Annotated in this window: 111 protein-coding genes and 1 pseudogene (2 of these 112 only partly in view); 54 read left to right on the forward strand and 58 right to left on the reverse strand. The window is 68.3% G+C overall.

The annotated features are described in order from the left end of the window. The 9 genes from FSY98_RS16830 to FSY98_RS09110 form a co-directional block, all read left to right on the forward strand. Window positions 1-58 carry the 3' end of an FAD-dependent oxidoreductase gene (locus tag FSY98_RS16830; protein WP_222119134.1) on the forward strand. 1,760 nt of this gene lie to the left of the window's left edge, so 58 of the gene's 1,818 nt are visible here — the last part of the coding sequence; the start codon falls outside the window, past its left edge; it ends in the stop codon at window positions 56-58. Then, the gene (locus FSY98_RS09075; protein ID WP_144875916.1) at window positions 55-801 is read left to right on the forward strand and encodes an arylmalonate decarboxylase; all 747 of its coding nucleotides are present in this window, start codon (window positions 55-57) and stop codon (window positions 799-801) included. The genes FSY98_RS16830 and FSY98_RS09075 overlap by 4 nt, the downstream gene beginning before the upstream one ends. Window positions 802-827: 26 nt before the next feature. Beyond that, entirely contained in the window at window positions 828-1,139 is a 312-nt protein-coding gene (locus FSY98_RS09080) for a Dabb family protein (RefSeq protein WP_144875917.1), read from the forward strand. Next, window positions 1,136-1,759 carry an isochorismatase family protein gene (locus tag FSY98_RS09085; protein WP_144875919.1) on the forward strand — a complete coding sequence of 208 codons (624 nt, stop codon included), beginning with the start codon at window positions 1,136-1,138 and terminating at the stop codon, window positions 1,757-1,759. The genes FSY98_RS09080 and FSY98_RS09085 overlap by 4 nt, the downstream gene beginning before the upstream one ends. Next, window positions 1,756-2,454, forward strand: coding sequence for an SDR family NAD(P)-dependent oxidoreductase (locus FSY98_RS09090; protein ID WP_144875921.1), 699 nt, complete (start codon window positions 1,756-1,758; stop codon window positions 2,452-2,454). The genes FSY98_RS09085 and FSY98_RS09090 overlap by 4 nt, the downstream gene beginning before the upstream one ends. A gap of 29 nt (window positions 2,455-2,483) precedes the next feature. Continuing rightward, on the forward strand, window positions 2,484-3,398 hold the full coding sequence (locus FSY98_RS09095) for a DUF1749 domain-containing protein (protein WP_144875923.1): 915 nt from the start codon (window positions 2,484-2,486) through the stop codon (window positions 3,396-3,398). A gap of 4 nt (window positions 3,399-3,402) precedes the next feature. Next, complete coding sequence (locus tag FSY98_RS09100) at window positions 3,403-4,290, forward strand: oxaloacetate decarboxylase (protein WP_144875925.1); 888 nt, start codon at window positions 3,403-3,405, stop codon at window positions 4,288-4,290. A 120-nt stretch (window positions 4,291-4,410) separates the two neighbouring features. Next, complete coding sequence (gene gnd / locus FSY98_RS09105; protein WP_260857337.1) at window positions 4,411-5,505, forward strand: phosphogluconate dehydrogenase (NAD(+)-dependent, decarboxylating); 1,095 nt, start codon at window positions 4,411-4,413, stop codon at window positions 5,503-5,505. Between the two features lie 156 nt (window positions 5,506-5,661). After that, on the forward strand, window positions 5,662-6,132 hold the full coding sequence (locus FSY98_RS09110; protein ID WP_144875927.1) for a GNAT family N-acetyltransferase: 471 nt from the start codon (window positions 5,662-5,664) through the stop codon (window positions 6,130-6,132). A gap of 25 nt (window positions 6,133-6,157) precedes the next feature. Here the strand turns inward: FSY98_RS09110 and FSY98_RS09115 are convergent, their stop codons facing one another. The 4 genes from FSY98_RS09115 to FSY98_RS09130 form a co-directional block, all read right to left on the reverse strand. Beyond that, window positions 6,158-6,541 carry a VOC family protein gene (locus tag FSY98_RS09115; RefSeq protein ID WP_144875929.1) on the reverse strand — a complete coding sequence of 128 codons (384 nt, stop codon included), beginning with the start codon at window positions 6,539-6,541 and terminating at the stop codon, window positions 6,158-6,160. Between the two features lie 57 nt (window positions 6,542-6,598). Then, window positions 6,599-7,360, reverse strand: a complete 762-nt coding sequence (locus FSY98_RS09120; RefSeq protein ID WP_144875931.1) for a MerR family transcriptional regulator — start codon at window positions 7,358-7,360, stop codon at window positions 6,599-6,601. A gap of 11 nt (window positions 7,361-7,371) precedes the next feature. Next, on the reverse strand, window positions 7,372-8,277 hold the full coding sequence (locus FSY98_RS09125; protein ID WP_144875933.1) for a DUF2268 domain-containing protein: 906 nt from the start codon (window positions 8,275-8,277) through the stop codon (window positions 7,372-7,374). Window positions 8,278-8,507: 230 nt separating this feature from the next. Beyond that, a complete protein-coding gene (locus tag FSY98_RS09130; protein ID WP_144875935.1) occupies window positions 8,508-9,488 on the reverse strand; it encodes a hypothetical protein in 981 nt (326 codons plus the stop codon). 320 nt (window positions 9,489-9,808) lie between these two features. Here FSY98_RS09130 and FSY98_RS09135 point away from each other — a divergent pair, with 320 nt between their 5' ends. After that, window positions 9,809-10,381: a dihydrofolate reductase family protein gene (locus FSY98_RS09135; RefSeq protein ID WP_144875936.1), complete on the forward strand. Its 573-nt coding sequence runs from the start codon at window positions 9,809-9,811 to the stop codon at window positions 10,379-10,381. 120 nt (window positions 10,382-10,501) lie between these two features. Then, a complete protein-coding gene (locus FSY98_RS09140; protein WP_144875938.1) occupies window positions 10,502-10,786 on the forward strand; it encodes a hypothetical protein in 285 nt (94 codons plus the stop codon). A 7-nt stretch (window positions 10,787-10,793) separates the two neighbouring features. On the opposite strand, the gene FSY98_RS09145 is transcribed toward FSY98_RS09140, so the two are convergent. Next, on the reverse strand, window positions 10,794-11,078 hold the full coding sequence (locus FSY98_RS09145) for a hypothetical protein (RefSeq protein ID WP_144875940.1): 285 nt from the start codon (window positions 11,076-11,078) through the stop codon (window positions 10,794-10,796). Between the two features lie 118 nt (window positions 11,079-11,196). Between FSY98_RS09145 and FSY98_RS09150 the strand changes: the two genes are divergently transcribed. Beyond that, entirely contained in the window at window positions 11,197-11,472 is a 276-nt protein-coding gene (locus FSY98_RS09150) for a hypothetical protein (protein ID WP_144875942.1), read from the forward strand. Between the two features lie 33 nt (window positions 11,473-11,505). On the opposite strand, the gene FSY98_RS16690 is transcribed toward FSY98_RS09150, so the two are convergent. After that, window positions 11,506-11,667 carry a hypothetical protein gene (locus tag FSY98_RS16690; protein WP_186307600.1) on the reverse strand — a complete coding sequence of 54 codons (162 nt, stop codon included), beginning with the start codon at window positions 11,665-11,667 and terminating at the stop codon, window positions 11,506-11,508. Window positions 11,668-11,945: 278 nt separating this feature from the next. Between FSY98_RS16690 and FSY98_RS09155 the strand changes: the two genes are divergently transcribed. Next, complete coding sequence (locus FSY98_RS09155) at window positions 11,946-12,515, forward strand: TetR/AcrR family transcriptional regulator (RefSeq protein ID WP_260857338.1); 570 nt, start codon at window positions 11,946-11,948, stop codon at window positions 12,513-12,515. A 9-nt stretch (window positions 12,516-12,524) separates the two neighbouring features. On the opposite strand, the gene FSY98_RS09160 is transcribed toward FSY98_RS09155, so the two are convergent. Continuing rightward, window positions 12,525-13,400 carry an aminoglycoside phosphotransferase family protein gene (locus FSY98_RS09160; RefSeq protein ID WP_144875944.1) on the reverse strand — a complete coding sequence of 292 codons (876 nt, stop codon included), beginning with the start codon at window positions 13,398-13,400 and terminating at the stop codon, window positions 12,525-12,527. Window positions 13,401-13,460: 60 nt separating this feature from the next. Between FSY98_RS09160 and FSY98_RS09165 the strand changes: the two genes are divergently transcribed. Continuing rightward, the gene (locus FSY98_RS09165) at window positions 13,461-13,895 is read left to right on the forward strand and encodes a DUF3021 domain-containing protein (protein WP_260857339.1); all 435 of its coding nucleotides are present in this window, start codon (window positions 13,461-13,463) and stop codon (window positions 13,893-13,895) included. A 177-nt stretch (window positions 13,896-14,072) separates the two neighbouring features. On the opposite strand, the gene FSY98_RS09170 is transcribed toward FSY98_RS09165, so the two are convergent. Then, window positions 14,073-14,456: a hypothetical protein gene (locus FSY98_RS09170; RefSeq protein WP_144875946.1), complete on the reverse strand. Its 384-nt coding sequence runs from the start codon at window positions 14,454-14,456 to the stop codon at window positions 14,073-14,075. A 33-nt stretch (window positions 14,457-14,489) separates the two neighbouring features. Then, a complete protein-coding gene (locus tag FSY98_RS09175) occupies window positions 14,490-14,921 on the reverse strand; it encodes a hypothetical protein (RefSeq protein ID WP_144875948.1) in 432 nt (143 codons plus the stop codon). 191 nt (window positions 14,922-15,112) lie between these two features. On the opposite strand from FSY98_RS09175, the gene FSY98_RS09180 reads away from it, so the two are divergent. Next, window positions 15,113-15,388, forward strand: a complete 276-nt coding sequence (locus FSY98_RS09180) for a hypothetical protein (RefSeq protein ID WP_144875950.1) — start codon at window positions 15,113-15,115, stop codon at window positions 15,386-15,388. Between the two features lie 136 nt (window positions 15,389-15,524). Here the strand turns inward: FSY98_RS09180 and FSY98_RS09185 are convergent, their stop codons facing one another. The 3 genes and pseudogenes from FSY98_RS09185 to FSY98_RS09195 form a co-directional block, all read right to left on the reverse strand. Further along, the gene (locus tag FSY98_RS09185) at window positions 15,525-15,866 is read right to left on the reverse strand and encodes a hypothetical protein (RefSeq protein WP_144875951.1); all 342 of its coding nucleotides are present in this window, start codon (window positions 15,864-15,866) and stop codon (window positions 15,525-15,527) included. Next, window positions 15,863-16,750, reverse strand: coding sequence for a hypothetical protein (locus FSY98_RS09190; RefSeq protein WP_222119135.1), 888 nt, complete (start codon window positions 16,748-16,750; stop codon window positions 15,863-15,865). The genes FSY98_RS09185 and FSY98_RS09190 overlap by 4 nt, the downstream gene beginning before the upstream one ends. 175 nt (window positions 16,751-16,925) lie before the next feature. Beyond that, window positions 16,926-17,209: pseudogene (locus tag FSY98_RS09195) on the reverse strand (SDR family oxidoreductase); the annotation flags it as partial. A 224-nt stretch (window positions 17,210-17,433) separates the two neighbouring features. On the opposite strand from FSY98_RS09195, the gene FSY98_RS09200 reads away from it, so the two are divergent. Then, the gene (locus tag FSY98_RS09200) at window positions 17,434-19,137 is read left to right on the forward strand and encodes a P-loop ATPase, Sll1717 family (RefSeq protein ID WP_144875955.1); all 1,704 of its coding nucleotides are present in this window, start codon (window positions 17,434-17,436) and stop codon (window positions 19,135-19,137) included. Window positions 19,138-19,226: 89 nt separating this feature from the next. Here the strand turns inward: FSY98_RS09200 and FSY98_RS09205 are convergent, their stop codons facing one another. From FSY98_RS09205 to FSY98_RS16995, 7 genes are all read right to left on the reverse strand, one after another. Then, a complete protein-coding gene (locus FSY98_RS09205; RefSeq protein ID WP_144875957.1) occupies window positions 19,227-20,222 on the reverse strand; it encodes an SDR family NAD(P)-dependent oxidoreductase in 996 nt (331 codons plus the stop codon). Window positions 20,223-20,389: 167 nt separating this feature from the next. Beyond that, the gene (locus tag FSY98_RS09210) at window positions 20,390-22,117 is read right to left on the reverse strand and encodes a DUF2075 domain-containing protein (RefSeq protein WP_144875959.1); all 1,728 of its coding nucleotides are present in this window, start codon (window positions 22,115-22,117) and stop codon (window positions 20,390-20,392) included. Continuing rightward, window positions 22,114-22,434: a nucleotide pyrophosphohydrolase gene (locus FSY98_RS09215; protein WP_144875961.1), complete on the reverse strand. Its 321-nt coding sequence runs from the start codon at window positions 22,432-22,434 to the stop codon at window positions 22,114-22,116. The genes FSY98_RS09210 and FSY98_RS09215 overlap by 4 nt, the downstream gene beginning before the upstream one ends. A 117-nt stretch (window positions 22,435-22,551) precedes the next feature. Beyond that, entirely contained in the window at window positions 22,552-23,382 is an 831-nt protein-coding gene (locus FSY98_RS09220) for a hypothetical protein (protein WP_144875963.1), read from the reverse strand. Window positions 23,383-24,351: 969 nt separating this feature from the next. Beyond that, window positions 24,352-25,293, reverse strand: a complete 942-nt coding sequence (locus FSY98_RS09225; protein ID WP_144875964.1) for a hypothetical protein — start codon at window positions 25,291-25,293, stop codon at window positions 24,352-24,354. Window positions 25,294-25,321: 28 nt separating this feature from the next. Then, on the reverse strand, window positions 25,322-26,773 hold the full coding sequence (locus FSY98_RS09230) for a hypothetical protein (protein ID WP_144875966.1): 1,452 nt from the start codon (window positions 26,771-26,773) through the stop codon (window positions 25,322-25,324). A gap of 358 nt (window positions 26,774-27,131) precedes the next feature. Next, complete coding sequence (locus FSY98_RS16995) at window positions 27,132-27,653, reverse strand: MarR family transcriptional regulator (protein ID WP_144875968.1); 522 nt, start codon at window positions 27,651-27,653, stop codon at window positions 27,132-27,134. An 88-nt stretch (window positions 27,654-27,741) separates the two neighbouring features. On the opposite strand from FSY98_RS16995, the gene FSY98_RS09240 reads away from it, so the two are divergent. Next, a complete protein-coding gene (locus FSY98_RS09240; protein WP_144875970.1) occupies window positions 27,742-28,671 on the forward strand; it encodes an NADP-dependent oxidoreductase in 930 nt (309 codons plus the stop codon). Between the two features lie 66 nt (window positions 28,672-28,737). Here FSY98_RS09240 and FSY98_RS09245 read toward each other — a convergent pair whose 3' ends face one another. The 7 genes from FSY98_RS09245 to FSY98_RS09275 form a co-directional block, all read right to left on the reverse strand. Further along, window positions 28,738-29,142 (reverse strand): hypothetical protein, encoded by a 405-nt coding sequence (locus tag FSY98_RS09245; RefSeq protein ID WP_144875972.1) that lies wholly within the window; start codon window positions 29,140-29,142, stop codon window positions 28,738-28,740. 1 nt (window position 29,143) lies between these two features. After that, on the reverse strand, window positions 29,144-29,818 hold the full coding sequence (locus FSY98_RS09250) for a DUF433 domain-containing protein (protein ID WP_144875974.1): 675 nt from the start codon (window positions 29,816-29,818) through the stop codon (window positions 29,144-29,146). A 220-nt stretch (window positions 29,819-30,038) separates the two neighbouring features. After that, the gene (locus tag FSY98_RS09255) at window positions 30,039-30,926 is read right to left on the reverse strand and encodes a metallophosphoesterase (RefSeq protein ID WP_144875976.1); all 888 of its coding nucleotides are present in this window, start codon (window positions 30,924-30,926) and stop codon (window positions 30,039-30,041) included. A 75-nt stretch (window positions 30,927-31,001) separates the two neighbouring features. After that, window positions 31,002-32,030: a LacI family DNA-binding transcriptional regulator gene (locus tag FSY98_RS09260; protein ID WP_144875978.1), complete on the reverse strand. Its 1,029-nt coding sequence runs from the start codon at window positions 32,028-32,030 to the stop codon at window positions 31,002-31,004. Beyond that, entirely contained in the window at window positions 32,027-33,739 is a 1,713-nt protein-coding gene (locus FSY98_RS09265) for an iron ABC transporter permease (protein WP_144875980.1), read from the reverse strand. Before FSY98_RS09265 ends, FSY98_RS09260 begins: the two co-directional genes overlap by 4 nt. Window positions 33,740-33,935: 196 nt before the next feature. Next, entirely contained in the window at window positions 33,936-34,952 is a 1,017-nt protein-coding gene (locus FSY98_RS09270) for an ABC transporter ATP-binding protein (RefSeq protein WP_144875982.1), read from the reverse strand. Between the two features lie 27 nt (window positions 34,953-34,979). Further along, the gene (locus FSY98_RS09275) at window positions 34,980-36,056 is read right to left on the reverse strand and encodes an extracellular solute-binding protein (protein ID WP_144875984.1); all 1,077 of its coding nucleotides are present in this window, start codon (window positions 36,054-36,056) and stop codon (window positions 34,980-34,982) included. 205 nt (window positions 36,057-36,261) lie between these two features. Here FSY98_RS09275 and FSY98_RS09280 point away from each other — a divergent pair, with 205 nt between their 5' ends. Continuing rightward, window positions 36,262-36,585, forward strand: coding sequence for a hypothetical protein (locus tag FSY98_RS09280; protein WP_144875986.1), 324 nt, complete (start codon window positions 36,262-36,264; stop codon window positions 36,583-36,585). Window positions 36,586-36,785: 200 nt separating this feature from the next. Here FSY98_RS09280 and FSY98_RS09285 read toward each other — a convergent pair whose 3' ends face one another. The 4 genes from FSY98_RS09285 to FSY98_RS09300 all read right to left on the reverse strand — a co-directional run bounded on the left by FSY98_RS09285 (window position 36,786) and on the right by FSY98_RS09300 (window position 41,855). After that, window positions 36,786-38,288, reverse strand: coding sequence for a SulP family inorganic anion transporter (locus FSY98_RS09285; protein WP_144875988.1), 1,503 nt, complete (start codon window positions 38,286-38,288; stop codon window positions 36,786-36,788). A 407-nt stretch (window positions 38,289-38,695) separates the two neighbouring features. Beyond that, on the reverse strand, window positions 38,696-40,111 hold the full coding sequence (locus FSY98_RS09290) for an MFS transporter (protein ID WP_144875990.1): 1,416 nt from the start codon (window positions 40,109-40,111) through the stop codon (window positions 38,696-38,698). 80 nt (window positions 40,112-40,191) lie between these two features. Next, entirely contained in the window at window positions 40,192-40,755 is a 564-nt protein-coding gene (locus tag FSY98_RS09295; protein ID WP_144875992.1) for a TetR/AcrR family transcriptional regulator, read from the reverse strand. Window positions 40,756-40,787: 32 nt separating this feature from the next. Continuing rightward, window positions 40,788-41,855, reverse strand: a complete 1,068-nt coding sequence (locus tag FSY98_RS09300) for a hypothetical protein (RefSeq protein ID WP_144875994.1) — start codon at window positions 41,853-41,855, stop codon at window positions 40,788-40,790. A gap of 198 nt (window positions 41,856-42,053) precedes the next feature. Between FSY98_RS09300 and FSY98_RS09305 the strand changes: the two genes are divergently transcribed. Genes FSY98_RS09305 through panB form a run of 3 tightly spaced genes read left to right on the forward strand, consistent with a single transcriptional unit; the run spans window position 42,054 to window position 44,535 of the window. Next, a complete protein-coding gene (locus FSY98_RS09305) occupies window positions 42,054-42,830 on the forward strand; it encodes a Rossmann-like and DUF2520 domain-containing protein (protein WP_144875996.1) in 777 nt (258 codons plus the stop codon). Further along, the gene (panC, locus tag FSY98_RS09310) at window positions 42,827-43,669 is read left to right on the forward strand and encodes a pantoate--beta-alanine ligase (protein WP_144875998.1); all 843 of its coding nucleotides are present in this window, start codon (window positions 42,827-42,829) and stop codon (window positions 43,667-43,669) included. The genes FSY98_RS09305 and panC overlap by 4 nt, the downstream gene beginning before the upstream one ends. Next, complete coding sequence (gene panB, locus FSY98_RS09315) at window positions 43,666-44,535, forward strand: 3-methyl-2-oxobutanoate hydroxymethyltransferase (protein ID WP_144876000.1); 870 nt, start codon at window positions 43,666-43,668, stop codon at window positions 44,533-44,535. Before panC ends, panB begins: the two co-directional genes overlap by 4 nt. Window positions 44,536-44,674: 139 nt before the next feature. On the opposite strand, the gene FSY98_RS09320 is transcribed toward panB, so the two are convergent. From FSY98_RS09320 to FSY98_RS09330, 3 genes are all read right to left on the reverse strand, one after another. Further along, on the reverse strand, window positions 44,675-44,878 hold the full coding sequence (locus FSY98_RS09320) for a helix-turn-helix transcriptional regulator (protein WP_096713933.1): 204 nt from the start codon (window positions 44,876-44,878) through the stop codon (window positions 44,675-44,677). Beyond that, window positions 44,878-45,366, reverse strand: a complete 489-nt coding sequence (locus tag FSY98_RS09325; RefSeq protein WP_144876002.1) for a DUF2975 domain-containing protein — start codon at window positions 45,364-45,366, stop codon at window positions 44,878-44,880. Before FSY98_RS09325 ends, FSY98_RS09320 begins: the two co-directional genes overlap by 1 nt. A 394-nt stretch (window positions 45,367-45,760) precedes the next feature. Continuing rightward, window positions 45,761-47,014 (reverse strand): MFS transporter, encoded by a 1,254-nt coding sequence (locus tag FSY98_RS09330; RefSeq protein WP_144876004.1) that lies wholly within the window; start codon window positions 47,012-47,014, stop codon window positions 45,761-45,763. Between the two features lie 81 nt (window positions 47,015-47,095). Here FSY98_RS09330 and FSY98_RS09335 point away from each other — a divergent pair, with 81 nt between their 5' ends. Continuing rightward, window positions 47,096-47,401, forward strand: a complete 306-nt coding sequence (locus FSY98_RS09335) for a helix-turn-helix transcriptional regulator (protein ID WP_144876006.1) — start codon at window positions 47,096-47,098, stop codon at window positions 47,399-47,401. Between the two features lie 440 nt (window positions 47,402-47,841). Here the strand turns inward: FSY98_RS09335 and FSY98_RS09340 are convergent, their stop codons facing one another. Further along, on the reverse strand, window positions 47,842-48,600 hold the full coding sequence (locus FSY98_RS09340; protein WP_144876008.1) for an SDR family NAD(P)-dependent oxidoreductase: 759 nt from the start codon (window positions 48,598-48,600) through the stop codon (window positions 47,842-47,844). Between the two features lies 1 nt (window position 48,601). Continuing rightward, on the reverse strand, window positions 48,602-48,883 hold the full coding sequence (locus FSY98_RS09345; protein ID WP_144876010.1) for a helix-turn-helix domain-containing protein: 282 nt from the start codon (window positions 48,881-48,883) through the stop codon (window positions 48,602-48,604). A 68-nt stretch (window positions 48,884-48,951) separates the two neighbouring features. Here FSY98_RS09345 and map point away from each other — a divergent pair, with 68 nt between their 5' ends. Continuing rightward, window positions 48,952-49,722 (forward strand): type I methionyl aminopeptidase, encoded by a 771-nt coding sequence (gene map, locus FSY98_RS09350; protein ID WP_144876012.1) that lies wholly within the window; start codon window positions 48,952-48,954, stop codon window positions 49,720-49,722. A 152-nt stretch (window positions 49,723-49,874) separates the two neighbouring features. Here the strand turns inward: map and FSY98_RS09355 are convergent, their stop codons facing one another. After that, window positions 49,875-51,446, reverse strand: coding sequence for a glycosyltransferase family A protein (locus FSY98_RS09355; protein WP_144876014.1), 1,572 nt, complete (start codon window positions 51,444-51,446; stop codon window positions 49,875-49,877). Between the two features lie 176 nt (window positions 51,447-51,622). On the opposite strand from FSY98_RS09355, the gene FSY98_RS09360 reads away from it, so the two are divergent. Both FSY98_RS09360 and FSY98_RS09365 read left to right on the forward strand, forming a co-directional pair. Further along, window positions 51,623-52,252 (forward strand): PadR family transcriptional regulator, encoded by a 630-nt coding sequence (locus FSY98_RS09360; RefSeq protein WP_144876689.1) that lies wholly within the window; start codon window positions 51,623-51,625, stop codon window positions 52,250-52,252. A 23-nt stretch (window positions 52,253-52,275) separates the two neighbouring features. Next, the gene (locus tag FSY98_RS09365; RefSeq protein ID WP_144876016.1) at window positions 52,276-53,964 is read left to right on the forward strand and encodes an AarF/ABC1/UbiB kinase family protein; all 1,689 of its coding nucleotides are present in this window, start codon (window positions 52,276-52,278) and stop codon (window positions 53,962-53,964) included. Window positions 53,965-53,980: 16 nt separating this feature from the next. On the opposite strand, the gene FSY98_RS09370 is transcribed toward FSY98_RS09365, so the two are convergent. Then, on the reverse strand, window positions 53,981-55,183 hold the full coding sequence (locus tag FSY98_RS09370) for a Fic family protein (protein ID WP_186307602.1): 1,203 nt from the start codon (window positions 55,181-55,183) through the stop codon (window positions 53,981-53,983). 180 nt (window positions 55,184-55,363) lie between these two features. Here FSY98_RS09370 and FSY98_RS09375 point away from each other — a divergent pair, with 180 nt between their 5' ends. Next, entirely contained in the window at window positions 55,364-57,382 is a 2,019-nt protein-coding gene (locus tag FSY98_RS09375; RefSeq protein ID WP_260857341.1) for a BCCT family transporter, read from the forward strand. Window positions 57,383-57,496: 114 nt separating this feature from the next. Here FSY98_RS09375 and FSY98_RS09380 read toward each other — a convergent pair whose 3' ends face one another. Next, window positions 57,497-59,080, reverse strand: coding sequence for an SDR family oxidoreductase (locus tag FSY98_RS09380; protein WP_144876018.1), 1,584 nt, complete (start codon window positions 59,078-59,080; stop codon window positions 57,497-57,499). Window positions 59,081-59,174: 94 nt separating this feature from the next. On the opposite strand from FSY98_RS09380, the gene FSY98_RS09385 reads away from it, so the two are divergent. The 3 genes from FSY98_RS09385 (at window position 59,175) to FSY98_RS09395 (ending at window position 61,284) form a co-directional block, all read left to right on the forward strand. Next, the gene (locus FSY98_RS09385) at window positions 59,175-59,426 is read left to right on the forward strand and encodes a hypothetical protein (RefSeq protein WP_144876020.1); all 252 of its coding nucleotides are present in this window, start codon (window positions 59,175-59,177) and stop codon (window positions 59,424-59,426) included. 51 nt (window positions 59,427-59,477) lie between these two features. Beyond that, the gene (locus tag FSY98_RS09390; RefSeq protein WP_144876022.1) at window positions 59,478-59,651 is read left to right on the forward strand and encodes a CsbD family protein; all 174 of its coding nucleotides are present in this window, start codon (window positions 59,478-59,480) and stop codon (window positions 59,649-59,651) included. A 94-nt stretch (window positions 59,652-59,745) separates the two neighbouring features. Then, window positions 59,746-61,284 (forward strand): MFS transporter, encoded by a 1,539-nt coding sequence (locus tag FSY98_RS09395; RefSeq protein ID WP_144876023.1) that lies wholly within the window; start codon window positions 59,746-59,748, stop codon window positions 61,282-61,284. Window positions 61,285-61,320: 36 nt separating this feature from the next. Here the strand turns inward: FSY98_RS09395 and FSY98_RS09400 are convergent, their stop codons facing one another. Further along, window positions 61,321-61,881 (reverse strand): MarR family winged helix-turn-helix transcriptional regulator, encoded by a 561-nt coding sequence (locus FSY98_RS09400; RefSeq protein WP_144876025.1) that lies wholly within the window; start codon window positions 61,879-61,881, stop codon window positions 61,321-61,323. Beyond that, window positions 61,881-62,120, reverse strand: a complete 240-nt coding sequence (locus FSY98_RS09405) for a hypothetical protein (protein ID WP_144876027.1) — start codon at window positions 62,118-62,120, stop codon at window positions 61,881-61,883. The genes FSY98_RS09400 and FSY98_RS09405 overlap by 1 nt, the downstream gene beginning before the upstream one ends. A gap of 120 nt (window positions 62,121-62,240) precedes the next feature. On the opposite strand from FSY98_RS09405, the gene FSY98_RS09410 reads away from it, so the two are divergent. The 6 genes from FSY98_RS09410 to FSY98_RS09435 all read left to right on the forward strand — a co-directional run bounded on the left by FSY98_RS09410 (window position 62,241) and on the right by FSY98_RS09435 (window position 65,642). Beyond that, window positions 62,241-62,693 (forward strand): MarR family winged helix-turn-helix transcriptional regulator, encoded by a 453-nt coding sequence (locus FSY98_RS09410; protein WP_144876029.1) that lies wholly within the window; start codon window positions 62,241-62,243, stop codon window positions 62,691-62,693. Between the two features lie 80 nt (window positions 62,694-62,773). Next, window positions 62,774-63,097: a hypothetical protein gene (locus FSY98_RS09415; RefSeq protein WP_144876031.1), complete on the forward strand. Its 324-nt coding sequence runs from the start codon at window positions 62,774-62,776 to the stop codon at window positions 63,095-63,097. A 2-nt stretch (window positions 63,098-63,099) separates the two neighbouring features. Continuing rightward, window positions 63,100-63,405, forward strand: coding sequence for a hypothetical protein (locus tag FSY98_RS09420; RefSeq protein ID WP_144876033.1), 306 nt, complete (start codon window positions 63,100-63,102; stop codon window positions 63,403-63,405). 49 nt (window positions 63,406-63,454) lie between these two features. Further along, on the forward strand, window positions 63,455-64,678 hold the full coding sequence (locus FSY98_RS09425) for an MFS transporter (RefSeq protein ID WP_144876034.1): 1,224 nt from the start codon (window positions 63,455-63,457) through the stop codon (window positions 64,676-64,678). Between the two features lie 170 nt (window positions 64,679-64,848). Next, a complete protein-coding gene (locus tag FSY98_RS09430; protein WP_144876036.1) occupies window positions 64,849-65,328 on the forward strand; it encodes an SRPBCC domain-containing protein in 480 nt (159 codons plus the stop codon). Next, window positions 65,325-65,642, forward strand: a complete 318-nt coding sequence (locus FSY98_RS09435) for a helix-turn-helix transcriptional regulator (protein ID WP_144876038.1) — start codon at window positions 65,325-65,327, stop codon at window positions 65,640-65,642. The genes FSY98_RS09430 and FSY98_RS09435 overlap by 4 nt, the downstream gene beginning before the upstream one ends. 70 nt (window positions 65,643-65,712) lie before the next feature. Here the strand turns inward: FSY98_RS09435 and FSY98_RS09440 are convergent, their stop codons facing one another. The 4 genes from FSY98_RS09440 to otnK all read right to left on the reverse strand — a co-directional run bounded on the left by FSY98_RS09440 (window position 65,713) and on the right by otnK (window position 74,327). After that, the gene (locus tag FSY98_RS09440) at window positions 65,713-71,502 is read right to left on the reverse strand and encodes a GH92 family glycosyl hydrolase (protein WP_144876040.1); all 5,790 of its coding nucleotides are present in this window, start codon (window positions 71,500-71,502) and stop codon (window positions 65,713-65,715) included. 124 nt (window positions 71,503-71,626) lie between these two features. Continuing rightward, entirely contained in the window at window positions 71,627-72,427 is an 801-nt protein-coding gene (locus tag FSY98_RS09445; protein WP_144876042.1) for a DeoR/GlpR family DNA-binding transcription regulator, read from the reverse strand. A gap of 12 nt (window positions 72,428-72,439) precedes the next feature. After that, the gene (locus tag FSY98_RS09450; RefSeq protein ID WP_144876044.1) at window positions 72,440-73,096 is read right to left on the reverse strand and encodes a class II aldolase/adducin family protein; all 657 of its coding nucleotides are present in this window, start codon (window positions 73,094-73,096) and stop codon (window positions 72,440-72,442) included. After that, window positions 73,080-74,327 carry a 3-oxo-tetronate kinase gene (otnK, locus tag FSY98_RS09455; protein ID WP_144876046.1) on the reverse strand — a complete coding sequence of 416 codons (1,248 nt, stop codon included), beginning with the start codon at window positions 74,325-74,327 and terminating at the stop codon, window positions 73,080-73,082. The genes FSY98_RS09450 and otnK overlap by 17 nt, the downstream gene beginning before the upstream one ends. A 167-nt stretch (window positions 74,328-74,494) precedes the next feature. Between otnK and FSY98_RS09460 the strand changes: the two genes are divergently transcribed. From FSY98_RS09460 to iolD, 9 genes are all read left to right on the forward strand, one after another. Further along, window positions 74,495-75,793, forward strand: coding sequence for a homoserine dehydrogenase (locus FSY98_RS09460; RefSeq protein ID WP_144876048.1), 1,299 nt, complete (start codon window positions 74,495-74,497; stop codon window positions 75,791-75,793). Further along, on the forward strand, window positions 75,790-76,755 hold the full coding sequence (locus FSY98_RS09465; RefSeq protein ID WP_222119137.1) for an amidohydrolase: 966 nt from the start codon (window positions 75,790-75,792) through the stop codon (window positions 76,753-76,755). The genes FSY98_RS09460 and FSY98_RS09465 overlap by 4 nt, the downstream gene beginning before the upstream one ends. 45 nt (window positions 76,756-76,800) lie before the next feature. After that, the gene (locus FSY98_RS09470) at window positions 76,801-78,096 is read left to right on the forward strand and encodes an MFS transporter (RefSeq protein WP_144876050.1); all 1,296 of its coding nucleotides are present in this window, start codon (window positions 76,801-76,803) and stop codon (window positions 78,094-78,096) included. Next, window positions 78,089-79,015: an amidohydrolase gene (locus tag FSY98_RS09475; RefSeq protein WP_144876052.1), complete on the forward strand. Its 927-nt coding sequence runs from the start codon at window positions 78,089-78,091 to the stop codon at window positions 79,013-79,015. The genes FSY98_RS09470 and FSY98_RS09475 overlap by 8 nt, the downstream gene beginning before the upstream one ends. 16 nt (window positions 79,016-79,031) lie before the next feature. Then, window positions 79,032-80,342, forward strand: coding sequence for an MFS transporter (locus FSY98_RS09480; protein WP_222119138.1), 1,311 nt, complete (start codon window positions 79,032-79,034; stop codon window positions 80,340-80,342). A 168-nt stretch (window positions 80,343-80,510) separates the two neighbouring features. Next, window positions 80,511-81,482 carry a 5-dehydro-2-deoxygluconokinase gene (gene iolC / locus FSY98_RS09485; protein ID WP_144876054.1) on the forward strand — a complete coding sequence of 324 codons (972 nt, stop codon included), beginning with the start codon at window positions 80,511-80,513 and terminating at the stop codon, window positions 81,480-81,482. Next, window positions 81,475-82,380: a deoxyribose-phosphate aldolase gene (locus FSY98_RS09490; RefSeq protein WP_144876056.1), complete on the forward strand. Its 906-nt coding sequence runs from the start codon at window positions 81,475-81,477 to the stop codon at window positions 82,378-82,380. The genes iolC and FSY98_RS09490 overlap by 8 nt, the downstream gene beginning before the upstream one ends. Then, window positions 82,377-83,264, forward strand: a complete 888-nt coding sequence (gene iolB / locus FSY98_RS09495) for a 5-deoxy-glucuronate isomerase (RefSeq protein ID WP_144876057.1) — start codon at window positions 82,377-82,379, stop codon at window positions 83,262-83,264. Before FSY98_RS09490 ends, iolB begins: the two co-directional genes overlap by 4 nt. Before the next feature lie 47 nt (window positions 83,265-83,311). Then, a complete protein-coding gene (gene iolD, locus FSY98_RS09500; protein ID WP_144876693.1) occupies window positions 83,312-85,195 on the forward strand; it encodes a 3D-(3,5/4)-trihydroxycyclohexane-1,2-dione acylhydrolase (decyclizing) in 1,884 nt (627 codons plus the stop codon). Between the two features lie 86 nt (window positions 85,196-85,281). On the opposite strand, the gene FSY98_RS09505 is transcribed toward iolD, so the two are convergent. The 3 genes from FSY98_RS09505 to FSY98_RS09515 are packed head-to-tail and all read right to left on the reverse strand — an operon-like array spanning window position 85,282 to window position 88,911. Next, complete coding sequence (locus FSY98_RS09505; protein ID WP_260857342.1) at window positions 85,282-87,096, reverse strand: glycoside hydrolase family 2 protein; 1,815 nt, start codon at window positions 87,094-87,096, stop codon at window positions 85,282-85,284. Between the two features lie 37 nt (window positions 87,097-87,133). Next, a complete protein-coding gene (locus FSY98_RS09510) occupies window positions 87,134-88,138 on the reverse strand; it encodes a LacI family DNA-binding transcriptional regulator (RefSeq protein ID WP_144876059.1) in 1,005 nt (334 codons plus the stop codon). Beyond that, on the reverse strand, window positions 88,135-88,911 hold the full coding sequence (locus FSY98_RS09515) for a GntR family transcriptional regulator (protein ID WP_144876061.1): 777 nt from the start codon (window positions 88,909-88,911) through the stop codon (window positions 88,135-88,137). Before FSY98_RS09515 ends, FSY98_RS09510 begins: the two co-directional genes overlap by 4 nt. 166 nt (window positions 88,912-89,077) lie before the next feature. Between FSY98_RS09515 and FSY98_RS09520 the strand changes: the two genes are divergently transcribed. From FSY98_RS09520 to FSY98_RS09545, 6 genes are read left to right on the forward strand one after another with little or no spacing between them, the layout of a single operon-like run. Continuing rightward, window positions 89,078-90,424, forward strand: coding sequence for an ABC transporter substrate-binding protein (locus FSY98_RS09520; RefSeq protein ID WP_144876063.1), 1,347 nt, complete (start codon window positions 89,078-89,080; stop codon window positions 90,422-90,424). Beyond that, window positions 90,421-91,359 carry a carbohydrate ABC transporter permease gene (locus FSY98_RS09525; protein WP_222119139.1) on the forward strand — a complete coding sequence of 313 codons (939 nt, stop codon included), beginning with the start codon at window positions 90,421-90,423 and terminating at the stop codon, window positions 91,357-91,359. Before FSY98_RS09520 ends, FSY98_RS09525 begins: the two co-directional genes overlap by 4 nt. A gap of 1 nt (window position 91,360) precedes the next feature. After that, complete coding sequence (locus FSY98_RS09530; protein ID WP_222119140.1) at window positions 91,361-92,254, forward strand: carbohydrate ABC transporter permease; 894 nt, start codon at window positions 91,361-91,363, stop codon at window positions 92,252-92,254. A gap of 5 nt (window positions 92,255-92,259) precedes the next feature. Beyond that, a complete protein-coding gene (locus FSY98_RS09535; protein ID WP_260857343.1) occupies window positions 92,260-93,429 on the forward strand; it encodes a Gfo/Idh/MocA family protein in 1,170 nt (389 codons plus the stop codon). Then, window positions 93,426-94,259, forward strand: coding sequence for a ThuA domain-containing protein (locus tag FSY98_RS09540; RefSeq protein WP_144876067.1), 834 nt, complete (start codon window positions 93,426-93,428; stop codon window positions 94,257-94,259). The genes FSY98_RS09535 and FSY98_RS09540 overlap by 4 nt, the downstream gene beginning before the upstream one ends. Continuing rightward, complete coding sequence (locus FSY98_RS09545; RefSeq protein ID WP_144876068.1) at window positions 94,256-96,442, forward strand: alpha-galactosidase; 2,187 nt, start codon at window positions 94,256-94,258, stop codon at window positions 96,440-96,442. Before FSY98_RS09540 ends, FSY98_RS09545 begins: the two co-directional genes overlap by 4 nt. A 52-nt stretch (window positions 96,443-96,494) precedes the next feature. On the opposite strand, the gene FSY98_RS09550 is transcribed toward FSY98_RS09545, so the two are convergent. Genes FSY98_RS09550 through FSY98_RS09570 form a run of 5 tightly spaced genes read right to left on the reverse strand, consistent with a single transcriptional unit; the run spans window position 96,495 to window position 103,372 of the window. Continuing rightward, window positions 96,495-97,766, reverse strand: coding sequence for an MFS transporter (locus tag FSY98_RS09550; RefSeq protein ID WP_222119141.1), 1,272 nt, complete (start codon window positions 97,764-97,766; stop codon window positions 96,495-96,497). Further along, a complete protein-coding gene (locus tag FSY98_RS09555; protein ID WP_144876070.1) occupies window positions 97,766-98,761 on the reverse strand; it encodes an NAD(P)-dependent oxidoreductase in 996 nt (331 codons plus the stop codon). The genes FSY98_RS09550 and FSY98_RS09555 overlap by 1 nt, the downstream gene beginning before the upstream one ends. Further along, on the reverse strand, window positions 98,758-100,464 hold the full coding sequence (locus tag FSY98_RS09560; RefSeq protein ID WP_144876071.1) for a hydantoinase B/oxoprolinase family protein: 1,707 nt from the start codon (window positions 100,462-100,464) through the stop codon (window positions 98,758-98,760). The genes FSY98_RS09555 and FSY98_RS09560 overlap by 4 nt, the downstream gene beginning before the upstream one ends. Next, window positions 100,461-102,524 carry a hydantoinase/oxoprolinase family protein gene (locus FSY98_RS09565; protein WP_186307603.1) on the reverse strand — a complete coding sequence of 688 codons (2,064 nt, stop codon included), beginning with the start codon at window positions 102,522-102,524 and terminating at the stop codon, window positions 100,461-100,463. Before FSY98_RS09565 ends, FSY98_RS09560 begins: the two co-directional genes overlap by 4 nt. Beyond that, complete coding sequence (locus FSY98_RS09570; RefSeq protein WP_144876073.1) at window positions 102,524-103,372, reverse strand: NAD(P)-dependent oxidoreductase; 849 nt, start codon at window positions 103,370-103,372, stop codon at window positions 102,524-102,526. Before FSY98_RS09570 ends, FSY98_RS09565 begins: the two co-directional genes overlap by 1 nt. 137 nt (window positions 103,373-103,509) lie before the next feature. Between FSY98_RS09570 and FSY98_RS09575 the strand changes: the two genes are divergently transcribed. Next, complete coding sequence (locus FSY98_RS09575) at window positions 103,510-104,196, forward strand: GntR family transcriptional regulator (protein WP_144876074.1); 687 nt, start codon at window positions 103,510-103,512, stop codon at window positions 104,194-104,196. Window positions 104,197-104,329: 133 nt separating this feature from the next. On the opposite strand, the gene FSY98_RS09580 is transcribed toward FSY98_RS09575, so the two are convergent. The 5 genes from FSY98_RS09580 to FSY98_RS09600 form a co-directional block, all read right to left on the reverse strand. After that, complete coding sequence (locus FSY98_RS09580) at window positions 104,330-106,117, reverse strand: LamG domain-containing protein (protein ID WP_144876075.1); 1,788 nt, start codon at window positions 106,115-106,117, stop codon at window positions 104,330-104,332. Continuing rightward, window positions 106,114-106,632 carry a hypothetical protein gene (locus FSY98_RS09585; protein ID WP_144876076.1) on the reverse strand — a complete coding sequence of 173 codons (519 nt, stop codon included), beginning with the start codon at window positions 106,630-106,632 and terminating at the stop codon, window positions 106,114-106,116. Before FSY98_RS09585 ends, FSY98_RS09580 begins: the two co-directional genes overlap by 4 nt. Beyond that, on the reverse strand, window positions 106,629-107,153 hold the full coding sequence (locus FSY98_RS09590) for a hypothetical protein (protein WP_144876077.1): 525 nt from the start codon (window positions 107,151-107,153) through the stop codon (window positions 106,629-106,631). The genes FSY98_RS09585 and FSY98_RS09590 overlap by 4 nt, the downstream gene beginning before the upstream one ends. A 105-nt stretch (window positions 107,154-107,258) precedes the next feature. Then, window positions 107,259-107,753 carry a hypothetical protein gene (locus FSY98_RS09595; RefSeq protein ID WP_144876078.1) on the reverse strand — a complete coding sequence of 165 codons (495 nt, stop codon included), beginning with the start codon at window positions 107,751-107,753 and terminating at the stop codon, window positions 107,259-107,261. A gap of 360 nt (window positions 107,754-108,113) precedes the next feature. Further along, window positions 108,114-108,698 carry a TetR/AcrR family transcriptional regulator gene (locus tag FSY98_RS09600; protein ID WP_144876080.1) on the reverse strand — a complete coding sequence of 195 codons (585 nt, stop codon included), beginning with the start codon at window positions 108,696-108,698 and terminating at the stop codon, window positions 108,114-108,116. A 98-nt stretch (window positions 108,699-108,796) separates the two neighbouring features. Here FSY98_RS09600 and FSY98_RS09605 point away from each other — a divergent pair, with 98 nt between their 5' ends. The 3 genes from FSY98_RS09605 (at window position 108,797) to FSY98_RS09615 (ending at window position 110,618) form a co-directional block, all read left to right on the forward strand. Then, entirely contained in the window at window positions 108,797-109,126 is a 330-nt protein-coding gene (locus tag FSY98_RS09605; RefSeq protein ID WP_222119142.1) for a hypothetical protein, read from the forward strand. A 123-nt stretch (window positions 109,127-109,249) separates the two neighbouring features. Continuing rightward, window positions 109,250-109,639: a helix-turn-helix transcriptional regulator gene (locus FSY98_RS09610; protein ID WP_144876082.1), complete on the forward strand. Its 390-nt coding sequence runs from the start codon at window positions 109,250-109,252 to the stop codon at window positions 109,637-109,639. A gap of 1 nt (window position 109,640) precedes the next feature. Then, entirely contained in the window at window positions 109,641-110,618 is a 978-nt protein-coding gene (locus FSY98_RS09615; RefSeq protein ID WP_144876084.1) for an SRPBCC family protein, read from the forward strand. 125 nt (window positions 110,619-110,743) lie between these two features. Here the strand turns inward: FSY98_RS09615 and FSY98_RS09620 are convergent, their stop codons facing one another. Then, window positions 110,744-110,765, reverse strand: the final stretch of a protein-coding gene (locus tag FSY98_RS09620; RefSeq protein WP_144876086.1) for a DoxX family membrane protein. It continues 368 nt past the right edge of the window; only the last 22 of its 390 coding nucleotides appear in the window; its start codon lies beyond the right edge, outside the window; its stop codon occupies window positions 110,744-110,746.

A 110,765-nucleotide genomic window follows, 5' to 3' on the forward strand; every position in this document is an offset into this window, starting at 1 on the left:
CACGCTCGCGGGCGTCGGGCTCGCGTTCGTCCCGTTCCCCCTGAAGGAGACCCCATGACCAGCATCACCTCGCCGCGCGCCCAGTTCGGCCTCATCCTTCCCTCCACCAACACGGTCGTCGAGGCCGAGTTCAACTGGATGCGCGTGGAGGGCGTCTCGTGGCACACGGGCCGCATCTACATTCCGCAGCCCGTGCTCGACGACGACGCCTCGTTCGTATCGTTCCTCGAGAACCTGCGGGTCGAGATCGGCCGTGCGGTGCGCGACGTCGTCACCGCCGAGGTCGACTCGCTCGTGATGGGCATGAGCGCCGAGACGTTCTGGGGCGGCAAGGAGGGGGCCGAGGAGTTCGCCGAGCTCATGAGCACGCTCTCGGAAGGGCGCGCAGTGACCACCGGGGCGATGGCGTGCAAGATGGCGCTCGACGTGTACGGCGCGAAGAAGATCGGCATCATCACCCCGTATCAGCCGGTCGGCGATGCGCAGGTGCGTCGGTTCTTCGAGGAGATCGGCTACGAGGTGCACGACGTGCACGGCCTGAAGTGCGACACGGCCACCTCGATCGGCGATGTCACGCCCGACGAGTTGAAGGCCGCGTTCCGCGCGGTCGACGCCGCCGACGTCGACGTGCTGCTGCAGGCCGGCACCAACCTGCCGTGCTCGCGGGTGGCCGCCGAGATGGAGATCGAGCTCGGCAAGCCGGTCATCGCGATCAACACGGCGACCGTCTGGGCGGCGTATCGCACGAACGGCATCGACGACAAGCTCGAGGGCTTCGGCTCGCTGTTCTCCGAGCACTGAACGACACTCACCACGAGGAGGATCACATGGTCACGCACATCGGATTGCTCACCCTGCAGGAGACGGCGACGGATGCCGACCGGCAGGCCATCGGCGACGGACTGCTGGGTCTGGTCGGCCAGATCGACGGGCTGGAGGCCGTGCGCGTCGGCACCGACCTGGGGCTCAAGGACGGCAACGGCGACCTGCTGTTCCAGCTCGACTTCGCGTCGGAGGACGCCTGGCGGGCGTATGCCGCTCATCCCGCGCATCAGGCCGTGATCACGCAGCACATCGCGCCGGTGCTGGCATCGAAGGCGTTCGTGCAGGTCGACGGCTTCCGCGAGGCGCGGGCGTGAGCGACGACGCCGACTACGACAGGGCGGGCCTTGCGGGCGCGCTCGTGCCGGGGGCGAGCCCGGCGCTGATCATCGTCGACCCGTGCGAGGCGTACACGAACCCCGCATGCCCGCTCTATGCGGGGGTCGAGGCCGAGGTCGAGAACATGCGCACCGTGCGGGCGGCGGCGGTCGCCGCGGGCATCCCGGTGATCATCACCCGCGTGCACCACGACGACACCGGGCGCGACGGGGGCGTGTTCGTGCGCAAGGTGCCGGCGCTGAAGTGGTTCCGCGACGACAGCCCCTTCCACGGGTACATCGAGGGGCTCGCGCCGGGTGAGGGCGACATCGAGATCGTGAAGCAATACCCGAGCGCGTTCGCCGGCACCTCGCTCGTCGCAACGCTCGCGTCGCTGCGGGTCGACACCCTCGTCATCGTCGGGCTGTCGACGAGCGGCTGCATCCGGGCGACGGCCACCGACTGCATGCAGTCGGGGTTCATCCCCATCGTGGTGCGCGACGCGGTCGGCGATCGGCTGCCCGGACCGCACGAAGCGAACCTGTTCGACATCCAGGCGAAGATCGGCGAGGTGGTCTCGCTCGACGAGTCGATCGCCCTCCTGTCGGGGGCCGCGTGAGCGTCGTCGTGATCAGCGGGGGCGCGGGCGAGATCGGCCGCGCGCTCGCCGAGGCGTATGCCGCCGACGGTGCGCACGTGCACGTCGTCGATCGCTCCGACGCGGCGCACGACGTGGCGGATGCCGTCGGCGGCACGGCCCACATCGCCGATACGGCCGATCCGGCGTCGGCATCCGTCTTCGCCGGGATCGGCGCGATCGATGTGCTCGTGAACGCGGTCGGTGTGTGGCCGACGCTGCCGATCGACGAGCTCACCCCCGAGGCGTGGGGCGGGTTCGCCCGGGTCAATCTCGACTCGGGGTATCACGCGGTGTGGGGCGCGCGCGATGGTCTGCGCGCGGCCCGTGGGGCCGTGGTGAACATCACGTCGGCGATCGCGTTGAAGGGGCACCCGCAGATGGTGCACTACGCGGCGGCGAAGGCCGGGGTGATCGGCATGACCCGGTCGCTCGCGCTCGCGCTCGGACCCGAGGGCGTGCGGGTGAACGCCGTGGCGCCGGGGCTGATCGCGACCGAGCGCAACCTGTCGGTGTGGACCGCCGAGCAGCGCGAGGCGTTCCGCGCCACGCGTGCGCTGCCGATCGATCTGACGGTCGCCGATGTCGTCGACAGCATCCGTTTTCTGGCGTCGCCCGCCGCCCGGGCCATCACCGGGCAGACCATCGTCGTCGACGGTGGCACCGTTCTGCACTGACTTCGTCTTCCGCTTTCCGAGGAGCATTCATGACCGAGATCATCCGCCGCCGCAGCGTCGAGACCGTGGCGTTCACCACGTCGGACGGCTGGACCCTCGACGGTCTGCTCTACCCTGCCGAGTCGGATGCCGGTGAGAAGACCGTGCTGCTGCACGTGCACGGGAAGGGGGCGACGATGTTCGACATCCACGCCCGCTGGCTGCCCGATGCGCTGCGCGGGGTCGCGCATTTCGCGTTCAACATGCGCTGCCACGCGCTCGCGTACAACACCGACCGCGACGATGTGCCCGTGCACGGCGGCATGTACGAGTCCCTCGCCGAGGGCGAGGCCGACCTGCAAGCCGCCGTGGAGTTCCTGCGGGCCGAGGGGTTCGAGCAGATCGTGATGTCGGGGCACTCGTCGGGCGGCTACTACGCCGGGGTGTACACGCCGACCGGAGACGATATCGTCGGGCGCATCCTGCTGTCGCCGCTCACCGACAACAAGACCGCACTGAGCTGGTGGTGGCCCGAGCCCGCCGACCTCGCGCGGGCGATCGAAGTGGCCGAGGCCATGGTCGCCGAGGGGCGCGGGAGCGAGATCATCCCGCTGCCGTCCTGGTACTGGGGCATCACGGCGAAATCGTTGATCGAGCGCGCCGCGACCCCGGGGTCGGAGTTCTGGATCGAGCGGGTGAACCTGCGGGATTCGCCCGTGCTGTTCGGATGGGGCGGCACCGAGTCGCGCGACGACACCTGGGCCGAGATCGGCACCCGGTTGGATCCCGAGGTGCACGACGCGCGGATCGGTGAGTCCGATCACTGGTACCACGGGCACGAAGACGAGATGACCGAGCTCGTCGCCGGGTTCGTCGAGCGGGTGGCCGGGGTGTCGGCGTGGGGTTCTGGTTCTGGTTCCCGTTCTGGTTCTCGTGCCGTGCCGGTTCTCGCGCGGAAGGGATGAGCGGATGCTGGGTTCCCATGTGACGGCCACGCAGAAGCGTCGCGCGCTGCGCGACCGGCTCGCGAGCGGGCGGCTGACGGTGCTGCCCGGTGCGTTCAGCCCGCTCACTGCGCGGGCCATCTCGCAGGCCGGGGGCGCGGGGGTGTACATCTCGGGGCACATGATCGCCGCCGATCTGGGCCTGCCCGACATCGGCCTGACCACGCTGAGCGAGGTCGCGCAGCGGGCGCAGCAGATCGCCCGGATGGTCGACGTGCCCGCACTCGTCGACGCCGACACCGGGTTCGGCGAGCCCGCGAATGCGGCGCGCACCATCCAGATGTTCGAGGATGCCGGCATCGCCGGGTGTCACATCGAGGACCAGATCAACCCGAAGCGCTGCGGGCACTCCGACGGGGTCGAGGTGGTCGACGCCGATCCCGCGCTGCGTCGCATCCGCGGGGCGGTGCTCGGTCGTCGCGACCCGGAGTTCGTGATCATCGCGCGCACCGACGCCCGGGCCGCGGTCGGACTCGACGCCGCGATCGAGCGGGCGCAGTCGTTCGTCGACGCCGGCGCAGACGTGATCTTCCCCGAGGCGCTGCGCTCGCCGGAGGAGTACCGGAGGTTCCGGGCCGAGATCGACGTGCCGCTGATGATCAACCTGAACGAGTTCGGCGGGCGTGTGCCGCTCACTCAGCAGGAAGTGCGCGACCTCGGGTATCAGCTCGCCGTCTACCCCATGACCCTCCTGCGTCTCGCGATGGGGGCCGTGACCGACGGCATCCGCGTGTTGTTGGAGCAGGGGACGCAGGAGGGTTTGATGGCCGGGATGCAGACCCGCGACGAGCTGTATGCGCTGCTCGACTACGACGGACACGCCGCGTTCGACCGGGAGGTCATCGGGCGCTGAACGGCGCTGCGCCTGGCTCGGCCGATGGCGGCTGACCGCGGACCTCCGGCCCGTCCGACGACACCCACCTCTCCGCGAAACGCGCCACCCCCTTTGGTCCGAGCCCGCGTGCGTGTGAGGATGACGACATCCCCTGGCCCCGTCGAAAGGAACCTCATGCAGCTCGCGATGATCGGACTCGGTCGAATGGGCGCGAACATCGTGCGACGCCTCATGCGCGACGGCCACGAGTGCGTGGTCTACGACGTGAACGCGGATGCCGTGCAGGCGCTCGTCGCGGAGGGAGCCGTCGGGGCCGACAGCATGACCGATCTGGCGTCGAAGCTCGAGGCGCCGCGCGCGATCTGGATGATGGTGCCGGCCTCGCTCACCGGGGCGGTGGCCGATGAGGTCGCGGCCGTGCTCGACGAGGGCGACATCCTCATCGACGGCGGCAACTCGAACTACCGTGACGATGTGCGCCGGGCGAAGGCGCTGAAGGAGCGGGGCATCCACTACGTCGATGTGGGTACGAGCGGCGGCGTCTTCGGTCTCGAGCGCGGGTACTGCCTGATGGTCGGCGGGCCCGACGAGGCCGTGCAGCGCATCGAGCCGATCCTGCGGACGGTCGCTCCGGGTGAGGGCGAGATCGAGCGGACCCCCGGTCGCACCGGCGAGCTCGGCCCTGAGGAACTGGGCTACCTGCACTGCGGTCCGTCGGGGGCGGGGCACTTCGTGAAGATGGTGCACAACGGCATCGAGTACGGCATCATGGCGTCGATCGCCGAGGGCCTGAACCTGCTGCACAACGCGGATGCCGGGGTGCGCGAGGCCGAGCACTCGGCCGAGATCGCCCCGCTGGAGGAGCCGGAGTTCTACCAGTTCCCCATCGACACCGCGAAGGTGTCGGAGCTGTGGCGACGCGGATCGGTCATCTCGTCGTGGCTGCTCGACCTCACGGCGGCGGCGCTCGCCGAGAACCCGACGCTCGACGGTCTCGCCGGTCGCGTGTCCGACTCGGGCGAGGGTCGCTGGACCGTCAAGGCCGCGGTCGACGTCGGGGTGCCCGTGCCGGTGCTCGCGGCATCACTGTTCGAACGCTTCGCGTCGCGCGACGAGGACCGCTTCGCGAACCAGGTGCTCTCGGCGATGCGGCTGCAGTTCGGCGGGCACCAGGAGCTCCCTGCAGGCGACGTGCTCGAGGCCGGCACGCGCAAGTCGGAGTCGCAGGGCTGACCCTCGAAGCCCATCCCCTTCCCCCGGTCGTTGAGCCTGCGAAGCCCTTCCCCCTGCCCCCGGGTCGTTGAGAGAGCGAAGCGAGACGAAACGCGCTACATTCCTCGGGTCGCCACCCTGCAGCATCCCGACACACCCTCACCCGAAAGACACCCGATGAGCGAACCTCGCGCCTACCGCATCCGCACTGCCACGCCTGACGATGCGCCGCGCATCGCCGAGCTCCTGCACGCGTTCAACACGGAGTTCGACACCGCGACGCCGGGCGTCGAGGTGCTCACTCGACGGCTGCGGTCTCTGCTCGGCGGAACGGCCACGTTCGCGATCGTCGGCGGAGAGCCGGCGGTCGGCGTCGCGCTGGTGACGGTGCGTCCGAACGTGTGGTCCGACGCTCCGGTCGCGCTGCTCGACGAGATGTACGTCGACCCGGCGGAGCGCGGCGGCGGACTCGGCAGCGAGATCATGCGCGTGATGATCGAGGCGTGCCAGCGGCTGGGCGTCGGCGAAATCGAGATCAACGGCGACGCCTCGGATGCCGACGCGATGCGCTTCTACGAAGCCCACGGCTTCACCGGCTCCGACCCGGCCACGGGCGAGCGGGCGCTGTACTACTCCCGCTCGATCTGACCGCGGGCCAGACAGACCCGGCCTTTCACCGACCCGCGGCATCCCATCCGACCCAGTCCGGCCGGTCGACGATGCAGAAGCGGTTGCCCTCGGGGTCCTGCATGGTCACGTAGTCGGCATCGTCCGGGCGCCCCTCCCACGGCACGACGGTCGCGCCCAGCTCACCGAGGCGCCGCACCTCGGCATCCTGATCCTGGGCGTAGATGTCGAGGTGGATGCGCGGCGGCAGCACCCGCTCCGACCGGTGGGCGTCGAGGGCGATGCAGGGCGCGTCGGCGTCGCGCGGCTTGAGCACGACCCAGTCGTCGGACGCCGGATCGCGTTCGACGTAGTCGAGGGCGGCTTTCCAGAACTCGGCCTGCGCGGGCAGGTCGTTCACGCGGATCACGATCGAGACGATCTTCAGCATGCCGGTCAGGCTAGAGCGCCTCGTGGATGCCGCGACAGGCCCTTGCGACGCAGGCGGTCACCGCCCTCGCACGTGGAGGCGCAGTGCGGCGGCGGCGAGGGCCGCGGCATCCGCCGTCCCGAACGTCACGTGGAAGTCGGGGTTCGTCTCGTATTGGTCGGCCATGCCGAGCACCATCGCCGTCGCATTCTCGGCGTCGCCGGCATGCGTGGGCGTGCCGGGGATCTCGGCGAACCAGTCCAGATGCGCGGCCGCATGCGCCTGCGCCTCAGGTGACGACGGCCCAAGATCCCGGTCGTGCAGCTCCCGCCACCGCCCGACGAGCGCGTCGGTGCGGGCCTTCCACTCGCGCTGCTGCCGCACCGATTTGTCGTGCCACCAGCGGTTCGAGGCGTCGAAGGCCTCCTGCCCCCAGCGTTGCACGACCTCGTCTTCGTAGCTGTCGTTGAAGCCCTGCAGCATGACGTCCATGCGCGGCTCGCGCCCCTGCGCGCGCATCTCGATGGTGTGCTCGACCGAGGCGATTCGCCGGGCGACGGCATCCTTTTCGGTCTGCAGCTGCGCGAGGTGCGCGCGCAGCGAGATGATCTCGGCCTCGGAGTTCTCGGCGTCGAGCAGCGAGGCGATCTCGGCGAGCGGCATGCCGGTGTCACGCAGCAGCAGGATGCGCTGCAGCCGCGCGACCGCGAGCGGACCGTAGTACCGATATCCGTTGGCGGCGACGCGGTCGGGCGAAAGCAGCCCGATGCGGTCGTAGTGGCGCAGGGTGCGTCCGGTGATGCCCGCACGGTCGGCGAGCTCGGAGACGGTCCACTCCATGCGTGCTCCAGTCAGTCGGCGGTCGGGGCGAGCCCGAAGTGCGGAAGAGCGGCGGGCAGGATGCCGGAGGCCGGCGCGTGCACGGACTCCGCCGCCGTGCGTCCGCTCACTTCACGGTACGCGTCGACGAGGCGAGCGCCCGCCGCATAGCCCGCGCCGGTCGGGAGCCCGACGGGTTCGCCGCCGAACAGGCGCGCGGTGGCATCGCCGAGCACCCACGCGGCGAAGTCCTGCATCCCCGTGACGCCGAGGCCGGTGGCGACCTTCGCGAGCACGCCATCGTCGGCGCGGGTCTTCGGCGAGACGAAGTGGGTGAAGCCGGACGGCCCGAACAGCTCGGTGGCGAAGACGTCGGCGAGTCCCTCGGACACCACGTGCTCGCCGACGGTGACCGTCGCCGGATCCCAGACGACACCGCCGGGGGAGTACCGCACGTTGTGGTGCAGCTCGTGCACGGCGATCGCCTCGAGCCGATCGAGCACGCGCGCACTCGGCCACAGCGTGAGGGTGATGTAGCCGCTGATGCCGCCGAAGCCCGACAATCCCTGCACCTCGTCGACGAAGTGCGCGTTGCGCGGATCGCCCAGGACGAGGAGGACGGTCAGATCGGGGATCAGGATGCCGGGGTTCGCCCGCTCCAGCGCATCGATACCGGTGTGCAGGGCGGCCTCGACGCGCCGCCACGCATCGGCCGCGATGAGGGCGTCGAGTCCGGAGCGGACCTCGTCGGACGGATGTTCCACATCGAACCCGAAGCTCTGTCGGTGCACGTCGGCGAGATCGAGCCCGCCCGGGATGAAGTGGTACATGCCCGCCATCGGCGCCCACATCTCGCGCACGAGGTCGGCGCGCTCGGCGGGGTCGGCGTCGAGGATGCGGGCGGTTGCGGAAGCACTGTCGATCAGGGTGACGGTCATGTCATCCGACGGTAACCCTTGACGCTGCGGCAAGGTCAACCGCGGCTCGTCGAGCGAGCGAAGCCTCCCCCGGGTCGTTGAGCGAGCGAAGCGAGCTGTGTGTCTCCGCGGGTCGTTGAGCGAGCGGAGCGAGACAAAACGCGGTGACGCTCCAGCACACTCGCACCCCGGGTCGTTGAGCGAGCGAAGCGAGTCGAAGTGACGAAACGCCCCGCCACGCTGCGCTCAGGTCATCGCGTGAATGTCACCGTGCCGTCGGCATCCTTCGTCACCGTGCCGGTGTACACCGCGGGCTCCGGGTAGGTCGCGCCATCCGCGCGCACGGTGAAGCCCTTCGAGTACTCGACGCGTCCGTCGGTGACCACGGGGGCCATGGACGGAGTGCGGAACCACTCGACCGTCGAGGGGTCGACGAGGGGCGTGGCGTACGTGAGCACCTCGGGAGGGCACGACGGGCCGGTCATCCCCTCGGCCACGCATGCCTCGGTGAGCGCGTCGATCTGCGCCTCGGCGGCGGCGATCACATCGGACGGTACCCACGCGCTGACCGTCAGATTCCAGTGCGTGACTGCCGCGTTCGAGGGGAAGTCGGATGCCGGGTCCGCGTCGTCGAGCGGCCACGGCAATGTGAACTCGTTCGTGCCGTCGTCGCCGAGCTGGGTCGTGCCGGTCGGGTCGTCGTACGCGATGTCGTACAGGGCCGGCAGCAGGAACAGATCGTGCGCGCCCTCGGGCTGCATCGCGTACTCGAGCTCGCCGTTCACGACGATGCGCCCGGGGGAGGCGATGTTGATGATCGAGAACTTCTCATCGCGCCACGAGATCGTGCGCTCGCCGTCGTCGTTCTTCACCTGGAAGGTCGCGCTCGCCGGGTTCTCGGGGTCGTCGAGCACGAACTCCACGGTCGCCGTGACGGTGTAATCGTCGGAGCCCTTCGTCGGCACGACCTTCACGTCGGACGGAAGAGCAGCGGATGCCGCGTAGAAGTCCTCGTCGAGGAACTCGGTCGGGAAGTCGATCGACGTCATCGCCGCGGCATCGGCCGTCTCGCCGGCTTCGAGGTGGCCGAAGAACTCCTCGAGCAGGGCGACGCTCTCGGTGGTGTCGCCGTCGCCGCTCGTGCTGCCCGACGGACTGCACCCGGATAGCGCGACGACCGCGATGGCGGAGAGGGCGAGGGTGCGGGTCGCGCGCGGGCGCAGAGACGTCATGTGGACTCCGGTCGTCGGTCGCGCGATTCCCCCGCGCGGTTCGTGCCTCCACGCTATCGGGATGCCGGGGTGCGCCGGTCGTCGAGCAATCGTTTCCGCGGGTCGTTGAGCGAGCGGAGCGAGACGAAACGCAGTGACGTCCCCGAATCCCCTTCCCCCCGACGCAGGTCGTTGAGCGAGCGGAGCGAGACGAAACGGGGTGAGGTCCCAGTCACGCTGCGTACTGAGCGAGCGAAGCGAGACGAAAACGCGCCACCCTCCCGAGGCGTACTCTGTACGGCATCCGACCCCGCACTTCGCGCATCGAGGGAGAGCAGCGCATGAGACCACTGCGGTATGCGATCAACGTGACCCTCGACGGGTGTGTGCATCACGAGGCCGGGGTCGCGCCCGACGACGAGCTGATGCGCTTCTGGACCGCGCAGATGGAGAACTCGGATGCCGAGCTCTACGGCCGTGTCACGTTCGAGATGATGCGGGAGGCGTGGAAGCGTCCGGATGACGGGGTCTGGCCCGACTGGATGGACGCGGGGGAGCAGGAGTTCGCCGCCACCCTCGACCGGGCGAAGAAGTACGTCGTCTCGAGCACGCTCGACGAGGTCGACTGGAATGCCGAACTCGTGCGGGGCGACCTCGGCGAGGCCGTGCAGAGGCTGAAGGAGCAGCCGGGTAAGGGGCTGTCGGTCGGAGGACTCGTGCTGTCGACGGCGCTCACGGATCTCGGGCTGATCGACGAGTACGTCTTCGTGCAGCATCCGCTCGTGGCGGGCCACGGCCCGTACCTGCTGGCCGGTCTGCGCGAGCGGGTCGACCTGGAGCTGGTGGATCGACGCGAGTTCGGGTCCGGGGTCGTGGCGATGACGTTCCGGCCGAGGCCCCGCAGCTCTCGATAGAACACAACTGCCTCACAAGCGACCCGTTCCGACGCGTTTTCGATCTTTCGTCACGACGCCCGCCGCGGTCCACGCCGCGCGGTCGTGCCGCGACCCGAGCCCGGCCGCTACGCTTCCCCCATGACCGAGCCAGACCCGACGCCGTCGCTGATCCAGCAGCGGTTCGCGCTGCGCAGGGCGAGGACCCACGCCGTGTGGATGATCGTGGGCTCGCTCATCGGGGCCCTCATCATCGGCATATCCGTCGTCGTGGGAGAGGGCGGCTGGCGTCTGTGGTCGGGCATCGCGACTGTCGCCGTCTTCATCGGCGGGGTCATGTTCGGCGTGGCGAAGTTGCTCGCCGCCCGGCGCGCGACGCGTGAGTTCGAAGACCGCTACGGTCGCGACGCCGGCATCCAGGACTGATTCGCCGTCACGCGCGAGTCCGTCGGCGCTGCAGCATCTTGCCGAGCTGCCATGCGAGCGCGCACAGTCCCCACACCGCGGCGGCGATTCCGATCACAGCGGCCCCGAGCGAGAGTGCGGGGAATCCGCCTCCGGTCCCCGAGATCCCCGCTGCATCCGCCGCCACCCCCGCGGCGAACAGTTCCGACGCTCCCCACCAGATCAGGATCACTCCTCCGATGACCGCGAGGATGCCGGCGGCGACGGGTCGCGCCACCGACACCGGAACCTGTGCGGGATGCTGCGCAGTCATGCGTCCAGCTAACCCGTTGACGGCCGAGATGGCGATACCCCTCTCGGCATCGTCGTCGCGCGACGACCGCCGACCGTGGCGGACGAGTCGTGAAACTGCGGCCCGCTACGCTTCCCCCATGACCGAGCCAGACCCGACCCCGTCATTGATCCAGCAGCGGCTCGCTCTGCAACGGGACAGGACTTCGGCCCTCTGGATGCTCGCGTCGCCGGTCGTCGGCGCGGCCGTCTTCGCGCTGATGATCGTCGAGGGCAGGGGCGGCTGGCTGCCCTGGCTCGCGCTCGCCTTGTTCGTCGCCGGCACGGTCTTCGCCGTGGTGAAGATCCGCGCGGTACGTCGCGCGATCCGCGAGTTCGAGGACCGCTACGGCCCGGGCGCCGGCATCCAGCACTGACTGACCGACCCGGTCGGCGCTCACGCGCTTTTCTCAGTCCTTGCCTGCGTCGATCCATCGAGTGTGCGCACGCAGTCCGTGGAACACCGCCTGCTTGATCACGAGGTACAGAAGCAGACGACCGACGACGATGCCGAGGACTGCAAGCGTCAGATTCAGGATGAGCAGCAGGCTGAGGTTCGATCCGAAGTCCATGCGGCGACCCTAGCAACGGCTCGATTCGGGGGTGGCTCCCACCCGCGCGAGCCGTCTCTCAGCGGCGGCGCATCTCGCGCACGAAGATCCAGATGAGCCAGAGTCCTCCGGTGATCAGCGTGAGGACGCAGTCCAGGAGGAAGTGAAAGAACCCGTATCTCTTCTTCGCCATGACAGAAGCCTACGGCGCACGGCCGACACCGGATCCGCGAGCGACGAACCGCCCGGCGCCTCGCGCCCGGCGCCTCGCGCCCGGCATCCGTCAGTAGCCTGTTCTCATGCCCCGTCCTCGCAGTGAAGCCGCGCGCCGCTCGGTGCTCGACGCGATGCGTGCCGCCGTCGTCGCCGGCGCGTATGAGGCCGTGACGATCGAGGGACTCGCCGAGACGGCCGGAGTCGCCAAGCAGACGATCTACCGCTGGTGGCCGTCGAAGGCGGCGATCCTCGGTGAGGCGCTGCTCGAGGGCGACCTGCCGGGCGTCGACGTCGAGGTGCCGATGACCGACGACATCCGCGCCGATCTGCACGCGTGGTTCGCGGCGATGTCTGCGGGAGTCGGCAGCCGCGAGGGTGTCGCGCTCGCCCGGGCGCTCATCGCGGTGACCGCCACCGACCACGAGCTCGGACTCGCGCTCAACGAGCGGCTGGCCGCTCCGATCCGGTCGTGGGTCGCCGAGCGCATCGACCGCGGGCAGTCGGCGGGCGAGATCCAGGCGGACGTGGATGCCGACGCCATCGCCGATCAGCTCATCGCCATGGCGTCGTACGCAGCGCTGATCGGGCAGCCGCTCAGCGAGGATCGTATCGACGAGACGGTCACGCGGCTGCTGCGCGGCATCGCGAGCTGACCGCGCCGCCTACAGCGGCTCAGCCAGCACCTCGTCCAACACACGCCGGCTGTCGTCGCCACCGGGCCCGGGCGTGCCGGCGAGAGTCACGAGCGCCTTCCACAGCGCCCATCCGCGGGCACGACCCCACGTTGCATCATGGAGGCCGGCCGCGTCACGGAACACGTCCCGCTCTCCGACCTCGAAGTACGTCCACGCCATGACGAGGTCGCAGGCAGGATCGCCGATCCCGCAGGTGCCGAAGTCGATCATCGCCGACAGGCGGCCGTCGCTGACGAGCAGGTTGCCGACGGCGACGTCGCCGTGGAACCACACCGGTGCGGAGTCCCAGGCGCTGGACGTCGCGGCGAGCCACACACCCCGGCAGCGCTCGGCATCCACTTCGTCCTGCAGCTGGTCGAGTGCGGCGTGCACCTCATCGCTGTAGACGCTCGGGTGTGCGCCCCTATAGAACGAGTGGCGTCCGGCCGGGGTGCCCGCGTCGACGGGGAGGGATCGCAGATCACGCAGGACGCCGCCGAGGTCGGAAGCGAGCTGCCTACGGTCGAGACCGGTCGCCGCGTCGACGGTGTCGCCCTGTAGCCACCGTCGGATGGACCACGGGAACGGATATCCGCGGCCGGGCTCCCCGAGCGCCACGACGGAGGGAACGGAGACCGGGAGCCTGCCGTCGAGGAAGTCGAGCGCGCGGCTCTCCTTCTCGACGCCCGCGACGTACGCTTCCGCGCTGGGAAGCCGCACCGACAGGTCGTCGCCTAGGCGGAACGTCCGGTTGTCCCACCCCTGACGCGTCACCGCGCGCACCGGCAGGTCCACCCAACCAGGGAACTGCTCGGCGACGAGCTCAGCCACCAGGCGCTCATCGATCTCGACGGGTCGACTCATTCCTCGATGCTCGCAGACGGCGTGCCCGAATGCCCGCATCGTCGTCGCTAGGGTGGCAGGGTGAGCCTCGCGATGAAAGCGGTATTGAGGGCGGGCATCCCGCTGGTGATCATGACCGCGATCGGGGTGGCGCTTCTGATTCAGGACAAGGCTGCCGACGGGCGTTCGACGATCGCAGTCGGGGTCATCGTCGCGGCGGTCGTCGGAGCATCCGTCACTTACGACGTCGCCGGGTGGAGTCTGCGTAAGCAGTCGCTCGTGCACTTCGCGATCATGCTCGTGACCGTGCTGCCCGCGCTGCTGCTCAGCGGATGGTTCCCGCTCGACAGCGCCTGGGACTACGTCGCGGTCATCGCTGCGTTCATCGCGGGTGGGGCGATCCTGTGGGCGCTCGGATACCTCGTCTTCGGCAGGCTCGTCCCGCGCATGACTGCGGCCAGGGACAAGGATGCGGATGCGGATGCTGTGGAGGGGCGCGAGCCGGCCGGTCTCTGAGCGGCGCCGATGGAGTGACCCCTCCTCCCCGGGGCGTTGAGCGAACGGTTCCCGGGTCGTTGAGCGAAGACGACGAAGTCGCCTGAGTCGAAACGCCGCGACCCGCCGAAGTCCCCCCACCCCACCCGGGTCGTTGATCGAAGACGACGAAGTCGCCTGAGTCGAAACGCGGTGACCCTACGGAGCGCAGTACCCGACGATCGCCTCGGTCGTGGTGCGCAGGTCGGAGGTGACGGCATCCATGTTCCCGGGGTTGCCCGCGAGGGCGTTCTCGCCTTCGGCGACGACCGCGTCGATGCTGGTCGTCCACGCCTCGCGCAGGGTGACGAACTCGTCGGGACCGTCGACGAGACGGATGTTCTCGACCACCCCGCGCACCTCGTCGAGCGCCGCGCGCGCTGCCTCGGGAGTCGGCGAGGTGAGGGCGCCGATCGCGCCGGTCACCTGCACCGCCTGAGACGTGATCGAGCCGCACGCTGTGTACTTCGACACCTGCTCGGAGCATCCCGACAGCAGCAGGATGCCGGCGGCCAGCGCGGCGAGAGCAGGGAGCTTCTTCATGGGGTCAGGGTAACCGGGGGAGATGGGAGGGCGTCAGCCTGTGATGGTCACATCGACGGAGTACTGCGCGCAGGAGCCCGACTCGTTGCCGCACTCGTCATAGGGGCTGCCGGTCACGACCACCGTTGCGATTCCGGGCGAGAACGACTCGGGGATGCTGATTTCAGAACTGAAAGTGCCGTCCTCGCCCGGAGCGACCTCGAGAGGCTCGGACTGCTGGGCTGTCGACGAATAGAGGACGACCGTATAGATGGGTTCGCTCTCGAACCCGAGGTCGCACTCCGCTGGCCCGCTCGCGAGCGTCAGGGTGTCGCCCGCTGCGATCCGGGCCGGGGATGCCGTCAGTTCGGCCGGTAGACATCGTGTTGTCGACGCGCATGCGGTCAGGCCTGAGGCGGCGAGGGCGGTCGCCATCGCGATGGACATCACGAATCGCGCGGTTCGAGTCTTCGCGGGGGCCTTCATGCTGGCACGGTACCGTCTTCCGCCGGACGATGTCGTAACCATCGTCATCGCTGTCCTGGGGTCGGTATCTGGTCGGCGTGGCTCGGCGGCGGGGTGTTCCACAAAGGCCGAGGGCGGCGGCCGTAGCGCCCGTCGCGATATGGCCTGTGTATAACGCGAAACGTCCCCACCCGTCTGCTTCTATTGGCCGCATGACGCTCGCGCTCATCGGTTTCACGCTGTTCGCTGTCGGTGTCGTCGTCGAACGTGCCGGGAGGAAGCTCGGCACGGTGCTGGCGCTGCTGCCGGTGGTGCTTTGGTTCGCGTACCTCGCGCATATCCAGCTCGTCGGGGAGTTGGGCGAGAGGGAGTCAGTTGATCTGATGGTCGCGCTGGTGGTCGGCCTTCTGTCCTTCTCGGCCGGGCAGGTAGTGGCAGGCGTCGTGTCGGGATGGGTCCACGGACGGCGCAACGATTCGCGGCAGTGATGGGGATCTAGGGAGTGGTGCCTCGCGTTCGAGTCGAGATTCCGTCAGCACCGTCAGGTCTGATTCCGTAGCTCGGCATGAAGATAGGGGGGCCATCCAAATGATGGCCCCCATATGAGAGAAGAGTTCGACCTCGTCATTCAGGCGTTGAAGTGGCTGTCGGACGGATTCTCAAGAGACGGAGGATGAAGAATGACAGCGCAAGGGCGAGGACTACCGTCACCGCACCTGCCATTGCCCAGGAACCTGTGATGGTCACCGCGTTCACGCCATCCGCGTCGAGGAAGCCCTCGAACGAGGCGATGAGCGGGATGACGATCGTGCTGGCATTCGCAAACGCGCCAGCCGCGAGCAGCATCCCCGTTATCGCCACGACCCCGGCAGCGATGCCGATCGAACATGCGATGACGAACACGCGTCCGGCGCGGTCACCGGATGGCTTCGCGGCGACGACGCTCAGAGTCGGCGAGTGGCTCATCGCACGCACCTAGCGGTGAAGCCGTTCTTCGTGGAGAGTTCCGGGTACTTGCCCTTCGCCTGGCACGTGTTCCACCAGCTGATGACCAACCACGTTCCAATGCCCAGCGCGAGGGCCGCGACGGCGACCAAGGCGAGTCCTGTGACGACGAACACAACCACGGGGAGTGGGTCGGCCACGATCGGGTAAGAAACGTTGTCGAGATCCTTATGTTCCACGACCTGTGTGAGGGTGTTCCCCTCCACCGCGTAGTGCGTAGGCACGGCAACTCCAGACGCGTCCTCCGCCCACGCCGTTTCGAATTCGACCTTGACCGTGCCCTGATCGTCCACGATGCGGGCACCACCGTCCGCCGTGGATTCCAGGCGGTATCCGACCGGGATCGTCAGATCGTAGGGGTAGGTCTCCGCAGCCTCACGGTTCTCAAGGACCGAGAGGAGTTGGACGCCGCCCTCGGTGGGTATGACTGCATTGCTGCTCGCGCCATCGGAAGGGTAGACGGTCGTTCCATCAGCGAGAAGTTGTCCGCTCTCTGCCGCAGCTGCATGCGGAAGGGAGATACTCAGATCGAAGTCGCCCACGGCCACAGAGACATCGTCTGCCGCAGTCGTAGGTACGCGGACCTCGAGTGTGGACTCGGCGCTCGGGCCCGTCGTGTGCACAACTGCGTCTTTCACGAGCCCGGGATCGAGGCCCTCCAGGGCGACGGCGACCTCTTGCGCGGAGACGCCGTCAGCGGGCTCGTCGGCATGCGCTGACGAACCCGCCCAGAGCAGGCTCCCCGCGATGATCGTCGCTGCCGCGGCCGTGCTGGCGATCGTGCGCTGTCCGCGGCGTGTGAACCCGTAGGAACTCGCGATGCGACGGGTGGCGTGAGATGACATGTGATTCCTCTTCCTATTGCGTTTCGACCGTCGTGGCAATTGCGGCTTGTTCGGTCATAAAAGCGTACATATGAGGACATATGCAATATATATGTGGATAGGCTAGCCACGGTCGATGCGACTCTTCTCATCCACCAACGGACGGTCTCGCCGCGCGTCCCGCTGGCCGCGGGCCCTACTGAACCGACCATCCCCCATCCGACGCCAGCACGGCGCCGTTAATGTTCACGGCGTCGTGAGACAGCAGGAACGAGATCGACGCGCAAGGTGCTCGGCGGTCGCGACGGTGGGGATGGCCTGCTGGAACGGGGCGAGGCGTCCGGATCCGTACTCCGAGATGTTCGGCGGCATCGGGATGCCGGCGGCCACTCCGCCGGGAGCGACGCTGTTCACGCGGATGCCCTTCGGCCCGTACATGAACGCCGCGGACTTCGTGACGCCGATGATGCCGTGCTTGCTTTGCCCTAGCTTGCGGTGGGCGCGATGTCATCAGAGTTCTGAGCTCCGAGGACAGAGGCCGCAATTTCGGAGGCGCGAACAGGCAAGACGTTGGGAGACGTCCGCGCTCGGTCCGGCCGGTGACGACCATTCCGCAACGATCGTCGTGACAAGAAGCGCGAACTCGTGGGTCGGGGGCCAGCTGTGCGGCATGATGTGATGAACACGCGTTCAGAGGAGAACACATGGCGACCAAGGCTGCGCGCATCAAGGCTGGCTTTACGCTCGGGGGCGAGCAGGCAGAAGCGGACCCACTCGCGGGGCATGCTTTCGTGGAATCAGGTCTCTATGAAGTGATCGCTGATCGCCGGGACACCCGATGCTTCCTGATCGGGCGCACCGGTTCCGGTAAGTCCGCTGCGCTGCAGCATTTAGAGGACACCGAGCCGGATCATGTTATCCGGATCTCTCCGGAGGACCTGTCGCTCCCGTATATCACGGACCTGCAGGTTATTAAGTACATGGATTCGCTCGATGTCAAACTCGACCTTTTCTGGATCGCATTGTGGAAACACGTCCTGCTGGTCGAAATCATTCGTCACCGATATGGGGTCACGTCGCCGGAGACTAAACAGCGATTCCTGACGAGTCTCAAGGAGCGACTGATTCGACAACCGGGGAAGCAGGCTGCCCTGGAGTACTTGGAAGAGTTCGAAGGCAAGTTTTGGATCGACGCGGACGAACGAGTTCGCGAGATCACGGATCGGTTCACGGAGCGCTTGGGAGCGGATAGTAGCGTAGCGACTTCATTGGCGCCCGTCAGTGTAAAGGGGTCGCTTTCAGCTTTGACTGAACAAACCACAGAGTCCCGTTCCGAAATGGCCGATCGATACCAGAGAATTGTGAATGAGACGCAACTATCGAAACTCAATCAGATGCTGACCGTCCTCAACGAGGAAATTCTAGACGAGGCAAATTTCACCTACATCGTGATCGATGATCTCGACAGGGACTGGGTTGATGAGCGATTGTCCAACGATCTGATTCGTTGTCTCTTCCGTACGGTACTTGACATGCAGCGAGTTGAAAATCTGAAGATCGTTGTGGCCCTTCGCTCTAACATCTTCCAGGAACTGGACTTCGGCGCTAGCGGCGGACAGGAAGAGAAGTTTCGAGCGCTCATGCTGGAAATGCGATGGACGGGTGCGCTGCTGGAAGAGATACTCGACGAGCGGGTCAAGTTGGCTGCTGAGTCCTCCAACCTTCCAGCGAAGACGTTCAAAGATCTCACCCCTCATGCGAATAACACTCGCGGAAACCCGATCCAGTACATCCTGCAGAGAACTTTGCTCCGTCCGCGTGATGCAATCGCATTTGCGAATCAATGCTTCTCCGTTGCGGCCGGGAAGCATCGGCTGTCATGGGATGACATTCACGCTGCCGAGCGTCAGTATTCAGCTAATCGCCTCCTTGCGCTTCGGGATGAATGGAAGCAGACTTATCCGGGTATCGACCAGGTGGTCCTCAAGTTCCGAGGAGCTCCAGCCCGGATGACTCGAGGAGAGTTTCAAGATCGACTCGATGAATGCATGCTACTCATGACTGCGCCGGAATTCACGGGCGTCAGGTGGATGACGGACCTGTCGCGCGCAATGTGGGAATCGAGCGCCGACACCGCGAGCTGGAACGAGCTCTACCAACCGCTCCTTAGTCTTCTATATCGCATCGGGCTAGTGGGATGCGCGATATCCGGTAGCGCGGCACCCCTATTCTTTGCGGACGACGCACTTCTTGTTGAGTCCGAGTCCACGGTGGATCGGTGCGAATGGTTTCACGTACATCGCATGTTTCACCGTGCGCTCGACGTCAGTCGGGCTGGCGAGCGCAAGGAGCAACAGCAAGCCTTCGCGAGCGGCGAGACGGGCTCCAGAATAAGCGTGCACAACTGACGGTGATCCGACTCCACTGGCGGCGCCGTCGAGCTGTATGAATCGCACCTCTATCGACCCGGGTGGACTTGGGTGCAGTCGTCGAGTCGCTACTGTACCGACCATCCCCCGTCCGACGTCAGCACGGCGCCGTTGATGTTCACGGCGTCGTCCGACAGTAGGAACGTGATCGACGCGGCGAGGTGCTCGGCGGTTGCGACGGTGGGGATGGCCTGCTGGAATGGGGCGAGGCGTCCGGAGCCGTACTCCGACATGTTAGGGGGCATCGGGATGCCGGTGGCCACTCCGCCGGGAGCGACGCTGTTCACGCGGATGCCCTTCGGCCCGTACATGAACGCCGCGGACTTCGTGACGCCGATGATGCCGTGCTTGCTCGCCGTGTAGGCGTTGCCCGAGGCGTTGCCGCGCAGCCCCGCCTCGCTCGAGACGTTGAGGATCGCGCCGCGGCTGGCCTTCTCCATGATCGGCAGCACCGCGCGCATGAGCTTGAACGGGGCGGTGAGGTTGATGGCGATGACGCGGTCCCACACGGCATCCGTCGTCTCGCCCGCGGGGGAGAAGTCGTCGTTGATGCCGGCGATGTTCGCGAGGCCGTCGATGGTGTCGCCCGCGGCGGCGATGACGGCGTCGATCGCGTCCTGCTGGGTGAGGTCGCCGGCGACCGTGACGATTCCGGGGAGTTCGGCCTTGAAGGCGTCGAGCTTCTCGGCGGAGATGTCGGCGGCGATGACGCGTCCGCCTTCGCGGGCGATTCGGGATGCCGTGGCCTTGCCGATCCCGGACGCAGCGCCCGTGACGATCACGGTCTTGCCGGCGAATCGTCCGCTGGTGGGGGTCTCGGTCCACCCTTCCGTGTTCGTGTCTTCGGGGATCTCCCCGCCGTTGGCCGCGCGGACGAGGTCGTCGACGACCGACTGCGGGAGCTGGCCCTGACTCATCGCGACGAGCTGCTGCAGCGGGAGGCCGAGGACGGGCGTGAGGAGCTCGGGGTCGGCGCCGGTCTGCTCGAAGAGGCCGCGGATGAGCGGGCCGCCGGTCGGGTCGTTGAGCCAGTCGCCGATCGTGGAATGGGCAGTGAGGGCCATGGTGGAGCTCCTTCGGGTTTCGCAACGGTGCGTTGTGTTACGCACCATCGTAACTCTCGCGTGCACTGAGCGCACAAAGGCTATGTGATCCTGCGCCGAGCAGCACTGGAAACAGAGCATGCTCGCGGGCTGGCGTCATGGTCACGGCGAGGCGAGGACACCGCGCCTCACTCGGTGGCCATGACTTCCTGGAAGCGGTCTCGCAGCTTCGGGTCGCACACGTAAACGTAGGTTCCGAGCATTCCGCGCGTCAGGAGCACGCCGTACACGTTCCGGATGAAGACGAGCAGGTCGTCGTCGGCGAACCCGTTGCGGAAGCTCCCCGTGCGGAGCTTGCCCATCTTGTCTCGGTAGTCCTCGAGACTGGCGACGATGCGGCCGGAGCCGTCCAAACGCAGATCCGGCCCGATGATCACGCCGGCGTAGTTCAGGTCGTACCCCTGCACCGTGTGGATGGAGCCGACCTCTTCGAGTGATCCGGGCGAGTTGATCCAGTCCTTGTCGGTGCTGTTCCAACGCATGCGCTCACCGTCGAGCTCGATGTCGAACTCGGCGGGCTCGCTCCGCTTGGGGTTCGACACCCAGTCCCATGCATATCCGGCAACGAGCCGCGACAGGCCGACCTCGGCATCCTTCTCGCGGATCGCCGCACGCATCTTCCCGAGGTCGTCGAAGAAGCGCAGGTCGTACTCGCCGAGATCGGGCAGCGGTGGGGACTCGCCTCGTAGCGTTGCCCGCACGAACTCGACGTAGTCCGCGCCGGCGTGCACGCGCATCTGGGTCGTCAACCGGAAGTGCCGGTGTTCGTCCTTCGCCTCGCGCACAACCTGAGTGAGGCTCGCGGGCGACAGGTCATGGGGACGCACGCTCTGCGCACCGTCGATGAGCAGAAGCTGATGGTTCGACCGCGCCTTGATCCAGTCGAGCTGCGTGCGGTCGGGAGAGTCCTCGCCGAACAGCCGCACGTTGATGCCGCTGAACTTCTTGTTCAACGGACCAGACGGCTGATTGGAGCGCTGATTCAATCGATGCGTCTCGTCGACCAGGACGAGGTCGAAGTCAGCATCCGCATCTCCCACCTGGAACGCGGTGAGAACCATATTGGGGTCGAGATTGGGTGTCTTGCGGAATACTCTCTGCACCGATTCGCGGAGCGACTGCTGTGGGATGACGAGTGCCATGCGCAGATTTGTGAGGATGGCGCGGTTCTCGGGGACGTAGAACTCCGAGAACATCGAGTCCGGCTCGATGTCGTCGATCTCTGCGTAGTCGCGGATGTCGGCGAGGAGCTTCATGAGGAAGATCGCGATGATCGTCTTGCCGGTGCCGGGGTCTCCTTGCACGACGAGTGTCGACCGCTCGTCCGGGTGTGCGAGATCCTCGAGCAGGCCTTCGACGATGTCGCTCACCGCGATCGCCTGATCGTCGGTAAGCGCCTTGAACGGCGACAGCTTGAACAGGTCGGAGTTCTCGATCTGCGGGATGCTCCGCGAGAACAGTCCCTCGGCTCGCAGAGCTTCGAAGACCTCGCGGAAGGACTCGCGATAGAGCTCCCGATCGTAGTACTGCGCATCGCTGAGGCCGTCGTTGCCGTTCAGGATGCTGAACTGGCCGTCGCCGGAGAACCATCGGATGAGGTGCGACTCCAGGTCGAGGCAGACCGATTTGTTGAACTTCTCGTCGACCACGACGCGGATGCTGTTCAGACCGATTTCGCGCTTAGGCCCATCGAGGTGCTGGCGCATGCGCTTCTGCGCGCTCGTCGTTTCACCGACGTAAAGCTTTCGCGACCCGTCGAGCACATAGACGACAGGCCAGTTCGTGTGTCGCGCATCCGCCTGGGCCCAGGTCGCGACGGCGTCGCGCGTGAAATCGAGACGACGGATGTCGGTCATAGGTCGGTGTACTTCGTCATGCGTCCCTTGGCGAGCTCGACGGGATACTTGGCGGCTGACTTCTCCAGCTTCGACTGCACAATCTCATCGAGGTCGACGCCGAGTTTGTTCGCGAGGTGAATGCAGTACGTGACGACGTCAGCCAGCTCTTCTTCGACTCGACGCTGGTCCGGGTTCGAAGTCCACTGAAAGCACTCCAGAAGCTCGCCGGCCTCGATCGAGATGCTCTTGGCAAGGTTCTCTGGTGAGTGGAATTGGTTCCAGTCTCGTTCTGCGACGAAATCTGCCAGGGCGTGGAGAGTGCGTTCGGTCGGCATGGGTGCGACGCTACCGTGGGCCGTCCGGGCCGCGCTATCTTTCCGCCGCCAAGAGGGCTCCGACTGCTCGCGCCGCACGATACTCGGCACCTGTCGAGCGCGGAACGGTGCATGGAGTCAGCCGGGAACCACGTCGATCGTCGAGGTCGCCGGCGTTTTCGCGTGAGTGTGACGGTGTGCCCGGAAATTCTTGCGCGTCTCGGTTGTGAAGGCACCTGCCACTCGTCCCTCGAGCGCCGCCAACCGTCGAGCGCTCGAGGTCGGGCCGAGCACAACGATCGTCCCGTCATCTTTAACGCGAAGGTGCCCGAGTTCGAACGCAGCATCGCAGCCGAACTTGCAAGCGAGCATCACGACGTTGACATCTGCACGTTCTCGCTCGGAACAGTCGGCTCGGCGCTTGATGTGTGCAGCAACGAGGTAGTCGGTTGCGAACATGTCGCCACACAGTCCGCACGGCGCCTCCGGACGCCCAGCGAGCAGACGTCGTCTGATCAACGGTTGTTCTACTCGAATACGAGCGAGTCCCTCGCGATCGGACAGGCCATTGATGCGGAGCGGTTCCTCATCAAGGTTACTGGCGAGATCGATTCCCGCGATGTCGAGAGCCGCGCGAGCGAGCCCCATGGATACTGGGTAAAAGTAGCCCTGATTGACCCTGCCCTTGCTGGTGAAAGCGGCATGAGGTTTCGGCTCGAGCAGCCGCACCTCGAGAGGTAGTTCGTCCAGGCGGACCGGCAGGTCAAAGGCGACGTAATCGACGTCAAGGATTCGGCCGTCGTTGTTCCACGTCTCGCTGCTGTATGGCCGCGGCGCAGACCGGGATGGAGCAAGTACGATGCTGAACCCCCGGACCGAGCCGTTGGCGTAATGGAGGACCAAGTCTCCGATAGCCGCCTGGTCCATGCGATCCCAGCTCGCGACGGCTTTGCCGGATTCTGAAGCCAAGGGTGCCCAGATGGTTCCATACCCATGACCGAGTCTCGACGATCTACCCTGATTCACCCACCATGCCCTAGCCACGGTCGCAGCATACCGATATACACGTGAGTTGCCGTCTCGCGGACGCCAAGCGGAGTCTGCTGTGGCTCAGGCGAAGTCCCGGGATCGGGTGCGCTCGCTGGATCACGTGTTCTCGGTCGGTGTGCTCCAGGTCTGACCCCCTTCAAACACTCGGCCCCTGGTATAGGGCAGCCGACCGGCGGCCCTAACGTATCTTGGCGCCTCGCAACCACGGAGACTCTCCTGCGACCTTGGAGCGCCGGGTCTCGCACGAACACCGGGGGGCACCCTTCGAGGTCAGAGAATGACGCCATGGAGCGCCGTGCGTTGGCCTCTCAGGCTTTTTTTTGGGGGGGGGAGGGGGCGACCCGGCGCTGATCTGCGCCTGAGCATCGGCAGGAGAGATCTTGCCCTGCCGCCACCGAACAAGGAGGTGCGCCGCACGCTCGTAATCGATGGTTGCCCGGTTCTCTGTGCCGTCGCCCTTCCGGGTGACGAGCCCATAGACCGCGAGGAGTGGCCCCTCGTCATCACCCGCCGCCATACGCGCCGCGAGTGTTGCCGAGAGTAGGTGCTGACGTGCCAGGTGCGGAGGGGGAGCGGGCACGGCGGGGTTTCCGAGCCGAGTAGCGAACATGAATGCCTCGCCCGCGCCGCCGACTTCCCCGAGGAGGCGCACGACGTCTGCCACTGTGAGGTTGACCCGAGTCCGGTCGCTGTCCTCGGTCTCACGCCGTCGAAGGTCAAGCGAGAACAATCAGGAGGCGAATACACCCACGACAGCACCGACCAGCGCACCGACCAGGGTTGCTAGGAGAGTGTCGCCGAAGGTCGTGGCCGCAGGCTACCGGGGGTGCTATTTTCGCAAGCGGGAGGCACATCCGAACGGTGGTTTCAAGGGCGGCTGAACTCGCTTTAGTTGTGCCGGTAGTTGTAGACCGCGAGGCGGAGCCTCTCGAACCAGCGCGCGGTGTGGATGATCCGACCAAAGTCGCCCGCACGGGACGCGAGGAGCTGAGACCGCGACAGCTGGCTCAGGCTCGCCCAATCCCCGTACATCAAGTAGAGCGCATTCCCGACTCGGGGGTTCTCGAACGCCACGAAGTCTTCACCGAACATGTAGCCGATGTAGCGCTGGAGGCCGGAACTCCCGACTAGCCGCTTCTCCGGCGCGAGTGACTGAACCTTCTCCAGACGGTCGATCATGATCTCGATCTCCCGTGGGGGAGCCGACCCGCCGAACTTCTTCATAACTGCCTCGCGCACCTCCTCGACGGTGCCATCGGGCAGAAAGTCCCAACTCACGTTCTGGTCGGGGACCTGCGGGATGCCTGTCTCATCAAGGCTGTACGCGGTGGCTGAACCGAACCACGTCCTGGCGAGTGAAGCGGCGTAGAGGTACGCCTGCTCGGCGTCCTCATCGTAGGGTGCCTGGAGGGTCAGTAGGACGGTGCCGACTAGGGAGTCGCGCGGCTCGTCACGACGCGTAACCGCCGCCTCAATCTGCTGGCCGTAGAGGCGCTGCTTCCGGAAGACTTCCCGAGAGTGGGTGATCGGGTGACTCCCGTTGCCATTGAAGTTCGGAGCCTCTGTGGTCCATGAGCGGAAGACTTTCGGCAGATCACGACGGACAATCTCCCGACCGTTGACGTTCCACTTCGACCAGCGGCCAGTCGATGCAGGGGGGAGACCGACCCACTCGTCGTCGCCCACCTGCTCCAGTTCGAGGCGACCAGTCCAATCAGCCAAGAGTTGGTCGGAGAAGTTTCTCACCACGCCAAACACCAACTGCACCTCACCGAGGCTGTCGATCTCCGCTTTGATCTCCTCGGGCAATGACCTGAATCCGGAACTCATCGTTGAACCTCGATCTTTCGTAAAAGGGCTATTTCAGCTTGGAGGCTGAGTCTTTATTCGTCGTGCGCGCGTCGACGTATATAACCTCAAGGGTCCAGCCGGAGTCTTCCCTGAGTTTGCGAAGGGTGTCTTCGACTGGCTGGAGGCGCTCTGGAGAGAAGTCCTTGTCGGTGTATCCCACGCAAAGGTAGACGCCGACCGACGAGCGCTCCGTGGTCATGTACTGGGGCAACTGCTTCGAAGCCCCCGTGAAGAAGTGGGTGCTCGGGATGAGCTTGACTTCGAGGAGGGCGCGCTTCTGCCACCCCTGCGAGAACTTGAAGTCGACCGGCCCCCGACCTAGATTGCTCTCACGGGTGAGGTCTACGTCAGCCATTCGACAATGCGCGGCGAAGAGCATCCCCGCGATGGCCTGCACGATCTTCTCCGGTCGATGCTTACGCAGGCCGTCATCCCAAAGGGCTTTCCACAGGTCGGTCTCCTCTACTGCATGCTGAAACTCTTTCGCGAGTTCGATCACCCACGCGGCGAACTCGGACTCGCTCCTGAGCTTTGCGATTGGCTCTTGCCTCGCCGCCGCGTCCCGCCCGACCTCCGCCCACTCGACAAGCAACTTGGGATCGGCTTCGACGTCGTATGGCTCGTTGTCAGTGTCGGACGCGACGTTCAGGTAGTCCATCACGAGGTCGGGATGCTTCCATGCCGCTTTGTACGCCGCGTCCTTGCGCTCTTTCTTCGTGAGAGCGACGTTCAGCTCGTAGTTGAGTTCCTGTCGGAGGTCGTCACCCACTCCGGCGTCTGCCCACGTCCAAAACGAGTCCGGAGTGACGACGGGAATGTCCTTGAGGAATCGTGACGGGACGAGGAGCACGCCCTCCTGTGTGAGCGGGCTCTTCGGCAGGCGCGCGCGCATGTGGTCCCAGCGCCCGGTGGTGCGGTTCCAACGTGCGGCGCGAACCGGCACCTCCTCAAGCACGAGTTCGTGACGAGTGGCAACCGTCTGCGTGTACTCGATGAACTTCGCCTTGATGATGTCGCAGAAGATGTCACTGATGCGGTCCACGCCGAGTCCCTCACAGAACAGTGTGAAGGCCTGAACGTGCTGAACCTGGGTGATTCCGCGCTGGGAGAGCAGACTCAGTGCGGAGGCCATCTTCTCGGCGTACATAAAGCCTGCCCCGGAGCCTTTCGGGTGCCCCATCGAGAGCCCGAGGGCGAACTCACTCGGCTCCGGGAACTTCAGCATCCGCACCGCTTTGAGATAGTGCGGCGAAGTCACGTCGCCGGCGGAAGCGTCGACGAAGCTGAGGGCGAGACCGAAGAAGTCGATGACGGTCTGGCGCGTCTCAGCCCAGTACGGGTCGTCGTCCTCGAAGACGAGGAACGGATCGACGTACAGGGGAGTGTCGGTGCTCAGCTCGCAGTCGAACCAGTCGTCGTCATGACCTCGCTCGACGGCGAAGTATTCCGTGAATCGCATCCGTAGCCTCCTCTCGTCGACAACGTATCGTCAGAAACGCTGGGATCAGGGAAGGCTCGCACCTGGCGGGTGTCCAGCGGGGATTGGAGTTTCTCTGCAACACCCCGGTCACGCCACGACGACCGCGCACGATCCAAACGGTCGATCTTTGGCGCGTGCGGCATCGAGCGAAAGGCCCGCGAGGGAATAGCAACCCGCAATCGGAAGTCACGCTCCGCAAGAGGACGCGAGCGCACGTGGCTTACCGTTGGCGCCTCCCGCACGTGCGACCCGGACATGTCGATCAGGACCCGTTCCGCCGAAGTGGCCCCACAGCCTATTCGCGCCCCCTGACCAATAGATCGCAGGCCCTATTTGGTTAGGCGTCGGCGATAGTCCTGACCGCCCTAGTGGCCTTTCCGCGCCCCCCAGCACTCCGCGGCGGATTCGCCCGCAGATGCCCACTCACCCGAGTCATCACCCGCTCCAGCACTTCCACATCCCCGTCGTCCAGCGACTCGAACAGCAACCCCCGCACGACCGCGATATGCCCGGGAAACACCTCCGCCAGCACCCCCCGCCCCGCATCGGTCAGCGTCACCAGGGTGCTCCGCTCATCCTCCGGTGACGGCGCCCGCGTCACCAGCCCCCGCTCCTCCAGTACCTGCGCCTGATACGTCAGCCCACTCCGGCTGTAGACCACTCCGTCCGCGAGGTCCGTCATCCGCAGTGACCCACCAGAAGCATCCCCGAGCCGCGCGAGCAGCTGGAACTGCACGTAGCTGAGCTTGCCGACGTCGCGCAGCTGCTTCTCGACCTCGTGTCGCAGCAGGCTGCTGACCTCGGTGAACGCGAAGTACGCCGAGAGCTCGAGGGGGGACAGCTGCGCGGGGTGACTCATAATCCCAGTATAGGTTGCTTCGAATTCGAAGCAGTGCTATCGTCACCACATGCTTCGAATTCGAAGTACTTACGAAAGGGAAGAAGTCATGAAGGCAGTACGGTTCCACGAGGTCGGCGGTCCCGAGGTGCTCCGCATCGAGCAGATCGACCAGCCCATTCCGACGGCGGGTCAGGTGCGGCTGCGCGTCGCGGCATCCGCTTTCAACGCCGCCGACAACGGCATGCGCGCCGGATTCCTGCCGATTCCGGTGAAGCTCCCGCACGTCCCCGGATACGACGTGTCCGGAACGATCGACGCCATCGGCGACGGCGTCGAGGGCTTCGCGATCGGCGACGCGGTGATCGGGTTCGTGCCGATGACCGACGACGGAGGCGCCGCCGAGTACGTCGTCGCTCCCGCCGGCTCGATCGTCGCGGCGCCCACGAGCGTTCCACTGGCGGATGCCGCCGCACTCCCGTCGGTCGCCCTCACCGCCCGCCAGGCGCTGTTCGACGACGGCGGACTCGAAGCCGGCCAGCGCGTGCTCATCGTCGGCGCCGGCGGCGTCGTCGGCAAGTACGCGATCGCTCTCGCCAAGCGCGCGGGTGCCTTCGTGATCGCGACCGCGAGCCCGCGGAGTGCGGATGCCGTGCGCGCAGCCGGCGCCGACGAGATCATCGACCACACGCAGTTGACGGTGCAGGATGCCGTGACCGACCAGGTCGACCTGCTGCTCAACCTCGCCCCCATCGAGCCCGACGAGTTCACCGCCCTGGTCGGCCTCGTGGGCGACGGGGGAGTCGTCGTCAGCACGACCGCATGGATGCCCGCCCCCGACGACGCCGACCGCGGCGTGCGATCCGTCGTCGTGTCCGTGCAGAGCGACGCGGAGAAGCTGCGCGAACTCGTCGGACTGGTGGATGCCGGGGTGCTGACCGTCGAGGTCACGCGTCGTGTTCCGCTCGACGAGCTGCCCGCCGTGCACGCCGAGGCCGCCGAGGGGCGGATCGCGGGCAAGGTCATCGTCATCCCGTGAGCGGGTGCACCGTGGTCCGATCAGCGCGCGATGATCGGGCCGCCGGGCCGCCGGGCCGCCGTGCCTCTATGGCGCGTTGAGCCTCTTTGGTCTCAGGCCACTCGCGCTCAAGGAGTACACGAACGGTGGTTGGCGGAGAGCCAGCCGATGAATCGCGGCGGCGTGAGTGAAGCAGATGTCACCCATCTCCCTACCGGTGAGGTCGCCGCGGGCGAATGCGATGACGCGGGCGTCGTGGAAGTAAACAGCCTGCGCCTCAAGCGGGCGAGACGCGATCCGATGATCCTTCGTCAGCAGCATGTACCCCGACGAAGTGCCCTCGGCGATCCACTCTTCGTCCCGCATGCGCTGCGCGCGTTCATCGCCGTACTCCTCCGCGAGCGTCCGCGCATCCCACCCCTCGAGGCGCAGGCGCGAGACCAGCACTTTTCCTCCCACCGAGCGGTCGAGGAGGAAACGCGCTTCGGTCATTTCAGGCAGCCTGCACGAGGAGAGACCGCAGCTCCGGCTTCGAGAGGTCGAAGTCCTCGGCGACCTCCTTCATCGGTTCACCCGCCCGCACGCGGCTGACGACGTCTTCGACGCGAACACCGAGCCGAGCGATCGTCGGTTGGCCGGAGTTCCGGAGGGGATCGACGATGACCTCTGCCCGCTCATAGGTCGGTAGACGCACGAACTCGACGAATCCATCTCGGTACTGGATGCTCTGCAGATACTCGGCGACGACGTCGCGGAACACGCCCTGGTGATTGCGGACGACGACGAGTTCGCGGTCACCGTTCTCGATCAGAATCTCAGCGCCATCCGTCTTCAGCTTCTCGCTGAGGAGCGCATTCTCGATGCCGAGCTCGTTGCGAAGGACCTCGATCGCAGGCCGAATCCGAGCCATGGGCAGCCCCGCGCGGCGGAACGATTCGACGATGAATCCCTCCGCAAGCGCGTTGAACGGCACCGTGTAGCCGCGGCCTTCTCCGACCCCCGTGAGGATCGGTCGGCTCCATCCCCACTCGTTCTCGCGACGCTGCTTGAACCGGTGGCCGTGCGCCCAGCGCGCGAAGGAGGTCGCCGGAGCGTGAATGATCTGCGCTGCCTCGGTGAGGGAGTAGATGGGCGTCGTGTGTGCCCGGTCAGCGAGCCGCGTTTGCATGCAAACAGAATACGCCGCGGGTGCGGACGATGCAGCATTCTGCACACAGCCGTGCCGCTGGTGCGGAGGCGGGGTCCGCGGCACCGAAGGGGGAACGCGTTTCGTCTCGCTTCGCTCGCTCAACGACCTAGCGGGTTAGCAGCCCTGAGCGGGGTCGCGTTTCGTCTCGCTTCGCTCGCTCAACGACCTAGGGGAGCGCGTTTCGTCTCGCTTCGCTCGCTCAACGACCGGCGGGGCGCCACGCGATGCCCCGCCCGGCGATCCGCTCCCCGGCATCCACGGCCCCCACTGGCTCCCCCACATCCGCACCGCGCTCGAGCGACACGACGGAGTGCACGACCGAGTCGGCGTAGACGTGCACGAGGTTGTAGCCCTGCGCGGCATCCTGACCCCGCGTCGCTCCGATGGGCTGGGCGAGATCCTGCCCGTACGCGCTCGACGACGCGACCGCGACCGGGATCCCGGCGAACGTCCCGAACGACGGGTGATGCACGTGCCCTGACAGAATCCCGCGCACATCCGACCCGCGCAGCACCTCGGCCAGCGCCGGCTGATCGCGCAGCTCGACGGTCACGGCGAGGTCGAGCACGGTCGGCAGCGGCGGGTGGTGCATGAGCAGCAGCGTCCCGTCGGGCGCGGGCGATGCGAGCTCCGACGCGAGCCAGGACAGCTGCTCGGCCGGCACCTCGCCCCAGTGCGCGCCGGGCACGGTCGAGTCCAGGACGATCGCCCGCAGCCCGCCGAACCAGCGCACCCCGGTGATCGGGTCAGAGCCAGAACCCGGCAGCGACAGCACAGACCGCATCGCCCCGCGCTCGTCGTGATTCCCCGCGACCCACACGACCTCGCAGCCGAGAGCCTCCGCCGCGGGCGACACCAGCTCCGCCAACCGCTCGTACGCCGAGGCGTCCCCGCGGTCGGTGAGGTCCCCGGTCAAGAGCAACGCGTCAGGCCGAAGGCCCGACGACACCAACCGCGACAGCATCAGGTCGAGGTTCGAATCGGCATCCGCCTCGCTGCCGTAGAGAGGCGACCTCTCACCGGGCAGGTGCGTATCGGAGATGTGCACGAACGTGTGCGACGGACGGGGGTGTTCGGTGAGGATCATGTCTCTTCCAAATCGGCAAAAGGTGTCAGCGAACGGGCACTGCGAACAACGGCAAAGGAGAACAGAACGGAGGGGTCAGACGGCTCCCGCGGTCGTCCCGGGCACGAGCTCACCGGCGAACCCGCGCCGCACGGGGGCATCGGACTCAGAGGTCAGCAGCCCCTGCATGGTCTCGACGGCAGCCGCGGCCACCTGCTCCACGGGGATGCGCACGGTCGTGAGCCCCAGCAGATCAGCACCGGGAAGGATGCCGTCGCACCCCGTCACGGTCACATCACCGGGTACCGAGAGCCCCGCCGAGCGCAGCGCACGCATCACCGCGAGCTGCCGGTAGTCCGACGCACACATCACGGCTGTCGCTCCGGCCCGGACACGACTCAGCGCCTCGGCGACGCCCTCGTCCGGCCGCGCGCCGGTCGACACGAGATCCACGTCGACCCCGGCGTCCGACAGCGTCTCCCGCATCGCAAGCGCGCGCAGGTGCTCGGGGAACGACGCCTCTTCATCACCCGCGAGCACGACCACGCGCCGATGTCCCAGAAACGCCACATGCGAGGCCAGCATCCGCCCGTGCTCAGCATCGTCGTAGTGCGCCGAGTGGATGCGCCCCGACGTCTCGGCTCGGCCGGCGCGCAGGATCGGCACCTGATCGGCGAACGGCTCGAGCTGCGCGGTCGTGATGCCACCGGTCGCAACGATGAGCCCCGCGACGCGCATGCCGAGCAGCCGGTGCAACGCGCCGACCTGCTTGGCGCCCTGCTCGTCGGCGCCGATCGTGACGGTGAGCAGGTCGAGTCCTCGTTGGTGCGCTTCGTCCTGCAACCGCGAGAACAGCAGACCGTACGCGGGGTTGCTGGCGTCGCGCAGCATGAGTCCGACCGTGCCGGTTCGCCCGGCGGCGAGCTCGGCCGCCATCGTGTTCGGCACGTATCCGAGGCGCTCGGCCTCCGCGAGGATGCGCTCCTGCGTCTCGGGAGCGAAGCGCCCCGCGCCCTTCAGCGCCCTCGTCGCGGTCGCTCGCGACACCCCGGCGGCCGCGGCCACGTCACTGACCGTGACGCGCAATCCCGGAGCATCCGACGATGACGACGACGACGAGCTCATGCGCGCGCCTTGCGAGCCTTGCGGGGCGCTCCGGCGCGCGATCCTCGTCCGTACACGAGATACATGGTGACACCCATGATGATCATGAGCAGCACTGTATAGACGAACGTGATCGGCATCGCGTCGAGATTGTTCTCGCCGCGGGTGCTCTCCTGGATCGCGACACCCAGCGGCTTGTACAGCGGGTGGTAGAGGAAGATCGCCGCGTCGTAGTCGTCGAGCAGGCTGTTGAAGTTGAGCGCCGTGATCGCCGCGGCGGTCGGCAGCACGAGCGGGATCAGCACCCGGCGGAACGTCGTCAGCGACTTCGCCCCGAGGATGCGCGAGGCGTCTTCGAGCGAATCGGGCACCGACGCGAACCCGGCCTTCAGCAGCCGCAGCGTGAACGGGATCTTCACCGAGATGTACGCGATGAGCAGCAGGATCGGCGTGCCGGTGAGCACGAACCCACCCACGATCGGGAGCGGCTTGTCGAACGCGGTCACCAGCGCGAGGGCGATGAGTACGATCGGCAGGATCCACGGGATGTGCAGCACGTACTCGATCGCCGTCGTCAGCAGGTTGCGGTGCTTCTGCAGCATCCGCGCGACGAACAGCAGTCCGCCGACGACGATCAGCGACGCGAGGGCGCTGTAGACGACGCTGACGATGAACGGGCGGATCGCCGAGGCGCTCGAGAAAACGGTGATGTAGTTGTCGAGCGTGAAGCTGTCGAGCGTGATCGACCCGGCGAGGATGCTGCGGGCGTCCACGAACGAGAAGATGACGATCAGCACGACGGGGATGAGGTAGATCACCCACAGCAGGTACGCGACCACGTGCACGGCGATGTTCGCGAACGGGTTGCGGATCCGCTGTTTCTGGATCGGCGTCGCCACCTTCGCGACCGAGAAGTACACCCCCGACTTCTCGAACCGGTTCATGATCGCGAGCAGGATGATCGTCGCGATGCCGAGCACGATCGCCAGCAGCGCCGCGATGTCGCGCGTGATGGGACTGCGCGAGAGGTCGATGATGAGCGGCGCGACGGTCTGGAAGTCCGGCCCGCCGAGCACGAGCGGGGCCGTCAGCGCGCCGAGCCCGATGAGGAACGTCAGCACCGTGACGGCGAACAGCATCGGCTTCATGACGGGCAGCACGATGCGGCGCAGGATCGTCCACGTCGAGGCGCCCATGAGCTTCGCGGCCTCGATCGACGCGTAGTCGACCTTGCCGAGCGACGACGACAGGAACAGCATGTGGTTCGTCGTCGTCGCGAACGTCATCACGAAGACGACGGCGAAGTAGCCCGAGAACCAGTCGCGGTCCATGTCGGGCCACCAGTTGACCATCATGTTCGTGAAGAAACCGAAGCGGCCGTAGATGAAGTTGTAGCCGGCGGCCAACACGATGCCGCCGTAGATGAGCGTGGTCGCGTAGCCGAGCCACAGCACGCGCGCTCCGCGCACCTGGAAGTACTTCGTCACCAGCACGATGAACACGCCGACCACGTTCACCGTGACCGACAGGGTGATCGCCAGCAGGAAGCTGTTGCCGAGGGTCTTCAGCGCACGCTCGCTGCCGAACAGCTTCTCGACGGCACGGATGCTGAACTGCCCGTCGGGGAAGAACGTGACCCCGAGCAGAGCGGCGTTCGGCAGCACGAGGAACGCCGCAGCGAACCACACCACGACGATGCCGGTCACCCAGGCGAGCGGCGACCGCAGCATGGCACGGATGCTGCCGGGGCGGCCCCTGCGGGGCCGTGGTCCCGCCGTCTGACCCTCGACGACAGCCTGCGTCGTCAGGGAGCCGGCTTCTCCGGTCACGGCCGCGGAGGGCGGGACCACGGGGTTCTGAGAGCTCTGGGCGTTCCGTGAACCCTGGGGATTCTGAGGCTCACGCGGGTCCTGGGCGTTCGACATGTCAGGCCGCCGGGTACTGCAGGATCCAGCGCGGGTCCACGTCGACGCGCACGGCGTCGCCCGGGTTCCACTGGCGTGCGCTCGCCGCTGCGGGAACGCTGACGCGCAGCGCAGCATCCGCCACCGTCACCGTGTAGACGGAGTGGCTGCCGTGATAGGTGCGGTCGACGACGGATCCGTCGAGCGACGCCGGCGCGGCCGACGCGTCGTCAGCGTCGGCCAGGTGCAGCTTTTCAGGTCGCACGTAGCTCTCGGCCTCGGCATCCACCCCTCCGCCGAGCGCCGCGAGCTGCGCCGGGGTGAGGCGGTTGTTCTCGCCGATGAAGCGGCAGACGAACGGGGTGGCGCTGCGGTCGTAGATCTCCTCGGGCGTGCCCACCTGCTGCAGGGTGCCGGCGTCGAGCACGGCGATGCGGTCGCTGAGGGTCAGCGCCTCCTCCTGGTCGTGCGTGACGTACACCGTGGTCACGCCGACCTCGTGCTGCAGGTCTTTCAACTGCTCGCGCAGCTGCACGCGGAGCTTGGCGTCGAGGTTCGACAGCGGCTCGTCGAGCAGCAGGATGCTGGGGGTCAGCGCGAGCGCGCGGGCGATGGCCACGCGCTGCTGCTGGCCGCCCGAGAGCTCAGACACGTTCTTCTCGAGCTGCGAGAGCGCGAGTCCGGTGCGGTCGGCGACCTCGTCGACGCGACGCCGCTGCTCGGCCTTCGACGTCTTCTGGATCGAGAGTCCGAAGGCGATGTTCTCGCGCACGTTCATGCTCGGGAACAGCGCGTAGTTCTGGAACACCATGCCCACACCGCGCTTCTCGCTCGGCACACGGGTCACGTCGCGACCGGCGATGTGGATGCGTCCGCCGGTGGGCTCGACGAACCCGGCCAGCGTGCGGAGGGCCGTGGTCTTGCCGCATCCCGAGGGACCCAGGAGGGTGAAGAACTCACCCTCCCGGATCTCGAGATCGAGGTGCGAGACCGCGCGGTGGTCGCCGAAGGCGACCTCGACGTCTTCGAAACGGATCATGGTGTCTCTCTCGATCGTGCTCGTCGGTCAGCCGATGTACTCGAGTGTGACCTTCTCGACCCAGGCGCCGAGGTTCTCGCTCACGAAGCCGAAGTCGATGTCCTGACGGGGCAGCGAGTCCATGAGCTCGACGACCTCGGGGTTGGCCTGCTCGACCGCGTTCTCGTTGACCGGCATCGCATTGAACTCGGCGGCGAACTCGCCCTGCACCTCGGCGCTGCCGAACCAGTCGATGAACTCCTGGGCCTTCGCCTCGTTGCCGGTGCCGGTGATCTGCGCGATCTGCTCGGTGACGTACGGCACGCCGTAGTCGGGAACGATCATGCCGGTCGACGTGCCGTACTCGGCGTCGCGGGCGGCGATGCCGCTCGACGGCAGCACGCCGTAGTCGACCTCGTCGCGCGAGATGCGGGCGTACAGGTCGGTGCCTTCGACCGCGTTCGAGCCGTTCGCGTAGTACGACTGCACGAGGTCCCAGCCCTCATCGCTGACGCCCAGGTCGCCGTCTTCGTCGAGATGACGGGAGAGGATGCCGGCGAGCACGAGCTGCGGCGTCGCCTGACCCAGTGCGGGGTTGACCTCGTAGCGGCCCGCGTACTCGTCGTCGGTCCAGAGGTCCTCTTCGTCGGAGGGGGCGTCGGAGATGCGGTTCTCGTCGTAGACGGTGACGATCGCCTGCTGCACGAGCGGCCAGAACGCGCCGTCGGCGGGGTCGCCCGCGTCGGCCGGAACCTCGCCGCTCCATTCGGGCTCGTACGCGGTGATCGCATCTTCGGCCTTGAGCTGCTCGAAGAACATGTTGTTCAGGCCGAACACGACGTCGCCGACCGAGTTGTTCTTCTCGGCGATGATGCGGTTGGTGAGGTCGGCGCCGCCGAGGCCTACGATCTCGATGTCGATGCCGGCATCCGCTGCCTTCTCGGTGATCCACTCGCCACGGCCGTCGCTGTTGGAGTTCGTGTACACGATCAGCGTCTCGTCCGAGTCGCCGCCGCCGCCCGAGGTGCCTTCGCCGCCGGCGTCGCCGGTGCATCCGCTCAGGGTCACGGCCGCGATCGCCGCGATTCCCACGAGAGCCCAGCGCTTCTTTCGGATGTCGACCATGGTCGCCCTTTCTCATCATCGAGGTGTGTCGAGTTCGACACTACCTCGCAAATTGTGGTGAGTGTACAACGAAGTGCAAAAATCGTGGCCGCGTTCGCGCGACCGCACTCAAGATAGGCCTCGGAGATGAACGACGCCCTGCGCGGGGGTGAACGATCGCGACTCCGCTAGCGTGGGGGCACACCACGATCTGGAGGGGATCACGATGTCCGCAGAAGCGACCACCACATTCCATTCGAACGCCGACGCGGCGACCACCGCGGCTGCCGTGCAGCGCGTACTCGCCGATAACAAGAGCAAGGTCCTCGGGCAGAGCCCCGACGGCACGCAGATCGACTTCCAGACCAAGAAGACGCTGCTGAACTGGGAGCTGCTCGGCCGCGCGAACGTCGTGCCCGCGGCATCCGGATCCGACGTGCACCTGTCGCTCAACGTGCACCACAACCGTCCGCCGGCACTCATGGACGGCGTGAAGAACAAGAAGGCCATCGAGAAGCTCGCCGGGCAGATCAAGGCCGCGCTCGGCTGAGGCTCGCCGCTGCTCGGTCGTTGAGCGAGGAGCGGCTTTCACCGCGTTTCGTCTCGCTTCGCTCGCTCAACGACCCGGCTGGTTGCGGCTTTTCGGTCGTTGAGCGAGGAGCGCAGCGCCGAGACGAAACGCGGTGAGGGTTTCGTGATGGGTGCCGCGTTTCGTCTCGCTTCGCTCGCTCAACGACCCGCGGAGGGGGCCTACTCGAAGCCGCCGGTCAGTCGTCCCCGCATCCGCTGACTGCTGTCGTTCATCCCGACGATCTCGACGCTCTTCCCCAGCGCCGCGTACTTCGTCTCGATCGCATCCAGCGCGGCGACGGTCGACGCGTCCCAGATGTGCGATCCCGAGAGGTCGACGACCACCCGCGACGGGTCCTCCGTGTACGAGAACAGCGTCGTCAGATCGTTGCTCGAGGCGAAGAACAGTTCGCCGTCCACGGCATACGTCGCAGAGTCACCATCGCCCGACACGGTCCGCGTCACCGACACGAAGTGCGCCACGCGCCGCACGAACAGCACCGATGCGACCAGCACCCCGCCGACGACGCCGATCGCGAGGTTGTGCGTCAGCAGCACGAGCACGACGGTGGCGATCATCACAAACGTCTCGCTCTTCGGCATCCGCTTCAGGGTCGACGGCTTCACGGAGTGCCAGTCGAACGCGCCGATCGCGACCATGATCATGACCGCGACGAGGGCGGCCATGGGGATCGTTCCGACGAAGTCGCCGAACACGACCACCAGCACGAACAGGAACAGCCCAGCGCAGAACGTCGAGATGCGGGTCCGCGCGCCCGACGCCTTGACGCCGATCATGGTCTGGCCGATGACCGCGCAGCCGCCCATGCCGCCGAAGAATCCCGACAGCATGTTCGCGACGCCCTGCGCCCACGACTCGCGCGTCTTGTTCGAGTGGGTGTCGGTGATCTCGTCGACGAGCTTCGCGGTGAGCAGCGATTCCATGAGTCCGACGAGCGCGACCCCCAGCGCGAACGGCGCGATGATGCCGAACGTCTCCCACGTCCACGGGATGTCGGGCAGGAACAGTGACGGCAGGCTCCGCGGCAGCTCGCCCTGATCGCCGACCGTCGGCACCGCGATGCCCATCGTCAGCACGACCGCCGTCACGATGATCACCGATACGAGCGGCGCGGGCACGATCTTCGTGATGCGCGGCATGACGATCATCACCAGGATGCCGAGGGCGACCAGCGGGTACACGAGCCACGGCACGTCGATGAGCTGAGGGAACTGCGAGCTGAAGACGAAGATCGCCAGCGCGTTCACGAACCCGACCATGACGCTGCGGGGGATGAACCGCATGAGCTTCGCGACCCCCAGCACCCCGAGGATCACCTGGAAGATCCCCGCGAGGATGACCGTCGCGATGAAGTAGTCCATCCCGTACGTCGGCGCGACGGGAGCGATGACGAGCGCGACGGCTCCGGTCGCCGCGGTGACCATCGCCGGACGCCCGCCGAGGAACGCGATGGACACCGCCATGATGAACGACGAGAACAGTCCGACCTTCGGGTCGACGCCCGCGATCACCGAGAACGCGATCGCCTCGGGGATGAGGGCGAGCCCCACGACGAGGCCCGCGAGCACCTCGCGCGTCAGCATCCGCGGACTCTTCAACGCATCGAGGACAGACGGCTTCGCCCGATAGCGGGCGCGATCACCGACCGTGAGTGCAGACATGGGGGAGGCTCCAGAACGGGCCGCAGGAAAGCGGCCGACAGTACAGCGTAGAGCGGATGCCGCGGGCTCGCCGCCGCGGGCTCGTACGGCCCGCTCCGCTCGCTCGACGACCTGCGGGGGCGGGGCAACTCCGCAGGCGTTTCGCACTTCGGAAGGACGGATGCGCGGCATCCGCCCTTCCGAAGCGCGAACTGCCTGTGCAGTAGTCGGGCGTCGCGCGAGGCGGGGACGCGACGAGACGAAACGGGGTGGGTTCCGGGTCCCGTCACCGCGTTTCGTCTCGCTTCGCTCGCTCAACGACCGGGGGGTGAGCGTGCTGTCGCAGTTTCACGTCGGGGTCGCACGAATTCGAGGAATCCCTGCGACCCGAGCGCGAATCTGCGACGCGCGGCGTCAGCCCCGCGACATCATCCCCTCCGGGCCAGCCCCGCCACCGCGGCACCGGCGACGGTGACGACCGCGGCCCCGAGGAACAGCCACGAGAATCCGCCGGTCAGTGCTTCTGGTGCCGACGCCCCGGCGGCAGTCAGGGACTCCGTCCGCAGCGAGGCGACGGTGCCGAGCACGGCGAGTCCGAGCGCACCGCCGATCTGCTGGCTGGTGTTCACGAGTCCGCCGGCGAGTCCGGCCTCCCCGCCGTCGACCCCGTCGACAGACAGCTGCGTGGCGGTGACGAACGCCCCGCCGAGGCCGACGCCGATGAGCAGGGTCGGGCCGAGCAGCTGCGCGACGAATCCCGCATCCGCGGGTGCGAACGACAGCCACACGAGACCACCGGCCAGCACGAGCAGTGAGCCGATGAGCGTCGTGGTCAGGCCGAGGCGCTGCACGAGCGCCGGCACGATGCCGGCGACCACGACGAGAGCTCCGGCGAGGGGAAGCTGCGAGAGGCCGGTGGTGAGTGCGTCGTAGCCGAGCACCGCCTGCATGTAGACGGAGAGGGCGAAGAACAGTGCGACCATCCCGGCGCCGACGAGCAGCACGACCGTGTTGCCGACGGAGAGGGTGCGGTTGCGGAACAGCCCGAGCGGCACGAGCGGGGATGCCGTGCGGCGCTCGATCGCGATGAACGCGGCTCCCAGGGCGACCGCGACCGCGAGCAGTCCGAGGGGGAGCGGGTGCAGGATGCCGACCTGCTCCACCGCGCTGAGCGCCCCGACGACAGCGACCAACGCGCCGGTGATGGTGACGGCACCCCACACGTCGAGCTTCTCGGCGGCCGACGCGGTGTCGCGCGTGATCAGCAGCGGCACGGCCACGAGCACGACGACGCCGACCGGCACGTTTACGAAGAACACCGACTGCCACCCGAACGCACCGGTGAGCACTCCGCCCAACAGCACGCCGGCGGCCGAGCCGATGCCCGCGACCCCGCCCCACACGCCGAGGGCCTTCGAGCGCTCCCGTGATCCGGGGAAGAGCTGCGTCAGCAGAGCCAGTGCCGCCGGCGCGAGCAGCGCTGCCGACACCCCCTGCAGCGCACGCGCCGCGAGCAGCATCTCGCTCGAGATCGACAGGCCGGCCAGTGCGGATGCCGCGACGAACCCCGCTGTGCCGAGCAGGAAGATCCGGCGGTGGCCGTAGCGGTCGGCGAGGCGTCCGCCGAGCAGCAGCAGTCCGCCGAAGGCGAGGACGTATGCCGTGATCACCCACGCCAACGCGGCAGTGCTCATGCCGAGCTGCTGGCCGAGTACGGGCAGGGCGATGTTGACTATCGATGCGTCGAGCACGACGAGGAACTGCGCGAGCGCGAGGAAGCTCAGTGCGAGCCAGCGTCGGGTGCTCCGGGTGGTCGCAACGGGCGTGGAGGCGGTGAGGATCATGAGAACTCCTAGATGATGGGCGGTTAGTGAGCGGTCACTCACTCTTGATGACACGAAAAATGAAGGATCGACGGGTTGGTTCATTCGGGGTGACGGATGCCGTGAGCGACGATCTTCGCCCACGGTGCACTGCTCTCGTCGACGCGAGCGGTGACGATCAGGTGGCAGAGCTGCCCGTACGCGATGAAACGCTGCACGGCGTCGTCGCTCCCCGCCGACCGCTGACGCACGAACTCGGTGACCTTCGCGAGCCCGGCGCGCAGCGCGTCACCGATCTCCGGGATCTCGGCCGCGGACTGCGCATGAACCTGCAGCATCAGCAGCGACCGGTCGCGGATGAGATCGGCGTACGCCTCGCCCATCGCATCCAGCACCTCATCGGGGGTGGGGGACTCGGCCGCGTCGGCGCCGGCATCCAGCGCCTCGACGATCCGCTCGAAGCATGCCTCGAGCGCTGCGACGAAGAGCTGTTCCTTGCGCGGGAACAGCTTGAAGACGTAGGCCGGCGAGATCTTGGCCTCGCGAGCCACGTCGGCCACCGTCGTGCGGAAGTACCCGCCCCGCGCGAACTCCACGAGTGCCGCTGCCGCGACCAGGGGTCGGCGGACGTCGGCGGTCGAGAGTATTGGGGTGCGCGGGGCCATGTCGACGACGGTAGTCGGGTGAGAGTGATTGGTCAATCACTCTTTCGTCGGGCGCGTTTCGAGCCGACCTCCTCCGAGCCCGACTCCTGCGCCTTCGCCTCATCCGCCAGGAACACCGGTGCGTAGGCGCGAGTCGCGCGTTCCAGGTGCCGTGAGGTCGTCGTGGCGGCGACGCTCGTCAGCAGGCGCGATCCGAACCAGTCCGCCGGAGTCCAGAGCAGGAGGGCCTGCAGTCCCGTTACGGCGAGGATGAGGACGCCGATCACCCAGCTGCGTCCGCCCGCGAACACGAACGCCGAGGCGAAGGCGGCGCTGGCTCCGACGCTGACGACCGCTCCCGTGATGCCCTTCCAGCGTCGCGCTTGCGACGATTCCGTCCTGTCGGCGGTGAGCAGCCAGGTGAACGTGAGCAGCACCGAGCCATAGGTCGTCAGGAGCATCACGCGGATCCAGTCGGACGAGAACGCGAAGGCCGGGGACCAGAGCAGGGATGCCGCGACCACACCTGCCACGAGCTGCACGACGACCGGGGCGAGGGCGAAGGCGATGATGATCATCACCGACCGTCGAGTCGCCAGGCGATGCCAGTCGGGGCCGAGGGCGGCGTCGGCCCGCATCTCGCGAATCGACAGGTCGTCGTCGGCCTTGAGCAGTCGCTGCCGCACCGACAGCGGAAGGGGCGGCGCGAGCCGCTCGGCGAGCACGAAGGTGACGAATCCCAGCAGCACCGCCAGCAGGACGGTCGCGAGGTTCTCGGGCGCCACCGCGAGGATCACCACCGCGAACATGAGCACGAAGGTCAGCACGACACGCACGGCCCACGCGATCAGGCGCACGGCTTCATCGCGCTCCGAATCGCTCACGTCGTTCGCGCGGAGGGCGCCGAGGACTCCGGGGATCGAGGTGAAGATCAGCAGTTCCGGGGCGTAGAGGGGGTCGACGAAGCGGAAGAGGAAGGCGAAGGATTCCTCGACCGGTACCGAGAGGGGCGACATGCTGAGCATCAGGACCACTCCGAAGACGGCCACGTTGCCCGTCGCGGCCAGCACGAACCACGACATGCTTCGGCGGAGAAGAGACGGCGCGGCCGGTGGAGTCATACGAGCCTTGATAACAGGGGGATGCGACATTCCTCGACCCTGAACTGCAGAATGGCAACTCCACGCGCGTTTATACCGGCATATCGCTGAATGCGGTGCGCTCGGGGCCGGTTCATCTGCTCCCGAGTTTGGCGAGTGCACCCGCTCCGGCGGATACTCGACGCATCCGCTCCGACCATCTCCGGGCGGCCGACACCCATGAATTCGACGCCCTCCCTCGCCCCCGCGCCGACCATCGCCGTCCTCGGCGCCGGACGGCTCGGCGCCGTCCTCGCGCGTGCGCTACGAGAGGCCGGCTACACCGTCGAGGGGCCTCTGGGGCGCGACGACAAGACCCCCCACGTCGACCTCGCGATCCTGTGCGTGCCGGATGCCGAGATCGCCGGCGCCGCGGCGTCCGTGCGATCGCGCGCGCTGCGGGTCGCGCACGTCTCCGGCGCCACCGGGCTCGACGACGTCGACCTCAGCATCCATCCCCTGCAGACGTTCGCGGGCGGAGAATCGCCCGAGGTCTTCGTCGGAATCGGCGCCGCGATCGACGGGCGTACCGATGCCGACCTCGCGCTCGCCGCCGAGCTCGCGACGGCCCTCGGGATGCGGGCGTTCCGCGTCGACGAGGCGCACCGCGCGGGCTATCACGCCGCAGCATCCTTCGCCTCCAACTTCGTGCTCGCGGTGCTCGATGCCGCCGAGGAGCTCGCGAGCGAGGTCGGAGTCGAACGCGCTCACCTCGTGCCGCTCGTGCGGCGGACCGTCGAGAACTGGGCCGCCTCCGGTGCGCCGGCCGTGCTCACCGGCCCGATCGCGCGGGGTGACGCGCACACACTCGCCCGCCAACGTGCGGCCGTCGACGGGTACGCGCCGCACCTGATCGACCTCTTCGAGGAGCTGGCGAACGCGACGCGGGACGTGGCATCCCGCATGCCGACCGCGATCGGCCGCGCCGACGACAGCATCCGGAAGGATGACGCATGAGGATCCTCCGCACGATCGCCGAGGTCCTCGCCGCCGTGCGCGATGCGCGCGCCGCGGGGCATACGGTCGGGCTGGTGCCCACGATGGGGGCGTTCCACGAGGGGCATCTGTCGCTCATGCGCGAGGCGCGGCGGAACCACGATCTCGTCGTCGTGTCGCTGTTCGTCAACCCGACGCAGTTCGCTCCGAATGAGGACCTCAGCACGTATCCGCGCGACGAGGCCCGCGATGCGGCGCTCGCCGAGGGAGTGGGCGTAGACATCCTGTTCGCGCCGGAGCCCGCCGAGATCTACCCCGACGGCTTCGCGACGACGATCCACGTGGCGGGCATCACCGAGGTACTCGACGGCGCGAGCCGCGGCGCCCACCATTTCGACGGCGTCGCGACCGTCGTCACCAAACTGTTCGGCATCGTGCGCCCAGACGCCGCGTACTTCGGGCAGAAGGACGCGCAGCAGGTGCTCGTCGTGCGCCGCGTCGTGCGCGATCTCGACCTCGATGCGCGGATCGTCGCGTGCCCGATCGTGCGCGAATCCGACGGCCTCGCGATGAGTTCGCGCAACGTCTACCTCGATGCGGAAGCCCGCGCGCAGGCCACCGCGCTGAACCGCGCACTCGATGCGGCGGAGGTCGCGCGGGCGGCCGGCGACGGCATCCTTCCCGCTGCGCGGGCCGTGCTCGCGGAGGCGGGAATCGAGCCCGAGTACCTGGAACTCCGGGATGCTGAAACGCTCGACCCCGTGGAGAGCGTCGACCGCGACGCCCTGCTGCTCGTCGCCGCCCGCGTCGGCTCCGCCCGCCTGATCGACAACCACCTGCTGAGGGGAACCCCCGCATGAGCGCCCACGCCGCCCCGTCGAGACGCCTGACGATCGCTGAGCTCGCGCGCAAGAAGGACGCCGGTGAGCCGATCGTCATGGTCACGGCCTACGACCACCCCAGTGCGCAGATCGTCGAAGAGGCCGGCGTCGACATGGTGCTCGTCGGCGACTCGGCCGCGATGACCGTGCTCGGCTACGACAGCACGGTGCCCGTGACGGTCGACGAGATGCTGGTGCTCACGAAGGCCGTGCGCCGCGGCCTGTCGCGACCGCTGCTCGTCGGTGATCTGCCGTTCGGGTCGTACGAGGCGTCTGACGCCCTCGCGCTCGAGACGGCGCAGCGGTTCGTGAAAGAGGCGGGCGTCGACCTCGTGAAGATCGAGCGGGGTGGCACGACGGTCGCGCGCGCCCGAGCGCTGGTGGATGCCGGCATCCCTGTGGTCGGACACGTCGGCCTCACGCCTCAGACCGCCACCGCCCTCGGCGGATACCGCGCGCAAGGACGCACCGCCGAGGCGGCGCTCGCGGTCATCGACGATGCCCTCGCCCTGCAGGATGCCGGAGTCTCGCTGATCGTCGTCGAAGCCGTACCCTCCGCCGTGACCGCGGCGCTGATGCCGCTGCTGCGCGTGCCGGTGATCGGCATCGGGGCCGGAGCAGATGCCGACGGTCAGGTGCTCGTCTTCCACGACCTGCTCGGAATCTACGACGGACCCGCCGCGACCTTCGTCAAGCGCTACGCCGAGGTGCGCGCGGCATCCGTCGCCGGGGTGTCGGCGTACGCGAGCGAGGTCCGGTCGGGGGAGTACCCCGAGCCCGAGCACGGCTACGGGATGCCGGAGGCCGAGGTCGCGCGCCTGCGGGAGCTGCTCGCGGGACGGTAGTGCCGGCCGGCGTGACCGCGGGCGTGCTTTGGCGGGCGGCTCGCATGGCGATGTGCAGGTCGTAAGGCCGCGTGCGCGGCATTCGTCCTTCGGGAGCGTAGGAGTCCTGCTGAAGTGCACGTGCCGGCGGGCCGCGCGCTCAGGGCTCCCAGCGCAGCAGGTCGCCCGGCTGACACTCGAGCACCTCGCACAGTGCGTCGAGGGTCGTGAAACGCACGGCCTTCGCGCGCCCGTTCTTCAACACCGCGAGGTTCGTGGGAGTGATGCCGATGCGCTCGGCGAGCTCACCGACGCTCATCTTGCGTCGCGCCATCATGACGTCGATATCGACCACGACGGGCATCAGATGACCTCGTTGTCGAGCTCGGACCGCAGCGACTGCGCCTCGAGATGCCGGTCGATCGCCTGCCGCAGCAGGGCCTTCATCACCACGACCAGCAGCGCCATGCCGCAGAGGACCAGGCCGGCTCCCCCGACGAGCGCGACGACCCCCGGCGCCGCGTCGCCGGGGGCCAGCAGTGCTGCGAACCCGAACGTCAGCACCGCTGCGACGAGGATCGCCCCGATGATCACATCGACCAGCCGGAACGAGGATGCCGAGAAGATCGACCCCCGCCGCACTCTGGTGAGCAGCATCCACACGCAGATCCCGAATACCTGCATCGTGCCGATTCCCAGCACGATGAGGCTCACGATCGCGATGCGCCCCCACAGCTCGTCCGCCCCCAGGTCGAGCCACAGCATCGGCACCACGAGCGCCTGTACCGCGACCGACCCCAGCAATGCGATCGCGATCAGAACCCGCAGCACGACGATTGTCGTCCGACCCATGTTCCACACCCTCTCATCGAAGAACAACAGGAATCTATCGTTTATCGTTCGATGGCGCAAATCGGGCGCGGGGCGTTCGCGCGTGTTGCCGCGGGAGGGTGTGTCCACCGGCGGGTGATGGATGCGGCATGCGCGTCGCGTCGGGAGGGGTTCTCCGTGATGGGAGGTGGTTTGCGCAGCATCCTTCCTCCCGTTGCGTGGTTCTCCTCCCGAGGCGCGTGGGAGGGATGCCGCGCCGTCGGCGCACAGCGCGTGTGGAGGGGTTCTCCGTGATGGGAGGTGGTTTGCGCAGCATCCTTCCTCCCGTCGCGTGGTTCTCCTCCCGAGGCGCGTGGGAAAAGGATGCCACGCCCCTAGCCCCTAGCCCCAGCCCGCGCCCCCTAGCCTGCGCCCCCTACGCGCGCCGCACCCGCAGCGCGAGGGCGATCAGGGCGAGGGCGATCACGACGGCGCCGTATCCGACGCACACCGCGGTCAGTCCGAAGATTCCGACCAGCATTCCGGCGACGACCGCCGGCACGGCGAAGGCGAGGTAGGCGAGCACGTAGATGACGGCGAAGGCGTCGGCGCGCTCGGTCGCGGGAATGCGCGGGGCCAGCGACGCGACGACTCCCGAGAAGGCGGTGCCGAATCCCATGCCGGTGATGGCCGTGACGATGAGGTAGAACGGCAGCGATCCGGCGCTCAGTGCAAGAAGCGACAGCGCCGTGCCGACGGTGAGCGCGGACGTGCCGAAGATCACCGACGTCCGGGCCGAGCGGTGGCGGAACGCGAACGCCGTGATCGCGCCGACCCCGGCGAGCATCGCGACCGAGAGTCCCTGCCACGTGTGCGCGTCGCCGCCGAGCTCGCTGCGCACGATGGTCGCTCCGAGAGAGAGGAAGAGCCCGCCGGTCGCCCACCCGGCGATGATCGCGGGAGCGCCGCGCCAGAAATCCCCGCGCACGGCCGATGGCACCGACAGCCGGAACCGCAGCGACGCCCAGGCCCCCGCCCGCAGCGGAGCGGTCTCCGGTGCCACGACGAAGAGCCCGGCGAGGATGACGTAGATCGCCGTGAGCGGAGCGAACACGTCGAGCAAGGCTGCCCGCGTGAGGTCGAGGGCGATGCCGGCGAGCAGGGCGCCCAGTGCGAGGCCGATGCCCGGGCTGAGGGCGTTCCACAGGGCGGCGGTCTTCGCGCGTCCGCGCGGCGCGAGGTCGAGGGCGGCGGCGGAGAGCGTCGAGATGAGCACGCCACTCGCGGCGCCCTGCAGAATGCGCGCGAGCATGAGGGTCACGACCGTGTCGGCGTGCCAGAACAGCAGCATGCTGGCGCCGAGCAGCACGAACCCGGCGATCGCGACAGGGCGCCGGCCGACGTGGTCGGAGAGCGACCCGGCCGTGAGCAGAGCGAGCAGCAGGGCGATGGCGTACACCGCGAACACGGCGCTGATGACGATCGCGTCGAATCCGATCTCGGCCGCGAGCACGGGGTAGAACGGCGACGGTGCGCTCGCTCCGGCCATCATCGCGATCTGCGCGACGATCGCTAGCACGAACCCGAAACGGTGGCGACGGATGCCGGATGCGGCGGCGCCAGTCGTCGTGTCGGCAGCCCTGGCAGCGGCACTCCTGGCAGCGGGGGTGGCGATCGGCGCGGTGGTCATGACACTCCTGTTCGGTTCGAGAATCATCGAACCTTGAAGACGGTACTCGCCCTCGGGGGATTGTTCAACTATTCTCGAACCATGCCCGGTGACCTGCCGCACCCCGAGCGCTCCGACATCCAGCTCACGGACGTGCTCTTCGCCCTCAGCGACCCCGAGCGTCTCGCCATCGCACGCCAGCTCGCCGACGGACCGCTCGACATGGCCGCCTGCCACGCCACCGACCCGAACCTCCCCAAGTCGACCAAATCGCACTTCATGAAGGTGCTGCGCGAAGCGGGCGTCATCCGCAACGAACCCAACGGACGACGGCGGATGCTGACACTGCGCCGCGACGACCTCGACGCCCTGTTCCCCGGACTGCTCGACTCCGTGCTGCGCGGCTGATCCGGCATCCGCTCTTCCTCTCTCGTGCGCGCCGTCGTCGCAACGTCGCGCCGTCGTCGCAGGGATGCGGCGAGGATGTGCGACGCGGGTGCACTTGTGCGACGCGGGTGCACTTGTGCGACGCGGGTGCACTTGTGCGACGCGGCATCCTCTCTTCCTCTCTCCGCGCGCGTTGGCCGCAGAGTCGCGCCGTCGTCGCAGGGATGCGGCGAGGATGTGCGACGCAGGTGCACTTGTGCGACGCGGCATCCGCTCGTCAGGCCTGACCCGTCGCGCGGAGAACGGCGCTTCCCGCGGGCAGATCCCAGAGAAACGTCCTTCGAGAGCGCACAAATCCGCGGGAACCGCACGGAGCAGCAGAAGGCGCACAAATCCGCGGGAACCGCGCGGAGCAGCGGAAGGCGCACAAATCCGCGGCACACGCGCGGAGGGACCGACGCTCAGCGGAAGTACGACGCCCCGTTCAGGTCGAGCACCGCGCCCGACGCCCACACCGCAGCGGGCGACGTGAGATAGGCGACGGCTTCGGCGACCTCTTCCGGAGTGCCAACGCGACCGAACGGGCTCTGCCCGCGGATGCCGTCGCCCCCGGCCCCTTCGAGCTTCGGCGTCTGCCGCTCGGTGGCGATCATCCCCGGTGCGACCGATGCGACCGAGATACCGTGCGGTGCCAGCACGAGCGCCATCGACTGGCCGAACGCCTGGAGTCCGGCCTTCGTCGCGGCATACGCGGGGTGGTCGGCCTCGCCGCGGAACGCTCCGCGCGACCCGACGTTGACGATCGACCCGCCGTCGCCCTGCGCGATCATGTGCTGCGCGACGAGCATCGTCACATTCGCGGCGCCGACCAGGTTCACGGCCGCCATCTGCGCCCAGGCGCTCTGCCACGCGTCGTAGCTCGTCGCATCTACGCGATGCTCGTTCGCCGCGCTCGGTGCGACGGCCGCGTTGTTCACCAGGATGCTGATCGAGTCGAGCGCCGCGACCGCGGCATCCACCACGTCTTGAGCACCCGCTGGGTCGCCGAGGTCTCCGCCGACGATGGCGTGCCCCGAGCCGTCGAGAGAGGCGAGGGTCTGCGCGGCGGCATCGCGGTCGGCGCCGTAGTGCACAGCGACCCGGTCGCCCCGGCGGGCGAACGCCTGTGCGACGGCGCGACCGATCCCGCGCGAGCTGCCCGTGACGAGAGCGGTCGCCATGTCAGGAGGCGACCCGTCCGCGGGCGTCGCGCACCTCGCGGATCGGCTCGATCTCGGACCACACCGCGTCGAGCGACAGGTGCAGCACCCCGGCGATGGCGGCGATGGTCGAGAACGCCGGCGTGGCCACCCGGCCCGACTCGATCTTGCGCAGCGTCTCGGGCGAGACGCCGGCGTCGAGGGCCACGCTCAGCATCGACCGCTCCCCGCGTGCTCGACGCAGCAGAGCGCCGAGGCGCTCGCCGCGCTCGACCTCGGCGGGACTCAAAGGCAGACGGACCATCACATTCCTATTCTAATACCGGGATAGTATTACCGGGATAGTTATCGGAACGACGGACGGAACTCCTTATGATCGAGATCCTCGACCACGACCGGCTCGAGCGGGCGCGAGACACCGGGGCGCTCGTCGGCGGCATCCTGCAGACGCTGAAGGAGCGCACCGCGGTCGGCGTGAACCTGCTCGAGCTCGACCGGTGGACCAAGAGGCTGATCGAGGATGCCGGTGCCGAATCCTGCTACGTCGACTACGCCCCGTCGTTCGGTCGCGGGCCCTTCGGGCACTACGTCTGCACCGCCGTGAACGACGCGGTGCTGCACGGGATGCCGCACGACCGCGTCCTCCGCGACGGCGACCTAGTGACGCTCGACCTGGCCGTCACGCTCCGCGGCGTCGCGGCGGATGCGGCCATCAGCTTCGTGGTCGGCGAGCGCGCGGCATCCGAGGATCTGGCTCTCATCGACGCGACCGAGCGGGCCCTGGCAGCGGGCATCGCCGCCGCCGGACCCGACGCCCGCATCGGCGATCTGTCGCATGCGATCGGCACGGTGCTCAGCGACGCCGGGTATGAGATCAACCTCGAGTTCGGCGGGCACGGCATCGGGTCGACCATGCATCAGGATCCGCACGTCGCCAACGACGGACGCCCCGGCCGCGGCTATCGACTGCGCCCGGGTCTGCTGCTCGCGCTCGAACCCTGGGTCATGGCCGACACCGCCGAGCTCGTCACGGACGCCGACGGCTGGACCCTCCGCAGCGCGACCGGATGCCGCACGGCGCACACCGAGCACACGATCGCCATCACCGACGACGGCGCCGAGGTGCTGACCCTCGCCCGGTGATTCGGAGGCTTGCCTCGCGCGCGTGGGCGCGCCCAACTGCATGGCCGGCCTGCCCGGTTGCAGGGCGGATGCCGCCGACCCGGCCTGTGTCCGTGTCGCCGACCTGCAGTCGTGTTGCCACCACGGCAGGTCGGCAGGGCGGATGCCGCCCGTCAGCGTTTCCGCAGACCGCTCCGCAGCCGCCGCGCGGCTCGGCCGGCCGCGTCCTTCAATCGGCCGCCCGGCCACACGCGGCGCAGCTCGACCGCTCCGTCCTGCGTGACGACCGGCGTGCAGGTGCGTCCGGCGAGGAGCGGCGAGCGTCCGGCGCCGGCCAGCGTGGCGGCATCCGCGGTGAGGGGCACATCGAACGTCCATCCGGCGCGACGCACCTTCGCCAGGATGCGCGCCCCGCGCGACTCGTCGTCGGGGCCGAAGACCCGCAGCGGATCGACAGCGACGGTCGGTGTGCGCCGCTTGCGCAGTGACGCGCGCGACACCTGCCTGACCGAATCGCCTTCGCCGGACACGACGAGCTCGATGCCGTCGTTCGTCAGTTCGCGACCGGCGTCGAGCAGCCGGGCGGGGAGCCCGTCGAGGGTCAGGGGGAGCGACGTCAGAGCGCCGTCCGAGAAGGTCAGGGCTTCGCGGCCGTCGCGGGTGATCTCGACGTGCAGCCCGAGCTTCAGGCCGCCGCCCCGCGTCCATGATGCCGAGGTGACCGCGACGCGGCACTCCATCTCCTTCTCGAACCGGGCGAGGGCGACGAGGTCGTCTCGGCGGTCGGCCCGCAGCAGCGCCGCCGCGATCCGCTGGGGGAACGCCAGTCCGGCGTCGACTCCCGGACCGAATCGGCGCTGCACGATGGGGATCACAGTGTCGAGCAGGCGCTCGCGATACTCGGCGGGGTAGGCGACCATGCGCTTGCCGGACACCCGCTTGAGGATCTTTCCGCGAAACCAGTGGCGCAGCAGCCCGTCACGCAGGCGACCCGGCTCGGTGTACTGCTCGACGAGATCGAGCACTGCTTCGAGGTGCGGGAAGTACGACTCGGGGTCGATGCGCGCCGAACTCGCGCTGCCGGCCCGTTTCACCCAGGCGTAGCAGGGAACGCTGCCGAGGATCGAGATCGTGCGCGCCTCGAAGTACGCGCGCATCACGAAGAGGTGGTCCTCCAGACGCACCTTGCCGTCGGGGAACCGCACGCCCTTCTCGCGCAGGAACGCCGTGCGGAACATCTTGTGCGGCGTGAGCATCTCGAGCAGCGGGTCTTCGCCGAGCCGAGCGTTCGGCACGTCGCGGCGGTAGATGCGACGGGGCAGTGGCCGACCGATGCCGACCTCCTTGCCGACGACGACGTCGGATCCGTGCTCGTCGGCGTAGTCGCACAGGCTCTCGAGCGCCGATTCGAACAGCCAGTCGTCCTGGTCGACGAACTGCACGTAGCGGCCGCGGGCCGCCGCCACCCCCTCGTTGCGCGGGGTGCCCGGCCATCCGGAGTGCGGCAGATACAGCACGCGGACGTACGAGCGGGTGCTCTCGACCTTCGCCAGTCGCTCCCTGGTCTTCTCATCCGAGCCGTCGTCGCAGAGCAGCACCTCGAAGTCGGTGCGGGCAAGGGTCTGCCGGTCGAGCGAGGCGATGAGCTCGTCGAACGCCTCGTCCGGATTGAACACGGGCACGACCACGCTCACGCGCACGGACTCGGCGGGAGGGGACTGCGGAACTTCTGACTCTGTCGACATCGTCAGCCAGTCAATCAGTGTCGCCTGTGCGCGCGCACGGGGTTGCCTCGGGGCGACCGTCGTGCAGTGACGCTACGACGTGCGTGAGGGGGCAGAATTCCCACCCCATACCCAGGGTTAACGATATATCGTTGAGTATCGCTCACCAGCTCCACGACCAGCACTGGGAGGTCATCATGAACAACGCATTCCCCTTCGGCACCGGCTCGAACAGCGCCGGCGGAGACAACCCGCTCGGCGGAATCTTCGGATCCGGCGGACTCGGCGGCCCGAACGGTCCAGCCGGCGCCATCTTCGACGCGCTCGACCAGCTGCGCAAGTCGTTCGACCAGCAGCGCCCCAGCGGCGGGACGCGCATGGCCCGAGGCGATGTCCGCACCGCAGTGCTCTCGCTGCTCGCCGAGCGCCCCATGCACGGCTACCAGATCATCAGCGAGATCGCGGAGCGCAGCGGCGGATCGTGGAAGCCCAGCGCGGGCTCCGTGTACCCGACCCTGCAGCTGCTCGCCGACGAGGGTCTGATCGAGGCCGACGAGCAGAACGGTCGCAAGACGTACTCGCTCACCGAGGCCGGCCGCGCCGTCGCCACGGAGTCGACCGGCACCCCCGCTCCGTGGGAGTCCAGCTCGACCAAGGAGGGTCACCGCAACGACCCCCGCTTCTCCGCTCTGCCGAAGGCCGGCGTCGACCTCGCGGCCGCGGCTGCCCAGGTCGGACGCAGCGGCAGCCCCGAGCAGGTGCAGGCGGCCATCGACGTGCTCGACGAGGCCCGCCGTAGGCTGTACACGATCCTCGCTCAGGACTGAACGCGAACGAACGGGAACCATCGATGACGGATGCTGCGGCGCAGGGCGCCCACCGCGCCCGATACCGCCGCATCGTCTCGTTCGCGGCCCGCGAGTTCGCCGCGGTCTGGTGGTTCGAACTCGTGCTCCCACGGTTCGGACTCTCCTCGATCGCCGAGCGGACCCGCGGGTCGCGCATGCAGCGCTTCGCGCGGCGGTTCCACGCCCTGGCGATCGATCTCGGCGGCCTCATGATCAAGGTCGGACAGTTCATGTCGTCGCGCCTCGATGTGCTGCCGCCCGAGATCACGCAGGAGCTCGAGGGGCTGCAGGACGAAGTGCCGGCCGTCGCCTTCCCCGACATCCGCCGCGTCGCGGAAGCAGAGCTCGCCGCCCCGCTGACCAGCGTGTTCGCGTGGTTCGACGAGACGCCGGTGGCCGCGGCATCCCTCGGCCAGGCGCATCGCGCTCGGCTCTCCGATCAGGATGCCGCGGACACGGGGTTCCGCGACGTCATCGTCAAGGTGCAGCGGCCCGGCATCGACGAGATCGTCGCGGTCGATCTCGCCGCCCTGCGTCGGGTGGCGAGATGGGCGATGCGTGTGCGCCTCGTGTCCGACCGCGTCGACGCCCCCGCGCTCGTCGAGGAGTTCGCCGCGACGAGCTTCGAGGAGATCGATTACCTGCACGAGGCCGCGAGCGCGGAGCGCTTCCGCGAGAACTTCGCCGACGACCCGCGCATCGACACCCCGGAGATCGTGTGGGAGCGCGCGACCCGTCGGGTGCTCACGCTGTCGGACGTCACGGCGATCAAGATCAACGACACCGACGCCCTGCGCGCGGCGGGCATCGACCCCTCGGCCGTCGCCGATGCCTTCGCCGAGGTGATGTTCGACCAGGTGTTCACGCACAGCTTCGTGCACGCGGATCCGCACCCCGGGAACATCTTCGTCACGCCCGACCCTTCGCTGGATGCCGGCTTCCGCCTCACGTTCATCGACTTCGGGATGATGGCCGAAGTGCCGGCCACTCTCCGCGCCGGTCTGCGCACGCTGCTCATCGCCGTAACCGCCCGTGACAGCCGCGGCCTCGTCGCCGCCGCACAGGAGATCGGCGTGCTGCTGCCCTCCGCCGACACGGGCGAGCTGGAACGGGCGCTCAGCGCGCTGTTCGGGCGCTTCGGCGGCATGGGCTTCGCCGAGCTGGCGAAGGTCGACCCGCGTGAGTTCACCGACTTCGCGAACGAGTTCGGCGACATGGTGCGCTCCCTCCCGCTGCAGCTGCCGGAGGACATGCTGCTGCTCATCCGCGCGGTGTCGTTGACGTCGGGCATGTGCTCGAGCCTCGACCCGGACTTCAACGTGTGGGACGCCGCTGAACCGTACGCGGGCCGTCTGCTGCGCGAGCAGAGCAGCGGCCTCGTGCGCGACATGACCGACCAGGCCATGGAGACCGCCGCGATCACGTACCGCCTGCCGAAGCGGATCGACGCGATCATCTCCCGCGTCGACGCCGGCACCGTGACGTTCGACACGTCTCGCCTCGAACGTCGCCTCGACCGGCTAGAGGGCATCGCGCGTCGCATCGGGTCGGGTGTGCTGTTCGCCGCGATGCTCGTCGGCGGGGCGCTGCTCGTGCCGACGCTCGAACCGCTCGGCATCACCCTCATCTGCGTCTCGGGTCTGCCGCTGCTGCACGCCGTCTTCGCGGGAATCGGTCGCCGCTCCCGCTGACCCGATTTCTCGGCGGCTAGTTGTCCTCGGTCAGCGTCCGGAGGACCCGGGGGGCGAAGAAGCGGCGGTCGTACGTGTCCCCTGGGACTTGACGGAGGATGGCGAGTTCGACGAGCTGACTCACAAGCTTGTTTGCGCGCGTGTAAGACAGGTTGAGGTCGGATTCGACTTTGCGCACAGTGAAGGAGGGGTTCGCTACTGCGAGATCCACAAGAGCGTGTGCGGAGTCGGCACGGAGGCGGGACGCGCGAACCATCTCTTTCAGTTCGTTTTGAACTGCCACGAGTGCCACCATCTGCGTGCGTGTCTGATCCGCTGCGGCTTGGAGGCCCCGAGCGAAAAACCGCACAAAACCATCCCAGTCGCCATCCGCGCTAACCCCGAACAGTTTGTCGTAGTAGTCGTTCCTGCGCGCCTCGAACCAGGGCGAGACTGTCAGTGTTGGTTCCTCTAGTACGCCTGTGAGCTGGAGGTGGAGGACGATCAGGAATCGTCCAAGACGCCCGTTCCCGTCTCGGAAGGGGTGAAGAGTCTCGAACTGATAGTGGGACATCGCTGCCGCCACTACGGGATCGATGAGCCCTTCGCGTGGCTGTTGCATCCAGTCGGTGAGGTCCCGAAGGTTTGCCTCGAGATTGAGCCCTGGGGGAGAGGGGATGAAGCGCGCTGGGTGCGCGGGGAAGCCCAGCGGGTCCGCGTCCGGACGGCGCCCGATGACCACCTGATTGTCGCGAACCCGGCCTGAGACGGAGTGCAGTGGCGTTCCGCGCATGAGGACGCCTTGTAGCTCGCTGAGGAGAGACACTGAGATCGTGTGTCCTTGAGAGACCTTCGCGAAACCCAGGTTCGCCATCCGAACGTAGTTGAGTACCTCGACGAGTTCAGCCGTGTCGGCGTTGTTCTCGTCGGCCGTGAGGACGGCAGCAAGAGGAGCGTATGTGCCTTCTAGCGCAGAGGTGCTCTGAGCTTCTCGGCGCAGTGTCGGCAGACGCAGAAGCTGAGGGTTGGGAAGCTGACGCGAAGTGCTGTCAAGAGCAGCGAGCGCAGCTCGCGCATCAGAGACGGCCATGAACGTCGCCGCACTCAGGTCATCGGGCATCCCGTTGGTGAGCGGAGCGGGGACGAAGGCCTTGTGCTCCCAGGCTCCGAGCTGAGGGTCCTGTCCCGTGATGGGAACGAGTGATCCCATTGCGCCGTTCTGAAACATTTGAAGGTCCACAATGTAACTCTACGGGGTGATCAAGAACATTTTGAGCCGAGAATGTTCCTTTTGCGTCTTCCCCGTGGCGTCGCGGAGATCATCGAGGTGACGAATGTCGGGGTATGGGCGATGCCGGTACCTGAGTAGCGGGCTCCCCGGACCCGGCCGCAGTATGCCGGCATGGGAGAATCGGTACTCATGGACACTCCTGACGAGAAACCGCCCGCGCGGAGCGACGCCCGGAAGACGACCACCGGCACTCTGCGACAGGCGGGGCTGCAGGCGGGCAAAATCGTCCGTGACATCGCCGCGGTTCCGCCGCGCAGCCTTCACCCGGCTCTCGTGCCCGGCGTCTCGGTCGAGGAGACCGGTCGCACGTACCGCACCGATCCGCTGGTCTTCGGCGTCGCGGCATCCCTGACCATTGCATTCATCGCCTGGGGCGTCTTCGCGGGCGACAACCTCGCCGGCACCACGTCGACCGTGCTCGCGTGGGTGGTGGAGTACTTCGGCTTCTTCTTCACGACGATCGCCACCGTCATCCTCGTCTTCATGCTGTTCGTCGGCTTCAGCCGTTACGGACGCATCCCCCTGGGCCGCGACGATGAAGAGCCCGAGTTCTCGATGTTCTCGTGGATCTCGATGCTGTTCGCCGCAGGCATGGGCATCGGCCTCGTCTTCTGGGGCGCCGCCGAGCCGCTCACCTTCTTCGAGAGCCCGCCGCCGGGCACGGTCGAGGCGAACACGCTCGAGGCCATGCACACCGCTCAGGCTCAGGTGCTGTACCACTGGGGTCCCCAGGCGTGGGCGTTCTACGCGCTGGTCGGCGGGGCGATCGCGTACGGAGCCTTCCGCCGCGGCCGCACCCCGCTCATCTCGTCGATCTTCGCGCCGCTGCTCGGTGAAGGCCGCACCACCGGTCCGCTCGGCCGCACGATCGACATCTTCTCGATCATCGTGACCCTGTTCGGCACGGCCGCATCGCTCGGACTCGGTGCCCTGCAGATCGGCCACGGCGTCGAGATCGTCAGCGGCATCGGCGAACTCGGCAACGGCGTGCTCATCGCGGCGATCGCCGTGCTCACCGCCTGCTTCATCGCCTCGGCCGTGTCGGGCGTCTCGAAGGGCATCCGCGCCCTGTCGAACATCAACGCGGTCGCGGCGCTCGTGCTCGCGTTCTTCGTGTTCTTCGTCGGCCCGACGCTGCTGATCCTCAACGTCATCCCCTCGGTCGCGGTGCAGTTCCTCGGCGACCTGCCCGAGATGATCGCGCGCTCGGCGTCGCAGGGCGACGAGACGCAGATGTTCCTCTCCACCTGGACGATCTTCTACTGGGCGTGGTGGATCTCGTGGTCGCCGTTCGTCGGCATGTTCATCGCGAAGATCTCGCGCGGACGCACGCTCCGCCAATTCGTCGCCGTCGTCATCGTCGTCCCGGCGGTCATCTCGCTCGTCTGGTTCGCGATCTTCGGAACGACGGCCATCCAGCAGCAGATGGACGGCGCCGGGCTCACGGTCGATCCGCCGGAGGAGGTGCTGTTCGGCGTGCTCGAGAACCTCCCGTTCCCGCTGATCACCAGCATCCTTCTCATCCTGCTGATCTCGATCTTCTTCATCACCGGAGCCGACTCCGCGTCGCTGGTGATGGGCACGCTGTCGCAGCAGGGTCGACCCGACCCGTCGCGCTGGGTGGCGGTCGTGTGGGGTGTGCTCGTCGGGGTCATCGCCGCGGTCCTGCTGGTGAGCGGCGAAGAGGGCAGCGGTCTGCGCTCGCTGCAGAACGTGACGATCATCGCGGCGCTGCCGTTCGCCGTGATCATGGCGTTCATGATGGTCGCGTTCATGAAGGACCTGCGGCGCGACCCGATGATCCTGCGGGAGCGGTACGCCCGTATGGCGGTGCGGCACAGCGTCATGTCCGGACTCGAGGAGTACGGCGACGACTTCGCACTCGTGCCCGTCGCCTACGACCACTCCGAAGACGACCTCGCCTGGATCGACGAGGACGAGGTCGACGACAGCCTCGCCGAGGTCTACGCGACGGCCACCGAGGCGATCGACATCATCCCGCAGGCCGGGTCGGCCGCGCATGGAGATGCGGATGCCGAAACGGATGCCGCGGCATCCGCTTCGTCAGCCCATCCGCCCGCCGCGCTCGCCGAAGACACGGCCGAGTCCGTCGACGAGGCCGACGGCACCGCTCCGACCGAGCGCTGACCGCACCGGTCGCCCGACGAGAGATCAGAGAAACGCCGCGGACGGATGCCGTGCCGCGGCGTTTCTGATCTCCCCGGGCCGCGCGCGCCGGGCGCCCCCGACCGCGCACCCGCCTCAGGCGGCGGGCGCGAGGGTCTCGACCGGCTCCTCGGCGGCGGCGGTGATGCGGGCCGCCATCCCGGCGAAGATGAACCCGTGGAAGGGCAGCACGGCGAACCAGTACAGGCGCCCCGCCAGCCCCCGGGGGAAGAACACCGCCCGCTGCTCGTACCGCGCGCCGGTGCCGTCGGGCAGCGCACGCAGTTCGAGCCATGCCTCGCCGGGCACCTTCATCTCGGCGCGCAGTCGCAGCAGTCCGCCGCTCGCGTCGGATGCCTCGGTCTCGCGACCCGGCTCCTCCACGGCCTCGACGCGCCAGAAGTCGATCGCGTCCCCCACGCGCGCGGCTGCCCTGTTGCGGCGACCGCGACGGAGTCCGACCCCTCCGACGAGGCGGTCCATCCATCCGCGCACCGCCCAGAGGAACGGCGACGAGTACCAGCCGTTCTCCCCGCCGATTCCGATGATGACGCGCCAGAGCTCATCGACCGAGGCCGTCGTCTTGAGCGACCGTGCGTCGGTGAACACCATCCGCCCTGCCCACTCGGGGTCGCTCGGCAGCGGATCGCTCGGGGCGCCCGACACCTCGGAGTCCTGCCAGCTCGTCTCGATCGCGTCGGCGTTCACGCGTCCGAGCGCGAGGCGCACCGCCTGCCGGTAGGGGGTGAGCCCACCCTCCGGACGCGGGATGAGGTCGTCGACGGCGCGGTCTTTCACGATGCACTCGTTCTGCAGCGACGCCACGAGCGGCCGAGCGATCGACCGGGGGACCGGCGTCACGAGGTTCACCCAGTGCGACGCCAGCCCGGGGGTCAGCACGGGCAGGGCGGCGATCGCGCGCTGGGGGAGTCCGGCCTCGACGGCATAGCCGTTCATCATCTGCCCGTAGCGCAGCACGTCGGGTCCGCCGATGTCGACCGCGCGGTTCACGCCGTCGTCGACCCGAGCGGCACCGAGCAGGTAGTGCAGCACGTCGCGCACCGAGATCGGCTGGATGCGGTTGCGCACCCATTTCGGAGCCGGCATGTAGGGCAGCACCTCGGTGAGGTGGCGGATCATCTCGAACGACGCCGAACCCGATCCGATGACGACACCGGCCTGCAGCACGAGGGTCGGCACGCCCGACTTCAGGAAGATCTCGCCCACGTGCACGCGGGAGCGCAGGTGGGCGGAGAGCTTCACGTCGTCGGGGTGGAGCCCACCGAGGTAGACGATGCGTCGGGCGCCGGCCGCGGCTGCCGCGTCCGCCACGGTCTGCGCCGCGCGCTCGTCGCTCTCCTCGAAGCCGGACCCCGCCGACATCGAGTGGATCAGGTAGTAGACGACGTCGACGTCGCGCATGGCTTCGGCGACGGCATCCTCATCGTCGGCTGATCCTTCGACGATCTCGACGTCGGATCCCCACGGGAAGGATGCCGCGCGCGCCGCGTCCCGAGCCAGCGCCCGCACGCGGTACCCGGCGTTGAGGAGGCGGGGGGTCAGGCGACCGCCGATGTATCCGGTGGCGCCGAGCACGAGGGCTCTGGGCATCGATCCGTCGTCGCGGGCGACCGCGCGCAGGTCTTCTTCATGGCCGGTCGGCTGGGTGAGCTCCGTCATGCTCCGAGGGTATGCCGAGATGCTCGATCTTTCACTAGGCTTTCAATTCACTAGTTCATCTAGTAACCTGCCATCGAAGGTAGGTGATTGGAAGATGTCCGGAGTTGCGAATTCCCCCGCTCGCGTCGATTACGCCCCGTATGACGCGACGTCGACGCTCACGGATGCGGCCAGCCTCGCGCCGCTCCCCGCCAGCGAGGCCGTGGGACGCGCGGTCGGTATCGATCGTGCGTCCCTCGTCTCCCCTCGTCCTCGGCGCGAAGTCCTCGGCGCCGCGGGACTCATGATGGCGGTCGCCGTGGCATCGCTGCCGCTCATGACCGTCATCGTCACACAGCTTCTGTGAGCGCGAGCCACAGGCGACAGACCACCGTTGGAAGAGAGAAGGGAAGCCCTCATGGGACTCGATGACAAGATCAAGAACGCCGCGCAGGACATCGCCGGCAAGGCGAAGGAGGCCACCGGCAAGGTGACCGACAACGAGAAGCTCGAGGCTGAGGGCAAGGCCGACCAGGTCAAGGCCGACGCCAAGAAGGCCGGCGAGAACGTCAAGGACGCCTTCAAGAACTGAAGCGTTCACATCACGCGGGGAGGCGGCGCTGCCGCCTCCCCGCCGTGCGTTCCCCGTTCATGCACGGGGGACGCGGAGCAGGGAAGAGAGCACCATGTCGGAATCCGTGAAGAGCGAATCGCTGTGGCGGCGGCTGGGCCGTCGTCTCGGCGTCGTCAAGGACGAGGAGCCGCGCCGGCTCACCGTCGATGACGTGACGATCGTCGATCGTCCGATGCTGCGCCGTGCGGTGGCGGGCACCGTCGTCGGCAACCTCATGGAGTGGTACGACATCGGCGTCTACGGCTATCTCGCCGTGATCATCGGCCGCGCGTTCCTCCCCGACGCCTCCGCCGGGGCGCAGTCGCTGTTCTCGCTCGGGGTCTTCGCCGTCACCTTCGTGGCACGCCCGCTCGGCGGCATCGTGCTCGGCCAGCTCGGCGACCGCCTCGGCCGCCAGCGCATCCTCGCGTTCACGCTCATCATGATGGCGGCCGCGACCTTCCTCATCGGTGTACTGCCCGACTTCTCGGTGTGGGGCGTCTGGGCACCCATCCTGCTCATCGTGCTCAAGCTCGCGCAGGGCTTCTCGACCGGCGGCGAGTACGCCGGCGCAACGACCTTCATCACCGAGTACGCACCCGACAAGCGCCGCGGGTTCTATGCATCGCTGCTCGACCTCGGCTCCTATATGGGCTTCGCGATCGGCGCCGCCTTCGTCTCGATCCTGCAGCTCACGCTCTCTGCCGACGTCATGCAGGGCTTCGCCTGGCGGATCCCGTTCCTCGTCGCGCTGCCCCTGGGGCTCATCGCGATCTACTTCCGACTCAAGATCGAAGACACCCCGGCCTTCCAGGAAGCCCAGGACTCGGCGAAGCGCTCCGCGGACGAGGCGCAGGCCTCGGCGGACGCGCCGAAGGGCGTCATCGCATTGATCCGCTCCTACTGGCGTGAGCTGTTGACGGCGTTCGTGCTCGTCGCGGCGGCCAACACGGTCGGCTATGCCCTCACCTCGTACATGCCGACGTACCTCACCGGAACTCTCGGCTACGACGAGGTGCACGGCACCCTGCTGACGCTGCCGGTGCTCGTGGCGATGGCCCTGTGCATCCCGCTCACCGGCCGGCTCTCCGACCGCATCGGCCGCCGCAAGGTGCTCTTCATCGGCTCGGTCTCGGCCATCGTGCTGGCCGTCCCTGCCTTCCTGTTCATGATGCACGGCGAGATCTGGTCGACCGTTCTCGGACTCGTCCTGCTCGCCTTCCCGGTGACGTTCTACGTCGCGAACCTCGCCTCGTCGCTGCCCGCGCTGTTCCCGACCTCGTCGCGATACGGCGGCATGGGCATCTCGTACAACCTCGCGGTCGCCCTGTTCGCGGGTACCGCGCCGGTCGTGATGGAGGCGCTCGTGCAGTGGACCGGGTCGTCGCTCGCGCCGGCCTTCTACGTGATCGGCACCTCGATCGCCGGATTCATCGCGGTCGTCGTGCTGAAGGAATCCGCGCGTCGACCTCTTCCCGGCGCGATGCCGAGTGTGCAGACGCCCGAGGAGGCCGTCGAACTCGTCGAGACGCAGGACGAGAACCCGGACCTCGATCTCGACGAACTCTTCCCCGAGCGCGCCGAGGCGGGGGAGCAGCCCGAGAAGGCCTGAGTCCGCAGCTGCTCGCCCGAGGGGCGAGCGGCTCGGCTACTCTCCCGACGACTCCGACTCCTCATGGGTGCGGATGACGTCGCGGAGCTCCTGGTCGAGGTCGGAAGCCTCTTCGATCGCCGAGGTCATGCCGGCGAGGAAGCGCGTCACGACGGCGCGCTCCTTGTCGCTCATCTCGTCGACCAGGGCGAGCATGCGGCGATGCATGGCGCCGAGCGTCTCCCGCACCTCGTCGTCGCTGCTCACGGTCGGCACGACCACGCCGGCTCGACGGTCGGTGGGGTGCGCCTCGCGACGGACGTGCCCGCCCTTCTCGAGGCGATCGATGAGGGTGGTGGTGGATGCCGTCGAGATGTCGAGCATCCGGGCGATGTCGATGGGGCGCACGATGCGACCGGCACGCTGCTCGCGCAGCAGGAAGCGCAGCGCGACGAGGTCGGTCTCGTTCATCTTCATCGAGACCCGGGTGCGGGCACGCATGGCCGTCTCGGCCGCGCGGTAGCGACGAAGCAGGTTCAAGACATCGACCGTGCTCGCCGAGTCGGCATCGGGGTACCAGTAGCCGGAGCGGCTGAACTCCTCGGGGGACTGGGACATCAGGCCACCTCGCCTTCGTCGGTCATGCGGTCCTGTTCGAGCGAGAGCATCTCGATCGCGCCGGACTCGACCTCGGCGGGCACGATGCTCAACATCCCGCCGGTGATCGCCTCGTTCTCCGCGGTGACGATCTGCTCGAGTCGCCAGTCGGCGACGGTCGGAAACCTCGCGCGCAAGCGCTCGATGACGTCGGAGTACAGGATGTATCCCGCGTCTTCTGGCGTGAATCGCTCTCCCATGGCGTCCTTTCCGACAGGACTCCATCCTCTCATCGGTTTCCGATGCACATCGCATTGCATATCACTAGTCTGCCTGCTTACGAGGTTCTCTTGTAGAATGATTCAGTCAGGGGGTGACGAATGGCTGAGATCACGAACGCGGAAGGCGTGACGACGCGCGAGTTGGTGGAGCGTGTCGACGACCTCCGGCGTGCCGAATCGCAGTTCGCCCGTCGGCTCTCGTCGCGTCGCGCTCCCAACGACACCGACCGCGACGCCATGAGGTTCATCGCGGACGCATCCGGCGATTCCCCCGCGACTCCCGGCGATCTTGCCGCTCACCTCAACGTCAGCACGGCGGCTGTGACCAGCGTTCTGCGCCGGCTGCAGGAGCGCGGACAGATCGTGGTCTCGCCGCACCCTGAGGACGCGAGGTCGAAGGTGCTGCGTCCCTCTCTCCGCGACCTGAACTCCCCGGCTGACGATCTCACGCAGCGGATCGAAGACATCGCGAGCGAGTTCACGCCCGACCAGACCGATGTCGTGTCCCGCTTCCTGCGGCGCCTGACCGAAGAGATCAGCGACCTTTCCTGACTTTCATCTCTTTCGGCTCGCATTTAGCTAGGTAACCTAGTAATCTAAATGTCGAGGGAAAACACGGGATGGGAGACATCATGGGACACCTGACCTACGGGAACTCTGCACTGCCGATCGACGTCGAGGACGAGACTCTGGCGCATGTGCGAGCGGTGACGCTGACCAAGCTGCGGCGGAACGAATCCTTCGCGCTCACGCTGCAGACGTCCGGCGGCGTCGAGACGCTCTGGGTGCAGGCGGCCATTCCGCTGCGCTTCGTCATGGAAGAGGACTCGCCGATCGATCGCGCGCTGCTCGTGAAGATGATGAACGCGGCGAACTCGTCGTCGGGCCTCGACCTCACGCGTGCGGAGTTCGCGGAGATCACGGCTGCGCCGACTCTCCACGCCATGAGCGCCTGACCATGTCGACGCGCATCGGAGTCGCGGCACGCGCCGCGGCAGGAGCACGTTCTCGTGGGGTCGTCACGCCCCGCGGGCTGTGGGTGGAGGTCGAGCCCGGCTTCCACGTCGGCAATGACGGGCTGCAGTACCTGGGGTCGATCACGGTCGTTCCCGGTCGGGGTTTCGAGGCCGCCGGGCCGCGGTCCGAGGTGATCGGGATCTTCTCCGACCTCGACGATGCGAAGGCGGCCGCCGTGTCGGCGTCCATCTCGGCGCCGTCGCTCTCTTCGCCAGGGGAGGCGCCCGCGGGGGCACTTCTGCACTGATCCGAGCCGGGCGTCTTCGGCTGGACGCCGTACGTGTACGATCGTACGCATGACCTCCGCCGAAACGATTCGACGCACCACGCCGGACCGCACCGTTCGCCGTGCCCGCATCGCCGTATCGGCGCTGTTCCTCACCAACGGGGCGCTGTTCGCGAACATCCTGCCTCGGTACCCCGAGATCAAATCCGCGCTCGAGCTCGACAACGTCGGCTACGGGCTCGCGATCGCCGCCTTCCCCGCCGGAGCCATCGCTGCCGGGCTCCTCGCCGCCGAGCTGATCCGTCGCTTCGGCTCGGCACGCATGGCGGTGTTCGGCACGATCGCCACCGGCCTCGGGCTGCTCGCGGCAGCGCTGTCGCCCTCCGGCATCCTCTTCGCCGTCGCTCTGCTGCTCGGTGGCGCATCGGACGCGATCACCGACGTCGCGCAGAACGCCCACGGTCTGCGGGTGCAGCGGCGGTACGGGCGCTCCATCATCAACTCGTTCCACGCCATCTGGTCGATCGGCGCCGTGCTCGGCGGCGGTATGGCGGCGGCGGCGATCGCGCTGCAGCTGCCGATCGGCATCCATCTGGTCATCTCGACCGCCGTCTTCGTGACGGTCGCGCTCGTCGCCCTCGCCTTCTGCCTGCCGGGGCGCGACGAGGAAGCGGATGCCGAGGCGACAACCGATCCCGCCGAGCTCACGACCGCCGTGCGCCGCCGCGTGACTCCGCGCCTCGTGATGATCCTCATCGCGCTGACCCTCATCGCCATGGCCGGTGCGGTCGCCGAGGATGCCGGCAACTCGTGGGCGACGCTGTATCTCTCGGAGTCGCTGGGTGCGGCGGCGGCCGTCGCGCCGCTCGGCTTCATCGCGCTCGTCGGCGCGCAGTTCATCGGGCGGATGCTGGGCGACGGACTCACCGACCGGTTCGGCCAGCGCGCGGTCGCCCGCGTCGGCGGACTGATCGCCGCCGCGGGCATGACCCTCGCACTGCTGTTCCCCAGCGTGCCCGGCACGATCGCCGGATTCGCGGCGGTGGGCTTCGGCATCGCCACGCTCATCCCCGCGGCGATGCACGCGGCTGACGAGTTGCCGGGTCTTCGATCGGGAGCCGGACTCACGATCGTGTCGTGGCTGCTGCGGCTCGGATTCCTCCTCTCCCCGCCGTTCGTGGGATTCCTCGCCGAGACCGAGAGCCTGCGGGTCGGGCTCATCGTCGCCCCGGCGGCGGCTCTCGTCGCGGCGTTGCTGGCCGGGGTGCTCGAGGGGCGGAAGCCCCGGTCGTAGCGACCGAGCGGCGGCGTCCCACCGCTTTTCTCGCTCACCTCACCCGCTCGGCGCCCGCGCGCCGACGCCCCGAGCGCGTCCCGTGGCGTAAGCGGCACAGTGCAATGTCGGGATTGCAGATCGCGAAGCGGTGTGCAATCCTCGAGCTGCACTAGGGCCGAGGAGGCGCCATGACCGAGATCGACGGCGACGCATCGGTGATCGAGCCCGAGCGCTTCACGGTGCGGCGGGCGATTCGCATCGACGCACCGCGGGGGAGCGTGTGGCGCGCCGTCACCGAGGCAGAGCATGTCGCGCGCTGGTTCGGTCGCCCCGCCCTCGAGGGGGCGGGCGTCGGGGCGACGGGGGTCATCGACTTCGGGTCAGACGACATCGTGCCGCTGCGCATCGAGGCGCTCGACGAACCGCGGTCCATCACATACCGCTGGAACAGCGACGACGCGCTCGGGAGTCACCCGGCCGAGATCGACGAGCGCACGTCGACGGTGTTCACCTTCACGCTCGACGAGGTCGAAGGCGGCACACTGCTGACGGTCGTCGAGAGCGGTTTCGAGCGCACATCCGACCCCGCGGCGAACATGGAATCGCATCGGTGGGGTTGGGACGAGAAGACCGACGTGCTCGTCACTCTGCTGGAATCCGCGCAATGAGCGAGTCGGCGTTGATGCCCGTGCTCGCAGCCCTCGCCGATGAGACGAGATGGAGCATCCTCGGCGAGCTGGGAAGAACGGATGCCTCGGCATCCGCGCTCGCCCAGCGGATCCCGGTGACCCGCCAGGCCATCGCCAGACACCTCGTCGTCTTGCGGGAGGTCGGGCTGGTCGAGTCGGTGCGCGTGGGGCGCGAGGTGCGGTTCCGCGCCGTCGGCGCTGAGCTCGCCGCGACGGCACGCCGCCTCGACGAGATCGGTCGCGACTGGGACCGGCGACTCCCGGCGATCAAGGACATCGCCGAATCGCTCTGACGTCGCCGATCGAGGAGCGCAGAGGGGCCCGCAGGAGAACCCGCGGGCCCCTCTGTTGCCGCGCGGAGGATCAGTCCTCAGCGTGCACAGCGCGTCGGCGGACGACCAGTCCGGTGCCGGCGATGAGGGCGAGGATGCCGAGCATCCACAGCAGCGTCGCCTCACCCCCGGTCACGGCGAGGGCGTCGTCCGATGCGGCATCCGTCCCGGGTCCCGCGGTGTCGCTCGCGTCGCCGCCCGAGCCCGCACCCGTTCCGGGGTCGGTCGGGTCCGTACCCGGGTTAGTCGGCTCCGTACCCGGGTTAGTCGGCTCCGTGCCGGGGTCGGTCGGGTCCGTTCCGGGGTCGGTGCCGGGGTCGGTCGGGTCCGTGCCGGGGTCGGTCGGGTCCGTGCCGGGGTCGGTCGGGTCCGTCGGGTCCGTGCCGGGGTCGGTCGGGTCCGTTCCGGGGTCGGTCGGGTCCGTCGGGTCCGTGCCGGGGTCGGTCGGGTCCGTTCCGGGGTCCGTCGGGTCCGTGCCGGGGTCGGTCGGGTCCGTCGGGCCCGTACCAGGGTCGGTCGGATCGGCCGCGGGGACCACGGTCACCGCGCTCGACGCCGTCGCGGTGGTGCCGAACTCGTCGGTCACCGTGTACTCGATCGTGTAGGCGCCTGCGGCGGGGCCCACCATCCGCGCCGTCGCACTCGCCTTCACGAGTTCGGCGGTGATGCGGTCGGTGATGTCGACGCCGTTGGCATCCGTCGCCGTGACCCCGGCGAGCTCGTCGAACTCCTCGCCCTCGACCACGGTGCGGGTGGGCGGCACGCCGCCGAACGTCGGCGCGACCGCCGTGACGATGACGGTCCGCTCGGCCATGGCCTCGTTCCCTGCCAGGTCGGCGACCCGGTAGGTGAGCGTGTACCGGCCGGGGGCGGTGACGTCGACGACGCCTGACACGGTGATCGCCGAGGTCCTGTCTCCGTCGACCTCGTCGGTCGCGGTCACGCCGGCGAGCGGGTCGAACGGCTGTCCCTGGGCGACCTCGACCTCGACTCCGGGCTCGAACCCGGAGAACTGCGGGGCCTCGCCGTCGTCGACGGTGCGGGTGAGCGTGACCTCGTCGATGACGGTGCGATCCATCGTCTGGTAGGTCGTGAGGGTGAGCGATTCCGGCGTCACATCGACGTCGGTGTACTGCGGCTGGTTCGACTGATCCTTGATCGCGGCCTCCGGGGAGGACGCGTCGAGGCCGTAGAACTTGCTTCCGCTCGAGGAGTTACCGGTGACGTAGAGGACCTGCCCCTCCTCGGCCGCGAGCGTCACACCCGACTCCTCCTGGGCGGCGCGGTCGCCGACCGGAGTCGTGCCGTCCATGAGGTAACTCCGCGTGTAGATGTGGTCGTGGCCGGCGAGCACGAGGTCGACGCCCAGCTCGCTGAACACCGGAGCGAGGGCCGCTCGGCGCTCGATGACGTCCTGCTCCACGGAGTGGAACGCCGCGGAGTACAGCGAGTGATGCATGACCACGACGATCCAGTTCGCCTCGCCGCCCTGTTCTGCGACCACGTCGCGGAGGAATGCCGCGTGATCCTCCTCGTCCGCGCTGCGCGCGTTCGTGTTGAGGTTCAGGTAGAGGACTCCGTTGTACGTGTACCAGTAGTCGCCGCCCGCGCGTCCCGCCGTGCTCTCGTACCCGTGGGTCTCGGAGCGGTTCGGCGTGAAGAAGTGCGAGTTGAACTGGTCGGACTGGTTGTCGTGGTTGCCGATGGTCGCCTGGAAGGGCAGCTGCTTCAGCAGCTCGGGGGCGATCAGCGATCCGTACTCGTCTTCCGACCGGTGCGTCTCGATCTGATCACCACCGCTGACGATCATCGATGCGTCCTTCTCGAACTGGTCGATCTGGTCGAGCGACGCGGCCCAGCGGTCGCGGTCGTTCTGCCAGCTGCCGGACGCGCCGATCTGGGCGTCCGTCAGGTAGACGAAGCTGTACGACTCGTCGAATGTGCCGGTCCACAGCTCGTAGGAGCGCGACCACCCCATCTCGGCGTTGCCGACCCGGTACAGGTACGAGGTCTCCGGCTGCAGGCCGTCGATCACCACCTGGTTCGAGAAGCGGCCGTCGCGGGCCTGCGCGGTCGTCGCGTCGATCACGCGCGCGTCGGATGCGGGGAACTCCGCGCCGGTGCGAGCGGATGCCGGGGCGACCTGCACCTGGGCGGGCACCTCACGATCGGTGTAGAAGGTGAGGTTGCGCTGCGTCTCGTCGGCTCCGACGTGCAGCAGCACGTCGGAGAGAGCCGCCGGGGCTCCCGTCGCGGCGATCGTCAGGGACTTCAGCTGCATGAACACGTCCGAGCTGCCGGCGTTGGTGTTGTGCACCTGCACGGCGAGGGTGTTCGTGCCCGCCTGCAGCACGGACGCGGGCACGGTGAACGCGCCGCTGAGAGGCGCTGCGCCGTTGCCGCCGGCGTAGACCATGTTGCCGGTCGCCTCATCGACGCGCTCATCGGCGAAACCGCCGACCAGCTGACCGTTGACGTAGACGCGCGCGGCGTCGTCGTAGGCGAGCTCGCCGTTCAGCTGCGTGATCTGCGCGAGGTCGTCGGCGTCGAGGTCGAACGTCGTGCGGAAGAAGAACGTCTCGATATTCGTCGAGCCGCCCGCCTTGTACTGGGTCACGAGGGTCGTCGGCGTGTAGCCGCCGCCCAGGTCCGCGATAGCGCCGCTCTTGGCGCCGAAGCCGCCGGTGCCGGTCTTCCACGACGAGTCGTCGTAGTCCGCGGCGGTCCAGTCGGTCTTCGCCGCGAGGCCGGCGGCGAGGTCGTCCTCGGTGTCATGGAAGCGCCACGTGGTCGCAGCGTCGACCACGGCGGTGCCATCGATCTCGGTCGGCGCCTTGATCGTGGCCGCGGTCGGCTCCTGGGCGGCGGGTCGCGTCGGCAGACCCGGCCCGGGGGCGGCGGTGTCGAGCGGTCGCAGGGCGACGTCGAACACGTGCATGATCCCCTTGTTCACATCGTCGGGCAGGGTGACGCTGCGCACCGTCTTCGTGGTGTCGAGCGGCACGACGGCCGTGGCGAACAGGGTGGGCTTGGCGGTGTCGGATCCGCCGCTCAGCGTGTTGCGCTTCGTGAGCGGCACCAGACGGTGGTTGCCCGCCTCGGTGTTCCCCGAGGTCCAGTCCGTGAACCGCACGTCGACCTTCTTCGTCGTGCCGTCGGAGTACGTGACGAAGGCGGTGCCGCGCGACGGTCCGTTGGTCGCGAGACCGAGGAAGGAGATGCCGGATGCCGCGACGTCGCCGAACGCGAGCTCCTGCCCGTTCGGGATCCAGTGGTCCGCCTGACCGGCGGCCGTGTCGGGCCAGGTGAACTCGACACCGGTGTCGCCGAGCGGGATCCTGCTCCCACCCGTCACTCCGGCCGCGGCGAGGTCTTCACGCGAGAGGCCGATGCCTCCGGCATCCAGTCCGCCCATGTTCACCGCGCCGTCCGAGGTGATGCCGACGGAGTTGCGGGCGTCCCCGCCCTCGGTGAACGACGGCGGTACGTCGCCGGCATCCGTTCCCCAGCTGCCGGGCGCCGCCGACATCTCGAAGTCGAGCGTGCCGCCGGTGCGCGCGAACTCGGCGGGCAGCCACGAGGCGGTCTGCGCCGTGCCGTTCACCGACAGGCCGGTCGTGTAGCGGCGGTCGTCGCCGGCGCCGGGGGCGTCGATCGTGATGCGCCGGTCGGAGCCGATCGAGGTGATCTCGATGTGCTCGAACATGGGGGCCGAGACCAGCAGATCCGCAGTGCCCCAGATCGCGGGCATGAGGCCGATGTTGGCCCACACGTACCAGGCGCTGAACGAGCCCAGGTCGTCGTTGCCGGCGAGGCCGTCGGATGCTGTCGTGAACAGCTCGTCGGCGGCGCGGTACAGCGTCTCGGTCGTCTTGTGGGGAGCCTGCAGCCAGTTGTAGACCCAGGGGAGGCCGAAGCTCGGCTGATTCGCGATGTACGCGGCGTCGCTGAATGCGCCGGCATCGAGGTCGCGCAGGATGCGGTCGAGCTGCGTGGTCGCGGCATCCACTCCGCCGCGGGCCTCGATGAGCTCGGCCATGTTGTGCGAGACGTTGAAGCCGTACTGGTAGCCGGTCGATTGCTCGAACTGCGCGCCCTGCGTGGTGAGCGAGGTGTTCAGGAAGCCGTTACGATTGCGGGCGTCGATATGCCCGGTCGTGGTGTTGAAGACGTTCTTCCAGTTCTGGGACCGGGTCGAGAACCGCTCGTAGGCGGCCGTGTCGCCGAGGCGCTGCGCGAGCTGGGCGATCGCGAAGTCATTGGTCGCGTACTCCAGGGTGCGCGACGTCGCGGCTCCCTGCTTGTCGCCGTCGACCCAGCCGTGGATCCCGTACATCACGCCGTCGGACCGGCCGGTGTTCGTCATCGGAAGCGTCTGCGTCTCGATCATCGTCTCGAGTGCGGAGGCGCGGTCGTAGTCCGTCGAACCGAAGTCGTCTGTCGCCGCGACGATGTTCTGCAGCGAGTCGCCGCTCATCTTCGTCTGGATGCGGTTGTAGGTCGGCCAGCTGGTCCATCTGCCCGACTGCGAGACCATGTCGACGATCGACTGGTTGATGTCGCTCGCACGCTCGGGGTAGAGCAGCGCGACGAGCTGGGACTGGCCGCGATAGCTGTCCCAGCCCGAGAAGTTCACGTAGAAGTCGCGACCGGGCTCGACCTGGTGCAGCGCACCGTCGTAGCCGGTGTAGGTGCCGTCGACGTCCTGGAACGTGTTCGGGTGCAGCAGCGAATGGTACAGCGAGGTGTAGAAGGTGATGCGGTCCCGGTCGGTGCCGCCGGTCGCGTCGATCGAGCCGAGGGCCTCCTCCCACGTCGCACGTGCCTGTGCCCGGGTCTGGTCGAAGTCGAGGGCAGCGGCCTCGGCCGTGGCGTTCGCCCTGGCTCCCTCGACCGAGACGTAGCTCAGTCCGATCTTCGCGGTGACGTCGGCGCCGTCGGCGAACGTCAGGTAGGCGCCGGCGCCGTGCTTCGCGGCCGCATCGGCCGAGGTGCCGCCGGCCTGCACTCCTGCCGGGGTCCACGTGCCATAGGAATCGACGGGCTGGTCGAAGGTCGCCGAGAAGTAGGCGGTGTACTGCGAGCCGCCGTTGCAGACGATGTTGGCCGTGACCGAGCCGGACAGCTCGCCGGTCGCCGGGTCGTAGGAGATGTCTGAGGCGTGCACCTGGTTGTTCGAGCCGCCTGCTTCGAACAGCAGGGTGGCGTCGCCGTTCTCGTCGAACGAATACCGGCTGACGGCGGTGCGGGTGGTGCTCGTGAGTTCGGCCTGCACGCCCTCGAGGTCCACCGAGTAGTACCCGGGCTCGGCATCCTCTGCGGCATGCGTGAAGTCGAGGAAGTAGTCGCCGATCGACGATGCGGGGTTCGAGGGCAGCGTGCCGTCGACGAGAGCGCCCGTGAACGGGATGACGGGGAAGTCGAAGCCGCCGTAGTTGGAACGGCATCCGGTGCCCGACAGTCGGGTCATGCCGAATCCGCGGATCTGATCGGCGTCGTACTCGTAGCCGCCGTACTGCTGGCCGTTGCCGCTCTCGAACGTCGTCGGGCTCGACTGCACCATGCCGAAGGGAACCGTGGCGCCGGGGTAGGTGTTGCCGTAATGGTCGTTGCCACGGGTGTTGTTCGCGTCGTTCATCTGGGTGCCGATGAACTGGTCGACGGCGTCGAACGCGGTGAGGGTCGAGACCTCTTCGGCGGCCTGGGCCGCGGGAGTCACGAGCAGGGAGGAGGCGGAGAGCGCCGTGATCACGCCGAGGGCGACACCCGCTCTCCGTCGCCTGCGAGGGTGGTCGAGATGGTCGTGCGCACGCGAAGACACGCGTTACCTCCGAAGGGGGTGGGGGATGAGAAGCGGGTGAGTGACACCGCTGTCATACGACGCTAGGGAGGTGGATCGTCCTGGCGGCCAACGCGAGGTGAACGGAGGGTGACGGTACCCGCGGCTACTCCGAGATCGGAGTGCGGACGAGCGAGACGCCCTGCTCCTCGATGGCGGATGCCGTGGCGTCGCCGAGTCCGGCATCCGTGATGATCATGTCGAGATCGGGCAGGTCGAACACGCGGTAGCGGCCGAACGTGCCGTACTTCGAGCTGCCGGCGACGAGCACCGACTCGGTCGCGCTCTCGAGTGCCGCGGTCTTCGGGGCGATCTTCGACTCGGTCGGCGTCGTCACCCCGCGACGGAGGTCCCACGACGACGACGACAGGAACGCGATGTCGATCGACAGCTCGTGCAGGGTGAGGGCCGCGAGGCGGCCCGTCGTCGACTGGTTGGCCTTCTCGACTCGGCCGCCGATCGCGATGAGGTCGGCGGTGGGGTGGTCGAGGAAAGCCGTGACGATGGCGAGATCGTTGGTCACCACGGTGAGGTCGCCGACCGCCTCGAGGTGCGGCCGCATCGCCTGGATCGTCGTGCCGGCGTCGAGGTAGATCGTCATCGACTCGGAGACGAGGGATGCCGCGTGCCTGGCCATCCCGTCCTTCTCCACGACGTCCTGCCGCGCCTTCTCGAACCGCGACGGCTCGGCGACCAGGCGCGACGCGATCTTCGCTCCGCCCGGGGTCGCGAGCACGCGGCCCGACTCTTCGAGCGCCGCGATGTCACGCCGGATCGTCATGTGGCTGACGCCGATGAGCTCGGTCAGCTGCCGGTAGCTGAGCACACCCTCGCGCTTCAGGTGCCGGACGATGAGCTCGCGCCGCTGCTCCGGGATCAGCGGGGTGGAGGCGGCGGGCTTGGTCATGACGTCGTCAGCCTAGCGAACGAGCGCGGCGTCGGCGGTCCAGGGCGTACCCCACCGATCGGCCAGCGCCCGCACATCGGCCGGCGGCAGGAGCCGGCGCTGTCTGCCGTCGGTGAGCAGCGCGATGCGCGACGCCTCTTCCAGTTCGATGGCGGCCTCGATCGCGGCATCCAGGGTGTCGGCCGACACGATCTGCCCGTGATTCGCGAGCAGCGCTCCGTGGAACGGGAGGGGCAGCGCGAGCAGCTGCGCGGCGAGGTCGGGGTCGCCCGGCGCGCGGAACGGGATCAGCGGACTCTGGCCGACCCGCATCACGAAGTAGGGGGTGAGCGGGGGGATGGCGCTCGTGTCCGACCACGGCTCGAGGCAGCTCGCCGCCACGGCGAACGGCGAGTGCAGGTGCACGACGGCGCGGTGGGCGGGGTTCTTCGCGTAGAACGCGAGGTGCAGCGCGAGTTCCTTCGACGGATTCGCGCCGCGCACGACGTCGCCCGCAAGGGTGACCACGGCGACGTCGTCGGGCGAGAGCCGGCCCATGTCGGTGCCGGTTCCGGTCATGTAGACCAGGTCGCCTGCGAGCGTGCTGACGTTGCCGCTGCTGCCGGGGCTGATGCCGGCGGTCGCCACCCGGGCGCCCGCCGCGATGAGGTCGTCAATCGGTGAGGTCATCGAGCGCCCTCCAGGCGGTGGTGAACATGTCTTCCGAGCCGAAGTTGCCGGACTTGAGTGCGATGGTGAGTGCACCGTGCGCGGAATCGGCGGCGCTCCAGCACACGCCGGCCGCGATTCGCGGACCGATGTGCAGGCGCTGCACTCCGAGGTGCTGCACGACGGCGCCCGAGGTCTCGCCGCCGGCGACGATCACCTGGGTCACGCCGCGGTCGCGCACGGCGCGGAGGACGATCTCCGAGAGCACCGTCTCGATGCCGGCGGCCACGGTGTTTCCCTCTGGTCCGCGACGGATGTCGTCGAGCGTTCCGACCGAGTAGACGAGCGGCACGGCGTCGTCGTCGAGGGTGCGCAGCCACTCCAGGGTCTCGTCGATCACCCGGTCGGGCTCGGCGGCGATCGCCTCGATGTCGAGCTTGCGATGGGGAAGCGTCGCCGAGGCGTGCGCGATCTGCGCCCTCGTCTTCGCCGAGGCGCTGCCGCAGACGATGAGCCGCCGTCCGGCGACGACCTCGATCTCGGAGAGCGTCCCCGGCCGAGGGCCGGTCATTCCCAGGGCGAGGCCGGCCCCACCGCTCACGACCCGCCAGTCCGAGGTGGCTGTGGCGATGGTCTCGAGGTCGGCGTCGGTGAGGGCGTCGACCACGGAGTACCCGTCGGGCGCGGCGTTCAGTGCAGACCGGAGCGCGGACGGCCCGGCCCAGACGACGGGCGCGGCGACCTCGTGGATCGTGCGCTCGGTCTGCGGGGCGAGGACGTCGCGGAGGCGCGACTCGGTCATCGGGGTGAGCGGATGGTGGCGCATCGGGGAGTTCTCGAGCAGCTCGTCGCCGACGAAGAGATGACCGCGGTACACGGTGCGTCCGTTGTCGGGGAACGACGGCACGACGACGGTGCGGGTCTCGCCGAGGGTGTCGAGCACGGCGTCGAGCACCGGACCGATGTTGCCCTCGGGAGTCGAGTCGAAGGTCGAGCAGTACTTCACGTAATAGCGCCGCGCACCGAGCTTCTCGAGAGCGTCGACGGCGCGGATGCTCTGCGACACCGCCGACGCGACGGGGGCCGTTCGCGTCTTGAGCGCGACGACCACGGCATCCGCATCGCCGAGCGCTTCGGCGGACAAGGGGGCGTCTTCGATGGAGACGACCGCGCGGAAGCCGCGCTGGCGCAGCGCGATGGCGAGATCCGTCGCGCCGGTGAAATCATCTGCGACTGCGCCGATGTCGATCACGCGTCCTCCTCGGGGATGTGTGCCCCCATTCGACCACATGTGAATCCATGTGAACAAATTTGATAATTCTGTACCGCTGTGACACAGTGAGCGGAGCCCGCGAGGAGAACCCGCTCCGCAGGCACCGTACGACCGCACGGAACGTCCCGTGCAGAGGAGGAACACCGATGACCCGTGCTCCGATCCGCGTCGCCCTCACCGGCGCCCGAGGAGGCTTCGGCCGTACCTTCCTCGCCCAGCTGCGGACGATCGGCCGCATGACGGCGACCCAGCTCATCGACCCCGACGTCGACGGTGTGCGCACCCTCATCTCCGACCTCGGCAGCCTGCCGGACGCCGAGCCGATCGCCGGCCACGACGACGTGCGGTGGGACGAGATCGATGTGCTCGTCGAGGCGAGCGGACGCGTCGAAGCGGGCTACCGCTACGCCGCCGAGGCGATCTCCCGCGGCATCCACGTCGTCATGGTGAGCAAGGAGATCGAGAGCGTGGCCGGGGTCTCGCTCGCCCGCGCCGCCCGCGAGCAGGGCGTCGGATACCTCCCGGGAGACGGCGACCAGCCCGCGAACCTGCTCCGTCTGCTCGACTGGGTCGAGCGCGTCGGCCTGCACGTCGTCGCGCTGGGCAAGTCCGGCGAGTACGACCTCGTCTTCGACCCCGCATCGGGCATCGTCGAGCAGCAGGGAGAGCGCATCGACGCCCCCGCGCTCGCCGACCACCTGCTCCTCGCCGACGACCTCGCCGACACCCTCGCCGCTCGCGCGGCCGCCGTCGCACCGCTGAAGCGCGCCGCCGCCGCCGACTCCTGCGAGATGGCCGTCGTATCGCTCTACTCGGGCGCCACCGCCGACGTCGAGCGCATGCACTACCCCGTCGCCCGCCCGAGCGAGCTCGCCGACGTCTATGCGCGTCGCGCCGACGGCGGACTCGTCGGCACCGACCGGGTCGTCGACGTCTTCTCGGCGCTGCGTCTGCCGGGCGAGGCCAGCTTCGCCGGCGGCGTGTTCACCGTCGTGACCACCGGTGACGACGAAGTATGGCAGCTGCTCGCCGGGAAGGGGCACGTCGTCTCGCGCTCCGGCCGTTACGCCTGCATCTACTGGCCCTACCACTTCATGGGCGTCGAGACCCCGCTCACGATCGACGCCGTGGTCGAGGGTACGACCCCCGTCTCCGAGCCCCGACACCACACCGTGCTCGCTGCGCGCGCGGTCGGCGCGCTCGCCGCCGGGACGACGTTCGAGGTCCGCGGGCACCACCATGAGATCGACGGCGTGCATCCGGTGATCATCGACCGCGCCGACGCCCTCGCCGACGACGACGATGCACTCGCGGCGGCGTACTACGTGCTCTCGGGCGCCCGCTTGGCCCGTGACGTCGCCGACGGCGAGCTCATCCGACTCCGCGACCTCGACGGCGTCGCCGCCGATGTGCGCGCGGCGTTCGTCGAGGGCGTCCGGCTGTGACCGTGGAGTCCGCCGCGCGCATCCGCGACGCCCGTCTGCCCGACGGGTACGACCTGCGCATCGTCGACGCCCACCACCACTTCTGGGACCTCGACGGCGACGGACGCTGGCCCTGGATCCAGGACGAGTACAACGAGGACTTCTTCCTCGGCGATTATCACGCCATGCGGCGCACGTTCCTGCCGCCGCAGTATCTCGCCGAGACCGCCGGGTGGAACGTCGTCGGCACCGTCCACTGCGAGGCCGAGCGCAGCCGCGACGAACAGGTCGCGGAAGACGACTTCCTGCAGTCCCTCAGCGACGCCACCGACGGCCGGTTCCCGCTCGCCGCCGTCGCGCACGTCGGGTTCCTGCAGCCGGATCGCGACGAGGTGCTCGCCGCGCACGCCGCGCGGTCGATCGTGCGCGGCATCCGCTCGAAGCCCGTGATCGCGCCGCGGGCGGGCGAACGCGCCACCGGGCCCGGCACGCTGCAGGATCCCCAGTGGGTCGAGGGCATCGCGGCGCTCGCCGCGCACGGCTTCTCGTGGGACCTGCGGGTGCCGTACCACCACCTCGCCGAGGCCGCAGACGTGCTCGCCGACTTTCCCGACCTCCCGGTCGTGATCAACCACTGCGGCCTGCCGCTCGACCGCTCCGACCTCGGCCTGCAGATCTGGCGACAGGGCATGGAGCGCCTCGCCGCGCTGCCGCGCACCGTGGTCAAGGTGTCGGAGCTCGGCCTGTACCGCAACCGCTGGGACCGCCCGTCGAACGAGGCCGTCGTGCGCGACACGCTCGCGATCTTCGGTGCGGACCGCGCGCTCTTCGCCTCGAACATGCCGGTCGCCACCCTGACCGCGCCCTCCTTCGACGAGGTGATGGACACGATCCTCGCCGGCGCCGCGCAGCTGGACTCCGCCGGGCTCGACGCGCTCTTCCACGGCACGGCCGCGCGCGTCTACCGCCTCGACCTCCCCTGACCTCGATCTCCCGACCCCGATCTCCCGACCCACCGAGGATTCCTGATGACAACCGTCGACACGGGCACCGCCGCCCGCACCGCTCGCCCCACGAAGATCCGCTGGTGGGTCATCGTGGTGCTCTTCGTCTTCTACACGATCAACTGCATCGACCGCGCCTCGCTCTCGGTCGCGCTCCCGACGATCAGCGCCGAGTTCCTGCTCGAGCCGGCAGTGCAGGGCATCATCCTCTCGGCGTTCTTCTGGACGTACTGCCTGTTCCAGATCCCCGGCGGTCTGGCCGCCGACAAGTTCGGACCGCGCCGGGTCATCGGCATCGCCGCCGTGATCTGGGGCTCGTTCACCGCCCTCGCCGGACTCGCGGTGAACGCCGTGATGCTCGTGCTCAGCCGCCTCGGCCTCGGTGCCTTCGAGGCGCCCTACATGCCGTCGGCCAACAAGCTGGTGACGCGCTGGCTGCCCGCGAAGCACCGGGCCACCGGCGTGACGCTCATCGACTCGGGCGCCCCGCTGGGCTCGGCGTTCGGCGCGCTCGTCGTGACCGGGCTCATCACCGCGACCGGCTCGTGGCGCTGGTCGTTCATCATCATCGGCCTCGCGACCGTGCTGATCGGCATCGGCGTGGTGCTGTTCATCCGCAATCACTCGTCGGAGCACCCCCTCGTCAACCGGGCGGAAGAGGCCCTGATCCGCTCGGGCGAGAAGGCGGAGACCCCGCAGGAGGAAGCGCCGGGCATGAGCCGCGCGACCGTCTTCTGGATGGTCATCGGGCGTATGGGCTGGGCGATGGTCTTCTGGGGCCTCGTGACCTGGGGGCCGACCTACCTCTCGCAGGCCCGCGGGCTCGACCTCGCGGCGATGGGCTTCGCGACCTTCCTCATCTTCCTGTGCGGAGCGGCGGGAGAGATCCTCAGCGGCATCCTCGCCGACGCCCTGCAGAAGCGCATGACCCCGAACCGCGCGTTCAAGCTGCTGTTCGGCGGATCCGGCGCGCTGAGCCTGATCGCACTCGGCTTCCTGCCGTTCGTCAGCGACGCAGGCACGGCCGTGACCCTGCTCTGCATCGGCGTCTTCTTCAACCTCTTCGGCGGGCTCTACTGGACGATCCCGGGTCGCCTCGCCAAGCCCGAGCGCGTGGGCGTGGTCGGCGGCGTCATGAACTTCGCCGGCACGTCGGCCGGCATCGTCGTGCCGATCGTCGCCGGTCTGCTCGTGCAGTTCACGGGCGGATACACCGCGGTGCTCGTCTACCTCGCCGTCTGCGCCGCGATCTACCTCATCGGCTCGCTCTCGATCGACTTCGAGGGACGCGGCGTGCGCAAGGCGGTCGCCCATGCCTGACCTGTACGTCGGTCCGATCATCGACTCGCATCACCACGTATGGGATCTGGGTCTCGGACGGCATCCCTGGCTGATGCCCGAAGTGCGCGTGCCGCACCGGTACGGCGACTACGAGCGGATCAAGCACGACTACCTGCCGGCCGACTACCTGAACGACATCGCGGGCACCGGCGTCGTCGCCTCCGTGTACATGGAGGCCGAGTGGCAGCCGGGCGATGCGATGGGCGAAGTCCAGATCGTCGAACGGTACCGCGAGCAGAGCGGCGTACCGGGGGCGATGGTCGCTCAGGCCTGGCTGGATGCTCCGGATGCCGCGGAGCGGCTGACCGAGCTGGCCGCCGTGCCGTCGGTGAAGAGCGTGCGGCACAAGCCGGGGGGAGCGGCGTCTCCTGCCGAGCGACGGCAGGGTGTGCGCACCCTCCTCGACGATGATCGGTGGCGAGCGGGCTACGCGCTCCTCGCCGAGCGCGGCCTGCACTTCGACCTGCAGACGCCGTGGTGGAACCTCGTCGATGCGCGTCGACTCGCCGACGACTTCCCCGACACGACCCTCGTCGTCGACCATGCCGGGGTGCTCGCCGCTCGCGACGCCGACACGGTGGCCGCGTGGCGGGCGGCTCTGGAAGACATCGCCGCTGCGCCGAACGTCGTCGTCAAGGCATCCGGTCTCTGCGTCGAAGGCGAGCCGTGGACCGTCGAGTCCAACCGCGGCCCGATCGGCGACCTCGTGCGGATCTTCGGCGCCGAGCGCGTGATGTTCGGCAGCAACTTCCCGGTCGACGGCATGTTCATCGACTTCCGCGGACTCGTCGACGGCTACCGGCAGATCCTGTCGGCATTCGACCCCCACGAACAGCGCGCCGTGTTCCACGACACCGCCCAGCGCGTCTACGCCCCCCTCCCCCTCCCGACCCTCTGATCAACGAAGGACCGCCATGACCACCGTCAACGACGACAAGCTCTTCCGGAAGGTGATGCTGCGCGTGCTCCCGCTCGCGATGCTCGGCTTCTTCCTCTCCTACCTCGACCGCGTCAACATCGGCTACGCCCAGGCGACCATGAGCGCCGACCTCGGCTTCTCGAACGTCGTCTACGGCCTGGGTGCCGGCCTGTTCTTCATCGGGTACTTCATCTTCGAGATCCCGTCGAACCTCATCCTCGCCAAGGTCGGAGCGCGCAAGTGGATCGCGCGCATCATGATCACCTGGGGCATCATCTCGGGCCTCATGTTCATCGTCGACAGCGAGTGGATGTTCTACCTGCTGCGCTTCCTGCTCGGTGTCGCGGAGGCCGGCTTCATCCCCGGCATCCTCTTCTACATGGCGCACTGGTTCCCGGCCAGCCGTCGCGGCCGCGCGTGGGGCATCTTCTACATCGCCCTCGCGTCGTCGGGTCTGATCGGCGGGCCGGTCTCGGGCTTCATCCTCAGCGGCATGGACGGCGTCTGGGGTCACACCGGATGGCAGTGGCTGTTCGTGATCGAGGCGATCCCGACCGTGCTGCTCGGCATCGTGGTCTTCTTCTTCCTGCAGGAGGACTACCGCAAGGTGGGCTGGCTCAGCGAGCCGGAGCGCGACCGACTCGGATCGCTGCTCGCCGCCGAACGCGTCGACGAGGCCGAGACGCCGCTGCGCAAGGTGTTCACCAGCAAGCTCATCTGGCTGCTCACTGCCGTGTACTTCTCGTACAATTTCGCGCTGTACGGCATCAGCTTCTGGCTGCCCACCCTGATCGGCGACCTCGGCATCACGGACGTCGTGCAGATCGGCTTCCTCAGTGCGCTGCCGAGCCTCGCGGCGATCGTGTCCATGGTCACCTTCGGGTTCCTGTCGGACCGCGCGGGGGAGCGACGGAAGTTCATCGCCGCCGCGTTCGTGATGAGCGCCGTCGGTTTCGCGATCTGCATCATCGCGGGCACCGATCCCGTCTGGGGCATCGTCGGCCTGTGCCTCGCGAACGCCGGAGCCCTGTCGATCCCCGCGATCTTCTGGAGCTTCCAGACGTCGATGCTCACGGGCACGGCGCTCGCGGGCGGCATCGCGCTGATCAACTCGACCGGAAACCTCGCGGGCTTCGCCGCCCCGTACCTGATCGGCTTCGTGAAGGACACCACCGGCGTCGCCACTGTCGCGCTTTACATCACCGGCGCGATCATGATCGTCGGCGCGATCCTCACCCTGACCGTGCGCCAGCACAAGGCCGTCGCCTCGGCCAAGGACCTGCCGTCGGAGCTCGTCTCGAAGTAGTTCCCCCGCTGCTTCCCCCCGAGACCGGCGCAACCCCCGCACGATATCGTGCGGGGGTTGCGTCGTCTCTTGCAGGGGTGGACGGCGATCTGTTTGCGTCGGGCGGGAACACGCCCTACGCTCTTTGTAAGAACAAAGTCGGTTCCCCCTGATCGAAGAGGATCACCCTTGAGCCCTTCTCCGCCTGCTCGGCCGTTCGATGTCGTCGCCATCGGGAGGGTCGGCGTCGACCTGTATCCGCTGCAGGACGGAGTCGGCCTCGAAGACGTGACGACCTTCGGCAAGTACCTCGGCGGTTCGGCGGCCAACGTCACGGTCGCCGCGGCCCGACACGGCCGCTCCGCGGCGCTCATCAGCCGCACCGGTGCCGACCCCTTCGGAGTGTTCGTCCGTCGAGAGCTCGAGCGCCTCGGGGTGTCGAACCGGTTCGTGGATGCCGTCTCCGATCTGCCGACCCCGATCACGTTCTGCGAGATCTTCCCGCCGGACCACTTCCCCCTGTACTTCTACCGCGACCCGATCGCGCCCGACCTCGTGATCCACGCCGACGACCTCGACCTCGACGCCGTGACATCCGCCAGGGTGTACTGGTCGACCGTGACCGGTCTGAGCCGCGAGCCGAGTCGCGCCGCCCATCACGCCGCCTGGCAGGCCCGCGCACGCCGGCCGCTCACGGTGCTCGACCTCGACTACCGCCCGATGTTCTGGGAGAGCGCGGAGGCGGCGCGCGAGCAGGTGTCGCGCGCACTCGACCACGTGACCGTCGCCGTCGGCAACCGCGAGGAGTGCGAGATCGCCGTCGGCGAGACCGACCCCGACCGGGCGGCGGATGCGCTGCTGGAGCGCGGTGTCGAGCTCGCCATCGTGAAGCAGGGCCCCAAGGGCGTGCTCGCGAAGACCCAGGACGAACGTGTGGAGGTCGCTCCCTTCGACGTCGCGGTCGTGAACGGCCTCGGCGCGGGCGACGCCTTCGGTGGCGCACTGTGCCACGGACTCATCGAGGGGTGGAGCCTGCAGAAGATCATGACCTGGGCCAACGCGGCCGGTGCGATCGTGGCCGGCAGGCGCGAATGCTCCACCGCGATGCCGGACTCCACCGAGGTCGAGCGATTCCTCGGGCAGGCGGTGGCGAATGCCTGACATCGAGCGCATCCGACGGATCCGGGCGGAGGACCCCGCACTCATCGGCGAGACAGTGCGCACCCGCCGCCGCCGTCCCCTCATCGCGGGCGACGGTCGCCTGTTCATCATCGCCGCGGACCATCCGGCCCGGGGCTCACTGAGCGTCGGCGGACGCGGATTCGCGATGGGCAGCCGTGTCTCGCTGCTCGAGCGACTCGCCGCCGCCCTCGCCCGGCCGGGTGTCGACGGCGTGCTCGGCACGCCCGACATCATCGAGGATCTGGCGCTGCTCGGCGCGCTCGACGACAAGGTGGTCGTCGGATCGATGAACCGGGGCGGACTCCAGGGCGCGACCTTCGAGATGGACGATCGGTTCACGGCGTACGACGTGCCGGCGATGGTGCGCGACGGGATCGACCTCGGCAAGCTGCTCGTGCGGGTGAATCTGGAGGATGCCGGAACGGCCTCGGTCCTCGAGAACTCTGCCGCGGCGGTGTCGGCGGCAGCCGCCGAACGTCTGCCGGTGATGCTCGAGCCGTTCATGAGCTGCTGGCGCGACGGCCGGATCGTCAACGATCTCTCGACGGATGCCGTGGTCAGATCGGTCGCCATCGCCGCGGGCCTGGGGGATTCCTCCGCCTACACCTGGCTCAAGCTGCCGGTCGTCGCCGACATGGAGCGCGTCGCCGAGGCCGCGACGATGCCGACCCTGCTGCTCGGCGGCGACCCCACCTCGGCGCAGGACGAGGTGTTCGCCTCCTGGCAGAACGCGCTGGCGCTGCCCGGCATACGCGGCCTCGTCGTGGGCCGCACCCTGCTCTACCCGCACGACGACGACGTCGTCGGTGCGGTCGACATCGCGGCCTCGCTCGTGCACGGCACGGTGTCCACTGCGGCTGCGGCCGGGGCGCGATGACCGCGAACGACTGGCTCTTCCCTCGGGGCTCCCTGTCGGAGGGCGCCTGGGAAAGCGTGGTCGGTGCGGACCTTCCCGGGTGGCAGCACACCGGGCTCCGCGTCGCCGACCTCGACGGCGAGGTGACCCTGGCGGCGTCGCCGGTCGAGCGGATGATCGTCCCGCTGCACGGGTCGTTCGTCGTCACGGCACCCGATAGCCGCTGGGTGCTCGATGGCCGGCGCTCGGTCTTCGACGGACCCACCGACGTGCTGTACCTCGGGGCGATGACCGGTGCGCGCATCGAGGGCACCGGGCGCATCGCGGTCGCCGAGTCGCCCACGGCGACGATCCTGCCGCCCGCCTTGCTGCGACGCGATGAGGTGCCGGTGGAGATCCGCGGGGCAGGGCGATCGACCCGTCAGGTGCACAACTTCGGCGTCCCCGGCGCGCTCCCGGCGCACCGACTGATCGTCTGCGAGGTCATCACCCCGGCCGAGAACTGGTCGTCGTATCCGCCGCACAAGCACGACCGCGCGGGCGCGGACGAGAGCGAACTCGAGGAGATCTACTACTTCGAGTCGGCCGTGACCCGTGGGGCCGTGGAGACATCGGGCGCGCGGCCCTTCGGTCTGTTCACCGCCTACGCCTCGGATGAGCGGGAGATCGACATCGCGGCCAGGGTCGGCACCGGCGACATCGCCCTCGTGCCGCACGGGTTCCACGGGCCCGCCGTCGCGGCGCCGGGATACGACCTGTACTACCTGAACGTGATGGCCGGGCCCGGCGGCGAGCGCGCCTGGCGGATCACGGACGACCCGACCCAGGCCTGGATCCGACGACACTGGGCAGAACAGCATCCCGATCCCCGTCTGCCGTATACGGCGAAGGAGCCCGCACCGTGACCCACCCGGACGACCGCCCAGACACCCCTGCCGGCTCCACGCGCCGGATGACCGTGGCCCAGGCGCTGATGACCTTCCTCGCCAACCAATGGACGGTCGACGGCGACATCCGCGAACGCACGATCGCCGGCACCTTCGGCATCTTCGGTCACGGCAACGTCGCCGGCATCGGACAGGCGCTGCTGCAGCTGCACACCGACGAGCCGGGTCTCATGCCCTACCACCAGGCCCGGAACGAGCAGGCCATGGTGCATCAGGCCGTCGGCTTCGCCCGGATGCGTCGGCGGCGCGCGACCTACGCCGCGACCGCCTCGGTCGGCCCTGGCGCCGCCAACATGCTCACGGGTGCGGCGCTCGCCACCGCGAATCGGCTTCCCGTGCTGCTTCTGCCCTCTGACACCTTCGCGACGCGCGTCGCCGACCCGGTGCTGCAGCAGCTCGAGCACCCGCACGATACGGGCATGCAGGTCACCGACGCGTTCCGTCCGGTGTCGCGGTTCTTCGATCGTGTGCAGCGACCCGAGCAGCTGTTCTCGATCGCGCTCGCCGCCATGCGGGTGCTCACAGACCCCGCCGAGACCGGAGCCGTGACGATCGCGTTGCCCGAAGACGTGCAGGCGGAGGCGCTCGATGTGCCTCTCGAGTTCCTGCAGCCCCGCGAGTGGCATGTGCGTCGCACGGTCCCCGAGCCGGAAGAGCTCGCCCGCGCCGTCGAGGTGATCCGCTCTGCTCGGCATCCGCTGATCGTGGCGGGCGGCGGTGTGCTCTACTCCGGCGCCGAAGACGCGCTCCGCGCTCTCGTCGAGGCGACGGGGGTGCCGGTCGGAGCGACCCAGGCGGGTGTCGGGAGCCTCGTCTGGGACCACCCGCAGTACGCGGGAGCGATCGGCGCGACCGGCACGACAGCTGCGAATGCGCTCGCGGCCGAGGCCGACGTCGTGATCGGCATCGGCACGCGGTACAGCGACTTCACCACCGCCAGCCGCAGCGCGTTCCAGCACCCCGACGTGCGCTTCGTCAACGTGAACATCGCCCCGTTCGACGCGTACAAGCACGGAACGCAGCTGCCCGTCGTCGCCGATGCCCGCCGTGCGATCGACGCTCTCGGAGGCGCGCTCTCCGGCTGGCAGATCGAGCCCGCGTACGCGCAGCGCATCGCCGAGGAGAAGAGTCGGTGGGATGCCGTCGTCGATGCGGCCCTCGCGCCCGCCGGCGGCGATCTGCTGGGCCAGCCGGAGATCATCGGCGCCGTGCACGCCGCGAGCGACCCGACGGACGTGCTCGTGCAGGCCGCCGGGTCGCTGCCGGGTGACCTGCACAAGCTGTGGCGCGTACGCGACCCGCTGGGCTACCACGTCGAGTACGCCTTCTCCACGATGGGCTACGAGATCGCCGGGGGACTCGGTGTGCGCCGCGCCGCCCCCGACCGCGACGTGCTCGTGCTCGTGGGAGACGGCTCGTACCTCATGCTGCACACAGAGCTGGTGACGGCCGTGGCCGAGGGGCTGAAGATCGTCGTGGTGCTCGTGCAGAACCACGGGTACGCCTCGATCGGGCATCTGTCGGAGACGGTCGGCTCGGCGCGCTTCGGCACGAAGTACCGCGCGCAGGATCCTGCGACGCACGACTTCGTCGAGGAGCGCTTCGTGCCCGTCGACCTCGCGGCGAACGCCCGGTCGTACGGCGTCGACGTGATCGAGGTCGCGCCGGGGGCCGAGGCGGCGCGCGATCTGCGCGAGGCCGTCCGCCGGGCCAAGGCCTCGTCGACCACGACCCTCATCCACGTGGATGCCGACCCGCTGCGCTACGGGCCGGATGGCGGCGGTTGGTGGGATGTGCCGGTCGCGGAGAGCTCGACGCTGACGAGCACGCGCGATGCCCGCGCCGAGTACGAGCGCGCTCGCACGGCGCAGCGCCCGCTCCTGGGCTGACCGGCCCGCTCCGCGGCTGATCGGGCACGGCGGAGTCGGAAATCGGGCGGCGACCAGGAGTCGCCGCCCGATCCACGATCAGAGGGTCAGGGCTTCGAGTGCGACTCGGCCGCCACGATCGACCGGATCACGTCGACGGGGAGCTTCGGCACCCGGTTCTCGTCGGCGAGGCCGTTGGCCTCCTGCAGGGTGTCGGTGATCTGGGTGTAGCAGAAGCCCGAGAGGACGCTGCTCTGCAGGAGGGCATCGAAGATCCCGCGCAGGTGGCTCTCGAACTCCTCGACCGTGCTGCTCGTCGTGTAGCCCCAGGCGGGTTCGCTCGGCGAGGTCTCGAACTTCACCCCGCCGAATTCGCTGACCATCACCGGGAGATTCGCGGTGTCGGCCTCACCCTCGGCCATCATCATCCGGTGCGAGGGGCCGTAGCCGCCGAAGAGCGCCTCCAGCGCCGTGTGGTCGGCGTAGCGCAGGGCGAACGTCTCGGGGTCGCCGTCGTAGTCGTGCACCGTGAGGATGTCGGACTGCGTGTGCTCCCACCCGTCGTTCGAGATCACCGGCCGTGTCGGGTCGAGGGCGCGGGTGAGATCGGCGAGTCCGCGTGAGAACGCGCGCTGCGGCGCGTCCGTCAGGATGTCGCGCACGCCCCAGCTCTCGTTGAACGGCACCCACGTGACGACCGAGGGGTGCGAGCGATCGCGCCGCACGAGCTCGACCCATTCACGCGTGAGGTCGGTGATCGCGTTCGTGGTGAACTCGTAGGCGGCGGGAGCCTCGCCCCACAGCAGCAGGCCCAGTCGGTCGGCCCAGTAGAGGAACCGGGGATCCTCGGCTTTCTGGTGGATCCGCGCGGTGTTGAAGCCCATGTCCTTGATCAGCTGCACCTCGTCGCGCAAGGCATCGTCGCTCGGGGCGGCGAGATGCGATTCCGGCCAGAATCCCTGCTCGAGCACCGCACGGACGAAATAAGGGCGGTCGTTGAGCAGGAATCGTCCGGCCGCGGTGCCGACCGTGCGCAGTCCGAGGTAGGACCCGACCGTGTCGACGGAGTCGCCGTCGGTCACGGTGACGGTGGCGTCGATGAGCCGGGGGTTCTCGGGGGTCCAGGTCAGCTTCTCGTAGTGCTGGCCGTTGCGCTGATCGCGCAGGGGGATCTCGATCACCGGTGCACCCGTGCTGTGCACGTCGGTCGACACACGAGCGAGCGGCGTGCCGTCGTAGCTCAGCGCGACCTCGACGGTGGCACCGGGGGTGAGCGGGCGGCTGGTCTGGAGTTCGAGCTGCACGCTGTCGGTGCCGCGGGACACCCGCCAGAAGAGCTCGGTGATGTGCGTCGGCGCGACCTGTTCGAGCCAGACCGGCTGCCAGATGCCGGTCGTCCGTCGGTACCAGATCTCGTGCGGCTCGGGCAGCCATTCCTGCTTGCCCCGTGGCTGGCCCACGTCGAGGGGCCGGTCGACGGCTCTCACCACGACGAGGTCGTCGCCGCCGTCGAGGTAGTCGGTGATGTCGGCGGAGAAGGGGGAGTGGCCCCCGGCGTGGGCCGCAACCTGACTGCCGTTGATCCACACCGTCGCTGCGTAGTCCACCGCGCCGAAATGCAGCACCATCCGCGCATCGGCGTCGTGCCGGGCCGTCTCCTCGGCGGAGAGAGTGCGCGCGTACCAGACGACGGGGTGGTACGACGGATCGCCGATGCCGGAGAGGGCGGACTCCGGCGGGTAGGGCACCACGATCGTCCGTCCGAGGTCGCCGTGGCGGAACCACTTCTCGGACATGCCGATCTCGGCGTCGTCGTAGGCGAAGCGCCACTCGCCGTCGAGGCTGTGCCACTGCGGTCGCCGCAGTTGCGGGCGCGGGTACGAGTCGAGGGAGGCGGGGCCGGATGACGTCATTGTGTCCATGCGGATACTGTGGCGCACTTTTTCCAGCGCTGCAAATTTACGTGGCGGTACTTCCGCGCACCACGAGGTCGAAACCGACGAGTGCGTGGCGCCCCTCTCCGCGATCGCCACCCATCCGATCGCGCAGGAACGAGAAGGCCGTCTGCACCAGCGTCGCCTTGTCTGGCCTGATCGTCGTCAGCGCCGGGGAGGTGAACTGCGTCATCAGGATGTCGTCCCACCCGACGACCGCGACGTCGTCGGGCACGACGCGTCCGCTGCGGGCGAGCGCCTTCATCGCGCCGATGGCGGACAGGTCGTCGAAGCAGATCAGGCCGTCGAACAGCGTGCCCGCCTTCACGGCGTCGGCTACGGCCGCCTCGGCGGCGAAGGCCCCGAACTGCGTCATCGGGATGAGGAGCTCGTCACTGCGGACCGCGCCGAACTCATCGAGCGCCGCGCGGTAGCCCTCCAGGCGGAGGCCGGCGGTGACGTGCCCGACGTCGTGGCTGCGGCCGAGGAACGCCACCCTGGTGCGCCCGGACTGCAGCAGATGCAGCGTCGCCGTTCGCGCCGCGGCGAGGTTGTCGACCATCACATGGTCGACCGCCGCCGGCGGGGGGATCTCTCCCAGCAGCACGAGCGGTGTCGTGCCGCGGAGCTTCTCGATGTCGGGGGCGGCGAGCAGGGTCGGCTGGAAGATCAACCCGTCGATGAGCCCCTGCTCTCGGCCGCGCAGCACTGCGCGCTCCTCGTCGATCCCGCTCGCGGTCTGCTCGATCAGCAGGCGGTAGTCGAAGCCGTCCACCTCTGTCGACATGAGCGCCGCCATCTCGGCGAAGTAGGGCACCTCGATCGCCGGCAGCGCGAAGGCGACCATCCCCGTCCTGCCTGTGGCCAGGCGCCGCGCGCCGCTGTGCGGCACATACCCGAGGTCGTCGATCGCCTGCTGCACCTTCGTGCGTGTCGACGCCTTCACATGCCGGTAGTCGCGGACCACGTTCGACACGGTCTTCATCGAGACGCCGGCCAGGGCGGCCACGTCCTGCAGCGTCACGCTCACGGCAGCGAGCCCCGGTCGACGAGGGTCATCTCGAAGCCGTAGAGGTCGGGCCGGTAGCAGTGATGGCCGTACTCGACGGCCGCGCCGTCTGCGTCGTACGCCGTGCGGTCCATCGTGAGCACCGGGGCCCCACGGCCGATGTCGAGGAGCTGACCCTCGTCGACCGTGGCCCGACGGGCGCCGATCCGCTGTCGGGCGACCCGCAGCGTCACGCCGCGATCGCGCAGCGCGTGGTACAGCCCGCCGTCCCGAAGGGTCTCTGCGGTGATGTCGGCGAAGGTGTCCGGAAGGTAGTTCTCGAGCACGGCGATGGGGGCGGCGTCGGCGAAGCGCACGCGGCGGATCTTGAGCACGCGCGCCTCCGGTGCGATCCCGAGCTGCGCCGCGATCTCAGGTGCCGCGTGCGCCAGCGTGACGTCGAGAACGCGGGTGGAGGGCACTCGGCCCGAGCGCTCCAGGTCGTCGTGCAGGCTCGTCAGGTCGATCTGACGGGCGACGGACCCGTGCACGACCTGCGTGCCGATGCCTCGTCGGCGCACGAGGAGGCCCTTGTCGACGAGTTCCTGGATCGCCCGTCGCACGGTCGGTCGCGACAGCGAGAGGCGCTCACTGATCGACACCTCGTTCTCGAGGCGGGCACCAGGTGCCAGGGCGCCGGATGCTATCGCCGCCTCGAGCCCGGTGGAGAGCCGGACCCAGAGCGGCGACGACTGAGTCGTCTCGGGGAGCAGCTGCTCGACAGGCAGCACCACGGTCGGTCCTCCGTCGCTCATGCGGCCTCCGTCCTCGTGTGATCTGACATGATGAGACCTATGTCATGTTAGTACAAAGGCTCGCAAAATCGTTGACGATATTTCGGTAATGTCCTAACATGATGGCGGGGATCAGCTGACGGACCGGCAAAGCAGCCGGCGGGATGGGCCCTGGAGAGGCATCGCAATGAAGCGTAAGTATCTTGTCGCTGCGTTCACGGCCACCGCCGTCGCCGCGACCAGCCTGGTCGGCTGCTCCGCGGGTGGCGCCGACGACAGCGACGGCCCCGTGACCATCACGATCATGGAGACCAAGCAGACCAACATCGATGCGATCGGCAAGGAGATCCCGGGCTTCGAAGCCGCGATGGCCGAGCAGGGCAAGGACATCAAGGTCGAGCTGATCGCTGACAAGCTGACCGACGAGCAGTTCATGACGAAGATGACCCAGCAGCTCGCCGCCGGTCAGGCGCCCGATGTGCTGGACATCGGCGAGAACATGGCGATCTCCTGGGCGTCCGCCGGCTACCTCGCACCCCTCGACGACCACCTCGAGGCCTGGGACGGCTGGGAGCACTACTACCCGGCGGTGAAGGAGGCGATGACCCGCCAGGACGGACAGATCTACAGCATCCCGTCCGGTGCGGGTGTGCTCAACCTCTTCTACCGGCAGGACATCCTGACCGAGCTGGGCATCGACACGTCGCAGCCCGAGACCTGGGACGACCTGATCGAGCGGCTCGTGGCGGTCAAGGAGGCGACGGGCGGCAGCCCCATCGTCATCCCGGCCGGCACCGCCTGGGGCGGCGGCACGTGGGGCGAGGGCTTCCAGCCCCTCCTCGGCGGCACCGACAAGGAGTTCTACGACCCCGAGACCGACACGTGGGACCTCGAGAGCCCCGGCTGGCTCGCGGTCTTCAACCTGTACGCCGAGCTCGTCGAGAAGGATCTGCTGCCCATCCAGGATCTGCAGAACCCGAACCCGTGGGAGCCGACGAAGTACACCAAGTTCCCCGAGGGTGAGATCCAGGTCGCGGCGCAGGGCACGTGGGGCTGGAAGTTCGACTGGGGCCCCGACGGGGCAGCGCCGATCGACGGCCTCACCGAGCGTGTCGCCACGTGGCAGTGGCCGGGCCTGCGTGAGGGCGACGAGCCCTACGGGTGGAGCAGCACCGGCGGCGGCTACGCCATCAACGCCGACTCCGACAAGCAGGACGCCGCGTTCGAGTTCATCAAGTACCTCTCGAGTGGCAAGCCCCTCGCCGAGCAGCTCGTGGCGTCGGGTGCGGCATCCGCCCGCGACGACCTCGACGACGTCGCCCCCTACTCGGAGGAGCCGCAGCTGCTCCAGGCGGGTGAGGACCTCAAGGGCAGCGTCTTCGTGGTGACCGGTGACGGCGCCTCGCAGATCGGCCAGGCCGTCGCCACCGCGACCGAGATGATCCTCAGCGGCGAGGCGACCGGCCAGCAGGCCTACGACGCGTTCGTCGCCGATGCGACGGACCTCCTCGGCCCCAACCTGGTGAAGCAGTGACCTCGACGCTTCCCGCGTCCATGTCGGCGGCGGCCTCCGGGCCGTCGCCGACACGGCGTCGTCGGGCGCGCAACTGGCCCCTGATCCTGCTTCTGCTCGGGCCCTCGTTCGCGCTCATCTTCCTGTTCATCCTGGTGCCGGCCGGATACAGCATCTATCTGGCCTTCACGAACACGCAGCTCACCGGTTTCGCAGCGCGCAACCCGCAGTTCGTCGGCATCGACAACTTCGTCTACCTGCTGAACAACGCCGACTTCCTCGGATCGCTCGGCCAGACCGCGACCTTCACGCTGTGGAGCGCCATCATCGGCCAGACCGTGCTCGGCATGGTCGCCGCGATCCTGCTCAGCCGTCCGTGGCTGCGGGGCAAGGGCTTCTTCGGCGCGGCCGTGCTGATGCCGATGGTGGTCCCCGAAGTGGTCGCGTCGCTGGCGTGGGCCAGCGTGCTGTCGAACAGTGCCGAGGGAACACTGAACCGGCTCACCGGCCTCTTCGGCTCCGAGCCGACCTCCTGGCTGCAGGTCGTGCCGCTCACCTCGATCATCATCGTCAACATCTGGCGCGGCGTGGCCTTCGCCATGATCATGTTCCAGGCCGCGCTGGAAGACGTGCCGGCCGAGCTCATCGAGGCAGCGCGCATCGACGGTGCGAGCGCCACGCAGGTCTTCCGGCATGTGACGCTCCCGCTCATCCGCGGTCCGGTCTTCCTCTACCTGCTCCTGACGACCATCAGCACCATCGGCGTCTTCGGCCTCGTCTACTTCCTCACCCAGGGCGGACCCGGCGGCCAGACCCGGCTCGCGGCGATCTACATCTACGAACGCGCTCTGCAGTTCTCGCAGATCGGGATCGGCAGCGCGGCATCCATCATCCTGCTCGTGATCGTCCTCGTCCTCGGCGTCGTCTACGTGCGCCTGGCGAAAGTGGAGGTCTGACATGACATCCGTGCTCTCCCGTCCGCCGCAGGCCGCCGACGAGGCGCCGGTGCAGAAGATGCGCCGACGCCCGCTGACGCCGATCGCCGCCGTGCAGCGGACGCTCGGCTACATCCTCATCTCGCTGATGGCGCTGTTCTGCCTCGTGCCGTTCGCGTGGGTGGTGCTGAGCGCCGTCGACTCCGAGGCGGGGCCGACCGTGCAGCTGCCGACGTTCGCGATGGACAACTTCGTGAAGTTCTTCACGGATGCCGCGACGCCGCAGCTCCTCGTGAACAGCCTCATCATCGGCGTCAGCGCGACGGTGCTGAACCTCGCGCTCGGACTCGCCGGCGGATACGCCCTCGCGCGCTACCGGTTCAAGGGTCGCCGGTTCTTCATGTTCGGCATCCTGCTGATCCGTGTCATCCCGGCGCCGGCGACGATCGTCGCGCTGTACCTCATCATGGTCAACATCGGACTCTCGAACACCCTCTTCGGTCTGATCATCGTCGAGGCGGCGTTCCAGCTGCCGGTCACGCTCTGGCTGCTCGCCGGCACGATCTCGGCGGTGCCGATCGAACTCGAAGAGGCCGCGTGGATCGACGGCAACTCCCGGCTCCAGGCCATCTGGCGCGTCGTGCTCCCGCTCGTCGGGCCGGGTCTCGGCGCCGCAGCGATGCTGAGCTTCATGGGCGTGTGGGGTGACTTCCTCACGCCGCTCGTGCTGCTGCAGAGCTCGGACCTCTACCCGCTGTCGATCGGACTCTTCCGCGCCTTCAGCGAATACAACCAGGTCGACTGGGGACTGCTCGCCGCGAGCGCGATCGTGTACCTCGTGCCACCCGCCGTCCTCTACGTCTTCGTGCGCAAGCACCTGCTGCGCACGAGCCTGGGCGGCGCGATCAAGGGATGACTCGGATGGACAGAGCAGAAGCACCGGCCGGCAGGCTGCCGGTCGTCGTCGTCGGGGCCGGAGCGATGGGTGGTGAGTGGCTGCGGATGCTGGCGCGCTCCGCGTTCGCAGAACCTGTGGGCGTCGTCGACCTCGACGTCGACCTCGCGACCCGCACCGTCGCGTCGATCGGACTGACGGATGCCGCGGTCGGATCTTCCCTCGCGGACGTCGTCGAGCGGTCTGGCGCGCGCGCAGTGATCAACGTCACCGTGCCGCAGGCCCACCGCGTGGTGAACGAGGAGGCGATGCGCGCCGGCCTCCCGGTGCTGTGCGAGAAGCCGCTGGCGCCGACGGTCGCGGAGGCGCTTCGTCAGGTCGCGCTGGCCGACCTCACCGGCGGGCTGCTGATGGCGAGCCAGTCGCGGCGCTACTTCCGCCACCTCGCCGCGTTCCGCGACGCCACCGCGAGCCTCGGAGCCCTCGGAGCCGTGCACGCCCAGTTCTTCCACGAGGATCACGAGCCCGGCTTCCGCGAGCAGATGGCGCACCCGCTCCTAGTCGACATGTCGGTGCACCACTTCGACATGCTCCGCTACCTGACCGCCGACGAGCCGGTGTCGGTGCGCTGTGCCTCGTGGAACCCGCCGTGGAGCTGGTTCGCCGGAGACGCCGCGGCGACCGCGACCTTCGACCTCGCCTCCGGCGCGCGGTTCGTCTATTCGGGCAGCCGGTGCACGCCGGGCCTGCAGACGTCGTGGAACGCCGACTGGCACATCTATGCCGAGCGCGGGGCCGCCCACTGGGACGGCGATCACCTCGTCGAAGCGGATGCCGTCGGCGTCGCCGTCGGCGACGGCGTCGAGGTCGGGGACACCAGTGAAGGCATCGAGGGGGCGCTCGAGGAGTTCGTCGGTGCCGTCGCGACCGGCCGGACGCCGCAGAACGAGGTGCGCACCAACGTCATGACCCTCGCGATGGTCGAGGGCGCGATCCGCAGCAGCGAACGAGGGGACGACCAGGTCGTGCTCGCCGAGCTGCTGGAGGAGTCCCTCGCGCAGGCGATCGTCGACGAGAAGAGCGACGACGTCGTCGAGCTGCTCCGCTCATGGCCGAGTGCGGCCGAAGCCATCGCCACCCCGCCCTGGGGCACCGCCCCGCAACCCGTCCTTCACGCGTCAGGAGGCGCCCGATGACCCCCACCAGCACTTCCACCGATCCCATTCGCGTCGTCGTCTGGGGCGAGAACCGCCACGAGCAGATCAACCCCGTCGTGCAGGGCATCTACCCGGACGGTATGCACTCGACCATCGCCGAGGGCATCACCCGGCTGCTCGGCGACGATGTGACGGTGTCGACCCGCGTGCTCGACGAGCCGGAGCACGGGATGACGGAGGAGACTCTGGCCGAGACGGACGTGCTGCTGTGGTGGGGCCACACCGCACACGAAGAGGTGTCGGACGAGGTCGTCGAACGCATCCAGCGGCACGTGCTGGAGGGCATGGGCATCATCGTGCTGCACTCCGGCCACCACTCGAAGATCTTCCGTCGGCTGATGGGCACGACCTGCAGCCTGCGCTGGCGCAACGACAACGACCGCGAACTGGTGTGGACCGTCGACCCGCGGCATCCGATCGCCGAGGGCGTGCCGCAGCCGCTCATCATCCCCGGTCAGGAGATGTACGGCGAGTACTTCGACATCCCCGAACCCGACGAGCTGATCTTCATCAGCAGCTTCTCGGGCGGGGAGGTGTTCCGCAGCGGCATCACCTACCGGCGCGGCCACGGGCGGGTCTTCTACTTCAGCCCCGGCGACGAGATCTACCCGGTCTACCACCACCCCGACGTGCAGCGCGTCATCGCCAACGGCGTGCGCTGGGCGCGGCCGACGCACGCGCGCGAGTCGTATCTCGTGACGCCGATGTACCTGTCGGGCGACTTCGACCGCCCGGTGCTCACCGGACCGGACGGGCTGATCGACTACTACACGCGGGAGCTCATCGAGCCGCGCGGGACCGGAGCATGACCCGGGCCGTCGGCGCCGTCCCCGACACGTTCTTCCACCTCGACGCCGCCGGCGTCAGCCTGGTGCTCGACGTCACAGAGCAGCGCCTGCCCTCGGTCGTGCACTGGGGCGCAAGCCTCGGGGTGCAGACCCTCGACGACATCGAAGCTCTCGCGCTCGCCGCTGTCGAACCCTCGAGCGGCAATGTCATCGACGGCGCCGTGCGGGTCGCGGTCCTGCCCGAGCACCATGCCGGGTGGGAGGGAAAGCCGGGCATCGTCGGACACCGCGAGGGGAGGTCGTGGTCTCCGCGCTTCGCGGTCGAGCGGATCGAGCTCGACGGTGCGGAGGTCACCGACGGCGGGCTGATCGACGCCGGCGCGGCGCTGCTCGTCTTCCATGCGCACGACCCGCAGGCCGGGCTCGTGCTCGTGCTCGAACTGGAACTCCTCGCGAGCGGGTTGCTGCGCGCGCGAGCGGAAGTACGCAACGAGGGTGCGGGTACCTACACCGTCGACGATGTGAACCTGGCCTTCCCCGTGCCAGTCCGGGCTCGGGAAGTGCTCGACTTCGCGGGCCGCTGGAGTCGCGAGCGCGTGCCCCAGCGGCACGACCTCGTCGTCGGCATCCATGAACGCGAAGGTCGCAAGGGACGAACGGGGCCGGATGCCGCGACCGTGCTGAGCGTCGGAACGCCCGGGTTCGAGTTCGCCTCGGGCGAGGTCTGGGGCATCCACGTCGGCTTCAGCGGCAACCACCGGCACTACGCCGAACAGTTGTCGACGGGGGCGCCGGTCATCGGCGGGGGAGAGCTGCTGCTCCCCGGCGAGGTGCGTCTGGCAGAGGGTGAGAGCTACCGCTCGCCGTGGGTCTACGGCGCGTACGGTGACGGCCTCGACGAGCAGGCGCATCGCTTCCACCGCTTCCTCCGTGCGCGGCCGAGCCACCCGACCCGGCCGCGGCCGGTCACCCTGAACGTCTGGGAGGCGGTCTACTTCGACCACGACGTGCCACGTCTGCTCGACCTCGCCGACAGGGCGGCAGCGCTCGGTGTCGAGCGATTCGTGCTCGACGACGGATGGTTCCTCGGTCGCCGCGACGACACGAGCGGCCTCGGCGACTGGACGGTCGACCGGGAGGTATGGCCCGACGGGCTCGGCCCCCTCGTCGACCGGGTGACCGGGCTGGGCATGGAGTTCGGGCTGTGGTTCGAGCCCGAGATGATCAACGAGGACAGCGAGCTCGCCCGTGCCCACCCCGAGTGGATCATGCAGACCGGAGGGCGGCTGCCCGTCTGGGGGCGGAACCAGCAGGTGCTGAACCTCGGCATCCCCGCGGCTTACGAGCACGTGCTCGCCGACATGACGGCCATCCTCGAAACCCACGACATCGCGTACATCAAATGGGATCACAACCGTGACCTCATCGACGCGGGCACCGCGCCTTCGGGCGCGGCCGGCGTGCACGAGCAGACGCTCGCGGCCTATCGGCTCATGGATGAGCTGAAGCGCCGATTCCCGGGGCTCGAGATCGAGTCGTGCTCGTCGGGCGGTGCGCGCGTCGACCTCGGCGTCATCGAACGTACCGACCGGGTCTGGGTCAGCGACTGCATAGACCCGCTCGAGCGTCAGCAGATGATGCGGTGGACGATGCAGCTGATGCCCGCCGAGCTGCTCGGCTCGCACATCGGCGCGACGGTGAATCACACCACCGGTCGCACGCACGAGCTGTCGTTCCGCGCTGCCACCGCGCTGTTCGGCCACTTCGGCATCGAGTGGGATCTCGCGAAGGCCACCGCGCGCGAGAGCGCCGACCTCGCCGCCTGGATCGACTTCTACAAGGCGCATCGTGCGCTGCTGCACTCGGGCGACATGATGCGCGCCGACACGATCGACCCCGCCATCCAGGTCACCGGTGCGATCGCGCAGGACCGGTCCGAGGCGCTCGTGTTCCTCGCCTTCCTCGACCGTCCCACGGTCTCGCCGCGCGGTCGGTTCACCATCCCGGGGCTGGACCCCGACCGGAGGTATCGCGTCGCTCCCGTCACTGTCGGCACGTCCGACCACGGCCGCGCAGACCCCGCCTGGTACGGCGACGACGCGTCGGGCGTGGTGCTCAGCGGTCGTGCGCTCGCTTCCGCCGGCCTGCACCTGCCCGGCTCGTTCCCCGAGCGGGTAGTGCTCTACCGGATCACCGCGGTGTGACTGCATCCGCTCGACCGGCGAGCGACGCCGGCCGAGCGGACCGCAGCCCGTGTCACGCGAGCGGGTTCCCTCCGTCGACGCCGACCGACGTGATGCTCTGCGCCGTGCGCTCCGGGAACACCCGGGCCATGACCGCGAGCACCACCAGCAGCCCCGCAGCGCCGATGATGAGCGGCAGGTATCCGAAGATCGGGTACAGCGCGCCCGCGATGAGGGGCGCGGCTGCCGACACGCCCCGGGCCAGCTGTAGCGCCGCCGAGACGCCGGTGCCCCGCACGCGGGTAGGGAACACCTCGGAGAAGAGCGAGCCGAAGACGGATGCCGTGCCGCCGAACGCGGCATAGAGGAAGAAGAATCCGATCATGGACACCGGGATGTTCTGGTCCATCTGCGTCCAGATGACGACGACGCTCCCGGCGGCTACAGCCCCGAGCAGGGCGAAGGATGTCAGGGTGACTCGTCGTCCGATCCTGTCGATGACCAGGGCGGCCGCGGTCGCTCCCACGAGCCCGGCCACGCCGGTGAAGAAGATCCACCAGGAGGCGGTGGTGAGGCTGAACCCCGCCGTGCTGACGAGGTAGGACGGCATGAGAGCGGTCACCCCGTAGTAGGCCAGCAGCTGCAGAGAGGCGGTGACCACGCAGAGGAGAAGTACGCCGATGAAGCGCCAGTGCAGCAGCTCGGCGAACCGGACTGTGCCGTTCTCGGCCTTCTCCTTCTCCCACACCTCCGATTCCGGGATCCACCGTCGCGTCACCAGCAGCAGCAGTACCGGAACAGCGGCGATCGCGAACGCCCATCGCCACCCGACCCACTGCAGAACCGTGCTGCCGTAGATGCCGCCAAGCATGATGCCGACGAAGATGCCGCTGTAGAGGAACGAGCTCCACTTCCCTCGGCTGCGGTCCTTCACCGTCTCGGAGACGAGGCTCTGCCCGGCGCCGTATTCACCACCGAGACCGATCCCGGCGATGATGCTGAACACCACGAGGTACTCGATGTTGGGGGTGAATGCTCGAGCGAGAGTCGCCACTGCGAACAGGATGATGCTCCATTGGAGGGCTGTCTTGCGCCCGAGACGATCGCTGATCTGCCCGAAGACGAGCCCGCCCACGCCGAACGCGAGAAGTTGCACGGCGATGACGAGCGCGATGCCCTCGGTGCCGAACCCCAGCTCCTGGGATATGGTGACCAGCGCGACGGAGAGGAAGATCACCTCGAAGTAGTCGAAGACCCACCCGAAGTAGGCGGTGAGAAAGCCTGGCCAGGGCGAGGGGGTGCCGGCCGTTGCCGTCGCCGTGCCACGCCGTTGTGGTTGCGTCATCATGATTCCTTCGCTCGTTGCGTGTGTTCGACGAGCAGGGCGAGCCCCTGCTCGAGATCGACATCGGCCTTCCAGCCGAGGTCTCGTCGAGCCGCGTCGACGTCGTACTGCAGGTTCGTGCTGCGGGAGAACCGCACACGGTCCGCACCGGCGTCGAAGTCGACGTCTCCGGGGAAGTCGACGAGTGCAGAGAGGATGCGGACGGCCTCGTCGAGCCGACGCGCGCGCCCCGTCGCGATGGTGTAGCTGCCCGAGGCGACGGTCGACCGCATCGCGGCGAGATTTGCCCGCGCGGCGTCGGAAGAGTGCAGATAGTCGTGCGTCTCCTCGGGTTCGGCTCCGATCGTGGGCGACCGCTTCTCGATCATCTGCTGCATAACCTCCCACAGGTGCATCGCGTTCAGGCCACGACCCCTCTGCGACTCGTCGTACAGCGAGGAATACCGGAGCGAGACGACCGCCAGACCGTGATCCCGGTGCGCCTTCTCGCCGAGCGCCTCGGCGGAGAGTTTGGACGCACCGTACAGCACGGCGGCCGGCTGCAGACCACTGGTGCGGAATGGGCTCGTCTCGTGGATCGGGGCGTCGAGCGATTCCCCGTACACGGCGACCGAGCTCGACAGCACGACTTTGCGCACGCCGCTCGCGGCCGCGGCGTCGAGCACCGTCGCCGTGCCCCTGATGTTCACGTCGATGCCGAGCATCGGATCCTGCGACAGCGGAAGGGTCACGAACGCCGCGGTGTGGAACACACCGTCGATGCCGGCGAAGGCCCCGCGCAACGTCTCACCGTCGCGCACGTCGCCACGGACCAGACGCGTGCGGACGTCACCGGTGTCGGCGGGCGTCCGTTCCGGGTGGAATGCGAAGTTGTCCACGAGGACGACTTCCCGCGCCCCGCCGCCCAGCAAGTGTGCCGTGAGGCGCTCACCCAGCAGGCTCAGGCCTCCGGTGATCGCGAAGCGCCCGCCGTCGATCGATACGGCGGCTGTCATGACTGGTCCTCCACTGTCGCGGCATCTGTCGTCGCCGCGACGTAGGCGTAGTCCGCCTCGGCGCGTGCGGGGCTGACCAGGCCCGCCAGGACGTCTCGTGCCACGTGCTGCGGGTCACGCGCGGCGGGTGAGCCGTAGCCGCCTCCGCCGGCGGTCTCGATGAACGCGGTGTCACCCGGGCTCATCCGCACCTGCTCGGCCTTGGTCGTGTGTTCGGGTTCGAAGGTCTCACCGTCGACGGTGTAGTGCACCGTCGTCATCGCTCCCTCCCCGCCGCCGTGCAGCCCGCGCGGGGCGAATCGCCCTCGGTCGGCGAGGATGCTCGACACGGCTTCGCCGCGAAGCAGGCGGATGCCGAACGAGACGCCCAATCCGCCGCGGTGCTTGCCGGCTCCGCCGGAGTCCGGGCGCAGCGCGTAGCTGTCGAACCGGATCGGGTAGAGCTGTTCGAGCACCTCGACCTGCGACGTCCGCGACGCCGAGATCGGCGCGCTCCCGTTGCTCAGTCCGTCCATGAGCGGGTGGCCGCCGTACCCGCCGCCACTGAATCGGAACATGACGTAGGTCTTGTCGGTCGCGGGGTCGATGCCGCTCATCGTGAAGTTCGACACCGTTCCGAAGCACTGCGCGGGCACGCGATCAGGCATCGCCTGGGCCATGCAGCTGAAGACCGCGTCGACCACGCGGCACGAGACCTCGGCGGACGAGCCCGAGACGGCTTTCGGGTACTTCGCGTTGAGGAAGACCGTCTCGGGGATCTCGACGGAGATCGGGCGGAAGCACCCGGCGTTGATAGGGATCTCGGGGAAGAGATGTTTCACCGCGAGGTACACCGACGCGACGGTGGCGGATGCCGCGGCGTTCAGTGGACCGCGCACGGGAGCACTGCTGCCGCTGAAGTCGAACGTGACGCCGTCACCCTCGACGCGCATCTGCACGTGGATCTTGATCGGCTCGTCGACCACGCCGTCGGTGTCCATGTATTCCACGGCTTCATAGGCGCCATCGGGCAGCGCGCTGAGATGCCCTCGCATGAGGCGTTCCGATCGCTCGCGGAGTTCGTCGATCGCGGCGAGGACCGTCTCGGAGCCGTAGCGGTCGAGGAAAGCCGTCAGACGGGTGGCGCCCGTGTTCAGAGCGGCCACCTGGGCCTTGAGATCCCCGAGGCGCTCGTCGGGCCGCCTCATGTTGTCGAGCATGATGTTGAGCACGCCGTCATTGAGCTCGCCGGCGCGGTAGAGCAGGGTCGGGGTGATACGCATCCCCTCCTGGAAGACCTCGGTCGCCTTGACGCCGAATCCGCCCGGCACCGCGCCGCCGATGTCGGTCCAGTGCCCCGTGTTCGCCAGCATCGCGACCAGCCGGCCCTCGTAGAAGAACGGCTTGACGAGCTTCATGTCCATCAGGTGGGTGCCGCCGAGGTACGGGTCGTTGAGGATCACGACGTCACCGTCCTGGTAGGGGCCACTGGCGATCGCCGCCTGGACGGCGAACTGCATCACGCCGACGAAGATCGGCATACCGGTCAGTCCCTGGGTCACCACCTCACCGGTGATCGGGTCGTAGATTCCGCTCGCGCGGTCGCGCGCCTCCGACATCGTGGGGTTGAACGCCAGGCGCTCGGTGGTGATGTCCATCTCCTCGACGACGTTCCTGAGACCGTTCTCGAGGACGGCCAGGGTGGCGGGATCGATGTTCGTCATCGGATGGTCTCCTTCTTCTGGATGCGCAGATTGCCCCACGAGTCGGCCTCGGCCGCCCATTGCGGGGGCAGCACGGTCGTCGAATCGGCCTGGGCGAAGATCGCCGGCCCGTCGATGCGCAACCCGCTGGGCAGCGCATGGCGGTCGTAGACCGGGGTGTCGAACCATTGCCCGGCGAAGTACACCGGTCGCCGGGACTGAACGAAGCGTTCGACATCGGCGTGCGGTTCCGCGTCGACAGTGGCGAGTTGGCGCAGGTCGAGGGCACCGCGGTCGCCGCTGATCACCGACCTCACGTTGACCAGGCGGGGCACGTACCCGTCGAGATCGACCCCGTAGCGCTCGCGGTACGCGTCAGCCAGCCGTTCCCCGAGCTGGTCGGTCGACTCGATGCCGGCGAGGTCGACGAACAGGGAATGCGTCTGTCCTTCGTACTGCATCTCGGCGGTATGGGCGACGTCGACGCCGCCGGGCTCGACGCCCTGGGCGGTGACGGATGCCGTGCCGACCTCTGCGTGCCGGTCGGTGACAGCGCGCAGTTCGCCCGCCGTCACCTCGCTGAGGCGCTTGCTGATGGTCTGCACGTAATCCTGACGCACGTGCGCCACCTGGCAGCCCATCGCGCACAGGATGCCGGGGGAGTGCGGGATGAGCACCTCCGGGACGTTGAGCTCGTCGGCGAGCTCGACGGCGTGGAGAGGTCCGGCGCCGCCGAAGCCCAGCAGGGCGAAGTCGCCGGGATCGAAGCCGCGCTCGAGCGAGACCAGCCGCGTCGCGGCCGCCATGTTGTCGTTCACGACCCGCAGGATCGCCTCAGCCGCCTGCTCGATCGAGAGTCCGAGCGGGGTGGCGACCGCACGGTCGATCTGGGCCCGGATCTGCTCGACGTCGACGTCCTGCTCCACCCCGGTGAGCCCCGAGCTGGGGAGGCGGCCGAGGATGACGTTGGCGTCGGTGACGGTCGGCTCGGTGCCTCCGCGGTTGTAGGCGATGGGACCCGGCCGCGCCCCGGCGCTCTCGGGTCCGACCTGAAGGAGACCGCCGGCGTTGACGTGGGCGATGCTGCCGCCACCGGCGCCGATGGTGCGGATGTCGATCGTGGGGATGCGGACGGGGACGTTGTAGTCGATATCACGGTCGTTGGTGACCAGGGGCTGACCGTCGACGATCATCCCGACATCGAAGCTCGTGCCACCGAGGTCGGCGGTGATGATGTTCGGGCGTCCCATCACCTCCCCGAGTGCCTTGGCGGCGATGGCCCCGGCCGCAGGCCCCGACAGGACCGTGTTGACCGACTGCGTCCGTGCGACATCGGCCGTCATCATCCCCCCGTTGGCCTGCATGATGATGAGTTCCCGGTCGTAGCCCGAGTCGGTGAGGCTCCCGACCAGAGACCCGACGTATCGGTCGATCACCGGCTGCAGGTAGGCGTTGATCGCACCGGTGCCGAACCGCTCGAACTCGCGGAACTCCGCGACGACGTCGGAGGTCGCGGTGATGTAGGCGTTGGGCCAATGCTCACCGGCGAGCTGCGCGGCCCTGCGCTCGTGCGCGGGATTGGCGTACGAGTGCAGGAAGCCGATGAGCAGCGACTCGGCTCCGGAATCGACGAGCTCCTGCACCGTCCGCACGAACGCCTCCTCGTCGAGCGCGGTGACCACGGCACCCGAGGCATCGACCCGTTCCGGTACCTCGCGGCGCAGCTCGCGCTTCACCAGCGGGTCGGTCGTGCCGTACATGCCGTACAGCTGCGGGCGCTCACGTCGTCCGAGTTCGAGGATGTCCTTGAACCCCTCGGTGGTGATGAGCGCGGTGCTGGCGCCCTTGCGCTCGAGGAGAGCGTTCGTTCCGGCGGTCGTGCCGTGCACCAGCATGCGGATCTCTGCGGGATCGGCGTCGAGCGCGCGCAGCACGGCGAGCACTCCTTCGGCCTGGTTATGCGGTGTGGTCGGAACCTTCGCCAGGCGGGTGCTGCCGTCCGCGTCGATGGCGATCCCATCGGTGAAGGTGCCGCCGACGTCGACACCGACCATGAGGGTGGGGGGCGTTGCAGTGGACATCAGTCGTCGTTCTCGTTTCTGTCGTGGCTGTCGTGGCTGTCGTGCGCGTGGGTGAGGTGACGCGAGCTCCTCGCGAGTACGGCGAGCTGGCGGGCGAGGGGCGCCTCGACGCCGATGCGGTCCGCCATCTCCCCGTACACGCGGAGGTCTTTCTGCGACCAGGTCCATTCGGCGACGTGCTCCCATTCGCGCAGACTCCAGCTGTCACCTGTGCTCGTCGTCAGCGCTCGTCGCAGCGCCTCCACGTCGAGGCCGAAGGCCTCGGCGAGCCGGAACGCTTCCTCGTTCGCCGCAACGGAGGCCCAGAGCATGAGGTTGTTCGCCGCCTTGGCGACCTGCGCGTGGGCGGGCTCGTCGCCGAGGTATTCAATGTCAGAGCAGAACGCCGCGAGCACATGTCGCGCGTAGTCGAGCGAATCGGCGTCACCGGACACCAGGGCGAGCGCGGAGGCGTTCTGCACGCCACGTGCGGCGCGGCAGAGCGGCGCGTTGAGAACGGGTCGGCCCGCCGCACGCCCGACAGCGACGAGCGAGTCTGCGAGCGCCGGGCCGATCGTTCCGAGGATGACCTGTACGCCGCCCTCGCTCATCTCCGTCGACCCTGACCGGACGACGGCCTCGACGGCACTTTCGCTGCCGACGACGATGAGGCTCAGGTCCGCTCCGCGCACCGTGCTCGCGAGGTCTTCGCCGAGGCGGATGCCGAGTGCCTCCGACCGCACCGTGGCGTCGCTGTCCCAGCCGACGACGGGGAACCCTGCTGCCGCGACATGGGCGGCGATCGGTCGCCCCATCGCGCCCAGCCCGATGACGGCGACGGTGGTGGCGTACTCGGAACTTCCAGGCATCTTCGCCCTCTTTCTCGATTACGGGATACCGTAGCGCGCAAAAGCGTGGCTTACAAGACATCTGATCGAGTTTTTGTATCCCAAATCGACGAGCGCCCGGGTTAGGCTATATCCGTGCCGAACAGGGAGGTCGCGCGATGAGCGATGTGGCAACCGCCGACCGTGTCTACCATCTGCTCCAGCGAGAGATCGTCCGCGGCGATCTCCCCCCTGGTGCTCGACTCGTGGAGGCGGAACTCGCCGAGCGCCTCGATGTCAGCCGCACACCGGTGCGGGAGGCTCTGCACCGACTCCGTGCCGACGGGCTTGCCGTCGCTCGCGGCAAGCGCGGCGTCGAGGTGCTCGGCTGGAGCGAAAGGGAGATAGAGGACGCCCAGCGCCTGCGGGCCCAGGTCGAGTCATGGGCGGGGCGTCTCGCCACGCAGAGGCTGGAGCCCACCGTGCTCTCGAAGCTCCGCGTGCTGTCCCGAGCGATGCTCGACGAGTGGGAGAGCGACGCTGCTGACCTCGACCGTGTCGCCGAACTCAACATCCAGTTCCACGGCCTCATCAACGAGGCGGCCGACAGCCCCGCCGTCGATCAGCTGTTGGCACGGGCGACACATCTCCCGCTCCTGCACCGCGTCTTCCACTCGTACTCGCCCGCCGAGACGCAGACTGCGCTGAACGAGCACGAGACGATCATCCGCGCTCTCGAGTGGGGCGACCCGGAGTGGGTCGAGGCCACCATCAAGGGTCATATCCTCGCCGCGCTGCCGGCGCTGTTGGCACCGGATCACTCACCCATTGCGTCGCGGATTTCAACCCATACCGCCGCCAGGTGATTTGGGAGCGCGACATCGTCTGCACCTCGGCGGCTTGTGAGCACATGCCCGCCGACGCGACCGCGACATCGGGTCGGAGCGCGTGGTGCGGTACCGCGTGACCGCGGTGTGAGGCGCCTGCGGTCCCGCGGCGTCAGTTCGCGTTGCCCGCGCCGAAGTGCGCCGTCACCTCGGCCGGGGTCAGCACCCGGTTGTACAGCGAGACCTCGTCGAGGAACCCGCGGTAGTAGTTGATGCCGGTCTGCAGGCGGCCGAAGTTGAGGCTCGTCGGTGCGGTGAGAGCCTCGGCGTTCGTCGCGATCGTCCCCTGCGATACGCCGTCGACGTACAGCGTTATCACGTTGTTCTGCTCACGTGTCAACACGACATGGTGCCACTGATCGTCGTTGTACGCCGCCGTCGAAGAGATGGAGCGGTCGGGGTTTCCGGTTCCGGCGACGACGCGCCCTGCCACGAGCGAGACGCCGAAGTCGTTGGCCACACCCGACACCTCGCCGTCGACGAGGCCGGCCCCCTGGTACCACTGCCCACCGCTCGGGCCGAAGTTCTGGCTGGACTTGAACCAGAACTCGATCGTGAAGCTGGCGCCGATGGTGCGGGAGACCGCGTTGTAGTCGCGGGTGCCGTCGTACGACTTCGCGAGGCTCGAGTCGCCCGCGATCGCTCCGGGTCCGGTGGTGGTGCCCACCTGCGTGCCGGTGCCCGAGCCGAAGCTGTCGACGGTGGTGGTTCCGGTGTCGCCGAGACGGTAGTAGTTCACGAGGCCCTGCGTGGATGTGATCGTCGTGCGGTAGGACTTCGCCTTCACGATGTTCGGTGACGTCACGGTGGCGCTGTTGCCGACGGAATCGGTGAAGGTGTTGCGGTACTGCGAGCACTGGTTCGCGGTGAGGGCGACCCGCGCGGACGTGCTCTGCGCGGGGAGCCCGCCGACGAGCGTCGCCCAGTTGGAGAACGTGCCGCAGGTGGTTCCGCTCAGTGGCGCGGTGCGGCGCTCGAGGATGCGGGTGCCGTTCGCGGTGCCGGACCCGGCATCCGTGATCGCGGCGAGCGTGATGTCGACCACCTGCGCGTTCGTGCCGCCGCCCTGGTAGCTGATCGCCCCGCCCTCCGGGGCCGTCGTGTCGAGCCGCATCGTGAGCGTGATCGGGGCCGTGTTGCCGTACGCGTCGATGCCCGCGACGCCCAGTGTGGGCTCAGCGGTGGTGTTCGCCGTCCAGGTGAAGACGTTCGACACGAAAGGGCCGCCGGCGGGTGTGGCGACGGATGACGGGGTGTGCGACCAGCCGGTGGACGTGCCGACGAGGCCGCCCGTGTTGCTCGACGCCGGGCCCGACCCGCCTGCGTCGGTGAGGGCGTTCGACAGCCGGAAGCTCCCGGCGACCGTGCCGCGGTAGTACACGACGTTGCCGGTCTTCGACGCGTTCGTCGACGACACGAGCGAGATGTCATTGACGGGCGCGGTGGTGTCGGTGCGCACGGCCGCGCTGGCCGAACTGGGCGTGCCCGTCCAGTTCTGGTAGCGCGGGGTGATCGTGTACTTCCAGAGTCCGTCGGGGACGCCGGTCTCGGTGCAGGTCAAGGCGGTGACGACGCCCGAGCAGCCGGTGAGGACCGTCTGCTGCACGTTCGCGGAGTCGACACGGCTGACGGTGTAGCCCGTCGCGGCGAGGCCGTTCGACATGTTCGTCGACTCCCACGACACGACGACGCTGTTGCGGTTCTGCGTCGTCACGGCTGGCGTGTTGCCGGCGCCGAGGGTCGTCGTTCCCGCGGCGCCTGCGCCACCGGGAGCGGTGGTCGCGGTCCAGAATGCGCTCGCGCCGAGCGGCGCGAGCAGGCTCATGGTCAGAGCGAGCGCGCAGAGCGAGCCGACGAAGGTGAGGATGCTCGCCGCGGCGCGCCACCGGGGGGCCCTCATGAGCCGGCCTTCAGGTAGACGACGACGGCTGCGCCCTGGCAGCCGTTCGGCGCGCTGGCGGCGAGCGTCACAGACGCGGGCAGGGTGATCGACACCGACCCGCGGGCGGGCACTGTCCAGCCGGCGCCGCCGTTGGTCTGGGTGGCGAACGAGAACGCGCTCACCGGGCAGGAGGAGATCCCGTCGCCCACAGTGAATCCGGAATTCCCCTGCGCGGTGTCGAGCTGCAGCGACGGCAGACGCACGAGGGCGTCGCCGGGGTTGGTGACGACCGTCGTCACGGTCCCCGCGCCGCCGGGGTAGAGGTCGTTCGAGGCGGCGCCGGGTGCCAGCGTCAGTGACGTCGACGCGGATCCGGTCGACGCGGCGGCCGATCCGGCACCGACGCCCCGGAAGTGGGCGAAGGCAGCGCCCCCCGCCGACACCAGCACCAGGGTGAGGATCGTGATCGCCGTCAGGCGGCGGATGTGTCGCTTCTTCCGGGCGTCCCGACGGAGGCTCGCGCGCGTGGTCACGGGATCAACCTCCCGACGGCGTGGAAGGTCAGCCCCAGCTCGGCGCCGATGCATCCGTCTTGATTGACGTCGGTCTCGAGCATGCGCAGCTGCGGCCAGGACGCTTCCGACCACCCGAGGCCGGAGAGGGTGACGAAGCCGCCGGCTTCGACCTCGATCTGGCGGACGGTGGGAGTGACGGTGAAGTCGTCGACCGAGCAGGGCAGCGTCGCGGTGGCGCGCGGGGCATCGACGGAGACGACGTCGACGCGGACCTCGGACACCGCGAGGCGCTCGTCCTGGGTGTTGTCGATGCGCACGTCGATCGGCGACGAGGCGCCGGGTCGCAGAGTGGTCGACGCTGAACCGCTGACGTCGAACACGGCATCAGGCTCGGGAGTCGCCGAGGCGCCACCGGCTCCGAGGAGCTGTTCGTCGGCCTGAGAGGCGGCGCACGAGATGAGCCACAGCAGCGCGACGGCGACGATCGCGGCGAAGGTGATCTTCACCGCGACGCTGCGTCGTCGTGCCAGGGATGCCATCAGGTAACCGTCCGCGTCAGGGTCGAGTGGTCAGGGTCGGGTGGTCGGGTGAGGAGCCGAGTGGTGCGGGTCGCGACCTTTTGGTCACGGCCCGCACCTGTCGCATCAGCTCGCGGCGTAGGCGAGGGTGACGGTCGCGCCCTTGCACTGGTCCTGGTTGGTGCCCTTGTTGTTGAAGGCGATGGTCGCACCCGACCAGGAGCCGACACCGGTGCCGGTCGGGATGTCTGCGCCGACGGCGAGCGGGCTGCCCGTGATGGTGTAGTCCGAGGCGTCGCAGGTGCCGGCTGCCGCGCCTGCCGCCTTCGTGACCGTGACGGAGATGGCGATGCTCGTGACGTAGACGTTCGAGCCCGTGTTGTTGGTGAAGTTGCCGGAGAGGGCCTGGGCCGGGGCGCCGGGACGCAGGTTCGAGACCGTGCTCGTCTGGTTCACGACGATGGATGACGAGGTGCCGGTCGTCGCGGTGCCCGTGCCGGAGCCGATGCTGGTCCAGTACGCGTAGGCGGCGGTGCCACCGCCGGCGAGCAGCAGGAAGGCGAGAGCCGCCGCGATGAGGGACTTCTTCTTGGAGGACTGACGCGTGGTGGACGTGCGCATGACGGTGTTCCTGATCTTTCGAGTGGTGGTGTGCTCTGGCCGGGTGGCTGACACGGTTGTGGGCACGGAGGATCCACATCGAGAGATGTCTGAGCGCGCAGAGATGATCATGCGCTGCCGATACCCCTCAGTACGGCGTGTATTCGGTCATACCCCGTATGCGACCGAAGCGGCGCTGGTGTCATGGGGAGACAGCACAGCGCGTGCGGTTTCAAACATATACGAGCGGTTTCGTCTTTGTCTAGATACTTTTGAATATATTTTTGCGCATCGATTCCAGACCTTGCTGGCCGAAGGGTGCACCGGGGGCGCGAGGCCGTCGCGCACTCGACATGGCGCTCGTGCGAGCCGAGCGGGCGCCTACTGGTCGACGGGGCGGAACAGATCGGCCACGAAGCGGTCGACGAGCCCGTTCGCTATCGTCAGGCCGTCTGCTCCCGGGTCGGCAAGGGCGACGATGACACCCTCGCGCGAGAGCACCACAAGGCCGTGGACGAGCGCCCAGCTGATGAGAGCCGTCTGCTGCACGTCTTCGCTGCCCGATTGCGCGACCGCTGCGATGAGCGGGTCGATCGCGCGCTCTCGCGCCGCCCGCAGGTCGGGATCGTCGCCGTGCAGTTCGGCGCCGCGGAACATCAGCTCCATCAGTGCGGGATGCCGGTCGCCGAAGGCGACGTAGGCGCGGCCCAATGCGGCGACCCTGGCTGCAGGGGCGGCCTCGTCGACTGTCTCGAGGTCGGCCGAGAGGTCAGCGAACCCCTCGACCGCGACGGCCGTGAGCAGGCCGGATCGGTCACCGAAGAAGTGCGCGGGCGCCGCATGGGAGACGCCGGCGCGCCGCGCGACCGCACGCAGTCCGACACCTGCGTGGCCATGCTCGGCGAGTTCGGTGCGGGCCGCGTCGATAAGAGTTCGCCGAGTGGATGGAGTAGAGGGAGAGGGCATGATCAATCTTCTCGGACGCACTTGACAGTGTCAAGCGAGGGTGGCACAGTGGGGACTACTTGACACTGTCAAGCATTCGCTACTCATCGGAGGTCATCATGTCCACGTTCGTCGCCGCACTGCCCGCCCGCTTCGACTCCACCAGCAGCCGATCGCGATGGTCGCTCTTCTCGACCGCGTCTTTCGCGTCGCTCTTCAGCGCGGGGTCCGCCGTGAGCGGAGCCTCGGCGCTCTCGTTCCTCAGCGGTCTCTCCTTCGCGTCGGCGGGATCTTTCGCGTCTGCGTTCTCGATCGGCTCGGCCGGCTCCTTCCTGTCGATCGGCTCTTACGGCTCCGTCCTCTCCATCGGCTCGGCGGGCGGGTTCGGCGAGATCGGTGGCACGCCCGTCCTCATCCCGGCGCTGCGCGCACTGGGCCTGATCTCGTGACCGGCTCGCGACGTCATCCGATCTCGGCATTCCGGTGCGGTGGGCGTTCACGTCGAGTTCCTGCGTGACGAACGACACCGGGCTCCTTGACACCCGTCCCGCGCCGGTCTAACTTACAACCAAATGGTTGCACAAAGAGAACTGAGCGAAGCGGAGGTCGACCGTGTGTTCCACGCACTGGCGACGTCGACCCGGCGCGACATCCTGCGTCGGACGATCGAGCGGGAGCAGTCCGTCTCGACCCTCGCCGCCGACTACGAGATGTCGTTCGCCGCGGTGCAGAAGCACGTCGCCGTGCTCGAAGCGGCGAACCTCATCGTCAAGCGCGCCGAGGGGCGAGAGCGACTCGTCCGCGCGAACCCCGAGATGATCGCGCGCGCCAGGGCGCTGCTCGCCCGATTCGAAGAGCTGTGGCGGTCGCGCATCGCCCGCCTCGACGACCTGCTGGCCGAGCGCTCCGGGCCAGACACCCCCGACAACAGCAGCACCCTACGAACCGGAGAAGGAGACTGACATGCCCGTCACCGATGTCAACATCGATGCTGAGAATCTGACCATGACCGTGGTCGCCGACCTCGCCGCGCCGATCGAGCGCGTCTGGGCGGCTTACGCCGACCCGCGCCAGCTCGAACGCTTCTGGGGACCTCCCGGATGGCCGGCCACCTTCACCTCGTGGGACCACTCCGTCGGCGGCCGCTCGCTCTACACGATGCACGGACCGCGAGGTGAGACGGCATCCGGCTCGTGGGAGTTCCTGTCGATCGACGAGCCCCGCGGCTTCGATGTCATCGACGCGTTCGCGAACGACGACGGCACGCCGGCCGAGGGGCTGCCGTCGATGCGCATGACCTTCCGCTTCGAGCCGATCGAGACGGGCACGCGGATGGTGAACACCAGCCACTTCGACTCGGCCGAGGCGCTCGAGCAGCTCACCGCGATGGGCGCGGTCGAGGGCACGAAGCTGGCGATGGCGCAGCTCGATGCCGTACTGCAGGACCTCCGCGACTACGCGGAGGGAAAGGGCACGGTCGTCGACATCCTCGACGACACGCACGTGCGCATCACACGTCTTGTGAACGGGCCGCGCGAGCTCGTCTGGCGGGCCCACAACGAGCCGGAACTCATGAAGAAGTGGCTGCTCGGACCGGACGGATGGGAGATGACCGAGTGCGTCATCGCGACCGAGGTCGGCCAGACCCATCGGACCCGCTGGGCGCCGGTCGGCGACACCGAGGGCGAGCCGTTCGGCTTCGAGGGGGAGTCGGTGTTGGTCGATGCACCCCGTCGCTCGGTGCAGACCCAGCGGATGATCGGCGTGCCGGTGCAGGTGCTCAACGACCTCAACCTCTACGAGGAAGACGGCGCGACCCTCATCACGCTGTACATCGAGTACCCCGACGCGGAGACGCGCGACATGATCCTCGGAACCGGCATGGCCGACGGCATGGAGGCGTCGTACGACCGGCTCGAGCGGGAGCTGCTCGCCGTCTGAGGGCGGGTCCGCTCACACCTCCGGAAACCGCCCGATTCCTTCCGGATCGGGCGGTTTCCGCCGTCGCCGGCGCGATGCGAGGGGAGTTGTGAACGGGCGCGGGTCGAGGGCGGCGTCGGAGCGGGTCAGCGGCGCGGCTCGCGCGTC

The sequence above is a fragment of the Microbacterium sp. 1.5R genome, from assembly GCF_007667425.1.
GTDB lineage: Bacteria > Actinomycetota > Actinomycetes > Actinomycetales > Microbacteriaceae > Microbacterium.

Bases quoted from the DNA above. Each gene is read 5' to 3' on its own strand.
- FSY98_RS09075 (WP_144875916.1), top strand. From the start codon at position 55: ATGACCAGCATCACCTCGCCGCGCGCCCAGTTCGGCCTCATCCTTCCC.
- FSY98_RS09080 (WP_144875917.1), top strand. From the start codon at position 828: ATGGTCACGCACATCGGATTGCTCACCCTGCAGGAGACGGCGACGGAT.
- FSY98_RS09095 (WP_144875923.1), top strand. From the start codon at position 2,484: ATGACCGAGATCATCCGCCGCCGCAGCGTCGAGACCGTGGCGTTCACC.
- FSY98_RS09100 (WP_144875925.1), top strand. From the start codon at position 3,403: ATGCTGGGTTCCCATGTGACGGCCACGCAGAAGCGTCGCGCGCTGCGC.
- gnd (WP_260857337.1), top strand. From the start codon at position 4,411: ATGACGACATCCCCTGGCCCCGTCGAAAGGAACCTCATGCAGCTCGCG.
- FSY98_RS09110 (WP_144875927.1), top strand. From the start codon at position 5,662: ATGAGCGAACCTCGCGCCTACCGCATCCGCACTGCCACGCCTGACGAT.
- FSY98_RS09115 (WP_144875929.1), bottom strand. From the start codon at position 6,541: ATGCTGAAGATCGTCTCGATCGTGATCCGCGTGAACGACCTGCCCGCG.
- FSY98_RS09120 (WP_144875931.1), bottom strand. From the start codon at position 7,360: ATGGAGTGGACCGTCTCCGAGCTCGCCGACCGTGCGGGCATCACCGGA.
- FSY98_RS09125 (WP_144875933.1), bottom strand. From the start codon at position 8,277: ATGACCGTCACCCTGATCGACAGTGCTTCCGCAACCGCCCGCATCCTC.
- FSY98_RS09130 (WP_144875935.1), bottom strand. From the start codon at position 9,488: ATGACGTCTCTGCGCCCGCGCGCGACCCGCACCCTCGCCCTCTCCGCC.
- FSY98_RS09135 (WP_144875936.1), top strand. From the start codon at position 9,809: ATGAGACCACTGCGGTATGCGATCAACGTGACCCTCGACGGGTGTGTG.
- FSY98_RS09140 (WP_144875938.1), top strand. From the start codon at position 10,502: ATGACCGAGCCAGACCCGACGCCGTCGCTGATCCAGCAGCGGTTCGCG.
- FSY98_RS09145 (WP_144875940.1), bottom strand. From the start codon at position 11,078: ATGACTGCGCAGCATCCCGCACAGGTTCCGGTGTCGGTGGCGCGACCC.
- FSY98_RS09150 (WP_144875942.1), top strand. From the start codon at position 11,197: ATGACCGAGCCAGACCCGACCCCGTCATTGATCCAGCAGCGGCTCGCT.
- FSY98_RS16690 (WP_186307600.1), bottom strand. From the start codon at position 11,667: ATGGACTTCGGATCGAACCTCAGCCTGCTGCTCATCCTGAATCTGACG.
- FSY98_RS09155 (WP_260857338.1), top strand. From the start codon at position 11,946: ATGCCCCGTCCTCGCAGTGAAGCCGCGCGCCGCTCGGTGCTCGACGCG.
- FSY98_RS09160 (WP_144875944.1), bottom strand. From the start codon at position 13,400: ATGAGTCGACCCGTCGAGATCGATGAGCGCCTGGTGGCTGAGCTCGTC.
- FSY98_RS09170 (WP_144875946.1), bottom strand. From the start codon at position 14,456: ATGAAGAAGCTCCCTGCTCTCGCCGCGCTGGCCGCCGGCATCCTGCTG.
- FSY98_RS09175 (WP_144875948.1), bottom strand. From the start codon at position 14,921: ATGAAGGCCCCCGCGAAGACTCGAACCGCGCGATTCGTGATGTCCATC.
- FSY98_RS09180 (WP_144875950.1), top strand. From the start codon at position 15,113: ATGACGCTCGCGCTCATCGGTTTCACGCTGTTCGCTGTCGGTGTCGTC.
- FSY98_RS09185 (WP_144875951.1), bottom strand. From the start codon at position 15,866: ATGAGCCACTCGCCGACTCTGAGCGTCGTCGCCGCGAAGCCATCCGGT.
- FSY98_RS09190 (WP_222119135.1), bottom strand. From the start codon at position 16,750: ATGTCATCTCACGCCACCCGTCGCATCGCGAGTTCCTACGGGTTCACA.
- FSY98_RS09200 (WP_144875955.1), top strand. From the start codon at position 17,434: ATGGCGACCAAGGCTGCGCGCATCAAGGCTGGCTTTACGCTCGGGGGC.
- FSY98_RS09205 (WP_144875957.1), bottom strand. From the start codon at position 20,222: ATGGCCCTCACTGCCCATTCCACGATCGGCGACTGGCTCAACGACCCG.
- FSY98_RS09210 (WP_144875959.1), bottom strand. From the start codon at position 22,117: ATGACCGACATCCGTCGTCTCGATTTCACGCGCGACGCCGTCGCGACC.
- FSY98_RS09215 (WP_144875961.1), bottom strand. From the start codon at position 22,434: ATGCCGACCGAACGCACTCTCCACGCCCTGGCAGATTTCGTCGCAGAA.
- FSY98_RS09225 (WP_144875964.1), bottom strand. From the start codon at position 25,293: ATGAGTTCCGGATTCAGGTCATTGCCCGAGGAGATCAAAGCGGAGATC.
- FSY98_RS09230 (WP_144875966.1), bottom strand. From the start codon at position 26,773: ATGCGATTCACGGAATACTTCGCCGTCGAGCGAGGTCATGACGACGAC.
- FSY98_RS16995 (WP_144875968.1), bottom strand. From the start codon at position 27,653: ATGAGTCACCCCGCGCAGCTGTCCCCCCTCGAGCTCTCGGCGTACTTC.
- FSY98_RS09240 (WP_144875970.1), top strand. From the start codon at position 27,742: ATGAAGGCAGTACGGTTCCACGAGGTCGGCGGTCCCGAGGTGCTCCGC.
- FSY98_RS09245 (WP_144875972.1), bottom strand. From the start codon at position 29,142: ATGACCGAAGCGCGTTTCCTCCTCGACCGCTCGGTGGGAGGAAAAGTG.
- FSY98_RS09250 (WP_144875974.1), bottom strand. From the start codon at position 29,818: ATGCAAACGCGGCTCGCTGACCGGGCACACACGACGCCCATCTACTCC.
- FSY98_RS09255 (WP_144875976.1), bottom strand. From the start codon at position 30,926: ATGATCCTCACCGAACACCCCCGTCCGTCGCACACGTTCGTGCACATC.
- FSY98_RS09260 (WP_144875978.1), bottom strand. From the start codon at position 32,030: ATGAGCTCGTCGTCGTCGTCATCGTCGGATGCTCCGGGATTGCGCGTC.
- FSY98_RS09265 (WP_144875980.1), bottom strand. From the start codon at position 33,739: ATGCTGCGGTCGCCGCTCGCCTGGGTGACCGGCATCGTCGTGGTGTGG.
- FSY98_RS09270 (WP_144875982.1), bottom strand. From the start codon at position 34,952: ATGATCCGTTTCGAAGACGTCGAGGTCGCCTTCGGCGACCACCGCGCG.
- FSY98_RS09275 (WP_144875984.1), bottom strand. From the start codon at position 36,056: ATGGTCGACATCCGAAAGAAGCGCTGGGCTCTCGTGGGAATCGCGGCG.
- FSY98_RS09280 (WP_144875986.1), top strand. From the start codon at position 36,262: ATGTCCGCAGAAGCGACCACCACATTCCATTCGAACGCCGACGCGGCG.
- FSY98_RS09285 (WP_144875988.1), bottom strand. From the start codon at position 38,288: ATGTCTGCACTCACGGTCGGTGATCGCGCCCGCTATCGGGCGAAGCCG.
- FSY98_RS09290 (WP_144875990.1), bottom strand. From the start codon at position 40,111: ATGATCCTCACCGCCTCCACGCCCGTTGCGACCACCCGGAGCACCCGA.
- FSY98_RS09295 (WP_144875992.1), bottom strand. From the start codon at position 40,755: ATGGCCCCGCGCACCCCAATACTCTCGACCGCCGACGTCCGCCGACCC.
- FSY98_RS09300 (WP_144875994.1), bottom strand. From the start codon at position 41,855: ATGACTCCACCGGCCGCGCCGTCTCTTCTCCGCCGAAGCATGTCGTGG.
- FSY98_RS09305 (WP_144875996.1), top strand. From the start codon at position 42,054: ATGAATTCGACGCCCTCCCTCGCCCCCGCGCCGACCATCGCCGTCCTC.
- panC (WP_144875998.1), top strand. From the start codon at position 42,827: ATGAGGATCCTCCGCACGATCGCCGAGGTCCTCGCCGCCGTGCGCGAT.
- panB (WP_144876000.1), top strand. From the start codon at position 43,666: ATGAGCGCCCACGCCGCCCCGTCGAGACGCCTGACGATCGCTGAGCTC.
- FSY98_RS09320 (WP_096713933.1), bottom strand. From the start codon at position 44,878: ATGCCCGTCGTGGTCGATATCGACGTCATGATGGCGCGACGCAAGATG.
- FSY98_RS09325 (WP_144876002.1), bottom strand. From the start codon at position 45,366: ATGGGTCGGACGACAATCGTCGTGCTGCGGGTTCTGATCGCGATCGCA.
- FSY98_RS09330 (WP_144876004.1), bottom strand. From the start codon at position 47,014: ATGACCACCGCGCCGATCGCCACCCCCGCTGCCAGGAGTGCCGCTGCC.
- FSY98_RS09335 (WP_144876006.1), top strand. From the start codon at position 47,096: ATGCCCGGTGACCTGCCGCACCCCGAGCGCTCCGACATCCAGCTCACG.
- FSY98_RS09340 (WP_144876008.1), bottom strand. From the start codon at position 48,600: ATGGCGACCGCTCTCGTCACGGGCAGCTCGCGCGGGATCGGTCGCGCC.
- FSY98_RS09345 (WP_144876010.1), bottom strand. From the start codon at position 48,883: ATGGTCCGTCTGCCTTTGAGTCCCGCCGAGGTCGAGCGCGGCGAGCGC.
- map (WP_144876012.1), top strand. From the start codon at position 48,952: ATGATCGAGATCCTCGACCACGACCGGCTCGAGCGGGCGCGAGACACC.
- FSY98_RS09355 (WP_144876014.1), bottom strand. From the start codon at position 51,446: ATGTCGACAGAGTCAGAAGTTCCGCAGTCCCCTCCCGCCGAGTCCGTG.
- FSY98_RS09360 (WP_144876689.1), top strand. From the start codon at position 51,623: ATGAACAACGCATTCCCCTTCGGCACCGGCTCGAACAGCGCCGGCGGA.
- FSY98_RS09365 (WP_144876016.1), top strand. From the start codon at position 52,276: ATGACGGATGCTGCGGCGCAGGGCGCCCACCGCGCCCGATACCGCCGC.
- FSY98_RS09375 (WP_260857341.1), top strand. From the start codon at position 55,364: ATGGACACTCCTGACGAGAAACCGCCCGCGCGGAGCGACGCCCGGAAG.
- FSY98_RS09380 (WP_144876018.1), bottom strand. From the start codon at position 59,080: ATGACGGAGCTCACCCAGCCGACCGGCCATGAAGAAGACCTGCGCGCG.
- FSY98_RS09385 (WP_144876020.1), top strand. From the start codon at position 59,175: ATGTCCGGAGTTGCGAATTCCCCCGCTCGCGTCGATTACGCCCCGTAT.
- FSY98_RS09390 (WP_144876022.1), top strand. From the start codon at position 59,478: ATGGGACTCGATGACAAGATCAAGAACGCCGCGCAGGACATCGCCGGC.
- FSY98_RS09395 (WP_144876023.1), top strand. From the start codon at position 59,746: ATGTCGGAATCCGTGAAGAGCGAATCGCTGTGGCGGCGGCTGGGCCGT.
- FSY98_RS09400 (WP_144876025.1), bottom strand. From the start codon at position 61,881: ATGTCCCAGTCCCCCGAGGAGTTCAGCCGCTCCGGCTACTGGTACCCC.
- FSY98_RS09405 (WP_144876027.1), bottom strand. From the start codon at position 62,120: ATGGGAGAGCGATTCACGCCAGAAGACGCGGGATACATCCTGTACTCC.
- FSY98_RS09410 (WP_144876029.1), top strand. From the start codon at position 62,241: ATGGCTGAGATCACGAACGCGGAAGGCGTGACGACGCGCGAGTTGGTG.
- FSY98_RS09415 (WP_144876031.1), top strand. From the start codon at position 62,774: ATGGGACACCTGACCTACGGGAACTCTGCACTGCCGATCGACGTCGAG.
- FSY98_RS09420 (WP_144876033.1), top strand. From the start codon at position 63,100: ATGTCGACGCGCATCGGAGTCGCGGCACGCGCCGCGGCAGGAGCACGT.
- FSY98_RS09425 (WP_144876034.1), top strand. From the start codon at position 63,455: ATGACCTCCGCCGAAACGATTCGACGCACCACGCCGGACCGCACCGTT.
- FSY98_RS09430 (WP_144876036.1), top strand. From the start codon at position 64,849: ATGACCGAGATCGACGGCGACGCATCGGTGATCGAGCCCGAGCGCTTC.
- FSY98_RS09435 (WP_144876038.1), top strand. From the start codon at position 65,325: ATGAGCGAGTCGGCGTTGATGCCCGTGCTCGCAGCCCTCGCCGATGAG.
- FSY98_RS09445 (WP_144876042.1), bottom strand. From the start codon at position 72,427: ATGACCAAGCCCGCCGCCTCCACCCCGCTGATCCCGGAGCAGCGGCGC.
- FSY98_RS09450 (WP_144876044.1), bottom strand. From the start codon at position 73,096: ATGACCTCACCGATTGACGACCTCATCGCGGCGGGCGCCCGGGTGGCG.
- FSY98_RS09460 (WP_144876048.1), top strand. From the start codon at position 74,495: ATGACCCGTGCTCCGATCCGCGTCGCCCTCACCGGCGCCCGAGGAGGC.
- FSY98_RS09470 (WP_144876050.1), top strand. From the start codon at position 76,801: ATGACAACCGTCGACACGGGCACCGCCGCCCGCACCGCTCGCCCCACG.
- FSY98_RS09475 (WP_144876052.1), top strand. From the start codon at position 78,089: ATGCCTGACCTGTACGTCGGTCCGATCATCGACTCGCATCACCACGTA.
- FSY98_RS09480 (WP_222119138.1), top strand. From the start codon at position 79,032: ATGACCACCGTCAACGACGACAAGCTCTTCCGGAAGGTGATGCTGCGC.
- FSY98_RS09490 (WP_144876056.1), top strand. From the start codon at position 81,475: ATGCCTGACATCGAGCGCATCCGACGGATCCGGGCGGAGGACCCCGCA.
- iolB (WP_144876057.1), top strand. From the start codon at position 82,377: ATGACCGCGAACGACTGGCTCTTCCCTCGGGGCTCCCTGTCGGAGGGC.
- iolD (WP_144876693.1), top strand. From the start codon at position 83,312: ATGACCGTGGCCCAGGCGCTGATGACCTTCCTCGCCAACCAATGGACG.
- FSY98_RS09505 (WP_260857342.1), bottom strand. From the start codon at position 87,096: ATGGACACAATGACGTCATCCGGCCCCGCCTCCCTCGACTCGTACCCG.
- FSY98_RS09515 (WP_144876061.1), bottom strand. From the start codon at position 88,911: ATGAGCGACGGAGGACCGACCGTGGTGCTGCCTGTCGAGCAGCTGCTC.
- FSY98_RS09520 (WP_144876063.1), top strand. From the start codon at position 89,078: ATGAAGCGTAAGTATCTTGTCGCTGCGTTCACGGCCACCGCCGTCGCC.
- FSY98_RS09530 (WP_222119140.1), top strand. From the start codon at position 91,361: ATGACATCCGTGCTCTCCCGTCCGCCGCAGGCCGCCGACGAGGCGCCG.
- FSY98_RS09535 (WP_260857343.1), top strand. From the start codon at position 92,260: ATGGACAGAGCAGAAGCACCGGCCGGCAGGCTGCCGGTCGTCGTCGTC.
- FSY98_RS09540 (WP_144876067.1), top strand. From the start codon at position 93,426: ATGACCCCCACCAGCACTTCCACCGATCCCATTCGCGTCGTCGTCTGG.
- FSY98_RS09545 (WP_144876068.1), top strand. From the start codon at position 94,256: ATGACCCGGGCCGTCGGCGCCGTCCCCGACACGTTCTTCCACCTCGAC.
- FSY98_RS09550 (WP_222119141.1), bottom strand. From the start codon at position 97,766: ATGACGCAACCACAACGGCGTGGCACGGCGACGGCAACGGCCGGCACC.
- FSY98_RS09555 (WP_144876070.1), bottom strand. From the start codon at position 98,761: ATGACAGCCGCCGTATCGATCGACGGCGGGCGCTTCGCGATCACCGGA.
- FSY98_RS09560 (WP_144876071.1), bottom strand. From the start codon at position 100,464: ATGACGAACATCGATCCCGCCACCCTGGCCGTCCTCGAGAACGGTCTC.
- FSY98_RS09565 (WP_186307603.1), bottom strand. From the start codon at position 102,524: ATGTCCACTGCAACGCCCCCCACCCTCATGGTCGGTGTCGACGTCGGC.
- FSY98_RS09570 (WP_144876073.1), bottom strand. From the start codon at position 103,372: ATGCCTGGAAGTTCCGAGTACGCCACCACCGTCGCCGTCATCGGGCTG.
- FSY98_RS09575 (WP_144876074.1), top strand. From the start codon at position 103,510: ATGAGCGATGTGGCAACCGCCGACCGTGTCTACCATCTGCTCCAGCGA.
- FSY98_RS09580 (WP_144876075.1), bottom strand. From the start codon at position 106,117: ATGAGGGCCCCCCGGTGGCGCGCCGCGGCGAGCATCCTCACCTTCGTC.
- FSY98_RS09590 (WP_144876077.1), bottom strand. From the start codon at position 107,153: ATGGCATCCCTGGCACGACGACGCAGCGTCGCGGTGAAGATCACCTTC.
- FSY98_RS09595 (WP_144876078.1), bottom strand. From the start codon at position 107,753: ATGCGCACGTCCACCACGCGTCAGTCCTCCAAGAAGAAGTCCCTCATC.
- FSY98_RS09600 (WP_144876080.1), bottom strand. From the start codon at position 108,698: ATGCCCTCTCCCTCTACTCCATCCACTCGGCGAACTCTTATCGACGCG.
- FSY98_RS09605 (WP_222119142.1), top strand. From the start codon at position 108,797: ATGTCCACGTTCGTCGCCGCACTGCCCGCCCGCTTCGACTCCACCAGC.
- FSY98_RS09610 (WP_144876082.1), top strand. From the start codon at position 109,250: ATGGTTGCACAAAGAGAACTGAGCGAAGCGGAGGTCGACCGTGTGTTC.
- FSY98_RS09615 (WP_144876084.1), top strand. From the start codon at position 109,641: ATGCCCGTCACCGATGTCAACATCGATGCTGAGAATCTGACCATGACC.